Here is a 111,623-nt window from a genome sequence, read left to right as displayed (position 1 = left end):
GACCGCATTCCGCAGAAGCGCTGGGGCAGGTCGCAGGATTTGCCGGGCCGGTGACGGGGCTGCGGCCCCGGCGCCGAAGGTGGGGCTATTTGGTGTCCCGAATGACGAAATGTTTGGTGGTGGTCTCGATCACCTCCCAGAAGCCGACAAACCCGTCGGGAATGAAAAACGACGCGCCCTCGCGGAATTCGCGACGGGTGCCGTCCTGATGGATCAGGGCGCAATGGCCCGAGACGATGTAGCAGTATTCATCCTTATCGGTGAAGGCGTGCCACTTGCCCGGCGTCGAGGTCCAGGTGCCTGCGGTCAACTTGCCGTCGGGGCTGGTGAACTGGATTTCCGTGTCGTGATGCGGATCGCCCGAGACGACGCGGTCGGGCAGGTCGGCCAAACGCCGCTGGCCGGTGGATTGCGGCGCGTCATTGGCAATGTCGATGACATGGGTTTGCATGGCTTGAGTTCCTTCTGTTATCTGGCGGCTTTGTCGGTCCGAGTGTGATCCTGGGGCCTTCAGTGGCCGATCAGCACCACGCCCGCGAGGACAAGAATCGCGATGAAGATGGTTTCGGCGACAATCAGCACGATCGCCTGACCGCCCACGTCAAGAATGCGCTTGAGCGAGGTTTTCATGCCGACCGCGGCAATCGAGATCAGCAGGGCCCAGCGGCTGAGGCTGCTCATAAGGTCAACAACCGCCGCCGGGATCAGCCCGAGGGAGTTCATCGTTGCAAAGATCAGGAACCCGACCACAAAGAAGGGCAGGATCGGCGGGCGTTTGCCGTCGGCCTCGCCATCCTCGGCATAGCGGCGCACCAGGATCGAGATCACCAGGACCACCGGGGCCAGCATCGCGACGCGGATCAGTTTGACCAGGGTTGCGACTTCGCCGGTCTGATCGGAAACCGAGAACCCCGCGCCAACGACCTGGGCCACGTCGTGGATAGTGCCGCCCAGGAAAACCCCGGAATATTCGTGGTTGAATGCGAAAGTCTGGGTCAGGATCGGGTAAACGATCATGGCGACGGTCGACAGCACGGTCACCGACAGGACGGTGAAGATCAGGTTGCGCTCGGAATGCTCGTTCTTGGGCAGCACCGCCGAGATCGCCATCGCCGCCGACGCGCCGCAGATCGCAACCGACCCGCCAGTCAGCAGCCCGAAGCGCCAGCCGCGCCCCAAAAGCCGTGCGCCAAGCAGACCAAAAAGGATGGTGGCAATGACGCCCGCCACTACCACGGTGATCAGGCCTGCCCCAAGCCCAACCATCAGCTCGACGCTGATCCGGGCGCCCAGCAACGCGACACCAAAGCGCAAAACGGTGCGCGAGGTGAACTCGATCCCCGGTTTGCAGGGGCCGTCCTCGGCCAGAAAGTGAAAGGCAATGCCCAGCAACAATGCCATCAGCATGGCCGGGGCGCCATAATGTTCGGACAGAAACTGTGCCGCGGCCGCAACAACGGCGGACACAAGAAACCCTTGTCCGTTCAACCGTAAAAAACCAGAAAGGCCCTGTACTTTGGTACGGGCGAAATCTGCAGTCTGCATCTTGCCAATCCTGAAAGACGGCACCCTCGACTGCCCGGAGGGAACAGGAGGGTGCCCAGAGACCGGACACAGGGCCCGGCGGGGAGTTTCGTTATCTTCGTTCAGCCCCCGCCGCAGCCGGTTGGCCGCGACGGGGTGTGGTCTCAGGCCACGCGCTTGGAGCGCATGTCGCTCGGGTCGATCCCGGCAACGGCGACAGGTTTTTTCATCGCATCGCGGCGGAACGGCTCGCCCAGTTCCTGGTTCAGCAGCACTTCGATGAAGGTGGTCTTGTTGTCCTTCATCTGGCGCGTGATGGCCTTGTTCAGCTCATCGGTCAGCTGTTCCATGCTGGTCACCTGAACGCCTTCGACACCGCAGGCGCGGGCGATACCGGCATAGCTGACATTCAGGTCCAACTCGGTGCCGACGAAATTGTCCTCGAACCACAGGGTCGTGTTGCGCTTTTCCGCACCCCACTGGTAGTTGCGGAAGATCACCTGAGTGATCGCAGGCCAGTCGTCGCGACCGCAGGCGGTCATCTCGTTCATCGAGATACCGAATGCGCCATCCCCGGCAAAGCCCACAACGGGCACATCCGGTTGACCGATCTTGGCGCCCAGAATGGACGGGAAGGCATAACCGCAGGGGCCGAACAGGCCCGGTGCCAGGTATTTGCGGCCCTCCTCGAAAGACGGATAGGCGTTGCCGATGGCGCAGTTGTTGCCGATATCCGAGCTGATGATCGCGTTCTTGGGCAGCGCGGCATCGATGGCGCGCCACATCTGCCGGGGGCTCATGTGATCGGGCTGCCGGTTGCGGGCACGCTCGTTCCAGGTGGTGCCGGGATCATCATCCTCGTGATCCATGCTGGACAGCTGCTGCGCCCAGGTGGATTTGGCGGTGGCGATGGCGGCCTTGCGGGCTTCGCGGCCTGCGTCACCGGCGCTATCGCCCAGACGGTCCAGAATGCCCTCGGCCACTTTCCTGGCGTCCCCGATGATGCCGACCGAGACCTTCTTGGTCAGGCCGATACGGGCCGGGTTGATGTCGACCTGAATGATCTTGGCATTGGAGGGCCAATAGTCGATCCCGTAACCCGGCAGTGTGCTGAACGGGTTCAGACGGGTACCCAGGCACAGGACCACATCGGCCTTGCTGATCAGTTCCATCCCCGCTTTCGAGCCGTTATAGCCCAGCGGCCCGGCATGCAGCGGATGATTGCCGGGGAAGGCGTCATTGTGCTGATAGCCACAGCAGACCGGGGCGGTCAGACGTTCGGCAAGCGCTGCCGAGGCCGGGATCGCGTCGGCCAGAACCACGCCGGCACCGTTCAGAATGACCGGAAACTCGGCATTGCTGAGCAGCTCGGCGGCCTCAGAAATGGCGGCGTCACCACCCGAGGGGCGCTCGAATTCAAGAATGGTCGGCATCTCGATATCGACAACCTGGGTCCAGAAATCGCGCGGGATGTTGATCTGGGCCGGGGCAGAGGCACGGTGGGCCTCCATGATCACGCGGTTCAGGGTTTCGGCGATGCGCGAGGGGTCGCGGACCTCTTCCTGATAGGCGACGCAATCGGCGAACATGCGCATCTGCTCCATCTCCTGGAAGCCGCCTTGACCGATGGTCTTGTTGGCCGCTTGCGGCGTGACCAGCAGAACCGGTGTGTGGTTCCAGTAGGCGGTTTTGACGGCGGTCACGAAGTTGGTGATGCCGGGGCCGTTCTGGGCGATCATCATCGACATTTCTCCGGTGGCGCGGGTAAAGCCGTCGGCCATCATGCCGCCGGTGCATTCATGCGCACAATCCCAGAAGGTGATCCCGGCTTGCGGGAACAGGTCCGAGATCGGCATCATTGCCGAGCCGATGATACCAAACGCATGTTCGATTCCGTGCATCTGCAGGGTTTTGACGAAGGCTTCTTCGGTTGTCATTTTCATGGTGTGAATCCTTGTGAGTGGAGCGTTAGCTCACTGAGAGTGTTAGATAATTTCGTCTTTCAGGTAGTACCAGACATATGCAAATCTCTGGCCTGCGCGGCGGAAGGGGGTCAGCAGACCATGGCTGGGCAGCGCCGAGGTGAAGATCGGCAGCGAGAACGCCTTGTCCGATTTGTCGCCCGCCACCAGCTGGGCCAGGCGGCGGCCAGCTTGTGCGGAATACATCACGCCATTGCCGCCATAGCCCATGGCGTAAAAAATCTGCTCGTCCGGGTTGGGCTGAAAGATCCGGGGCATCATGTCGTGGCTGACATCGACCCACCCCCACCAGGAATAATCCAGGTTGATATCCTCCAGCGCCGGGAATTTGCGGGCCAGACCCTTTTTCAGCATCGCTAGGTGCTTGTCGTTTTCCGCATCGCGCCCGGTCAGGGCACTACGGCTGCCGATCTGCATCCGGTTGTCGGGCAACAGCCGGTAATAGTGGCGCAAAGTACGCGTATCGGTCAGCGGTGACTTGGTCTGGATGCCGCATTCAGCCAGTTCGGCCTCGGTCAGCGGCCGCGTGACCAGCGAGTTCGACAGGATCGGCATCAGCCGGTGCCTGGTCTTTTCGTTCAGGCCCGGCGGCGTGTACCCCGCCGTGGCCAGCGCCACTTTCTTGGCCCGCACGGTACCACCCGGTGTGCGTAGGTGATGCACGCCGTTCTTGGTGGTCCAGCCTGTCACCGGGCTGGCGGTGTGAATCCTGGCCCCCAGACGGCGTGCCATGTTGACATAGCCAAAGGCCAGCTTGCCCGCATGGATGCAGGTGCCGTCCGGTTCCCACATGGCCCCGGCGGCCTCTTGGTCGCGGACATGGCTTTCATGCAGTTCCTCCCGCGACATGATGCGCGAGCCGTACCCGAAGGTCTCGTTCAGCAGTGCGCTTTCCTTCTCCAGCCCCGCCATCACCTTGTCCCGGTGGGCAATATAGTAATGCCCTCCGGGTTGCGGATCGCAGTCGATATCGTCTTGCGCGATCAGGTCGTTGAACAGCTCGAAGGCTTCGGTGACCTCGGCATGCATCCCCTTGGCCACATCCACGCCCCAGCGCTGAATCCACTGCGAGCGTTTCAACCGTCCGGATGAAATCTGGGCTTGCCCGCCATTGCGGGTGGAACAGCCCCAGGCGACGGTATTGGCCTCAAGCACAACGGCCTGAATGCCATGTTCCTTGGCCAGATGGATGGCGGTGGACAAGCCGGTATAGCCCGAGCCGATGACGACCACATCGGCGTCGAAATCGCCGGACACGGGGCCGTCATCCTGAGGCGGGGTGCCTGCAGTGCCGATCCAGTAGGTCGGTGCATGGTCGCGGTTGTGGCCCGGACCGGCATCGACAATAGGATCGTATTTGGGGTCATAGCTGGCTTTGGGCCAGTGGCGGGGGATCGCATTATCAACCATGACGAATTCTCGCGGGAAAGGAGGGGTGAGACTCAGGCCTTGAACATCGGCCGGGACTTGCGCAGCGCCTGTTTGACGACGATCTTGCCGTCGCGCAGCGTGAACAGATCGGCGCCTTCGGCCTCAATGCGCATGCCATTGGCGTCAGTGCCCGAGAATATCCATTCGGAAACGGCGCGGTCGCCATGAACGAAATGGCTGTGGTGATCCCAATGGGCGTCCTTCATGCCAGCCCAGACACCAGAGAATGCGGCGGCGATGGCAGCGGCGCCTTCGACCTTGTTGCCATATTTCTCGTCACCGCCGACGGTGTAGAACACGCAGTCATCGGCAAAATGGGTCATCACGCCGTCAATATCGTGACGATTGAACGCATCAAAGGTATCCGCCAAATCCTTGGCGGTGAGGGTATCGGTCATTTTTTGTACTTTCGTAGAGGGTTAGGTAGTAGGTCAGTCGTCCCTATAGGGGACGACCAATGTCGGGATATCGGCGCGGCGCAGGACGCGCTTGGCGACGGTGCCCAGGAAGGTTTGCGAGAACCCGTGTTCATGGGCTCCCAGCACGATCAGGTCACATTTCAACTCGCGGGCGCGGCGCAGGATCACCTCGGCGGGATGCCCGTCGATGATCTCGATCGATTCGATCTGGTCCTGAATGCCCCGGTCTTCTTCGGGTAGAGTCGCCCAGAACTCCTTTTGCCGTTCGGTCAGGACAGCCTTCATGTGGTCATGCCGGGCCTTCAGCGCCTCAGCGCGCGAGCCCGCATCCTGCATGAACATCCGCATCGTGATCAGCGCATCGTCGCTGAGCGGTTCGGCAACATGCAGAACATGCAGCTTGGCCCCGGTTGCCTCGGCCAGACTGGCCGCGTGCGTCAACGCATAGCTTGAGTGGCGCGTCAGAGCGGTCGCGAAGAGGATCTGCGTTATCTTTTGTTTCATGATGTCAGTTCCTTTTTCCGTTTGATCGCGCCTAGTAGCCGAACACGCGCGGCAGCCAGAGCGAGATATCGGGGAAGAAAGCGATGATGAAGATCGCGACGGTATTGATGAAGGCAAAGGGCAGGGCACGCAGCGATATCTCTTCGATCGAGATCTTCGATATGCCCGACGCGATGAACAGGTTTTCACCCAGCGGCGGTGTCTGGAAGCCAATGCCCAGGGTGCAGACCATCACCACGCCGAAGTGGATCGGGTCGATACCGACGCTATATGCCACCGGCAGCATCACCGGGACCAGGATCAGGATCGTTGCCAGGGTCTCCATGAACATGCCGACAAACAGCAGGAACAGGATGACCAGCGTCCAGATCACATAGATGTTGTCGGTAAAGGACAGCATACCCTGCGCGATCACGGCCGGTACCTGGTTTTCGACCAGCAGCCGCCCGAACACCGTTGCGGTGAACATGATCAGCAGCACCCGGCCGGTCAGCCATGTGGTGGTTTCCAGCGCGCCGAACAGGCTTTTCCAGGACAGTTCACGATAGATGAACGCACCCACGATCAGCGTATAGAAGATCGCAACGATGGCCGCTTCGGTCGGGGTGAAATAACCCGAGTAGATGCCGCCAAGGATCACCACCGGGGCCATCAGCGCCCAAAAGCCGCGATATAACTCGCACCACATCTGGCGTGCGGACCAGCCTTCGCTGCTGCCCGTGTAGTTGTTCTTTTTCGCCAGCACATAGTTCATCAGCAGCAGGCTGCCTGCGATCAGGAAGGCGGGCATGAAACCAGCGATGAAGAGTTTCGGGATCGAAACGGTCTGGAACTGGCCGAACTCCTCCACCGCTTCGGGTGGGGGCGGCATGCCAAGCGCGGCGATGCCGAAGATGATCAGCGGGATCGAGGGCGGGATCACGATGCCAAGGCCCCCTGACGAGGCGGTAATGGCCGACGCGAAGCCTTTGGAATAGCCGCGGTCGATCATGGCCGGGATCATCAACATGCCGACGGCGGCGGTGGTCGCCGGGCCAGAGCCCGAGATCGCGCCAAAGAACAGGCACGCCATGACGGTTGCAGCCGACATGCCGCCGGTGAACGGACCGGCGAAACTTTCGGCGACATTGATAAGCCGTCGCGACAGCCCTGATGCCTCCATCAGCGCACCGGCCAGAATGAAGGCGGGCAGCGCCATCAGCGGGAAGGACCCGACCGAGGTAAAGGCGATCTGGACGAATTTGATGGGGTTTTCCCCAAGATACAGGAAGGTGATCAGGGTCGAGACGCCAAGCGCCACGGTGATCGGAGCACCGATGAACAGCAGAAAAAGAAATCCGCCAAACAGCAGTGGGATAATTTCGGCGCCCATTACTTGTCTCCCTCAGAGCTGGAAGTGTCATGGCTTTCGATTTCAGCTTTGACAGCGTCGAGATCGATCGAATCCGGGTCGACCATCTCTTCGTCCAATATCAATTTGCGGTAGTTCACCTGGATCACCCGGATGGTCATCAGCGTGAAGGCGATGGGCAGGACGATATAGACCCAGCTCAGGTGGAACCCGAGGGTCTGCGACGACTGGAACTTGTTCATCTTGTTGAAGATGAAGTCGATCGCCAGATAGACGAATACGACGTTGAAGAAGATCCAGAAGAGGTCCGCGAAGGCCTCGATATACTTGATCGCGCGGGCCGACAGGAACTTGAACTGAAACGTGACCCGGTTGTGGGCGCCCATCTTGGCGGCGTAGCTGGCGCCAAAGAAGACGAACCAGACGAACATGTAGATCGACAGTTCCTCGACCCACGAAAACGAGAATGCAAACAGCGTCCTCACGATGACTTGCAGCATCAGCAGGCAAACGAACATCGCCAGCAATGTGCGGCAGATATAGCTTTCGATGTTGTCTACAAATCCCCAAAATTTCGACATCTGACCCTCCCTTTATGTAGGGGGCACCATCAGGCGCCCCCATTTTTGTTGACCGTTTGGTCTTTGATTATTGCGAAACCGGATCGCGGCCAATTTCGGCCAGCACAGCGTTGAGCTTTTCAACACCGCCGATGCTTTCGTAGAACTTCGGCCACACAGCGGTGGTTGCCAGTTCGATGAATTCAGCTTCGCCATTCTCGGGGTCGACGATTTCCATGCCTTTTTCGATCAGGATCTCTTTGATCTCGGCTTCCTTTTCACGCAGGAAGTCGGCAGAGGCCTGCGTTGCGGCTTTGCCGGCCGTAAGGATGATTTCCTGATCCTCGGCGGACAGTTCTTGGAACACCTGCTCGGAAATGATGAGCGGCTCGATCGAGAAGATGTAACGAATGTTGGTCACATATTTCTGAACTTCATAGAACTTCATCGCGTTGATGGTGGTGTAGGGGTTGTCCTGTCCATCCACAACTTTGGTCTGCAGACCGGCAAAGGTTTCCGACCACGCCATCGGCGTCGGGCTGATACCCCAGGACTTGTAGGTGTCGATCATGATCTCGTTCTTGGGAACGCGGATCACGAGGCCTTCCAGATCGGCCACCGATTTTACCGGCTTTTTCGAGTTGGTGAGAACGCGGAACCCTGTGTAAGTCCAGGCGATGATGCGCACACCGGCATCGTTGATCGTGTTCTCGGTCAGTTCCTGACCGATTGGGCCTTGGGTCAGTTTTTCGGCATCTTCAAGGCTGAGGATCACGTAAGGCAGGGTGAACACGCCGACGGTCGGCGAGAACGGGGTGATATTGTTGATCGCCAGCAGCGACATATCGAGCGTGCCGATGGCCGCGTCGTTGACGGTATCCTGTTCGGAGCCGAGCTGGCCATTGAGGAACAACGTCGCGGTATGCTTGCCACCGGACAGCTCTTCGAGCGCGGATTTGAAACCCAGCCCGGTTGCCTCCTGACTGGAACCGCCGCTGTCGCCCACTGCGATCTTGAAGTTTTTGGCCTGTGCTGCCCCCGCGACCAGCATGGCTGTAATGGAAATGGCCGCAGTTGTGGTGCAGACCCGCTTTAGAAATGACATGAATGTCCTCCGGCATGTTTGTCCTGATAAACGGGGTGCGCGCCGGAATGCGCTCCTCTGCACATGTTCCAGTCCGAATCTGCCCCGGTGCAGACTCGTGTAGCTTGCGATTCGCGTTTCCAAAATGGTAACTATTGAGCGTAAAGTTTCATAAATGGCGAACATAACATGGCGCGGCAGTCACTTGTTACCAAGGTCGGCGAGGCCGACATCAATTTATTGAGGATTTTCAGGTCGGTAGTCGAAAGCGGTGGCCTGTCCGCCGCCGAGACCGAGCTGAACATCGGAAGATCCACGATTTCCAAGTACTTATCCAATCTCGAAATTCGGTTGGGGCTAAAGCTGTGCAACCGGGGGCCGGGTGGTTTTTCGCTGACGGAAGATGGGTCAAAAGTACTTGCAGCGGCGGACCGGCTGCTGCTGTCGGTGTCCGATTTCCAGGCCGAAGTGAATGAAATAAAACAGGATCTGGTTGGCAGAATTCATGTCGCCCTGTTCGATCAATGCGCGTCGAACCCCGATTCCCATCTTGCCCGGTCGATCCGCACCTTCAACCTGCTGGCGCCGGATGTGCAGATCGAACTGTCGCTCGAACCGCCCAATGTCATCGAAGCCAGGTTGATCAGCGGCGATGTCGATGTCGGAATCCTTGCCGAGCACCGGGTGTCGAAAAGTCTGAACTATGTCCCGATCTACACCGAAAACATGTACCTGTTCTGCGGTCAGGGGCATCCGTTCTTTGATCGCGACCAAGCCAGCCTGACGCTCGATGATATCCGCGCAACGCGCTACGCGGGCATCAGCGTCAACTCTCCGAACCTGCATGTCGGCCAGACGCTCAAACTGCGCCGCGCGGCGAAAGTCCAGAGTGAACATGCGCTGTCGATCCTGATCCTGTCAGGCCGCTATCTTGGGTTCCTGCCCGATCATCTGACAAAGAGCTTTGTGGAACAGGGGCAGATGAAGATGCTCCTTCCGGAGCAGTTGAACTATCGCGCAACGTTTTCCGCCGTCAACCGGCGCAGCCCCGAGCCGAACCGGATCACACATGCGTTCTTGCAAACGCTGGTGAACGAACATTCCAGATAGGCAGGCCCGCTCCGGCACGGCACCCGCGCCCGGTGGCGCTTGCCTGCTGGCGGGGTTCGCCACTAGAGTTGCACGGATCATCGACAGGAAAGTCCGGCGCAATCCGTTCAAAGCCCGACATATCACAAGAGACCATTGCCAAATGGCAGCGGATCGTTGACCTGATCGCACATGTTGCCGACGTGCCTGCCAGCCTCGTGATGCGCACGCAGGAGCCGCACCATTCGGTCTTTGTCACCAGCCGGACCGAGGGCAACCCCTATGCCACTGGCTGCCGCTTCACGCTCAATGAAAAGCTCTATTGCTACGGCGTTCTGCAGCGCGGCGGCGAATTGACGGTCGAGGATGCGACCTGCGATCCGGACTGGGTCGACAATGACGATATGGAACATGGCATGCGGTTCTATATCGGCTACCCGCTGAAATGGCCCGACGGGACGGTCTTTGGGACGATCTGCGTCCTCGACACCCGCCGCAACCGGCGGGCATTGCTTTTCCGCGAGGGGCTGCAGGAGTTCGCCCGCGTGATCGAGGCCGATCTCGAACTGCTGATCGAGATTGACCGGCGCATCACGCTTGAGTCGGAACTGCAGGCAACGCTGGATCAATTGGAACATCGCGTCGCCAGCCGCACCGCGGATTTGGAGGAGGCCAATGCCGCCCTGCGCGTTCTGCTCAGCAGCGTGGAAACCTCGCGCGAAGAATATGACGCCAAGATATTGCGCCAGATCAAGGGGTTGGTCATTCCACATCTGTCGAAGCTGCACGGCCGGCTCACCCGGGATCCCGCTGGCCGTGCCTATCTGGAACTGGCTGAGGATAACCTGAAGTCGATCACCTCTGATATGAGTGGGCAATTGACCACCGTGTTCGAGGCCCTGACCCCAACCGAGCAGGAGATCGCGCAGCTTATCATGCGCGGTCAGACCACCAAGGACATTGCCCGCACGCTGTCGCGCGAGCCCAGCACGATCGAATTTCACCGCAACAACATCCGCGCAAAACTTGGCTTGAAACGCAGTGGTCAGAACCTGCGCAGCCTGCTGTTGTCCATTCAGTGAACCATGGGGTTTTGCCCCATGTTTCCCCCATGGTTTTTCGATACCTCTGCTAGAGGCTCCGGTTGCTACCCTGACATTATCCGAGGACATCCCCGGATCGCGAGACAACAGGGAAACCAAAAATGGAAAAAGACGACCTGAACCTGAAACCGACGCTGCTGCGCGGGGGCAGGGACGATATGGCACCGGGCCTGTCGCGCCGGTCCTTCTTCATGGCCGCCGGGGCCGCTGGCGTGGGCGGGGCTGCGAACCTGCTGAGCAGCACCTCCGCTCAGGCGCAATCCACCGACTGGACACAGCCGGGCAACAACAATGGCGTGATCGAATTGCAGAAGACCACCGGCAATACGGTCGAAGGCGCAGTTGCCATCGACTATTTCGGCCATTGCGCGATCAAGATCACGTCACCGGGCGGGGCCACAATTCTGTTCGATCCCTGGCGGGACGATCCCTCGGGCGCGTGGGGGCTTTGGTTCAAGAATGAATTTCCAGAGACCCCGGTGGATATCTGCATGTCCACGCATACCCATTTCGACCACGATGCGATTCACCGCCCTGTCTCGACCATGGTGCTGGACCGGATGGTTGGAAACTTCGAATTTGCCGACATCAGGATCACCGGCTTTGCCGATAAACATGTCTGCCGCGCGCCGGGTTGGTATGACTGGACCAACGCGCTGGGCGAATTCGGCGTTCAGGCCTGCCCGCCGGACAATGTCAGCCACATGGATATGGTGGTGTATCTGGTGGAAACCGGCGGTATCCGCACGCTGATCTGGGGCGACAACCGGCATGACCCGCCGCAGGAGTTCTGGGACGCCATCGGTCAGGTCGACGTGCTGACCCTGCCGGTGGACGGCTCGCAGCACATTCTGGATTATGATCAGGGCAACGCCATCGTGGAAAAGCTCAAGCCCAAAATCGTGATCCCCACGCATTATCTGAACGAGACCACAAGCTATACGCTGACCACGCTTCAGAATGCCGATGAATGGGTCAAATCCCAGCAGAGCTACAAGATGCTGGACAGCGCCAGCCTGTCGCTGGAAGCGGGGGACATTGCAGGCCGCGACCGCGAGTTCCTGTATTTCGGGCATAATGCCCTCACAAGCTGACCCCCGCTGCCACTCACGGGTGAACCGGCACGCGAATTTGCGGGCCGGTTTGCTTTTGGGGGAGGCCACGGCGTAAAACAGCAGATCAGCCGCATTCGAAAAACGGCAGCTATTGACCTTGTTCGGTGCGTGTTCTAGGACGCACGGGTTCTTGGCGGGTATGGTGAAATGGTATCATAAGAGCCTTCCAAGCTTAAGGTGCGGGTTCGATTCCCGCTACCCGCTCCAAGAATCCCCTCCCGGTAAGCTTTTCGCGAAAGACTGCGCGAAATTGCCGGGTATTCCCCTGAAAAGATGTGATTTTCTGTGGGCGCGCCCTGAAGCCACTCCGGGCAGGATCGCGGGGTTTGGACCCGTGCCCGCCCTCGTAAATGCGAAATCGCGCTGCATTTGTGCAGTTTGGCCGCAGCCCAGCGGATGCGCATTTGCTTGACCTGCGCGGGGCGCGGGGTCATGAAGCGTGGCCAAAGGGGCGCAGCCCCCCGAAAAGACCTGAATGCGAGACCACATAATGGCCAGATCGAAACCCGCTCAGCCCGCACCAAATGCCAGCGAAGAGCGCGCCACCTCACGCAAGCTGGGGGTTCTGGGGGCGCTCTGGCCGTTCATGCTGCCCTATAAGGGGCTGATGGCGGGCGCCGTCGCGGCGCTGGTGCTGACAGCGAGTATGTCGCTGACGCTGCCTCTGGCGGTGCGCCGCGTGGTCGATCATTTCCGCATCGAGGATGGCGACCTGCTGGACCGCTACTTTCTTGCCGCGCTGGGCATTGCCGCGGTTCTGGCTGTGGGCACCGGCATCCGCTACGCGCTGGTGACCCGTCTGGGCGAGCGGGTGGTGGCCGACATCCGCATGGCGGTGTTCGACCGGGTGATCGGCATGAGTCCCGAGTTCTTTGAACGCGTCATGACCGGCGAAGTGCTCAGCCGGATCACCACCGACACAACGCTGATCCAGTCTGTCCTCGGCTCCTCCGTGTCGATCGCGCTACGCAACATGTTGCTGTTTGTCGGCGGTCTGATCCTGATGCTGCTGACCTCGGCCAAACTGACCGGTATGGTCCTGCTGCTGATCCCCATCGTGATCGTGCCCATTCTGGTGCTGGGGCGCCGTTTGCGCCGGATCAGCCGCGAGAACCAGGATTGGATCGCCGCCTCCTCGGGCAGCGCAGGCGAGGCACTGAGCGCGGTGCAGACGGTGCAAGCCTATACCGGCGAGGGTGCCAGCCGCGCGCAATTCGCCGAAATGACCGAGACCTCCTACGAGGTCTCGCGCGAGCGCATCCGCACCCGCGCCATTCTGACCGTCATTGTGATCTTTCTGGTCTTCAGCGGCGTGGTCGGCGTGCTGTGGATGGGCGCGAATGCAGTCCGCTCGGGTACAATGACCGAAGGGACGCTGATCCAGTTCGTGATCTATTCGGTGATCATGGCAGGCTCGGTTGCGGCACTGTCAGAGATCTGGAGCGAATTGCAGCGCGCGGCCGGGGCCACCGAGCGGCTGGTGGAGCTTTTGCACGCAAAGGATACCGTGCTGGACCCTGATACACCGGCGCAACTGCCCGAACCGGTGAAGGGTGAGATAGCGCTCAAGGCAGTGAGTTTCCGCTATCCGTCGCGCCCCGAACATCTGGCGCTGGACGACCTGTCGCTGACAGTTGCGCCGGGGGAAACCGTGGCTCTGGTCGGGCCCTCGGGCGCGGGCAAGACCACCGTGATCCAGATGATGCAGCGGTTCTATGACCCCGACCAGGGGCGGGTGACGCTGGACGGGGCCGACCTGCACAGCCTGTCGCGTCACGATTTCCGCCGCCATATCGCGCTGGTGCCGCAGGACCCGGTGATTTTTGCCAGCTCGGTACGCGACAATATCCGCTTCGGTCGCCCCGCCGCCAGCGACGGCGAGGTCGAACAGGCCGCGCGCGCCGCCGCCGCGCATGACTTCATCGCCGCCCTGCCGGAAGGCTATGACAGCTATGTCGGCGAGCGCGGCGTGATGCTGTCGGGTGGCCAGAAACAGCGCATCGCCATCGCCCGCGCGATCTTGCGCGACGCGCCGGTCTTGCTGTTGGACGAGGCCACCTCGGCACTGGATGCCGAAAGCGAACGGGCGGTACAGCAGGCGGTGGATGTGCTCTGTGCCGGACGCACCACCGTGATCGTCGCGCACCGGCTGGCAACGGTGAAAAAGGCCGACCGGATCGTGGTGCTTGAGAACGGGCGAATCATTGCCCAGGGCAAGCACGATGAATTGGTCGCGCAAGGGGGCCTCTATGCACGGCTTGCAAGGCTGCAATTCACCGAAGGTATGGCTGCCGAGTAACCTTCGGCCCCAAAAACCTCGAATGACGTGGCGGCAAGTGGCGTAGAGTGACAAACTTGACGTTAGGGTGATTCTTGCGCTGAACGGCGGTTCTATGCAGGTTTCGCCGGAAAATCGGCGGCTTTGGATCGCCGTGCGCCAAAAATCGAGGGAGAACTGCCAATGGCCTTTGCCGGTATCAAAGACTGCGCTGCAATCGAAAATGAAATGCCCTGGGCGGACCGGGACATACCTGTCACGCTCTATCAGTTGCTGTCGGAAACCGCGGCCAAACACCCCAACAACAACGCCATCAGCTTTCAGCTGCTGTCCGGGCCGACCGACAAGGCCGAAACGCTGACCTGGTCGGGGCTCAAGGACAAGGTGACCCAGGCGGCGAACCTGTTCCGCTCGCTGGGTGTGGGTGAGAAAGACGTGGTGGCCTATGTGCTGCCCAACAGCAACGAGACCGCCATTGCCCTGATGGGCGCTGCGGTCGCCGGTATCGCCAACCCGATCAACCCGCTGCTGGAGCCCGAGCAGATCGCCTCGATCCTGCGCGAAACCAACGCCAAGGTTGTGGTGACGCTGAAACCCTTCCCCAAGACCGATGTCGCAAGCAAGGTGGCCGAGGCCGTCCGCCATGCGCCCAACGTGAACGCGGTGCTTGAAGTTGATCTGAACCGCTATCTGACGCCGCCGAAATCCTGGATCGTCCCGCTGGTGCGCCCCAAGCTGGAAGGCAAGGAGCATCTGGCCCATGCCGACTACAAGAACTTCAACAAGGAAATGTCAAAGCAGCCGACGACGCTGAGTTTCGCGGATTCCACCGAAGATCGCGTTGCCTGCTATTTCCACACCGGCGGCACCACCGGGATGCCCAAGGTGGCGCAGCACAAATATTCCGGCATGATCTATAACGGCTGGCTGGGCAAAGAGTTGCTGATGGGCGTCGGTGACAACATCATTTGCCCGCTGCCGATGTTCCATGTGCTGGCGTGTCAGGCGATCCTGACTTCGGCAGTCGCCGGGGGCGCGCATGTGGTGTTCCCGACCCCGCAGGGCTATCGCGGCGATGGTGTCTTCGACAATTTCTGGAAACTCGTCGAGCGGTGGAAGATCACCTTCATCATCACCGTGCCGACCGCGATCTCTGCCACGATGCAGCGTCCGGTGGATGCTGATATCTCCAGCATCAAATTGGCCTTCTCGGGTTCAGCCCCGCTGCCGATGGAACTGTTCCGCCGCTTCGAAGAGACCACTGGCGTCGAGATCGTCGAAGGCTACGGCCTTACCGAGGCGACCTGTCTGGTGTCCTTCAACCCCACCGACGGGGAAAAGAAGATCGGTTCGATCGGGGTGCCGCTGCCCTATACGGATGTGAAGATCTACAACGACACCGCTGATGGTCCTGTTGAAGCTGCGGTGGACGAGATCGGCGAGATCTGTGTCTCGAACCCGGGCGTTGTGGCGGGCCATACCTACACCGAAGAGGCCAAGAACCGCGATCTCTACCACAATGAAAAATACCTGCGCACCGGCGATCTGGGCCGTTTCGACGCGGATGGCTATCTGTGGATCACCGGCCGCGCCAAGGATCTGATCATTCGCGGCGGTCACAATATCGACCCCGCCGAGATCGAAGAGGCGCTGCTGGGTCACGAGGCGGTCGCCTTTGCCGGTGCCATCGGCCAGCCCGACGAATATGCGGGTGAAGTGCCTTGCGTCTATGTGGAACTGATGGATGGCGCTTCGGTGACCACCGAAGAACTGATGAAATATTGCGACGTTCATATCCACGAACGCGCGGCGCAACCCAAGCATCTGACCATCCTGCCCGAACTGCCGAAAACGGCGGTGGGCAAGGTGTTCAAACCCGACCTGCGCAAGGACGCGATCACGCGAGTCTACAACATCGCGCTGGAAAAGGGCGAGGTCGCGGCACGGGTGGTCTCGGTTGTCGACGACAAGAAACGTGGCCTTGTCGCACAGCTTGACGCCAACGGTACCTCGGACGAGGATGTGTCCAAGATTCTGGGCGATTACACGCGCCCATGGGAATGGGCCGCCTGATCCGGGAGAGTGAATGGACTACGACGCGCTGCTAGATGCTGAGACACAGGAGTTCATCCGCAGAACTGCGGAATATTACCCCGACGATGCGGTAAGCCTGTCAATCGAAGAGCAGCGGCAGGTCTATGACCGGATGTGCCACGCCTTTCGGCAAAGCGAAACCGAGGGAATCCCCTCTGAGGACCTGGATGCAAATGGCGTCCGGGTCCGCGTCTATTCAGCGGGTCAGCCGACCCGCACGGTGATCTATATCCATGGCGGCGGCTTTGTGCTGGGGGGCCTCGACAGCCACGACGACGTCTGTTCCGAAATCTGTGCCCAGACCGGCTATCGGGTGGTGTCCATCGACTATCGGCTCTGCCCCGAGCATCGGCACCCGGCCCAGTTCGAGGATTGCTGGGCCGCGAGTGAATGGGCGGCGGACACCTATGGCGACCCGATTGTGCTGGCCGGTGACAGTGCAGGCGCGACACTGGCCGCCTGTGTCGCGCATCATGCGCGCGGGCGTCTGCAAAATGTGCTGGGGCAGGTTCTGATCTATCCCGGCTTCGGTGGTGACCGCGACCAGGGGTCTTATCTGGAGCATGCCCACGCCCCGATGCTCAGCCGTGCCGACGTGAAGTTCTATGCCAGCATCCGCAGCCTTGGCGAGGAGCCAACCGACGATCCCACCTATGAACCCCTGCAGGACAGCGATTTTTCCGGGTTGCCCCCGACGGTGATCATCACCGCCGATTGCGATCCGCTGCGTGATGACGGCCGCGATTATCGCGACCGGTTGCTGGAAGCGGGCGGCAAGGTGTGCTGGATCAACGAAGAGGGGCTGGTGCATGGCTATCTGCGCGCCCGCCACTCCGTACCCCGCGCGCGCGCCAGTTTTGAGCGGATTTCCCTCGCGATCGAGGCGTTGGGGCAGGGGCTCTGGCCTTACGACTGACGGGGGTGGGGATCAAGGCGCTGCTGGCGCCTTGTCGCCGCTCTCAGCGCAGGAAAGGCTCGGCCCGCATCGTTTCGGCCAACGGAGCGCCCAGCCGTGACAGAATCGTCGGGGCCAATTGCACCTGCTCGATTACCGCATCGCTCTCTGGCCCGTCGGCGTCTCCGAAATAATACAGCGCGGTTTCCTGTTGCAGTGGGTCGCGCCCACCATGATGGCCGCGCGCGTCCTGACCGTGATCCGCGGTCACGATCACCTCATAGCCCATCTGACGCCAGCGCGGGATGAAGGGGGCCAGCATCTCGTCCATCACGAAACAGGCATGGTCCATCTCGGGGCAGTCGTGAAAGAACCGGTGCCCCATACTGTCCAGCGTGCAGGTGTGCAGCAGGCCGTAATCGAGGTCGAACCGCTGGCACAGATTGGTCAGCGAGGCAAACAGGTCGACATCGCATGGCGTCATCTGGTTGGCGTGGCCATAGCCTGTCATGCTGTGGAACCGGCCATGGTTGATCGTGGCGCTCTCGGGCTCGTCATATTCCACGTCACGGACATGGTCGAACGGGTGGCGGTTGAAGAACTCGGACCAATAGCTATGCGCAACCGCCCCGGTCACCCCGCCCGCCGCGCGGGTCTGCGAGAACACGTCCTTGTGGCCCAGCCGGAACACGTTGCCATTGCCGGTGCAGCCATGTTCCGCCGGCACCACCCCGGTATGGATCGAGGCATAACAGCTTGCCGAGGTCGAGGGCAGCACTGCACGGTGCTTCCAGACCCGCGCCTCGCCGGATACCACCCAGCCTTCGAGATTGCCGAACAACCTGCGGAAATTGCGCCAGGGCACCCCATCGAGAATGATCAGCAGCAGTTTACGGTCCATGGCACTCTCCCTTGCCTTTGGTGTTTTGTGGCGAGCAAATCTCGGTCAGGCAATGGGGTATCGTCGCGCGTGTAGGACGTTGCGCTGGTCCCGATCAGACCAGCCCATACATCCGCGCAAAAGGATCGTTGGTCTTGTCCTCTTGCCAGGTGTATTCGCACCATCTGGCAACATCTCTCGCGGTGTCCTGCCCATGCATCAGGGCGATGGCCCCAAGCGCCATATCCATCCCCGCCGTGACCCCGGATGAGGTGATGAAGGGACCGTCCTCGACCCAGCGCGCCTGCCGCTGCCACTTCACCTTCGGCCCCTGTTCCTCGACCCAGGAAAATGCGGATTTGTTGGTCGCGGCTTTGCGCCCATCCAAAAGACCTGCCCGCGCAAGCAGGGCGCTGCCGGTACAGACGCTCAGCGTGTATTCGGCCTGCGCCGACACCTCTGCGATCCAGCGCAGAAGGGGGCGGTTGCCGATTTCCTTGCGCGTCCCCGCACCGCCGGGAACAAAAAGGATGTCATAGGTGTCGTCATCGTGGAGTCCGTGTTCGGCATAAGCGGACAGGCGCTGGTTGCTGGCGACGGGTCCCGGCGTCTCAGCGACCATGCACAATTCGTACTTGTCGGGAAGCAATCCGAACATTTCCATCGGCCCAAAGACATCGAGCAGCTCGAAGCCTGGAAAAATCAACACGCCAATTCTGTGCATGGCATACTCCTCCGCCAACTTTCTGAACTGATGACAGGCGCGTCCATAACGGCCCGAATCTAAAAACGGCGGGTCAGACCCGCCGTTTTGAGGGTTGAATACGGACTCAGTTCCCGGCGCTTTCCATCTTGCGATGGGCGACCACCTCTTCCAGCCAGCCCAGCTTCATCTCGGGCACCGAACTGAGCAACAGGTCGGTATAGTCGTCAAAGGGCGGGCTGAGTACCTCGGATTTCGAGCCATAGCGCTGCACCTTGCCCTGATACATCACCGCGATTGAATCGCTGATGGCGCGCACCGTTGCAAGATCGTGGGTGATGAACAGATAGGCCACATCCTCGATCTTCTGCAGGTCCAGCAGCAGCTTGAGAATGCCATCCGCCACCAGCGGATCGAGCGCCGAGGTCACCTCGTCACAGATGATCATCTTGGGCTTTGCCGCCAGCGACCGCGCGATGCAGACGCGCTGTTTCTGACCGCCCGACAGTTCCGCCGGGTAGCGGTCCATGAACTTCTCGCCCAGTTCGATCTCGTCCAGCAGATCGATGATCCGCTTGCGCTTTTCGCTGCCACGAATGTTGAAGTAGAACTCCAGCGGGCGGCCGATGATGGTGCCGACGGTCTGGCGCGGGTTCATCGCCACATCCGCCATCTGGTAGATCATCTGCAACTCGCGCAGGTCCTCGCGGGTGCGGCCTGCCAGATCGCGTGACAGGGTGCGCCCGGCAAAGTCGATCTGCCCGTCACTGGGCGGCAGCAATCCGGTGATAACCCGCGCAAGCGTCGATTTGCCCGACCCGGATTCGCCAACAACGGCCAGCGTCTGGCCGGGATGAAGATCGACCGTCACATTCTTGAGCACGTCGAAATTCAGACCCTTGTAGCGCGCCGTGATGTTCTTGACGCTCAGCACCGGTTCCGGCGTGGGATTCTTTTCCTCATGCTCGATCGACCGGACCGAGACCAGCGCCTGCGTGTACTCTTCCTTGGGACTGTTGATGATCTGATCGGTATGGGCATATTCGACCATATCCCCCATCCGCAGCACCATGATGTCGTCGCTGACCTGCGCCACAACCGCAAGGTCATGGGTGATGTAGAGCGCGGCAACACCGGTGTCGCGAATGGCTTCCTTGATCGCCATCAACACGTCGATCTGTGTGGTCACGTCAAGCGCTGTGGTGGGCTCGTCAAAGACCACCAGATCAGGTTCGGGACATAGCGCAAGCGCCGTCATGCAGCGCTGCAGCTGACCGCCCGAGACCTGATGCGGAAACCGCTTACCGATATTGTCCGGATCGGGCAGGCCCAATTTGGCAAACAGCGTGCGAGCGCGTTCCTCGGCCTCTTTGCGGCTGAACTTCTTCTGTTCCACCGCAGCCTCGACCACCTGATCCATGATCTTCTTGGCCGGGTTGAACGAGGCCGCCGCCGATTGCGACACATAGGTGACCTCGGCCCCGCGCAGGTTGCGGATGTCGCGGACCGATGACTTGAGGATGTCACGGCCATTGACCCAGACCTCGCCGCCGGTGATTTTCACACCACCCCGGCCATAGGCCATCGAAGCAAGGCCAATGGTCGACTTCCCGGCCCCGGATTCACCGATCAGCCCCAGCACCTTTCCCGGCGCGAGGTCAAAGCTGACCCCGTGCACGATTTCGATGTCATGGGGCTTTTCGCCCGGCGGGTAGACAGTTGCGCCAATCTTCAGGTCGCGGACCTTGAGAAGCGGATCGCTCATCCTCGGCCTCCTTTCAGCGATGTGGTGCGGTTGAGTACCCAGTCGGCCACCAGGTTCACCGAGATCGCCAGCGTGGCGATGGCGACAGCCGGCAGCAGGGCGGCGGGAATGCCGTAGACGATGCCCTCCTTGTTCTCTTTCACGATGCCGCCCCAGTCCGCCTCGGGCGGTTGCACGCCAAGGCCAAGGAACGACAGGGTGGACACAAAGAGCACCGCGAAGATGAAGCGCAGCCCCATCTCGGCGATCAGCGGGCTGAGCGCGTTTGGCAGGATTTCCCGGAAGATGATCCAGCCGATTTTCTCACCGCGCAGGCGCGCGGCCTCGACATAATCCATGACCGAGATATCCACCGCCACGGCACGGGCCAGACGATAGACACGGGTGGAGTCGAGCAGACCCATCACCAGGATCAGGATCGGAATGGTCACCGGCATCACCGACAGCACCACCAGCGCAAAGATCAGCGTCGGGATCGACATGATCAGATCGACGAAGCGCGACAGAACCTGATCGACCCAACCGCCCATCACAGCGGCGAAGAAGGCCAGAACCGACCCGGTCACGAAGCTGATGATCGTCGCGGCGGTGGCGATGAAGATCGTTGTACGCCCGCCATAGATCATCCGGCTGAGCAGATCGCGCCCGATATTGTCGGTGCCCAGCCAATATTTGGATGAGGCAGGCTCCCACACGTCGCCCACCACCTCGGCCATGCCGTAAGGGGCGATGATCGGCGCGAGCAATGCCATGAGAAAATAGACGGCCGTGAGGAACAGCCCGATCAGTGCAGAGATTGGGATATTCTTCATTTCGGATGCCTCAGTCTCGGGTTCGCCAGGATCGAGACGATGTCAGCGATCATGTTGAGCAAGATGTAGACCGCCGCAAAGATCAGGCCGCAGGCCTGCACCACGGGCACGTCACGTTTCGACACGTGATCGACCAGATACTGTCCCATGCCGGGATAGACAAAGACCACCTCGATCACCACAACGCCGACGACCAGATAGGCCAGATTGATCATGACCACGTTCACGATCGGCGCGATGGCGTTGGGAAAGGCGTGACGGTAGATGACCTGAAATCCGCTCAGACCTTTCAGTTCGGCGGTTTCGACATAGGCTGACTGCATCACGTTCAGGATCGCGGCGCGGGTCATGCGCATCATATGCGCCAGAACCACAAGCGTCAGAACGATGACCGGCAGGGCGATGGATTGCAGTTTCTGACCCAGGCTCATGCCGTCATTGATCATCGCGACCGACGGGAACCAGCCCAGTTGCACGGCCAGATAATACATCAGCAGGTAACCGATCAGAAATTCCGGGATCGAGATCGAGGCCAGCGTCACCCCCGAGATCAGCTTGTCGGGCCAGCGGTCCTTGTAGCGCACCGCGATCAGGCCCAGCAGGATGGCCAGCGGCACCGAGATGATGGCGGCCCAGAACGCAAGGAAAAGAGTGTTCGACAGGCGTTGCCCGATGCTCTCGGCAATGTCGCGCCCGTTGGTCAGCGCGGTGCCCAGATCGCCTTGCATTGCACCAAAGAGCCAATCGAAATAGCGCGTGACGGGTGGGTCGTTCAGCCCCAGTTCTTCACGCAGGTTTGCCAGTGATTCAGGGGTGGCTGACTGGCCCAGAATGGATTGTGCCACATCGCCCGGCAGGATCATCGTGCCCGCGAAGATCAGGATCGAAGCGGCGAGGAGGAGGAGGAGGCTCAGCGCGAGGCGCTGAGCAACCAGTTTCACTACGGGATGCATACTCTGGGCCCTTAGGCTTTCCAGGTCTTTTTAGGAGCATACCAGTTCATCATTGCGCCATTCGGATCACTTTCCCAACCCTGCACATTGTTCGACACGGCGTCGATGAAGTCGTTGAACATCGGGCAGATCAGACCGCCTTGCTCGTTCACCATCCGACCCATCTTGGAGTAGATCTCCTTGCGCTTGGCCGGGTCCAGTTCGGCCTTTGCCGACAGCAGCATCTCGTCGAATTCGGTGCGTTTCCAGCGTGTGTCGTTCCAGTCTGCGGTCGACAGATAGGCCGTGGTGTACATCTGGTCCTGCACCGGGCGGCCCGACCAGTAAGAGGCGCAGAACGGCTGAACGTTCCAGACTTCCGACCAGTAGCCGTCATTGGGTTCGCGCTTGATCTCCAGCGGAATACCGGCGGCCTGCGCCGATTGCTGGAACAGGGCTGCCGCGTCCACCGCGCCGGGGAAGGCGCCATCGGCGGTGCGCAGGATGATGGGCGAGCCGTCATGGCCGGACTTGGCGTAATGCTCCTTGGCCTTTTCCAGATCAAAGGCGCGCTGCGGGATCGTGTCATCGAACAGCGGATAGGCTGCGTTGATGGGCATATCGTTGCCGATGCCACCGTAACCACGCAGGATCTTGTCGACCAGTTCCTCGCGATTGATCGCGTATTTCAGCGCCAGCCGCAGTTCATTCTCGTCGAACGGGGCGGTGTCCACATGCATGATGAACACATAGTGACCACGGCCCGACACGCTTTTGACGGACAGGTTCGGTGCGCGATCAAGCAGCTGTGCGATCTTCGGTTCCACCCGGATGATCGCGTCAACCTGGCCGGACTGCAACGCCGCGGTGCGTGCGGTTGCGTCGTTGAGGGTCAGAATCTCCGTGCTTTCGTAATGCCCCATCGAATCGTCCCAATAATTGGGGTTCTTGACGAAGCTCATGCGCACGCCCGGCTCGTCCGATTCAAGCACATAGGGACCGGTGCCGATTGCGGCGTTCGGGTTGTCAAAGCCACCATCGGGCTGGATCACCAGGTGATAGTCGCTGATCAGATAGGGCATGTCCGCATTGGCCGAGCCCAACGTCAGTTCGAACGTGTCGCCATCGGTGCGCATCGACTCGATGTCCTGCACGATGCCAAGCGCACCCGATTTGGAATCCTCGTTGGTGTGACGCTCGATCGTGCGCTTCACATCCTCGGCGGTCACGGGCTGGCCGTTCGAAAACTCGATGCCCTGGCGGATCTTGAAGCGCCAGGTCTTGGCATCTGCCGAGCCTTCCCAGCTTTCGGCGACCAGGCCTTCCAACTCGCCATTGGCGTCCACTTCGACCAGGGTTTCACCCCAGTGACGGCCACCACCGATCGGCACGTCGGATGCATAAAGCGCCGGGTCCTGGGTGTTGGTGCTTTCACCGCCCTGGATGCCCATTTTGAAGGTGCCGCCCTTGACCGGGCCGGCTGCCTTGACCGCGCTGGCAAACATGGTGCTGGCAACAGCGGTGGACACACCCAAGGCTGCGGCTTTGCCCATGAACTCACGGCGGTTCATTTTTCCAGCCGTCACGCGGCCGGACATATAGTCAAGTTGGTCGTTCATCGAGATCTCCCGGTTGAGAAGCTGCGCGCTTGGCGCGCGGTTTTTGTTGATTGGCGAGTCAAGGTTTGCGTATTTCGCACCGCCCGGCAAGGCTTAATGTCCGGTATGCCCTCCATGGGACACTCTTGCGCTTTGCTCTGGTCCTAATGCGGTGTCGCATTGCGTGGTGATAGTGTCGCTTCCCCGCTTGAATCAATGGTGCGCTTGGCACCGGACCGGGGGTCGACCCGGTTTGCCTTTTTCATGTTTCAAAGGGAATTGTGCCAGGCGCAAGTGCCCTGATGACCTCATTTCGAGGCTGGGTGCAGGCGCTGCGGGGCAAGTTGATTCCTCCTTCTTCGGGTCGTTCGGGCCGCATTCAGTGCCTGTCTGCAGTGTCCAACCAGATCGTTACCGGGCCGCTATTGGTAAGCTCAACCGCCATATCCGCGCCGAACACCCCCCGTTCGACCGGGATGCCGTGGCTGTGCAGTTGTTCGCCAAAGACCTGATACAGGCGCTTGCCCTCATCGGATGCCGCCGCCTCTGAAAATCCGGGTCTGTTGCCGCGTCTGGTGTCGGCGGCCAGGGTGAACTGGCTGACAACCAGCGCCGCGCCACCGGTGTCTTTCACCGAAAGGTTCATCTTGCCCGCCGTATCGCGAAAGATCCGCAGTTTGGCGATTCTGGCGGCAAGCTGTACCGCTTCTGCGTCGTTATCGCCCCGCATGGCGCACATCAGGATCAGCAGGCCTGCGCCGATCTGACCGACCGTTTCGCCTTCGACCGTGACACGGGCCTGTGTCACTCTCTGGATCAATGCGCGCATCTCGCCAACGCTCCCTTGTTCAACCGTCGTGCCACTGCGTGAACGCATCCAGTTCAGCCCGATCGGTGCGAAACCCGTTGGCTGGATGCGCGGTGTCGGAATAACCGAACGAGATCGCACACAGCACCAGAAAATCCTGCGGAATGTCAAAATACCGGTGCAGGAACGGGCCATGGCTGGCCACCGCGGCTTGCGGGATCGTCGCGATGCCAAGCGCCTGAGCGGCCAGGCAAAAGGCGGTGACGAAGCCACCGCAATCCATCGCCCCATAGGCGCCCAGTTCCGCCGGGCTTGAGATGACCGCGCAATGCGGCGCGTCGAACAGCGCAAAGTTCCGCATCATCTCACGCGCCGATCCCGCCCGGTCGCCCTTGGTGACCCCCACCGCCTCATAGAGCGCCCAGCCACAGGCGCGCCGCCGGTCCTGAAAGACGCCGCTATAAGAGCCGGGAAAGGGCAGATCGGGTTTCGGTGCGGTGCTTTGCGCCTGTTCGATCAGCGCCGCGCGAAACCGGTCGGTCGCGGCACCACGGGTCACATCGACCCGCCAGGGCTGGGCATTGCACCAGCTTGGCGCCCGGCGGGCGGTGGCAAGGACCTGCGCGATCGTGGCTTTCGGTATCTCGGTGGGCGCGAAGGCGCGGCAGGAGTGCCGCTCTGCCATCAATGCGTCCAATGCCTGCAGGTCCATCCGCTGCCCCTTCATGCCTTATTGATTGGTCGCGACCACATATCCGACGCCCGCCGCTACCAGCAGCCCGAGGGTGACCGCGATGGTGATCTTGATCACCGACCAGGGGCGTTCGCCCTGCACCCGGCCGGTCCGGCCATTCACCACAAAGCGGTACGTCTCGCCGCGGAACTTGTAGGCCGCCAGCCAGACCGGCAGCAGGATATGCTTGAAGGTCACATCCGAGACGGCGGTTTCGATCCCGTGGACGCGCTGCCGGTCGCCGCCGATGTCAAAGCGTACATCGCGGTCGATCACCCGGTCCATATGCGCGCGCGCCTCGCCATAGCCCTCTTTCAGCTCGACCGTATAGGCCTCGGCCCGGAACCCGGCCAGATATTCCGGCTGATACGGCTCCAGCGCGGGCAGGTCCCAGGGTTCCAGCGCGTCGGTGTATTTCTTGGGCAGCGAACGTGAGGCCAGCACCAGCACATCGTCAAAGAACCGCGCCACGCGGCCCGATTTCGGTGACCAGCGTATTTTCGGAACCTGCTGTTGTACCTTCTTGCCATCGCGCATGACCGTGCGGGTCACGTAATAGACCACGCCACGTTCGCCCCGGTAGCGCGATTTGGTATCCGCGTCGAAGGTCCAATAGGGCACATAGATGCCCTGCATCTTGCGCCCCTTGCGGGCGTAGTCCTGCAACCCATTTGGTGCAAACCAAAGCGCGCCCAGCCAATCCGACATGGCCTTTTGTGCGGTGCGCTCGTCCAGTGCGAAAGGCAGCACGCCGCGCGGCTTGATGTGGCGGTTGATACCGGTGCCGGTCACCACAGGGGTGGCGCAGAACGGGCATTCGGCGGCATGGCTGTCGGGGTCAAACTCGACCTGCGCCGCGCAATTGGGGCATGACAGCACGCGGGTTTCTTCGATCTCGGCCTCGGGCAGGGCCTGCGCCATGGCGGTGTCGAAATCCAACTCGCGCAGGGCGCCGCCCTTCCACGGCCCGGCGCTGATCTGCTCGGAATGGCCACAATGGCCACAGACCAGCCCGCCGCTTTGCGGATCAAACCGGTAATCGGCCCCGCATTGGTCGCAGGGAAACCGATGCTCAAGCTCCGCCACGGGTCAGATGCCCGGAGGCGGCGGTGGCAGAATGGTAAACAGCTGCGCCAGTTCCTGCACGTCCTCGGCGCGTTTCCAGCCGTCCTGACCAGCGGTCCAGACATAGGTCTCGCGGGTGATCTCTCCGGCTGTGGCCATCCGCCCCAGCTTGGCCTTGGAAAACGGCCCCGAGGTCTGGCCCTCCACCGCGATATGCCACACATGCTCAACGGGGGGCGGGGGTGGCGGTGCCACGGATGCTGCCGGTTGCGTGGCAGCGGGGGCGGGCGCGCCCCAGGGACCGCTGGGTTGCCCCGCTGCCATGTTCCCCATTTGCTGCGCCATCGCCATGCCCATTCCCATGCCAAGGCCCGCGCCCATACCGCCACCCCCGCTCGGGTTGGTGGCAGCAGCGGTCATCGCTTCGGCGGCGGAATATTGCGTGAACTTGCCCAGATCACCGGCCAGCCCCATGGATGTCCGCTTGTCCAAGGCTGCCTCGACTGCAGGCGGTAGCGAGATGTTCTCGATGTAGAACTCCGGCATCTCCAGCCCGTAGCTGTCCAGCACCGGCGAGACCTCTGCCGCGATCAGCTTGCCCAGATCGGCGGTGTTGGCGGCCATGTCCAGCACCGGAATGCCCGAGCCTGCGATGACACGGGAAAACTCCTGCACGATGATGTTGCGGATCTGATAGCTGATCTCGTCCATGGTGAACTCGCCGTCGGTGCCGACGATCTCGATCAGGAACTTGGCCGGGTCCTTCACCCGCACCGTATAGGTGCCAAAGGCGCGGATGCGGGTGGGGCCAAATTCCGGGTCCCGCAGCATGATCGGGTTCTTGGTGCCCCATTTGAGGTTGTTGAACCGGGTCGTGTTGACGAAATAGATCTCGGATTTGAACGGGCTCTTGAAGCCGTGATCCCAATGCTGCAGCGTCGTCATGATCGGCATGTTGTTGGTCTCGAGCATATAAAGCCCCGGCGTGAACACATCCGCCAATTGCCCTTCATGCACAAACACTGCCGACTGCCCTTCGCGCACGGTCAGCTTGGCGCCGTATTTGATCTCATGGCCTTCGCGCTGGAACCGCCAGACCATGGTGTCGCGGGTGTCATCGACCCAATGGATGACATCGATGAATTCACCGGAAAGAAAGTCGAAAATACCCATGGTCAATCGTTCTCCTGTCTTTGGGCCTATGAAGACGGGCCCGTAAGTTCCAACGCAATTTGCTGGGTTATCGGGCGGGCCTCGTCGGCGGTCATGCCCTGCCGCAGGCGCGGATCATAGAGCATTTTCAGCAGTTTCTCGTCATGGCTGGTCAGCAGCGCAAACTCGTCATCGTCATTGAAGATCGAGGGCCGCGCGGCGGGGCTGTCATTGGGCAGTCCCAGCCCTTGCGAAATCTCTTCGTGGATGCAGCTGAGCCGCACCAGATCGGGGTGTTCGGCCCGCACAAGCGCCACCGCGCGGGTATAGTTCTGCGGCGCGCCATTGCCGGATACAGCAACGACAAGGCAATAGAACGAGCGCGGGAGATCGTCGAACAGCACCAGTTCATTTGCGCTGATCGAGGGGATAATCTGTTTCAATCGCGCCTGGACAAATGCGGTATCGTCCTCGCCCGCCACAAAAACGTGAAAATTCGGGTTTCGGCTGCCGGCGCTGATCGGATGCCCGGTCAGCCGCGCAAGGCGGTCCGCGAAATTGGCGACATTCTTGCGGTCCTGTTCGCGCCGTTCCAGCGGGACCGAGGCACCGAACTCGGTCCTGATCCGCACCGGGCCGGACCAGCGGCTCAGCCGTCCGCTGGCGCGGCGGCTGGACAGCGGCGTTGCGGTCTGGGCGTATTCGTCGAAAAAAGCGATCACTTCGAAATTGCGCACCAGATCTTCGGAATCATAGGGCGTGTCGGGGCCGCCGCCATCCACGCGCAGCAGCCCGCGGGTCAGCAGATCGTTCTGCACCTTTTCGTAGTAGCGCGCCAGATCCTGGCTTTTGGCCGAGGGCGCGACCACGACCGGCTTTGCCGGGACCAGCCCTTCAGGGCGGAGGGGCGGCGTCAGCGAGGTTTGAAGGCCCTGCTCACAGGCGGCAAGCAGCACCAGGGCAAGGGCCGTGGCCCCGATCCGGGTCGCACGGACCCGAGAATGTGCCCCAGCGCGCCGCACCGAAGGTCAGCCGGGAACCGCTGTGGATGCGGTGTCGCCCAGACCGTCCTTGCGCGCCTTGGCCGAAGCCAGCGTATCGCGCAGTTCGGTCTCCATCTTTTGCAGTTCCTCTTCGGCGGCGGCGCGTTTGGCCTTGCCCTCGTCTGCGATCTGCAGGCTTTCGTTGATGGTGCCGATCAGGTCGGCATTGGCCTGTTTGACCGCTTCGATGTCGAAGACGCCGCGTTCCATTTCCTGCCGGATCATCTTGTTGCTTTCACGCAGATTGGCGGCATTGGCGGTCAGCAACTCGTTGGTCAGGTCATTGGCGTCGCGCACGGCGGCGGCGGCTTCGGCGCTGCGCTGGATGGTGACGGCCTGCGCCAGCTGGGTCTCCCAGAGCGGTACGGTATTGACCAGCGTCGAGTTGATCTTGGTCACCAGCGACTTGTCGTTCTCCTGCACCAGTCGGATCGAGGGCAGCGACTGCATCGTCACCTGCCGCGTCAGTTTCAGGTCATGGACCCGGCGTTCCAGATCGTCGCGGGCGGCACGCAGGTCGCGCAGCTCCTGCGCCTTCATCACTTGGTCTTCCTCGGGCGCAGCCGCGACTGCGGCTTCTTTTTCGGGGATGTCGGTGCTGTCCAACTCGGTCAGCTTTTCCTCGCCCGCCGCGATATACAGCGCCAGCTCGTCATAAAATCCCAGCGTCTTGTCATAGAGCAGGTCGAGCGATTTGATGTCTTTCAGCAGCGTATGTTCGTGGCCCAGCAGGTCATCGGTGACTTTATCGATCTGGCCCTGCACCTCTTCGAAGCGGGCGGTGAATTTGGCAAAAGGCGCGGCCCGGCCCATCAGCCGTTCCCACCAGCTTGCCTTGCGCCGCACATCCAGCTCGCTGACCGAAAAGCCGCGAATGGTGGTCACGATGTTGCGCAGACTGTCACCGGCAGGACCCACATCCTTGTTGCGCACATCGGCCAGCATGGCCTGACTGATTTCCTGCAACTCAGCCTGCGCGCCGGACCCGAAGGACACGATCGAGTTGGTGTCGTCCATACTGATCTCGTTCATACGGCTTCGGATTTCGGCCTTGACCGGTTCGTCGGCCTCTTCCAGCGGAACGATGGCGTTTTGCGGTTCCGGCAAGGTGATCGCGGTCACCTCATCGACGATTGCGGTCGCCTCGGCGGCCTTTTTGCGGACGGTATCGGACATGAATCTCTCCCCTAATTACTCAGACGTGCCGGTCAGTCCAGCTGCACGCCTTCGCGCTGCAACCGTTCCCGCAGCACGTCGATTTCAACAGTCAGGTCGCTGCGGTCATCCAGCAGCATCTTGCGGGTGCGCGCGGCGAAGTTCTGCTCAAGATCGTCCAGCAGCGCAGTGTAATCGGCCAGCGCCTGCGGATCGCTGGTGCGGGCATGGATGTCGGCAAACTTGATCGAGGCATCACGGGCCCCGCGCAGATAGACGGTCAGATATTTGCGCGCGGCGGTCAGGTCGCGCGGGTCTTCCTCGACCGTGCGGAACAGCTCGCGCGCGGTGGTCTGGAACCGTTCGACCCGCGCCTCGACCTTGCGATCACCGGCGCGTTTGATGGCATCGCTCATGTCGGCCAGCAGCGTTTCGGCTTCATCGACGGCGCGGGCGACGCGATCCTGCTGGAAGGTGTCGATGCCTTCCATGCCCTTGTCCTGCATCGGGTCGAGGCCAAACGCCGTCCCATGCAGCACTGCCGTGGCAATACCATAGAGAGCCGGAGCCAGCAGGCTGGCGGACCCGGCATCGAGCATATCATTCTTGTAGGCGGCCAGACCGATGCCCAGCCCGGTCAGGGCCGAGGCGAAGATCTTGCGCGGAAAGGCCGGGCGGCGGGCCACCTTGCGGGCGTGATAGGCGCTTTCGGCGCGCAACCCCTCGCGCAGCACCCAGGCCGCCAGCACCAGCAGGGCGGCGGCAACCAGCCCCAGAGTCAGGCCAACCGCCCCGTCATTGAGCGAAAAGAACGCAATCAGCAGCGGTGGCAGGAACAGGATATTTGTGCGGAATCCCGCCGGATCGACCCGCGCTCCGTCGAACTGGCCGCGCTGGTTGGGGATCTGTGTGGTGTCATCGGTCGATTGCGGGCTGTATTTCCCGCCAAATTTCTGTGCCATGACGTCAGAGCCCGCCGATCCAGCCGGTGGCGACACCCAGCATCAGGATCAAAAGCCCTATAAAGGCGGCCTTCTGGATGCCAGATTGAGACATGACTCCCCCGATTGCGGCTACGTTGACGCGAATCTAGGCGATGCAGGCGCGCCTTGCTAGGGGGAAGGTTGCGCTAAAGTACTCATGAGCGTGGGTTTTTGGGCGCGCTCGTGCGGTGACGTTGCGGCCTGACGGGGCGTTTGCCGGTGGGTTTGCCCGTTGGCTTGTCGGCAGGCTTGACTTCAACGTCCAACCCAAGCTGGTCGCGCAGCACCCGACGGCGCACCTCTTCGACCTCGCCCGACTTGAGATTTCCCAGCTGGAACGGGCCATAAGACACCCGGATCAGCCGGTTCACGGCAAAGCCGATATCCTCCATCGCACGGCGGATTTCGCGGTTTTTGCCTTCGCGCAACCCGATGGTGATCCAGGCATTTGCGCCCTGTTGGCGGTCCAGGGTCACGATCATTTTCTGGAACCGCTCTCCGTCGATCACCAGACCCTGGCGCAGCGGTGCGAAATCCTCGTCTTTGGGGCGGCCATTGATCCGGACCCGGTATTTGCGCAGCCACCCGGTCGAGGGCAGTTCCAGCTTGCGCTTGACGCCGCCATCATTGGTCAGCAGCAACAACCCTTCGGAATTGAGGTCGAGCCGACCGACGGTCATCACCCGCGGCAGTTCTTCGGGCAGCCCGTCATAGATGGTGGCGCGGCCTTTCTCGTCGCTGGTCGTGGTCACCAGCCCGGTGGGCTTGTTGTAAAGCCAGAGCCGCGCGGGTTCGGGTTCAGCAACGGGTTTGCCATCGACGGTGATCTTGTCACTGGCAGTGACGTTCAGCGCCGGGCTGTCGATCTTATTGCCGTTTACGGTGACGCGACCGGCCTCGATCATGCGTTCGGCTTCGCGGCGCGAGGCGATCCCGGCGCGGGCCAGAACCTTGGCGATCCGGTCGCCGGGAGGGGGTGTGGTGCTCATGGCCGGGCTTTAGACCATTTGCCCGGCTTGCGAAACCCGAAGATGTGCGGCAGTCAGGGGCATGGTGTTCCGATCCCACATGGCGCAGGCCCTGGACGAAGCGCGCGCGGCTGCCAAGCGCGGCGAAGTGCCGGTGGGTGCCGTGATCGTCGCGCCGGACGGGACCGTGGCCGCCGCCGCCGGGAACCGGACCCGCGAACTGAACGACCCCACCGCGCATGCCGAAATCCTTGCCCTGCGCTCCGCCTGCGCCTCTGCCGGGTCCGAGCGGCTGACCGGGCATGACCTTTTTGTCACGCTGGAGCCTTGTGCGATGTGTGCCGCCGCACTGGCCGCTGCCCGGATCGGGCGCATCTACTACGGTGCCGCCGATCCGAAATCGGGCGGCGTCGCCCATGGCGCGCGCGTGTTCAGCCACCCTCAGGCGCATCATGCGCCACTTGTCTACGATGGGATCGGCGCAGAGGAGTCCGAGCGTCTGCTCAAGGCGTTCTTTGCAGCGCGGCGTTAGGTCTGCGACCACTTCAATGCGAAGGTCGTGTGTTCACCGGGCAAGCCCTTCAGCAAGACCGACCGGGAGGCCCCGAAACTCAGATCGCCCTCGCTGCCGGCCAGCAGTCGCGTCGCATCGGACACACAAATCTCACCCGGCTCGGCAGAGGCGGCAACCCGTGCCGCCTTGTTCACGACCGTTCCGAAAAAATCGTCATCGGTCTGGATCACGTCGCCTGAATGAATTCCGATGCGAATCCGAAGCTGTGGGTCCTCTTGCTGTGTCCGGTTGCGCCGCTGCAACTCGGTGGCTGCCAGCAACGCGGCCCGCGCAGAAGAGAAGCTGGACATCGTTCCGTCGCCCAGCGATTTTACCAGTTGACCACCTTGACCCTCGATCGCATCACGGGTCAGGTCGAGGTGTTTTCGAACCGCTTCGGTCCAGACCCGATCCCCCAGCGTTTCTGCGATGGCAGAGGAATTGACGATATCCGTGAACATCACCGATGCCATGCCCTCGCGCTGGCCCTGACGGAACCCGTCCCGCGCCGCGTCGATCAGCGCCTCTAGCGCTTTGTGTTCGATGCCGATCTTTTCCATATTCGGTATCGGGTTGGACACGTGGAACTGGATCATCTTCCACAGCCCGTCTTCCAGATGCAGGACAAAGGTGAACCGGTGCAGCATCGCCTTTTGGTTGCTGGCAAAGCGCAGCGTTGCGATGCAATGCGCCCAGCCGACCGCGCCGCATTCGAAGGCCTCGAGGCTGTGTTCGTCCCAGTCAAAATCCGGGATTTCGGCCACATGATCGGGAAACCCCTTGCGAAACAGCGCGCCGGACCAGCTTTCCCCTTCGGCCGTGCCCTGATACCGCAGGTGATCGGAGCCCGACAGCATGTTGGACAGCACGGCCCTGTCCTTGGTTCGAACCGCATGATTCCAGCGCTGTACGACAGCGATCAGTTCCGGCGAGGGGCGAACAGGCCGGGTCATGGACTTGCCCGCGTCATACGGGTTTCACGACAAGCTCGCGCGGGATATCGGCAAGCGGGCGGCCCCCCTGGGGTGTCACCACAAAGCTCTCGGTGATCGCCAGGCCCCAATCCGGTGTCCAGAGGCCGGGCATCAGGTGAAAGGTCATGTTTTCTTCGAGCGGGGTTGTGTCGCCGGGGCGCAGGCTCATCGTGCGTTCGCCCCAGTCGGGCGGGTAGCTGAGCCCGATGGGATAGCCGGTGCGATTGGCCTTGATATAGCCTGCGCGCTCGAAGCTTGCGTAGACACAGGCGGCGACCTCTTCACAGGTCACACCGGGGCGGGCGGCGGCGAGCGTGTCGTCGATGGCTCTCAGGACTGCGGCCTCGGCGTGGCGGATGTCGTCCGGCGGCTCACCCAGAAACAACGAGCGGCTGGCCGGGCAATGATAGCGGTGAAAGCACCCTGAAATCTCAAGATAGGTCGCCTCACCACGGGTGAGCGGGCGATCGTTCCATGTAATGTGAGAGGCCGAAGCCTCTTTGCCTGACGGCGCGATGGGCACGATGGCCGGGTAGTCGCCGGGTAGGTCCGGTAACCCCGAAACGCCCGCCGCCTGCACCTGAGCCACCAGTTCGTGCTTGGGAGCGCCTTCGCGAAATCCCGCGCGCAGCACCTCGTGCATATGCGCCGTAAGCTGCCCGGCCTTGCGCATCATCTCAAGCTCTGCCGGGCTTTTGACGGCGCGTTGCCAGTTCACCAGTCCGGTCGCGTCCGTGAGCGCCGCGTCGCCAAAGGCCTGCTGCAACACATGATGGCTGGCGGCGGAATAGTAGTAATTGTCCATCTCGACGCCCAGATTGCGCGTCCAGCCGCGATCGCACAGCAGCGTCACAAGCGCTGCGACCGGGTGGTGATCGGGGTGCTGGACATGCTCTTCCGGCCAGTCGTGCAGGTCTGACGGCGCCAGCCACGTCGTCTGTGCCGCGCCGGGCTTGTCCTGCGTCCGCCCCCACCAGAGCGGCGCGCCGGTTGTCGGCAGGATCACCATCTGCGGGACATAAAAGCTCCACCCGTCATAGCCGGTCAGCCAGGCCATGTTCGAGGGATCGGTGATCAGCAGCGTGTCGATGCCCTGCGCGGACATGGCCGCGCGGGTTCTTTCTATCCGGTGGTCATACTCGGCCTGCGAGAAATCCGAGGCGGGCATCAGAGTGGGATTTTCTGCATGACAACCGGCTCAATCACATCAACACCGGGCAGCCCGTCGATCAGGTCCTGCGCCGATTGTTCGAGGATCGGGAAGGTCTTGTAGTGGCAGGGGATCACAGTCCGGAAATTAAAATACCTCTTGGCAGCATAGGCCGTGCCCTTCATGTCCATGGTGAAGTGCCCGCCCGCGCTGAGCACGCCGATATCGGGTTGGTAATAGTCGCCCATCCACTCCATATCGGCCATGATGTCGGTATCGCCCGAGAAGTAGACGGTCTTGCCTTCGGCCCGCAGCATGAAGCCCACCTCGCTGCCGCCTGTGCGCAGCCCCTCGGGGGTGGAAAAGGTCGAGCTGTGCGAGGCAGGCACCATGCTCAGGCTGACACCGCCCAGATCGACCGTGCCGCCTTTGTTGAAACCTACCGTTTCGATGCCTTCAGCCTCGCTCCAATAGCCCATCAGGTCGTATTGGCCCACGACAGGTACACCCAGCTTCTTGGCCAGAGGCAGCACATCGATCACATGGTCGAAATGGGTGTGGGTCAGCAGGATATGGCTGGCCCCGGCGATGGCGGCATCATGCTTGTCCTCGGGCAGGACCGGGTTGCCGGTCAGCCACGGATCGAGCAGCAGAACCTTGTCGCCGGTCTCGATCCGAAAGCTGCCATGTCCAAGCCAGATGATGTTCATGCGATCACTCCTCTTTTCCCTGTTGGCGCCAGCCTAGCATCGGCTAAGTAAAAAGCCATGGAGTGGGTGCGCGAAATCGATGGCTATTGCGAACGGCTGGGGCCGCAATATTGGGCCGAGCCGGTCAACGCGGTGACCAATGCCGCGTTTCTGATCGCCGCCTTCATCATGTGGCGGCGGGTGCGCGGGCAAGGCCTGGTGCTGGCGCATGTTCTGGCGGGGGTCCTGGCGATGATCGGGGTAGGGAGCTATCTGTTTCACACCTATGCGCAGGTCTGGGCGGCGATGGCGGATGTGATCCCTATTTTGCTGTTCATTCTGGTCTATTTCTACGCGGTCAATCGCGATTTTCTGAGGCTGAGCCGCTGGCCCGCTTTGGCCCTGACGGCGATGTTCGTGCCCTATGCGGTGGGCACCGCACCGCTCTTTGGACTGGTGCCGGGACTAGGCGGGTCGTCTATCTATGCACCGGTGCCGTTGTTAATCTTGATCTTTGCGGCTGGTCTAAGGTCGCGCGCGCCAGAAACGGCAAGAGGCATGGCAATTGGCGCGGCGATCCTGATCGCGTCGATCACCTTCCGGTCGCTGGATGACCCAATCTGTTCGGTCCTGCCGATGGGGACGCATTTCCTGTGGCATATCCTCAACGCGATCATGCTGGGCTGGATGATCGAGGTCTATCGGCGCCACATGATCAGAAGGCGAGGGTGAGATGGCAGAACTGACGGCGGATGTGCTGGTGATCGGCGGCGGCACCGCCGGGTTTGGTGCGGCGGTGGCGGCGGGGCGGCAGGGGCTCGACGTGATCCTGCTCGAGGCCGGGCCGAAGCTGGGCGGTGTCATGGCCTTTTGCCCGGGCATGCCCTGGGGCGCGGCGTATCCGCAGGATGTCAGCATTGGCGGGCTGATGGAGGAGTTGGAGCAACGCCTCGCCACGATGGACCCGCCCATGGCCGAAAAACGCACCTGTACGCTCGCGAATTTCGGCCCCGAGATCCAGTATGACCATGACATGGCAACGCTCACCATGTTCGACATGCTCGAAGAGGCGGGCGTGCGGGTGCATGTGAACAGCACGGCGGTTGCGCCGCGCATGCAGGGCGACCGGATCGCGGCAGTTGATTTCTACGACCGCCATGGCCCCCAGCGCATCCGTGCCGGGATCGTGATTGATTGCTCGGGCGATGGCGATATCTCGGCCAAAGCCGGTGTGCCCTATACGCTGGGCGACGGGCAGGGGAACATGATGGGCGTGACGCTGTCCTTCCTGATGGTGAATGCCGACTGGGACCGGGTCTTTGCCGAGGACGACCCGTATTTCCGGCACCACGCCGCGCGGGGTATTGCCGAGGGGCGGCTGCATGAACATCTGGCACAGCTCTACCTGATGAAGGGCTTTCACCGCGATACGGTGTTCTGCAACTCGGTGGTGATCCGGGGCGTGGACGGCACCGATCCGCAAGCCATGGCGCGGGCCACCCAGGAGGGCCGCCGCCGTTGCCGCCAACTGGCCGATTTCCTGCGCAGCGATGTTCCCGGCTTCGAAGAGGCGCGCCTGACCTATCTGAGTCCCACGGTGGGTGTGCGTGAGACCCGCAAGCTGGAGGGGATGGTGCAGGTCGCGGGCGCAGATCTGGCGCGCGGACGCAAGTTCGAGGACGGGATCGTGGCCTGCGACAACCCGATCGACGATGTGATGCGCGCCTCTGACGAGATGACCCATGACGCCATGGTCGAACGGGGCGGCTATTACACCATCCCGTTCCGTGCGCTGGTGCCCAGGCGGATCGAGAACCTGATGTTTTCGGGCCGGATTCTCAGCGCCGATCCAACCGCCTTCGCCTCGGTCCGGGGCATGCCGCAATGCATGGCGATGGGGCAGGCGACCGGGGTTGCGGCGGGAATGGCACTGGGGCAAGGGATCGCGGTGCAGAAGATCGACACCGATGCGCTGGTTGCCACCTTGCAGGGGCAGGGGCTGCGGGGACTTGGTGGCAGGCCTCTGAAGGCGTGACTGAGCGCGTGAATCCCGCGCACCAGCCCTTGCGACCCGGCGCGCGCGGCGGTAAATGCCCCCTGACGCATATGAGGGAAGCCGATGTCGATTGACCAAAGCACCGCCGCCAAGGTGGCCAAGCTGGCCCGGATCAAGGTCGAAGAGGACGCGCTGCCGGCGCTGGCCTCGGAATTCAACACGATCCTCGGGTTCATCGAACAGCTCAACGAGGTCGATGTGGACGGGGTCGAGCCGATGGTTTCGGTCACGCCGATGCGGCTGAAGCGGCGCGAGGATGTGGTGACCGACGGCAACCAGCAGGACAAGGTTCTGGCCAATGCCCCCGACGCGCGCGAGGGCTTCTTTGCGGTTCCGAAGGTGGTGGAATAATGAGCGAACTGAACACATTGGGCCTGGGCGAGGCCCGCGACCTGCTCCGCAAGGGCGAGGCCACTTCGGTCGAGCTGACCGAGGCCTGTCTGAAGGCCATCGAAGACGCCGGTGCCCTGAACGCCTTTGTTCACAAGACGCCTGAACTGGCGATGGAACGTGCGGCGGCGGCTGACACCCGCCTCAAGGCGGGTGATGCGCCTGCCATGTGTGGTCTGCCGGTGGGGATCAAGGATCTCTTCTGCACCAAGGGTGTGGAAAGTCAGGCCGCCAGCGCCATTCTCGACGGGTTCAAGCCGGAATATGAATCCACCGTCAGTCAGCAACTGGCCGATGCCGGTGCCGTCATGCTGGGCAAGCTGAACATGGACGAATTTGCCATGGGGAGCAGCAACGAGACCTCGACCTATGGCAATGTGGTCAACCCGTGGCGGCGCGGCAATGATGATGCACCGCTGACGCCGGGTGGCTCCTCGGGCGGCTCGGCCAGTGCTGTGGCTGCTGACCTGTGTCTGGCCGCGACCGGCACGGATACCGGCGGCTCGATCCGCCAGCCCGCTGCTTTCACCGGCATCACCGGTATCAAGCCCACCTATGGCCGCTGCTCGCGCTGGGGCATCATCGCCTTTGCCTCCTCGCTAGATCAGGCCGGGCCGATGACCAAATCGGTGCGCGACGCCGCCATCATGCTGGAAGCGATGTGCGGGCACGACCCCAAGGATTCCACCTCTGCCGATCTGGCTGTACCGAATTTCGAGGCGATGCTGACCGGCGACATCAAGGGCAAGAAGATCGGTATTCCGAAAGAATACCGGATGGAGGGCATGCCCGGCGAGATCGAACAGCTTTGGGCCGACGGCGCCGCGATGCTGAAAGACGCGGGCGCCGAGATCGTCGATATCTCGCTGCCACACACCAAATACGCGCTGCCCGCCTATTACGTGATCGCGCCTGCCGAGGCCTCGTCGAACCTGGCGCGCTATGACGGGGTGCGCTATGGCCAGCGGGCGTCGCTGGCGCAGGGCGACGGCATCACCGAGATGTACGAGAAAACCCGCGCTGAAGGCTTCGGCCCTGAGGTGCAGCGCCGGGTGATGATCGGCACCTATGTGCTGTCGGCGGGCTTCTACGATGCCTATTACAACCGCGCGCGCCGGGTCCGCACCCTGATCAAGAAGGATTTCGAGGATGTGTTCGCCCAAGGCGTCGATGCGATCCTGACCCCGGCCACCCCTTCGGCGGCCTTTGGTCTGGGCGAGATGACCGATGCCGATCCGGTGCAGATGTATCTCAATGACGTGTTCACCGTGACCGTCAACCTGGCCGGTCTGCCGGGTATCTCGGTGCCTGCGGGGGTCGACAAGCAAGGGCTTCCGCTGGGTCTGCAACTGATCGGTCGGCCCTGGGAAGAGGGCGATCTGCTGAATACGGCCTATGCGCTGGAGTCTGCGGCGGGCTTTGTGGCCAAAGCCGGGAAATGGTGGTAGACACCCGCCGAAACAAAATCAGCAGGACGATGGTCATGCGTGTACACTACCTGGTTCCCGTTTTTGGGATTTTGGCGGCCTGTCAGACGACCGTCCCGGATTCCGGGGCGGGGTTCAACACAGCCAGCTATCAGGCTCAGCGCGAGGCCGAACTGGCCGGGCAGAGCGTGACAGGTGATCCACTGGCACCCCCCTCTGCGATCTCTTCCGAGACGCTGGTTGGCTATGATTCTACCGGCGCACCGATCACGGCAGCCAACCCGACGCCCGGCGTGTCCGGCACCGGCACCTCTGTGCCCGCCACTGGCAGCGCCGAGGACATCGCCCGCGAAACTGCCTATGCCCTGCAGCAATCGCAAGGCAATTCCGGTGTTGCGCCCGTGCAAGCCAACCCCTCGAACCCGGCACCGCAAATGATCGACAATGCGGGCATTTCGGACGAGAACGACTTCAACGCCGTCTCCAGCCGCCAGAGCATCGAAAGCGACGCCCAGCGGATCGCGCAGAATCGCGCCAACTACCAGCAGGTCGCGCCCACAGCCGTGCCGGAACGCAGTGGATCGGCGCAGCCCAATATCGTGCAATACGCGCTGAGCACGTCGCACCCCAAAGGCACCAAGGTCCATTCACGGGCGGGCTTCAACCTGCAGGCCAAGGCGCAGCGCAACTGCGCGGGTTTCGCCTCGCCCGATCTGGCGCAGATCGCGTTCCTCGAAGGGGGCGGGCCGCAGCGTGACCGCAAAGGGCTGGACCCCGACGGCGATGGCTATGCCTGCAGCTGGGACCCGTCCCCGTATCGCAGCGCCGTCAATAACTGAGGCGTGCAGCCGCTCTGGCACCCGTCCCCCAATTTCGGCCCGCGCCGGGACGGGCTGACGCCCCGTTTCGTGGTGATCCACTACACCGCCATGACCAGCGCCGAGGCGGCGCTGAAACGGCTTTGCCTGCCCGAGGCCGAAGTCTCGGCGCATTACCTGATCGGGGCGGATGGCAAGGTCTGGCAAATGGTGCGTGAAGAGGACCGCGCTTGGCATGCCGGTGCCGGAGAGTGGCGGGGCCTGAGCGACTTGAACTCCCGCTCGGTCGGGATCGAGCTGGACAATACCGGCGCCACGCCTTTCGCCCAGCCCCAGATGGTGGCGCTTGAGGTGCTCTTGCGCACCATCCTGGCTCGCTGGGAGATCCCGCCCGAAAACGTGATCGGTCACTCCGACATGGCGCCGGGCCGCAAGATCGACCCCGGCCCGCGTTTCGACTGGAAACGGTTGGAGCGGCAGGGTCTGGCAGCCACTTGCGCGCTTGATGTAGACCATTCAGCCACCACCGCCGAGCACTTCAGCATTCTGGCACGCTCCGCTGGCTACACGGCGGATATTGATGACGACACACTGCTGGCTGCCGTTCGGCTTCGCCACCGGCCCTATGCAAACGGCCCGCTTGAACAAGAAGATGTCTCGGCGTTGATTGACTCCGTGCGAATAGCCTAGCGCGCGTCTCGGCGACCCAGCACCGCGATCCATTCTTCATCGGGCCAAAAATTTCCCGGGATGCATTGGTCGCAGGCCAAGAAGGGGGTGCCCCTAATCCTACCGCAAGGCTTGACGCGCCCGTAGCCACAGCCTAGGTGCCGCAGTTGCGCGGAGGGCCGGATGGCCGCGTGGGGTGCGCCTCACGAGGAAAGTCCGGACTCCCTGAAGCAACGGTGCCGGGTAACGCCCGGGCGGGGCAACCCGACGGAAAGCGCCACAGAAATGAAACCGCCTTGGGGATGTCAGAGGTTCACCTCCGGCCAAACCAGGGTAAGGATGAAACGGTGGGGTAAGAGCCCACCGCGCCGCTGGCAACAGCGGTGGCACGGCAAGCCCCACCGGGAGCAATGCCAAATAGGACCCCCGCGCGGGCAGGTCGGCGTCAGCCGAAACCGCCGCTAGGCTCGCTTCAGCCGAGAGGGGTCGGGTTGGCAGCTGGAGGCACTCGGCAACGGGTGCCCTAGATGAATGGTCATCGAAGGGGGCAACCCCGGAACAGGATCCGGCTTACAGGCCCTCCGCGCATATTCTTCGAATCCATTTGGTTTCAAAGCAGATTCACCATTACACTGGTGGTCTTCAAGGAGGATTTGCGATGAGTTTCATGAAAGCACTGGCGTCTGTCGCCGTCGGCTTTGCCGCCGCCAAAGGTGTCGAGAAGTACCAGCAGATGGGCGGTATGGCCGGGTTGCAGAACATGTTTTCCGGCGGGCCGGGGCAGATGGGAGTCGACCAGATCGGCGCGATGGCGGAAAAATTCGGCCTCGGCGGCGCGACTGAGCAAATCCAGAATATGCTGGGCCAGTTTGCGGGCGCGGGCAATCAGGGCGCCGCGATGGCGGGTCTGGGCGGGCTGATGTCCTCAATGCAGGGGGCGGCCCTGTCCAGCGGCAAGCAATCCGCCGACATGATGAGCGCGATGTTTCGCGGCACGCCCGCGGAAACCGCGATGGAGGAGCAGGCAAAGCTCATGCTGCGGGCGATGATCCAGGCGGCCAAGGCCGATGGTGAGATCGACGATTCCGAGCGGCAGATCATCCTGAACGCACTTGGGGACGATATCAGCCCCGAAGAGCGCGCCTTTGTCGAAGAGCAACTGGCCGCGCCGATGGATATCGCGGCCCTCGCGCAAGCCGCGCAGGGTGCTGCTGCCGCGCAGGTCTATGCCACCTCTGTTGCCGTGCTGCGCATCGACAGCACCTCCGAGGCCCGCTATCTGGATATGCTCGCGCAAGCTCTCGGAATCAGTGAGGCGACTCGTAGCCAGATCCATGCCCAGATGGGCGTTCCGCTGCGCGGCTAGCTCGCAAAACCACCCCGTTCTCAGGAACGGAACATCAAAGAACCGGGCTGCGCAGCCTGATGAAGGGGTGCCAGCGGGGTGTTTCCGAAACGGAAAACGGGCTTGCAGGCCCTGCCAGCGCAGGGCCGCGTTCTCAGTTTCCGGGCGGAGTGTAGGCGCCGGTCAACGTACCTGCCTTTTCTGCGATACCGGCAAAGTCAGCAGCGGACCAGGCCCGGACCGTTTCAATGTCCGAAAGCGAGCCGCTTGCAGAGACGGCCATGCCAACGGCCACCGCATCCGCGCCATCATCGGCTTCGGTCACCAGCACGATGTCGTTGCGTCCTGTCGTCATGTAGAGCGCGACGAGGCGGGCACCGACCTTCGACAGAAGGTTTTGGATGACGGCGGTTCTGTCTTCCGGTTTTTCCAGAAGGCCTTTGATACCGGACTGGGAATATGAAGCATAGGTAATGAATAGTGCCATGTTTTTTTCCCGCGACGCTTAAGCGCCATTGGATTTCAAAAAACGCGGGGCAACCCGCCGTGAATATCTGCTGATTTCGATCTGATCGGTTCAAAAACCCACCAATGCGCAATGCGGCCACGCCGTGCCAAATTCTTGCGCCCCACACCCGTATCTCTGCCCTCGGCCGATGTGTCCCGGTCCCTGCGTTGCAGACAGTATCACATTCCCGTGATCGCACCAATGGTTGCTCGCTTGACGCGAGTGTCAGGGCATGCACTTGCCCTGAGCGGAAATCTGTCCATGGCTCCGTCGATTCCGGTTGACTTGGGCCGCACTCTGGGTAAAAGCGCACGCTCATAGGAATTCAACCGGAAGCGCTTGCGCGTCTTTCGGGCGCAGGAGTAGAAACCATGGCGAAACCGACGACTATCAAGATCCGTCTGAACTCGACCGCAGGTACGGGCCACTTCTACGTGACCAAGAAAAACGCACGCACCATGACCGAAAAGATGGTCGTGCGCAAATATGATCCGGTGGTCCGCAAGCATGTCGAGTACAAGGAAGGCAAGATCAAGTAAGCCTTTCCTTCACTGGAAAAAGACACGGCAAAGGGTCACGTTGTTACGTGGCCCTTTTTCGTTTCGGAGTGTTGAGATGCAGCGGGTGATGATCATCGGGCAGCCGGGTTCCGGCAAAAGCACATTGGCGCGGCTTCTTGGCCGGGCAACGGGGTTGCCGGTCTATCATATGGATCACCTGCACTGGCTGTCCGGCTGGCAGCCGCGCCCGCGCGCCGAAAAGATCGCCATGGCACATCAGATCGAGGCCCGCGCGCACTGGATTTTCGAGGGTGGGCTATCGGCGACTTTTGACAACAGGCTGAGCCGAGCGGATACGGTGATCTGGCTGGATCTGCCGGTGGGGCTGCGTCTGTGGCGGGTGACCAAACGGATGATCCGGAACCGTGGCCAGAACCGCCCCGACATGGCCGAGGGCTGCATTGAGGGTTGGCACAGCGAAACGCCGGAATTCTACCGCTTTATCTGGCGGACCCGGCGGTCCAGCCGGGCGCGGCTGCGGCAGCTATACGACCAGGCGCGCCCGGATCAGCACCGGTTCTATCTGCGCAATCCCACGCAGGTTCGGGACTATCTGAGGTCGCAGGAGGGCAAGCGATGATCCGGGTCCGGGCGGCCGAACGGGCTGATATGGCCGCTGTCGATGCGCTTCTGGCGCGCAGCTATCCCCGCCTGCTCAAGCCCGATTATCCGCCCTCGGTCCTGGTGACCGCGCTACCGCTCATCAGCAAGGCGCAGCCCGCGCTTTTTGGCTGCGGCACCTATTTTGTGGCCGAGGAGGGTGGCGCGATACTGGGCGCCGGTGGCTGGACCCGCGACCGAAGGCGCCGGGGCCTTGGCCATATCCGGCATGTGGTCACCGATCACAGGGCGCTGCGTCGCGGGGTGGCGCGGGCAATCCTCGACCATGCGCTGGCTCAGGCGCGCGCAGCAGATATCATCGAGATGGAGTGCTGGTCGACCCGTACCGCGGTGCCATTTTATGCCGCGATGGGGTTTCAGATCGAGGGGCCGATGCAGGTGCCGTTGCAGGCTGGCATCAGCTTCCCGGCCATTCGCATGCGGCAACGCTTGTCATGACGGGGGTGGTGCCGTTACCCTGACGGGCACCTGCCACAAAAAACTGAGCGTCATGAAACACTTTCTGCTGTCCGCCTTCGCTGCCCTGACTCTTGCCGGTTGTGCCTTTGGGCCAAGCAAAGGTGTCGGCTTCACCGGTATCGACGGCGAGCCACGCACGCTTTCAACCCGCGACACCGATGCCTATTTCGGGCGCATCCTGTCTGTGCCGGTTGCGTTTGCGGAACTGCCCGCGCGGCAAGTGATCAGCGATGCGCCGGATCAGGGTGCGCAGGCGCTAGTTGCGATCGACAATGGCGGGCGAGTGGTTGGCAACGCGGTTGAGGTGGGCGGTGCTGACCGGGTGCTGATGCTCAGTTCGGTTGCGGTGAACGGATCGCTGTTTGCCGTATTGCGCGCGCCTCAGAATTCTGTGTTCGAGATCACGCCGGTCACCACAGCCAATTTCGGGGCGGCGGTGCCGCGCCTGACCGGTTGCCTGCCGGCGGGTTCGGTCTATCAGAAAGGCAAGTCCTCCAGACGGACCGAAGGCCTGGCGGTGCCGCTCAACTGTCGCTGAGCCTGGCCTGCCGCGCCCTGTTTCAGGGCCGATACTCCGTATAGATCAACGTCGGGTGGAACCCCAGAGATGCCATCAGCGCGGCGGAGGCCGTGTTGAAGCTGGCATAGGTGGTGCCGTATGCCTTGATCCCCAACGGGGCCAGATGCGCCTGTGCCGCCCCGAACAATGCCTTTGCCACCCCGCGCCTGCGATGGCCGGCATCGACGCAGACATGCTGCAGCATCGCCCGGCTGCGCGCGTGTTTCAGAACCGTTGCGGGTGTGTGCTCGATCTCAAGGATTGCATAGCCGACCAAGTCACCTTTCAGCTCAGCGCCAAAAGCGTGGACTTCGTCCTGTGAAAGCCAGTCTGCCAGCCAGTCCACCGCGTCCTGATCCTTGGTGATCGGGCGGTATCGGGCAGGCATGTGCGTAACGTGCAGGTCATGGACCTGATGCAGCAGCGGCAGCAGGCGGTGCGCGTCGGCGCTGTTTAATGCGACGATGTCCATCGGTGGCATCTTTCAGGCAAAAGAAAAGGGCGGGTCCGTCACGGCCCGCCCTCGAAGGTCTTGGTTTGTAGCAGAAGCGTTATTCGCGGTTGCCAAGCAGTTGCAGCAGGAACATGAACATGTTGATGAAGTCCAGATAGAGGCTCAGCGCACCCATGATGGCGGCTTTGCCCAGCCATTCCTGATCGCCCGCATGGGCCATCTGCAGGTAGGTGTTCTTGATGTTCTGAGTGTCATAGGCGGTAAGGCCGGCAAAGATCAGAACGCCCAGGATCGAGATCGCAAAGGCCATGCCCGGCATCGGCCAGAACATGTTGACAATCGACGCCACGATCAGGCCGATCACGCCCATGATCAGGAAGCTGCCCCAGCCCGAGATGTCCTTCTTGGTGGTGTAACCCCACAGCGACAGGCCCGCGAAGGCGATCGCCGTGATCAGGAAGACCTGGATAATCGACTGGCCGGTGAAGACCAGGAAGATCGAGCTGATCGACAGGCCCATGACGGCGGCAAACAGATAGAACACCGTCTGCGCGGTTGCTGCCGACATCCGGTTGATCGCCGCGCTGAAGCCGAACACAAAGGCCAGTGGCGCGAACATGACCACATATTTCAGGGCCGAGCCGTAGATCGCATAGCCGAACGAGGTCAGGTACAGCCCCTCGCGTAGTTGCGCCGAAGCCGCCGACGGGTCAGTTGTGACCGCCAGTCCCGAGATGGCCCAGGCCGCCGCAAAGGTGATCAGCATGCCCACGGACATTGTGCCGTAGACCTTGTTCATATGGGCGCGCAGTCCCGCGTCAATCTGGGCAACGCGCGCGCCAGTCGCCGTTGTCCGGATCGTGTCGAATTCAGCCATCAAAGCTCTCCATCAGCAAAAACTCTCTCCCCGCCGGTGAGTGACCGGCAGCTTTCCTTGCAAATATCGGCAAGCTGGCGGGGTAATTCAAGCTTTTACGACGGAAATGTCGTGAGTTTTAGCTAATAGTTTGGACGATCCGCCTTCTGTGGCCCGCCCGGCAGGGTCGGATCAGGTGCGCCAGGTCTCTGGCGCGTCCCAGAACGGGCGGCGCGCCTCGGCCCTGGCCTCGCTGCGATTGATGCCGATATCCTTGAGCGCGGCATCGTCAAGCTGCTGCAGCCGGCGGCGCTGGCGCCAGACGGCCCAGGCATTGAACAGGGCCGTCCGAAGCGATTTGCGCGTGCTGCGGCGGATATGGCTTTCGGTTGTCAATGTCATCTGATTGCCCTTTCTTTGGTGATGCTTTTGGGGTCTTTCATCAATTTCCTTGAACAATATGGGGCAATGTGTTTCATTATGAAAACGAATGTTTTTGATGATAGCCATCAAGGAACGTGAACATGAGAAATCTCGATATCACCACGCTGCGCTCTTTCGTGGCCGTGGCAGACAATGGCGGCGTGACCCGCGCCGCAGGGTTTTTGAACCTGACGCAATCGGCGGTTTCGATGCAGCTCAAGCGGTTGGAAGAGCTTTTGGGGCTGGACCTGCTGGACCGGTCGGGCCGGGGCATCGCGCTGACCGCGTCGGGAGAACAGTTGCTGAGCTATGCGCGCCGGATGGTGGCCTTGAATGACGAGGTGATCGGCCGGCTGACCGATCAGGCGTTTGAGGGCGAGGTGATGCTGGGCGTGCCCCATGACGTGGTGCATCCCTTCGTGCCGCGCGTGCTGCAGCGGTTCAATGCCAGCTTTCCCCGCGTGAACGTCAATCTTGTGACCTCGAACACCCGCGAGTTGAAGGCCGCTTTTGCCAAAGGCACCTATGACCTGATCCTGACCACCGAAGGTCCTGCGGGTGAGGGGGCGGAGACCTTGCAGGAGACGCCGCTGCGCTGGGTCGGGGCGCTGAATGGCTCGGTCTGGCGGAAAAAGCCTTTGCGCATCGGGTTCTGCCGGAACTGCATCTTCCGCACTGCGGCGACCGCGGCGCTGGATGATGCCGGGATCAAATGGGAGATGGGCGTCGACAGCGATTCGGATCGCACCGTCGAGGCGACCGTCAGCGCCGATCTGGCGGTTGGCGTGTTGCTGGAAGGGACACAACCGGCCCATCAGGAGGTGATTGATCACGGCGGCGCGCTGCCGGACCTGCCGGGGCAACACATCAACCTCTATGGCGCCGACAGGGTGCGCGAGGGTTATGTCGGGGAATTGGCCAACATGATCCGCCAGGTCTTTCGCAACCCGGCCTCGCATCCGCTCAAGGCGGTTGGCTGAAACGGCATAGCGGCTGCTACGTCATTGAGATCACGACCTTGCCGGTGGATTTGCGTTCTTTCAGCAGGCGCAGCCCCTCGGTCGCATCCGCCAGCGGCAATACATGCGAGATATGGGGTTGCAGGTTTCCGGCCTCGCACCAGCGCAGCACCTGCATAAAGCTCTCGCGCAGCGCGTTTGGGTTGACGTTCAGATAGGCCCCGATATTGACGCCGATCACTGTCAGGTTCTTAACCAGAAGGTGATTGGCCGGGATCTGTGGCACCTCGCCACCGGCAAAGCCGATGGGCAGGATGCGGCCTTCGGGCCGGGTGGCGCGGAAGGCGGCGCGGAACACGTCACCGCCGATCGTCTCATAGACGACATCCGCACCGCCCAGCTGCAGCACCCGTTCGCGCAGGTCTTCGGAGGCGTCGATCAGATGTTCGGCCCCGGCCTTGCGCGCAATCTCCAGCTTTTCGGCCCCGCGCGCCTGCGCGATCACCCGTGCGCCCATCTTTGCGCCAATTTCGACGGCGGTCAGGCCCACGCCACCGGCTGCCCCGGTCACCAGCAGCGTCTCGCCCGGTTGCAGGCGTGCGCGGCGCACAAGCGACAGATGACCCGTTCCATAGGCAACCAGCACGGAAGCCGCGGCCTCGAAACCCATCGCATCAGGCATCCTGACGGCGCGGGCGGCGTTAAACACCCCGTGATCGGCCAAACCGCCCTGGCCGGAATAGACCGCGACCCGGTCGCCGCGTTCGAAGCCCTCGACCGCATCGCCGGTCCCGGTCACCACCCCCGCCAGTTCCATGCCGAGCGTAAAGGGCGGCTCGGGGGTTTCCTGGTAGGTTCCCCTGATCATCAACAGATCGGCAAAGTTCAGCGCGCAGGCGCGAATATCGACAGCGATCTGCCCGGGGCCGGGTGCGGGAAGCGCAACATCGCAGAACTGTGGAGGTGTGTCGAAACGGGTGACTTGATAGGCGCGCATGAGGACTCCGTTTGTTCTGAAGTGCATAAACCGCCACCTGCGCGCCGTGTCAAACGCGGCGTTGCGGCAATGCAGCAGCGAAGATCGCGCGAAGTTGATCCTACGGCACCTTCCCGAAACCAAAAAAAATTCACGTTTCAACCCTGAACGTGTGTATAGTCAGGGAGAATCAACCGGGCTGTGTACAACCTAGATGCTGGTTTCATCAGTGTTGAGGTGCGGTTTTTGGGGCGCATGACGGACGTTTAGACGTTTTTAAATGGCGCCGGCTAACAGTTAGATAGTGTCGAGGCGCCATAAGCAGAGTCCGGGTGGTCGTCGAAGGAGATTAAAGGAGATACCTATGACCCATCCCGTTGATGTCCATGTGGGCAAGCGCGTCAGACATCGCCGCTGGCTGATCGGAATGACCCAGCAGCAGCTTGCCGAGCAGGTCGGGATCAAGTTTCAGCAGATCCAGAAATACGAAACCGGCGCCAACCGGATCAGCGCCTCGCGCCTGTGGGACATCGCCGAATCGCTGGACGTGCCAGTCAGCTTTTTCTTTGAGGGGTTGGACGAGGCGCATAAGACAACGCCGGAACGTCCGAACGTCCCTGCCGATCTGATGGGCGACAAGGAAGCACTGGATCTGGTGCGGTCTTATTATGCGATCCCGGAAAACCAGCGCCGCAGGCTGTTCGACTTGGCCCGTGTGCTGAGCGACGTCGCATAATCAATCGTTCAAGATTGTTGATATTTAGGACAGCGGGTGGCACTCCACTCATATGACACCTGCTGACCAAACCGATCTCGAAGTTGCGAACCTCGCGGCCGACGCCGCGCGGGCAGCAATCCTGCCTCATTTCCGCAGCGCCGATCTGGATGCCGACAACAAGCTTGATGCCGGGTTTGATCCGGTGACGGTTGCTGATCGCGCCGCCGAACAGGCGATGCGCGCGGTCTTGGCACAACATCGGCCAAATGACGGCATCCTTGGCGAGGAATTCGGCGAAACGCCGGGCTCCAGTGGGCGGATATGGGTGCTCGATCCGATTGACGGGACGCGCGGCTTTATCAGCGGGACACCAACCTGGGGCGTGCTGGTCGCACTGTCGGATGCGGATGGCCCGTTTCTGGGCATCGTCGACCAACCCTATATCGGCGAACGGTTTTCAGGTGATCGGGATCATGCACAGCTTGTCGGTCCGCATGGCACGCGCAGGCTGCGCACAAGATCGACGGCGGACCTGTCCGACGCGGTCCTTTTCACCACCTTTCCCGAGGTCGGCACGCCGGAGGAAGGCCGCGCCTTTCACTCTGTGTCCGCGCAGGTCAAGCTGACCCGTTACGGGATGGATTGTTATGCCTATGCGCTGCTGGCGGCGGGGCAGATTGATCTGGTGATCGAAGCCAGTCTGAACCCTTATGACATTCAGGCCCCCATCGCCGTCATCCAGGCGGCGGGCGGCGTGGTCACCGACTGGCAGGGTGACCCGGCCCATAATGGCGGGCGGGTGCTGGCGGCGGCCAATGTGCAGATCCACGCCAAGGCGCTGGAAATCCTGCGCCGCACTTGACCCGCGCAACCGGCTCTCGCTAGGCTGGGATCAGGTCGGTTCTTGACCCGTTTTCCGCCGGCTCCTCACACTCTGATGAAGCGGGCGCAAACGGAGTGTGGATATGAGCGAATTCCTGATACGCGGGGCTGAGACCCTTTTGACCATGGACGATGCCCGGCGCGCGCTGAACGGCGCGGATTTGCGGGTCCGGGATGGTGTCATTGCCGAGATTGGCGAAGGCCTTCACAGCGAGGGCGAAATCATCGAGGCGGCGGGCTGTGTCGTCACACCCGGCCTGATCAACACACATCACCACCTCTACCAGACATTGACCCGCGCGGTCCCGGGCGCGGAAAACGCGCTGCTATTCGGGTGGTTGCGCAGGCTTTATCCGATCTGGGCGGCGTTTGGCCCGGAAGAGGTTCATGTCTCGGCCCAGGTCGGCTTGGCGGAACTGGCGCTGTCCGGCTGCACGCTCAGTTCCGACCATCTCTACCTTTATCCCAACGGCGCGCGGTTGGAGGACACGATCGCCGCCGCCGCCGAAATCGGCCTGCGATTCCATCCGACGCGCGGGGCAATGAGCATCGGTGAAAGCGACGGCGGTCTGCCGCCCGACAGTCTGGTCGAACGGGAGGCGCGCATCCTTGAGGATTCGATCCGCGTGATCGACGCGTTCCACGATCCTGCCGAGGGGTCGATGTGCCGGGTCGGGCTGGCCCCCTGTTCGCCTTTCTCGGTCAGCCGCGATCTGATGCGCGAGGCGGCGTTGCTGGCGCGCGACAAGGGGGTGATGCTGCACACTCATCTGGCTGAAAATGATGAGGATATCGCGTATTCACTGGAGAATTTCGGTTGCCGCCCGGGCCAATATGCCGAGGATCTGGGGTGGACCGGCGATGATGTCTGGCACGCCCATTGCGTCAAGCTGGACGGCGCCGAGATCGCGCTGTTTGCCGGATCGCGAACCGGCGTGGCCCATTGCCCTTGTTCCAATTGCCGTCTGGGCAGCGGCATCGCACCGGTGCGCGCCATGCGGGACGCGGGCGTGCCGGTGGGGCTGGGCGTTGACGGCTCGGCCAGCAACGATGCGGGCAATCTGGTGGCAGAAGCACGACAGGCGATGCTGCTGCAACGGGTCAGCAATGGGGCGGATGCGATGTCACCCTATGAAGCGCTGGAGATCGCCACACGCGGCGGGGCCGAGGTGCTGAACCGGCCCGATTGCGGGCAGTTGGCCATCGGCAAGCGCGCCGATATCGCGATCTGGGATGTGTCCGGCGTGGAAAGCGCCGGCAGTTGGGACAAGGCGGCGCTGTTGTTGGCGGGCCCCACGCGGGTCAAACACCTGTTTGTCGAAGGGCGACAGATCGTGCGCGACGGCCATGTGGTCACGCTCGATCTGCCCCGTGTGATTGAGCGGCAGAACCAGTTGGCGCAGAATCTACGGGAGCGCCTGCCGGGGTGAGCACACCGCTCAGCCCATCTGATGCGTCACCTTGCGGCCGCAGATCCAGACCTCGGTAATCGCGCGATCATCGCCCATCATGATGGTGGGGAACACCGCCTCCCACAGGTGGTCGGCCTCGACATGGCGCTGGGCGATGGCAGGGGTCGAGGCGAGGTCGAGCACGACCACATCCGCCTCCATCCCCGGTGCGATATTGCCGATGCAATCGTCCATCCGCAGGCTGCGCGCCGATCCGACGGTGGCCAGCCACAGCAGTTGTGCCGGGTGCAGGGCAGTGCCACGCAGTTGCGCGACCTCATAGGCCGCCGCCATTGTGCGCAGCATCGAAAAACTGGACCCGCCGCCGGTATCGGTGGCCAGCCCGATGCGCTGACCCTCATCCATCAGCCCGGCCATGTCGAACAGACCTGACCCGATGAAGGTGTTCGAGGTCGGACAATGGATCAGCGCCGCGCCATGTTCGCGCAGCCGGTCCCGCTCGCGTGGTTCCAGATGGATCGCGTGGCCATAAAGCCCGTTCGCGCCCAGCAGCCCATGCGCCTCGTAGGTGTCGAGATAATCGCGCGCATCCGGGAACAGCGACCGCACCCAGTCGATCTCGTCGGTCTGTTCGCTCAGATGGGTCTGCATCAGGCAGTCGGCGTGCTCGGCCCAGAGCGCGCCCATTGCCTCAAGCTGTTCGGGCGTTGAGGTGGGCGAGAACCGCGGCGTGATCGCGTAAGATATCCGGTCGACCCCGTGCCATTTCTCCAGCAGCGCCTTGGACTGGTCATAGGCGGCGCGGGCGGTGTCGCGCAGCCCGTCGGGCGCGTTGCGATCCATGCAGGTCTTGCCCGCCACCACCCGCTGGCCACGCGCCTTGGCGGCCAGAAAGAAGGCATCGACGCTTTCGGGGTGGATGGTGCAGAAGCTGCACATGGTGGTGGTGCCCTGGGCGGCGGTGATATCGAGATAGCGCGTCGCGATCTCCATCGCGTAGTCGGGTGATCCGAACCTCATTTCTTCGGGGAAGGTATAGAGGTTCAGCCAGTCGATCAGCCGCTTGCCCCAACTGGCGATCATCGCGGTCTGCGGATAATGCACATGGGCGTCGACAAACCCCGCCAGTATCAGCTTTTCGCCATGATCGGTGACGCTTGCCTGCGGATGGGAGGAGGTCAGCGCCTCCGCCGTACCAAGCGCGGCGATCTTGCCATCGCGCAGGACCACTGCCTCATGCAGATCAACTGCGTCTTCGGGGGCCCCGTCGAACGGAGACCCGTTGAAGGACAGAACAAGCCCCTTCAGGATCGTTTCCTGCGTCATTTTCTTCCTCACTTCGCGCCATCTGTGCCGTATCAGAGAATAGGTGCATGTGAATTTTCGGTAAATCGCGCCATTCTCATTGTTTTCCCATAGATGCTTCTTCTATTTTGCCCCCAATCAAAAGAGGGCAGCGCATGACCACGGACGACATCTCAACCGATTCCGACTGGCAGCGCGATGACGATTCCTATGAGCTTGATCGCAAGCTCGTCTCGGCCATCCTTTATGCCGTCGATGTGCAGGACCGTGACAAGCTTATCGCGTTGATGGAGCCGTTGCACCCTGCCGACATCGCCGACCTTCTGGAACAGATCAATGCCCATGACCGGGCGCGCCTGATCCGGCTCTATGACAAGGAATTCGACGGCGACATCCTGTCGGAACTCGACGAATCGGTGCGCGAAGAGGTCATCAGCGTCCTGCATCCGCATGTTCTGGCCGAAGCGGTGCGCGAGCTGGAAAGCGACGATGTGGTCGATCTGGTCGAGGATCTTGAGGAACCGCAGCAGGAGCAGATCCTCGACGCGCTGGAGGATGCCGACCGGGTCGCGGTCGAACAGGCGCTCAGCTATCCCGAGAATTCCGCCGGACGCCTGATGCAGCGCGAGGTGGTCATGGCGCCCGAACATTGGGAAGTCGGCCATGCGATAGACTTCATGCGCAGCAGCGAGGACCTGCCGGAACAGTTCTACCACGTGGTTCTTGTCGATCCGCGCATGCATCCCGTGGGCAATGTGGCGCTGGGCAAGCTGATGGGCGCGAAGCGCGAGGTGCCGCTTACGCAGATCGCCGAAGAAGAGTTTCAGGTCATCCCCGTCGATCAGGACGAAGAGGATGTGGCCTATGCGTTCAACCAGTACCACCTGATTTCGGCTCCGGTGGTGGATGCCGATGGCCGACTGGTGGGGGTCATCACCATCGACGACGCCATGATCGTGCTGGACGAGGAACACGAGGAAGACATCCTGCGTCTCGCCGGGGTCAGCGACGAAAGCTCGCTGTCCGACAGTGTCGCCGCGACCAGCCGCCGCCGTCTGCCCTGGCTGGCGGTCAACATGTGCGCGGCAATCTGCGCCTCGCTGGTGATTTCCCAGTTCGAGGAAACCATTGCCGAACTGGTGGCGCTGGCGATCCTGATGCCGATCGTGGCCTCGATGGGGGGCAATGCCGGGACCCAGTCGCTGACCGTTGCGGTGCGCGCGCTGGCCACAAAGGACCTGACCGGATCAAACGTGTGGCGGGTGATCCGGCGCGAGGTGACGGTGGGGATGCTGAACGGGCTGTGCTTTGCCATCGTGTTGGGCCTGGTGGGTATGCTGTGGTTCGCCTCGCCCATGCTGGGCGTGGTGATTGGCACAGCGCTGATCATCAACATGGTGGTGGCCGGGCTTGCGGGCACCGCAGCGCCGGTGCTGCTGGACCGGATGGGGGTCGATCCGGCCCTGGCCTCGGGGACTTTTGTGACGACAACCACCGATGTGATGGGATTCTTTACCTTCCTCGGGCTGGCCTCAGTGGTGCTGCTATGAGTGATTTGAACGAGGTTAAAGCCGCCGCGCGCAAAGCCGGTTTCGCCCGCCGCAAACTGGCGTTCGAGGCTCGCCCGCCGGGCGCGGCGGGGCGGCTGTCCGAGGTGCTGGCGGGCTATCGCGGCGTGCCGCTCTCGGGCTACATGCCGATCCGGACCGAGATCGACCCGCTGCCCGCCATGGCCGAGGCCACCGCACACGGGCCGGTCGGCGTTCCGGTCATTCAGGGCGCGGGGCAGGCATTGCGTTTTTCGCGCTGGGTGCCTGAGGGCCCGCTGCGAGACGGGCCGTTCGGGGCGAAGGTGCCGCTCGAGGATGATTATTTTGACCCCGAGATCCTGATCGTGCCATTGGTCGCTTTCGACGCGAAAGGCGGTCGGCTGGGCTATGGCGGCGGGTTCTATGACCGCACGCTGGAAGGCCTGCGCGCCAAACGCGCCACGCTGGCTATCGGCTTTGCCTTTGACGCGCAGGAGGCTGACGGTCTGCCGCTTGAATCCACAGATCAGCCGCTGGACATGCTGGTCACCGAAAGCCGGGTGCTGAGCTTTCGCTGACGGTCTCAGGCCGGATTGTTCTCGCGGAAATAGTCCCAGGCGTCCACCTCGGTGCCATCGGGCAGGGTGCAGATGCCGGTCTGACCGTCATTGCTGTCGCGGATCTCGTATTTTGCGCCGGTCTCGATGCAATAGGTGGCCGCCGGGTTGGCCAGTTGCGGCTTGGTCTGTGGGGCCGGGTCGCAGGCGGCGAGCGTGGTCAGGCCAAGAGGGATCAGCAGGAAACGGGACATGCGGGAACTCCGGTGAATCGCAGGGGGTCGCATCACCTTAAGCGCTTGCGCTCGGGATGCGCCACACTTAGGACCAAAATCATGAAGATACTTTTCCTTGGTGACGTGATGGGCCGCGCGGGCCGGGCAGCGGTGCAGACGCATCTGCCGCGTCTGCGCGAAGACTGGAAGCTGGATTTCGTCGTGGTCAATGGCGAGAATGCCTCGAACGGCATGGGGCTGACCGGCGATCATGCCAAGCTGCTGCTTGAGGCGGGCGCCGATTGCGTGACGCTGGGCGATCACGCCTTCGACCAGCGCGACATGTTGCAATTCATTGAACGCGAGCCACGGGTGATCCGGCCTCTGAACTTTGCCAAGGGCGCACCGGGGCGGGGTTATCGCCTGTTCGATGCGCGGGGCGGGCGCAAGGTGCTGGTGACGCAGGTGCTGGGGCAGGTGTTCATGAAACGCCCCTTTGACGATCCGTTTTCGGCGATTGAACCAGTGCTCAAATCGCATCCGCGCGGTGGGCTGGCGCAGGCGGTGATCGTGGATATGCATTGCGAGGCGACCTCGGAAAAGATGGCGATGGGGCATTTCTGCGACGGGCGCGCAAGCCTGGTCGTGGGCACCCATACCCATATCCCCACCGCCGACGCGCAGGTGCTGCCCGGCGGCACCGGGTACCTCAGCGATGCGGGCATGTGCGGCGATTATGATTCCGTGATCGGCATGGAAAAAACCGAGCCGATGCGCCGCTTTCTCACCGGCATGCCCAAGGCGCGCTTTACCCCCGCGACCGGAGAGGCGACGCTGTCCGGCGTCTATCTGGAGACCGACGACCGCAGCGGCGTGGCGCAGAAGGTCCGCATGATCCGGATCGGGGGTCGTCTGGAACAGGCCGAACCCTGAGACCGTGATCACCAGGCGATCACCTGCCGGATATGCGCCACCGCACGCGTAAGCCTGTGTTCCTTGCCGGGCAGCCGTGACCGCGCCGCATGGTGCAGCGCAATCGCCACCGAAAACGCCGCCGCCAGGTCGGGTTGGCACTGTGTGAGACGGGCGCTGCCCTGATACGCCTCGAAAACCTGCCGGAAATTCCGATCCCCGTGAAAATACAGCACAGACCCCAGATCCCAATGCGGGTCCAGAAGCGTGGCGTCACCGAAGTCGAGCAAGCCGACAAGCCTGTCACCGTCGCAGATCAATTGTCGCTCATGCAGGTCGGTATGGCACAGGACCGGTGGCTGCTCTGCCATCTGCCGGGTAACCTCGTGCAGCAGCGCCCGCGTGCCAGCTTCGAGTTCCGGCGCTGCGGCAAAGGCGGGGTGCAGGAGACCCTGCGCCCAATGCGCCGACAGCGGGTGTTCAAAGCGCTGCAAGACACCCACAACAGGATCGGAGGTTGCACCGTGGATGCACTCCCCCTCGATACGCGCAGGACGCCCGAAGCCGTGCACTGGCACCTGATGCAACGCGGCCAATGTCTGCCCCAGCGCCCGGCTGACCTGAGCGGGCAGCGCCCCGCGCGCAGGGTGGCTGCCAACCAGCAGCGGCTCCAGCACCCAAGGGTTGCCCTGCCAGAGCGTGCCGGTCTGGTCTGAGGACAGCACCGGGCAGGCCACCCGCCCGCCACGGTCGCTGAGCGACTTGCGCAGGAAACGGTCGACGGGGGCACTCAGGGCGCGGTCGGGGGCCTCGATGACCCGCAGCACATAGGCGCGCCGGTCAGACCAGATTTCCCAGACCCGGCTGGTCGAACCTTGTGCCAGAAACCCGGCATGCCGCGGCGTTTCGCCAAGCTGGGCCAGTATTTCCGCCGCAAAACTCTCGAACCTGTCGCGCTGCATGCCCCCTCCGCACCGGATCTGTGGGTCATGATCGTTGGGGCTGGTTGCGATGGCAAGCCGCCGCCGGGGGTCATACTGGCCGGATACCGGAATATTCTGACCGAATCCGCCGGTGCGGAGGCACATGGGAATCCCATATCACTAACAAGACCGGGAATGGTGAGCTTGTTGAAGGGGTCAGGCTCGCCGGGCCGGACAGATATAAGGAAGCCCCTCTGTCCGGCCCACGGTCGACCATCACTCACGGCGGAATGTGCAGGTCGGGCTTGCCCCGGCCTGCACAATGCGGGAAACTGCGACCCGGCACATCCTCGGGCCGGGTTACGGACAACGATCTGACTCCATGCAATTTCTCCAGCTTTCCGACACCGCCAGCGCGATCCTGGCGCTTTTGATCGTCGCGGGGATGTTCGTGATGTTCCTGCGCGAGACCTTCCCGACCGAGGTGGTTGCGATCAGCGGTGTCGCGCTGATGCTGGTGACCGGTATCCTGCCCTATCAGGCCGCGCTGCCGGTTCTGGCGAACCCCGCGCCCTGGACCATCGCGGCCATGTTCATCATCATGGGAGCGCTGGTGCGCACCGGGGCGCTGGATGCGTTCACCTCGACAGCGCAGCGCCAGGCCAAGGTGAACCCGCGTTTTGCCATCGGGTTGCTGATGGGGTTTGTCGTCATCGCCTCGGCTTTTGTGTCGAACACGCCGGTGGTGGTGGTGATGATCCCGGTCTTTGTGCAGATCGCCCGCACGCTGGGCGTTGCCGCCTCGAAACTGCTGATTCCGCTGAGCTATGCCGCCATCTTGGGCGGTACCCTGACCCTGATCGGCACTTCGACAAACCTGCTGGTCGACGGGGTGGCCCGCGCGCAGGGGCAGGCCCCGTTCACCATATTCGAGGTCACGCCGCTGGGCATCATCCTGGTCATCTATGGCATGATCTATCTGCGCTTCATCGCGCCCAGGCTGCTGCCCGACCGTGACAGCATGGCGACGCTGCTGAGCGACAAGTCGAAGATGAAATTCTTCACCGAGGCGGTGATCCCCCCCGACAGCAACCTGATTGGCCGCGAAGTCACAGGTGTGCAGCTTTTCAAGCGCCCCGGCGTGCGGCTGATCGACGTGATCCGGGGCGATGCCTCGCTCAGGCGCAATCTGAAGGGGATCGAATTGCGGGTCGGCGACCGCGTGGTTCTGCGCACCCAGATGACCGAATTGCTGAGCCTGCAGAGCAACAAGGAACTGAAGCGGGTCGACCAGGTGTCGGCGGTCGAGACCTCGACGGTCGAGGTGCTGATCACACCGGGATGCCGCATGGTCGGGCGCTCGCTGGGTATGCTGCGGCTGCGGCGGCGCTTTGGCGTTTACGTTCTGGCGGTGCATCGCCGGAACCAGAATATCGGTCGGCAACTGGACGAACTGGTGGTGCGGGTGGGCGATACGCTGCTGCTTGAGGGCGCGCCCGAAGATATCCAGCGGCTGGCCTCGGATATGGACATGGTCGATGTCTCGCACCCCTCGGCGCGGGCCTACAGGCGGGGGCACGCGCCTGTCGCCGTGGCCACGCTGATGGGGCTGGTGGTGCTGGCGGCGCTTGGGCTGGCGCCGATCCTGCCCTTGTCGATCATGGCGGTGGCGGTGGTGCTGGTGACGCGCTGCATTGACGCGGATGAGGCGTTCTCTTTTGTCGACGGACGCCTGCTGGCGCTGATCTTTGCCATGCTTGCCATCGGCGCGGCGCTGGAAAGTTCGGGCGCGGTGGAGCTGATCGTCGAAGCGAGTGCGCCTTTCCTGGGCATGATGCCACCCTTCCTGGTGGTCTGGGCGGTCTATCTGCTGACCTCGGTCCTGACCGAGCTTGTGTCGAACAACGCGGTGGCGGTGGTGGTCACGCCGATCGCCATCGGTCTGGCCAGTGCGATGGGCATCGATCCGCGGCCGCTGATCGTGGCGGTCATGGTGGCGGCCTCGGCCTCTTTCGCGACACCGATCGGGTATCAGACCAACATGATGGTCTATGGCCCCGGCGGCTATCGTTTCACCGACTTCATGCGCGTCGGCATTCCGCTGAACCTGAGTGTCGGGCTGCTGGCCTCGCTGGTGATCCCGTTTATCTGGCCCTTCTGACCCGCCAAAGTTGAGCGCTATTCGGCCAGTCTCGTCATTCGTCGCTTGAAATCACGCATGCCGCGCCGATCTTGAAGGCGCGTCGCATCGGGAAAGGATGAGCAAGATGTTGTTTCGGGGTCTGATGGCCGCGCTGCTGGCCAGCGCAACACTTGGAACTGCCGCGATGGCGGGCACCATCGAGGGGACGGCCACCTACAGAGAACGGATCGCCGTGCCGCCGGGGGCGGTGTTGCAGGTCAAGCTGGTCGATATCTCGCGCGCCGATACGGCGGCGGTCGAACTGTCGGCGATGCGCTATGCGCTGGCGGGCGTGCCTGCGGATTTCACGCTGAGCTATGACGAGGCCCTGATCAAAGACAGCCACAGCTACGCGGTCGAGGCGTCGATCCTGCTGGAGGAGCAGCTGCTGTTCACCAGCGATACCGTACATCCGGTGCTGACGCGGGGCGGCACCAACACGGTGGACATGGTGCTGGTCAAGACCTCGCGCCCTGAACAGGCGCAGGCGCTGGACAACAGCAAATGGCAGGTCAGTGAGATGGCAGGCGCCCTGGTGACGGCCGAGAAAAAGCCCGAGATCGCGTTTGCCGAGGACGGGCAATTTGGTGCCACGGGCGGGTGCAACCGCTTTGTCGGTGCCGCAGAGATCGGCGCGCGTTCGATTGATTTCCCTGACAATATGGCCGGTACGCTGATGGCTTGCCCGCCGGAACAGGACGCGGTGGAACAGCAGTTCCTCAACGGGCTGACCCGCACCACCGGTTATGTGGTCAATGGCGATCTGCTGGCGCTGACCGGCGCGTCCGGCGACACGGTGATGCGGCTGACCCGCATCCCATAATGCGTCTGCCGAGCCGTGTTGCGGAACAGATCGCGCACCGCCAGCGACCCGGGTCGCTGGCGGTGATCCGGCTGTAGCTCAGCGGCTGCGATACCACAGAATGACCGGGATCGAGACCACATACATGGTGATGCCATACACAGCGGATGGCAGCGCCAGCGCACTGAACCCGGTCGTGGTGCCGGTGATCAGCGCCGCCAGCGTGATGCCGAGCGTCGAATTCTGGATGCCGGTTTCGATCGAGATGGTCTTGGTCTCTTGCCAGGTCAGCCCGGCAAGGCTGCCAAGTGCCAGACCCAGAACCAGCAGCACAACATTGAGCGAGACCAGGCCAATGCCCATGGTTCCCAGATTGTCGACCAGCATCCGCCAGTTTCCGGCCACCGCCGCAAGAACGATCAGGACGAAGAGGGCGGTGGCAAGAAACGAAAGCGCCTTATCGATTCGAAACGCAAAACCCGGCGCCGCCGCCCGGATCGCAACCCCGATCACAACCGGCAGGGTGGTGATCAGGAACATCGCGATTGCCAGCCCGGTGATCGACACCTCGGGGGCCTGCTCGCCCAGGAAATAACCCACCGACCAGGCGGCCAGAACCGGGATGGTCAGCATCGAGAGCAGGCTGATGATCGCCGTCAGCGATACTGACAGTGCCACATCGCCCTTGGCCAGTTTCGACAGGATGTTGGTGGTCACGCCACCGGGGCAGAACGACAGCAGCATGAAGCCCGCCGCGATCTGCGGCGGCAGGCCAAACAGATGCGCGATGGCGAAAGCGGTGAGCGGCAGCAGGATCACCTGGCTGACGGCCCCTATGGCAAAGGCGTATTTCCGCGTCAGCACGCGGCGAAAATCCGCAATCTCAAGGCCGATGCCCAGTGACAGCATGATGATGGCCAGTGACAGTGGCAGGCCCACATTGATCAGAAAATCCAAACTGCTCCTCCCTTTGGGTTCTGGCGAAGCTAGAGGAGGGTGGGGCGGTCAGGCAACGGGGTGTGCCGTAAGGTTATTCATATCTTTTGGCGAAACGGCGCAGGATTTCTCCGGGTTCGGTCACTTGGGCCGCCTTGCATTCCCCGATCAGCCGTTCGGCGTCGGAGGGCGGGAAATAGCCGTAATCCTTGTAGATCCTGATCCGCTGCTCGAAGTCATTCGCATCCGCCTCGGGGTGGAACTGCGTGGCATAGACGTTGTCGCCATGGCGGATCATCTGGATCGGGCAGGCCTCAGAACGGACCAGATGCACGCAGCCCGGCGGCAGGAGCTGCACCGCTTCCTTGTGGCCGACAAAGGCCTCGAATTCCGGCTTCAGCCCGGCGGTGAGCGGGTCGGACATGCCGTCGGCTGTCAGCGCACAATGCGACGGGCCGACAGGCTCGCCATAGCGCGCCTTGCTGACGTCGCCACCCAGATGAGCCGCCAGAACACCAAGCCCGTAACAGCAGCCCATGAAGGGGTGATCCTGTTCGATGATCTGGGGCATCAACCCCATCACCTGTGCCTCGATCCGTGCCTCAAGCGCGGGTTTGGAGGCCGGATCGTCGCTGACGCATCCCGGCCCGCCACCAACGATGACCCCGGCATAATCGGCCACCTGCAACCATTCGGGCAGCGCCTCGCAATCCAGCCGGATGCGGTGGGTGCGGTCCTCGGCCAGATCGCATTTGTGCAGGATCGAGGCGAACTCGGCATCTGCCGCATCATGTTCGGGGCGCAATTGCAGGATCAGAAAGCGTTTCATGCCCGGGCTTTAGCGCGATATGGCCGGTATTGGCAACGCCCATGGGGCGGCTTGCTTTCAGATGGGCCGGCGTTAGTCTGAGCGTTCTGCACGTGACGGAGAGTGATATGGCCGAGCCCCCTATCATCGCCTGGGATTTCGATGGCGTTCTGAACCGGAACATCCGCGACGGCGTGTTTTTATGGGCCGAGAACTTTGAGCGTGATCTCGGGCAGTCGCTGGAGGTGTTCACCAAACATGTCTTTGCCGATGATTTTGACCGGATCATCACAGGGCAGGAGGATTTGCGGGATCGCGTGGCCTCTTGGGCTGACCGGGTCGGGTTCGCTCCGGGTCCGGACGCATTGCTGGACTATTGGTTCAGCAATGATGCCTTGCCGGATGCCGAAGTTCTGAAGGTGCAGGCGGCGCTGTCGGCCAGAGGGGTCAGGCACGTCATCGCAACCAACAACGAAGCCCGCCGCGCACGATATATCGAAACCGAAATGGGCTTTGCCGATCGGGTCGCGCATGTCTTTGCCTCGGGCAGGATGGGCGTGCGCAAACCCTTTCCGGCGTTTTATGCACGGATCACCGAAACACTGGATGTGGCACCCGGTCGGATGATTCTGATCGATGACTATCAGGCCAGCGTCGAAGCGGCGCGCGCAATGGGATGGCAGGCTCATTTCTTTTCGGATGACAGCAGGGGTGACATTCTGGGCCAGCTGCGAGCGGAGTATTTGTGAGCCTGGGTGCGCTGCCTCACATTGGCCAGAACACAAGGATTGCCGGGATCGAGACCGCGACAACCAGTATCTCCAGCGGCAGCCCCATGCGCCAGTAATCGCCAAACCGGTAGCCGCCGGGGCCAAGGATCAGCGTGTTGTTCTTGTGGCCGATCGGCGTCAGGAAAGCCGCCGAGGCGGCCACTGCCACGGCCATCAGGAACGGGTCGGGCGAGACGCCCAGCGTGCTGGCCATCTGGATGCCGACCGGGGCGGCGACGATGGTGGTGGCCGTGTTGTTGAGCACGTCCGACAGCGTCATGGTCACGATCATCAGCACCGTCAGGATGGCCCAGGCCGGAAGACCGTCGGTGAACTGGATCAGGGCTCCGGCGATCAATTCCGTCCCGCCCGAGCTATCCAGTGCCGCGCCCAGCGGGATCATCGACCCCAGCAGGATCACCACCGGCCATTCGATGTGATCATAAAGCTCCGCGATGGGAAGGATGCGGGTCAGCACATAAGCCACCACCACCAGCCCCAGCGCGACGGGCAGGTAGATCAGCCCGACGCTGGCCGCCAGAACCGCCGCCGCAAACAGCCCGATAGCCAGCCAGACCTTGTCATTGGCGGTTACGGACAATCCGCGTTCGGCCAATGGCAGGCAGCCCAGCCAGTCGGTGACGTCGGCGGTCCTGTCGCGTGGGCAGAGCAGCAGCAGGATGTCGCCCGGCTCGACCTCGGTCTTGCGCACCTGGTGCAGGATTCGCTTGCCCTGGCGCGAAATGCCCATCAGCAGCGTGCTTTGCCGCCAGGCCAGCCCGATGCCCTGCGCCGTGCGCCCGGTGATCCGCGCGCCTTCGGGGGCGACCACCTCGGTGATCTCCAGCCCGTCGCCTGAAGCGGTCAGCAATTCCTGCCGCTGCGCGTCCGAGAAATCCAGCGTCAGGGCTGCGCGAAATTCGTCCAGCGCTTCGGGCTTGGCCTCCAGCACCAGCGCATCGCCCGCCCGCAGCAGCGTGTTCGCGGCGCGGCCATAGCGGCGTTTGCCGTCGCGGATCAGGCCGATGATGGCCACATCCGACTGGTCTGCGGTATCGTAGAACTCGGCCAGTCGCTTGCCGATATGGGGTGACTCCTCTGGGATGGTCAGTTCGGCGATGTAGTCCGCCAGCGCGGTTGCGGTATCAGCTTCGGCGCCCCGGTCCGGGATCAGGCGCCAGCCGACCAGAGCAACAAAAGCCAGCCCGGCCAGCGCGGCGAGCCCACCCACCGGAGCGAAATCGAACATGTGATAGGGCGTACCCACCGCCTGCTCGCGGATCGAGGCGATGATGATGTTGGGCGGTGTGCCGATCAGCGTGGCCATGCCGCCCAGGATGGTCGCGAAGCTGAGCGGCATCAGCGACAGACCCGGCGCGCGGCCCGCCTTGCGGGCGGTCTGGATATCGACCGGCATCAGCAGCGCCAGCGCGGCCACATTGTTCATGAACGCCGACAGCACCGCGCCGATCCCGCCCATCAGCGCGATATGGGTGCCCAGTTTACGGCCCGAATCCACCAGCGTGCGGGTGATCAGGAACACCGCCCCTGATCGCACCAGCCCGGCCGAGACCACCAGCACCAGCGCCACCACCACGGTGGCGGGGTGACCAAAGCCCGAGAACGCGTCCTTGACCGGGACAACGCCCAGCACAACGCCAATGAGTAAGGCGGAAAAGGCAACCAGATCATAGCGGTAGCGGCCCCAGAGCAGCATACCGAAGACCCCGATGAACAATCCGAACAATATCATCTGATCCAAAGTCATGCTGCCACCATAGGCATGGGCGGCGCGCGGGCAAGCCGGTCCCTTGATCCTTTTGCCCGCAAGGGTCTATATGATCGCCAATCAGAACACCGAGCAACGAGGACGATATGGCCGGCCATTCCAAATGGGCAAATATTCAGCACCGCAAAGGGCGTCAGGACGCCGTGCGGTCCAAGTTGTTTTCCAAGCTCAGCAAGGAAATCACTGTTGCCGCCAAGATGGGCGATCCCGACCCCGACAAGAACCCGCGCCTGCGTCTGGCGGTGAAAGAAGCCAAGTCGAACTCGGTCCCCAAGGACGTGATCGACCGTGCGATCAAGAAATCTCAGGCCGGCGAGGGCGACGAATACGAAGAGATCCGCTATGAGGGCTATGGCCCCAACGGGGTGGCGGTGATTGTCGAGGCGATGACCGACAACCGCAACCGTACCGCATCGACCGTGCGCTCGACCTTTTCCAAGAATGGCGGCAATCTGGGCGAGACCGGCTCGGTCGGGTTCATGTTCGAACGCAAGGGCGAGGTGATGTACACCGCCGAAGCGGGTGACGCCGATACGATCTTCGAGGCCGCGATCGAGGCCGGTGCCGAGGATGTGGAAAGCTCGGAAGACGGCCACATCATCTATTGCGCCGATACCGATCTGAACGAGGTGTCGAACGCGCTGGAAGCGGCGCTGGGCGAATCCGAATCCACCAAACTGGTGTGGAAGCCGAACACGACCACCGAGCTGGATCTGGACGGCATGCAAAAGCTGATGCGGCTGGTCGATGCGCTGGAAGATGATGACGATATCCAGCGGGTCACCACCAATTTCGAAGCCGATGACGAGGTCATGGCGCAGCTCTGATTGCGCTCTGAATACAGGGACAGCCCGGAGCATCGCTCCGGGCTTTTTTGTTGCGCAATCATGCCGGGCCTTATCCGGCCAGTGCCGGACGGTCCTGCGCCGGACGCCACAGCGGCCCGACACCGATCAGCAGAATGATCGCGTTGAACACCACGTTTGAGGCGTTGCCCGAGGCGGCCGATCCCGCGCTGTCCAGAACGAACCAGGCCAGCAGGCCGTAGATCACGCTCTTGCGGACCGCCTCTGGGGCGAAGTCATAGACCCGCTCGGACAGGTTCCAGATCATCACACCCCAGCCCAGCAGGAAACCGCCCGTAAGCGCAGACAGAAACCGTGTGTCAGGTGCAGTGAACGTGGCGCTGCCATCCAGCGGCCAGCCCAGCAGGTCCATGGTGATGCGGGCCGGGCCGGTGGTGGCCTCGATCGCGCCAAGGAAAAAGATCGGTGCGAAACTGGCCACGATCACCGCAACGACCTTCAGCCAGAACTTGTGGAACTTATGTGACATTTCTTTCCTCCTTTTGGATATGGCGGCAGAATGTGCCGGGTGAGGTCATCGAGGCAATTACCTGCAAGGTAACTGACGCGGTTCTCGGCGCGCGCTATGCTGCGCCCATGACCGAGTTTCCCAGCACCCTGAAGACATGGCGCGCCGCGCGCCGGATGTCGCAATTGCAACTGGCGGTCGAGGCCGAAGTGTCCTCGCGCCATATCTCGTTTCTGGAGACCGGCCGTGCCCGTCCCAGCCGCGAAATGATCGGGCGTCTGGGGGACGCCCTGCAGATGCCGCTGGATGCACGCAACCAAATGCTGCTCACTGCGGGCTTTGCGCCACGCTATCCGCAGCGCCGTTGGGAGGCCGACGAGATGGCGCCGATCCGCGACGCGGTCGCCCATATGCTGGATACCCATGCGCCTTATCCGGGGCTGGCGGTGGACAGGCTCTGGTCGGTTTTGCGCATGAATGCGCCCGCGCGCCTGCTCTACGGTCCGCTGGGTCTGACTGAGGGTGGCAGCATGCTTGACCTGCTGATGTCGGATCATCTGCCGGGTCACATCGAGAACTGGCCCGCTGTCGCCCATCACGCCGCGCGACGCTTGCGGATCGAAAGCGCAGCGCAGGGCGGTGTGGCGCGACTGGACGCGGTGGCGGAGCATCTGGCGCAGGTGCCACCACCCTCGGACCGGTCACTGGCGCCAGTGGTGCCCACAATTCTGCGCGCCGGGAAAATGCGTCTGGTGTTGTTTGCCACAATCGCCCAGTTTGGCACGCCCGAGGATCTGCTGCTGGACGACCTGAAAGTGGAGCTTTATTTCCCCGCCGACCCCGAGAGCGGCGCTGTCCTGTGCGCGCTGGCTCAAAACGGCGGGTAGGGTGCGCCTGGACCAGAATGCAGCGATCAACGGTCTCTGACCAACCCCGCCGTTGCCGCCTGTTTCACGGCACGGGTGAGGGGGCTGAGCGCCGGGGCCATCACCCGACTGACCTGCCAACTGAGCGCAACGTCGAGCGGCTGATCCGGCAGCAAATCGACAACCAGGCCGTCGCGGATCAGGCTCCGCACCAGCGGCTCGGGGTTCATGCCCCAGCCCAGCCCGGCGCAGGCGGCATCGACGAAGGCGTGGGTCGAGGGCAGGAAATGACTGGGCGGGACAACCCGGTGGCCGGTGACCTGTTCGATCCATTTTCGCTGCAGCTCGTCCTTGCGGTTGAAGGTCATGCACGGCGCGGCGGACAGGGATTGCGCCGTCACGCCATCCCCGAACCATTGCTTGCAATAGGCCGGGCTGGCGGTGGCGAGATAGCGCAGAGACCCGAGCGGGGTCACGTTGCAGCCGGGCACCGGCCGCGTGCCGGACCCGATCGCCGCGCTGACCGCGCCGCGCCGCAGCCAGTCGGCCGAGTGGCCCTCATCGTCGATCACCAGATCAAACAGCACGCCTTCGACCCGTGCCATCGCGTCGATGAACCATGTGGCGAGGCTGTCGGCATTCACGGCAACGCGCAGGCGGGTGGGGCCGTCGGATACCTCCAGCGACAGGTCCCGGCTCAACTGTGCCTCCAGCAGGCCGACATCCTCGGCATGTTTGGCGATCCGCAGACCGGCCTGGGTGCCGGTACACGGCGCGCCACGTTCGATCAGTGCCGTGCCCACCCGTTCCTCAAGCGCCCGGATGCGCTGCGAGATGGCCGATTGCGTCACCGCCAGCTCGGCGGCGGCGGCCTCGAAGCTGCCCAGCCGCAGAATCGCGGCGAGGGCGCGCAAGTGGTTGGGGTCGAATTGCATTAGAAGAACTTATTCAGGGCCAGTATCTTTAATTTGATAGCTGGCGCCTGCCCGGTTAGTCAAACCATGTTCAAGACGGAGGGCACATGGTGGCATCATTCATTCCGGGCTTCTTTCTGGGCTTCAGCCTGATCCTTGCGATCGGGGCGCAGAATGCGTTTGTTCTGCGTCAGGGTCTGCGGCACGCGCATGTTCTGGCGGTCTGCCTGACCTGCGCCATCTCGGATGCGCTGCTGATCACGGCGGGGGTGGCCGGGTTCGGGGCGCTGGCCACGGCGGTGCCGTGGTTCGAGCCGCTCATGCGCTATGGCGGGGCGGCGTTTCTGATCGCCTATGGCGCGCGCAGTTTTCAGGCCGCCTGGCGCGGCGGCGAAGCGTTGCAGACCCGGAACGGCGCGGGGGCCGGATTGGGGGCGACATTGGCAACGCTGCTGGCGCTCACCTGGCTCAACCCGCATGTCTATCTGGATACCGTGGTGCTGATCGGGTCGGTTTCGGCGCAGTATCCAGACCGGCTGAGCTTTGGTCTGGGGGCGGTGAGCGCAAGCTTCGTCTTTTTCTTTTCGCTAGGCTATGGCGCGCGGCTTTTGGCGCCGCTTTTTGCCCGCCCGCGCGCCTGGCAGGTGCTGGATGTGCTGATAGGCGTGATCATGTGGGCCATCGCCGCGAAACTCATTATCATGTGAAGGGTTGTCCCATCGCGCGATTGGGTGTTGAACGGCCTCATGTCCACGCCTGATTCCAAACAGCAGCGCCCGCTTGCCGGTATCCTCTGGATGCTTGCGGCGGGTCTGTGTTTTGTGCTGATGACCGCGCTGGTCAAGGTGATGGGTGGCACCATGCACCCGGTCCAGCTGGCCTTTCTGCGTTACCTGCTGGGGCTGGTCTTTGTCCTTCCGGTGATCCGTCCGCTGATCACCACGCGGTTTACGCCGCGCCAGTGGTCGCTCTTTGGTATCAGGGGCGCGATGCATTCGGTTGCGGTGATGCTGTGGTTTTATGCGATGACGCAGATCCCTCTGGCCGAGGTGACTGCGATGAATTACCTGACGCCGATCTATGTCACGCTGGGGGCGGTGTTCCTGCTGGGTGAGAAACTGGCCGCACGTCGGATCTCTGCGATTGTCATCGCGCTGTTCGGGGCGTTGATCATCCTGCGACCCGGCTTTCGCGACGTGTCGCCGGGCCATCTGGCGATGCTGGGCACGACGCTGATGCTGGGCGGGTCCTATCTGCTGGCCAAGGTCACTGTGGACGAGGTGCGCCCGGCGCTGGTTCTGGCGCAGATGTCGCTTTGGGTGACGCTGTTTCTGGCGCCGTTTGCCGTCGCGGTCTGGCAACCCTTCAGCCCGTCAGATCTGGGCCTGGTCTTTCTGATCGCCGCGCTGGCGACCGCAGGACATTACGGCATGACCCGCGCGCTTCAGGCTGCCCCGGTTGCGGTGACGCAACCTGCCACCTTCCTGCAACTGGTCTGGTCGGTCGCGCTGGGCGCGCTGGCCTTTGACGAGGGGGTGGACCCGTGGGTGGTCGCGGGCGGGACGCTGATCCTGGCCTCGGTCAGCTTCATCTCGTGGCGCGAAGCGGCACTGAACCGGCGACAGATTACCCCGGTCAACATCGCGCCGAAGCTATAGCGTGGGTTATTGATTGACGGGTCAATAAAAACATCCTAGCTGTTTTCCCTAACCTGACGGAAGGGGAGTGAGGATGCCGAAACTGGGAATGGAACCGATCCGGCGCGAGGCGATCGTGCGGGCGACCATTGCCGAGCTTGGTCAGTCGCGCTCGCTTGATGTGACCGTCAGCCAGATCGCCAAGCGGGCCGGCATGTCAAGCGCGCTGGCGCATCACTATTTCGGCGGCAAGGACCAGATATTTCTGGCGGCGATGCGCCGCATTCTGGCGGATTTCGGGGCCGAGGCACGGGCCGAACTGAAGGCCGCCGCGCCCCAGGACCGCGCCAGGGCTGTGATCCGCGCCTGTTTCGCGCCGTCCTGCTTCACCCCGGATGTGATCGCGGCCTGGATGACCTTCTATGTCATGGCCCAAACCAATGACGACGCGCTGCGCCTCTGGCAGATCTATCAGGGCCGTATCCGTTCCAACCTGGTGCATGCGCTGAAAGGGCGGGTCGACGATCCTGTCGATGTTGCCGAAACGCTGATCGCGCTGATTGATGGTCTTTACATCCGGGCCGCACTGGGCGCTCCGGAACGACCCGATCTGGCCGTGCGACAGGCAACCACAATTCTTGAAACACTAACAGGGAGGCGTTCATGACTCGGCCCAACATTCTGATCCTGATGGTAGACCAGCTTAACGGAACCCTGTTCCCCGACGGCCCCGCAGACTGGCTGCACGCGCCGAACCTCAAGAAGCTGGCCGCGCGCTCGACCCGGTTTGCCAATGCCTATACCGGTTCGCCGCTCTGCGCGCCGGGGCGGGCGGCCTTCATGTCGGGGCAATTGCCCTCGCGCACCGGGGTTTATGACAACGCCGCCGAGTTCCGCAGCGATATCCCGACCTATGCCCATCACCTGCGCCGGGCGGGCTATTACACCTGCCTCAGCGGCAAGATGCACTTTGTCGGCCCCGATCAGATGCACGGGTTCGAGGATCGCCTGACCACCGATATCTACCCCGCCGATTTCGGCTGGACGCCGGACTATCGCAAACCGGGCGAGCGGATCGACTGGTGGTATCACAACATGGGCTCGGTGACCGGCGCGGGCGTGGCCGAAATCTCGAACCAGATGGAATATGATGACGAGGTCGCATACAACGCCACCGCCAAGCTCTATGATCTGGCGCGCGGCAAGGACGTGCGCCCCTGGTGCCTGACCGTCAGCTTTACCCATCCGCATGATCCTTATGTGGCACGGCGGAAATACTGGGACCTCTACGAGGATTGCGCACATCTGACCCCGCAGGTTTCGGACCTTGGCTATGACAATCAGGATCCGCATTCGCAGCGCATTTTCGATGCCAATGACTGGCGCAGCTTCGACATCACCGATGAGGATATCCGCAGGTCACGGCAGGCCTATTTCGCCAATATCTCGTATCTGGACGACAAGATCGGCGAGATATTGCACGTGCTGGAAGCCACCCGACAAGAGGCCACCATCCTCTTCGTTTCGGACCATGGTGACATGCTGGGCGAGCGGGGTCTGTGGTTCAAGATGACCTTCTATGAGGGCTCGGCGCGGGTGCCCCTGATGATCTCGGCGCCTGACATGCCTGTCGGGCGGATCGACACGCCGGTTTCGACCATCGACGTGACGCCCACGCTGGGCGCGCTGGCCGGTGTCGATATGGCTGAGATCGCGCCCTGGACCGATGGTGAAAGCCTCGTGCCATTGGCTAACGGGATCGAACGCGACGCGCCGGTGATGATCGAATACGCCGCCGAGGCCTCTTACGCGCCGCTGGTGTCCCTGCGGCAGGGACAGTGGAAATTCAACCGGTGTGCGCTGGACCCCGATCAGTTGTTCGATCTGCAGAACGACCCGCACGAGTTGACCAACCTTGCCGGTGATCCGACCCATCAGGAGGTTCTGCAGCGCCTGCGCTCACAATCCGAGGCGCGCTGGGATCTGGACGCCTATGATGGCGATGTGCGCGCCAGTCAGGCGTGCCGCTGGGTGGTTTATGAGGCGTTGCGGCAGGGTGGCTATTACCCTTGGGATTACCAGCCGCTGCAAAAGGCCTCGGAACGTTACATGCGCAATCACATGGACCTGAACACCGTCGAGGAAAGCGCGCGCTTTCCCCGAGGCGAATGACCTTTCGCTCCTTTATCGAACGGCAATACAACATGAACTACCCAACCCAACCAAAGGCCAGCCATTTCATCAATGGCGCCTATGTCGAAGACACCTCCGGCACCCCGATCAAGGTGATCTATCCCGCCACCGGCGCGGTGATCGCCACGGTGCATGCTGCAACGCCCGCGATTGTCGAGCAGGTGATCACCTCGGCGCGCGCGGCGCAGCGCGCCTGGGCGGCGCTGCCGGGGACCGAGCGGGGCCGTATCCTGCGCAGGGCGGCGGATATGATGCGCGCGCGCAATCATGACCTGAGCGTGCTGGAAACCCATGACACCGGCAAACCCTATCAGGAAACCTCGGTGGCGGATGCCGCCAGCGGGGCGGATGCGCTGGAGTATTTCGGCGGGCTGGCCGCAACGCTGACCGGCGAGCATATCCAACTGGGCGAAGACTGGGCCTATACGCGGCGCGAGGCGCTGGGGCTCTGTGTGGGGATCGGGGCGTGGAACTATCCCACCCAGATCGCCTGCTGGAAAGGCGCGCCCGCATTGGCCTGCGGCAACGCGATGATCTTCAAACCGTCGGAAACCACGCCGCTTTGTGCGTTGAAAGTGGCCGAGATCCTGCATGAGGCGGGTCTGCCCGCCGGGCTCTACAACGTGGTACAGGGTATGGGCGAGGTTGGCGGGGCGCTGGTGTCTGACCCGCGCGTTGACAAGGTCTCGCTGACCGGCTCGGTGCCCACCGGGCGCAAGGTGTACGCGGCGGCGGCCGAGGGGATCAAACATGTCACGATGGAACTGGGCGGCAAATCGCCTTTGCTGATCTTCGACGATGCTGATCTGGAGAATGCGGTCAGCGGCGCGATCCTGGGCAATTTCTATTCATCGGGGCAGGTTTGTTCCAACGGGACGCGGGTCTTTGTGCACAAAGGCATCAAGGAGGCCTTCCTGACCCGCCTGAGTGAACGGTTGGAGCAAGCGGTGATTGGCGATCCGATGGACCCGGCCACCAGCTTTGGGCCGATGGTCAGCGAGCGCCAGATGGAGATCGTGCAATCCTATATCACCAAAGGCATTGAGGAAGGCGCGCGGCTGGTCACCGGTGGCGCGCGGTTGGATCGCGGGGGCTTCTTCCTGCAGCCAACGGTCTTTGCGGATGTCACCGATGATATGACCATCGCCCGCGAAGAGATCTTTGGGCCGGTGATGGCGGTACTTGATTTCGACAGCGAGGACGAGGTGATGGCGCGAGCCAATGCGACCGAATTCGGCCTGGCAGCGGGGGTCTTTACGAGCGATCTGACCCGCGCGCATCGCGTGGCGGCGGGGTTCGAGGCGGGGACCTGTTTCATCAACTCCTACAATGATGCGCCGGTGGAGGTGCCCTTTGGCGGCGCGAAGCTGTCGGGCGTGGGGCGCGAGAACGCGAAACAGGCGATCGAGCACTATAGCCAGCTGAAATCCGTCTATGTGCGCATGGGCGATCTGGAGGCCCCGTTCTGAGCGGGGCGTTTCCAAATTGAGCGCTTCCGCGCGCTCTTGTTTTGACAATGACAGATGTGACGTGCCCGGTCAGGCCGGGTGGAGGTGGAAATGGAAGCGGATTTTGTGATCGTCGGCGCGGGCAGCGCCGGTTGTGCGATGGCCTATCGGTTGAGTGAGGCCGGAGCCTCGGTGCTGGTGATCGAACATGGGGGCAGCGATATCGGCCCGTTCATCCAGATGCCTGCTGCATTGAGCTACCCGATGAACATGTCGCGCTATGACTGGGGGTACAACTCCGAGCCTGAGCCGCATCTGAACAACCGCCGTCTTGTGGTGCCGCGCGGCAAGGTGATCGGCGGGTCTTCGTCGATCAACGGCATGGTCTATGTGCGTGGCCATGCGATGGATTTCGACACCTGGGCCGAGATGGGAGCCGATGGCTGGGCCTATGCGGATGTGCTGCCCTATTACAAGCGGATGGAGCATTGGCATGATGGCGGTCATGGCGGCGACCGTGAATGGCGCGGCGAGGATGGCCCGTTGCATGTCAGCCGGGGGCCGCGGCGCAATCCGCTTTATCATGCGTTTGTCGATGCCGGGCGGCAGGCCGGGTATGAGACCACCGGCGACTATAATGGCGAGAAGCAGGAGGGCTTTGGCCCGATGGAGCAGACCGTCTGGCGCGGACGGCGCTGGTCGGCGGCAAATGCCTATCTGCGGCCCGCGTTGAAGCGGCCCAATTGCGATCTGGTCAACGGGCTGGCACAGCGCATCGTGATCGAGGAGGGCCGCGCTGTCGGTGTCGAGATCAAGCGTGGCTCCAGCACACAGGTGATCCGGGCGCGGCGCGAGGTGGTGCTGGCGGCCTCGTCGATCAACTCGCCCAAGCTGCTGATGCTGTCGGGCATCGGCGCGGCTTCGCATCTGGCCGAGCACGGCGTCGATGTGATCGCCGACCGACCCGGCGTTGGTGCCAACCTGCAGGACCATCTGGAGGTCTATTTCCAGATTGCCTCGCTGCAGCCGATCACGCTCTATCGGCACTGGAACCTTATCAGCAAGGCGGTGATCGGCGCGCAGTGGTTGTTCACCAAGACGGGGTTGGGGGCCTCGAACCAGTTCGAAAGCGCGGCCTTCATCCGCTCGCGTGCAGGTGTGCCTTACCCGGATATCCAGTATCACTTCCTGCCCATGGCGGTGCGTTATGACGGGCAGGCGGCGGCCGAGGGCCATGGTTTTCAGGCCCATGTCGGCCCGATGCGCTCGCCCTCGCGCGGGATGGTGACCCTGCGCTCGTCCGATCCGGCTGAGGCGCCGATGATCCGGTTCAACTACATGTCGACCGAACGCGACTGGAAGGATTTCCGCGCCTGTCTGCGGCTGACCCGCGAGATCATCGGGCAAGAGGCGTTCAAGCCTTTTGCCGGAAAGGAGATCCAGCCGGGTGCCGACCTGCAAAGTGACGAAGAGCTGAACGGGTTCATCGCCGAACATGCCGAAAGCGCCTATCACCCCTGCGGCACTTGCCGGATGGGCCGGGCCGACGATCCGAACGCGGTGGTCGATCCGCAGGCGCGGGTGATCGGGGTGGAGGGGCTGCGGGTTGCCGACAGCTCGATCTTTCCGCAGATCACCAATGGCAATCTGAATGCGCCGTCGATCATGGTGGGCGAGAAAGTTTCGGACCATCTGTTGGGACGTGACCCGTTGCAACGCTCCAACGCGCAGCCATGGGTGCACCCGGATTGGGAGGTCGCGCAGCGGTGACCCGCTAAGATGTTGAAATCCGGCTTGGCCATGCACAGCTTGATCCGTATCAAGGCCGCGCCTGCGGGCGCGGCGTTACGGTGACCCGCAGATCAATTTCAGGAGCACACATATGTCCCACACCCCGCATGAACTGGCCGAAGAATTCCCCGACAAAGCGGACCTGATGAGCCAGCTCAAGCAGAGCGACGCGCATTTCGCGCGGCTCTCGGATGCCTATCATGAGGTCAACCGCGCGGTGCATCGCGCCGAAACAAATGTCGAACCCATGGAGGAGTTGGCAGAAGTCGATCTCCGCAAGAAACGGGCCGCGCTCAAGGATGAAATCTGGGGGATTCTGGCTAAAGCCTGACACTCGACGGCTTGGCGGCAGCACGGCTGCCGCCGACAGATCAGTCCACCAGATAGGGCAGGGTGCCGCGGGTGTCTGGGTCTATCGTCAGCCTGCGTTCCAGGGGCGGAACCGAGCGTTGATGGCAGGTGGCACGTTCGCAGATGCGGCAGGAGATGCCGATCGGCTCATAAGCGCTGGCATTGGTCACGTCGAGATTGTCGGCATAGACCAACGCATCGGCGTGGCGGATTTCGCACCCCAACGCGATGGCATAGCGGCGCACCGGCGCACCGAAGGACCCGCCCGGTTTCGACACATCCCGCGCCAGTGAGATATAGCGCACCCCGTCGGGCGTTTCGGCCAGTTGGCGTAGAAAATGGCCCGGCGTTTCAAAAGCGCGATGCACGTTCCACAGCGGGCAGGCGCCACCGAATCGGGCAAATTGCAGCCGCGTGGCCGAATGGCGCTTGGTGATGGTGCCCGCCTGATCGACCCGCACGAAGAAGAACGGGATGCCCTTTGCCCCCGGACGCTGAAGGGTGGACAGCCGGTGCGCCACCTGTTCGATCGAAGCGCCGAAACGGTGCCCAAGCAATTCCAGATCGTGGCGCGTCGCGCGCGCGGCCTCCTGAAAGCGGCCATAGGGCATCAGTGCGGCACCGGCGAAATAGTTGGCCAGCCCGATCTTTGCGATCGAGCGCGCCGCCTCGGTCTGGAAGCGGGCGAAATCAAGCGTCGCCTCCAGCAGCTTGTCATGGGTCAGCAGCGCCACCTGCAGCAGCAATTGGAACAGGCGGGTCTCGGGCGCGACGCGCGAGGACATGTCGAGCAAACGCGCCTCGGGGTCGTAGCTGCGTATGGTGTCGGTATCGACGTTCCGGACGGTGATGCCCTGCGCGCCCAGCGTCGCCTCGGCGGCGGCGGTAATGCTGCCATTGTCGCGACTGCCCAGATCGGCGAACCGTTCGGCGCTGCGGTCGACCGCGTCGATATAGTTGTCGCAGTAGTGAAAGAAATCGCGCACCTCTTCCCAGGGGCTGGCCTGCAGCCGGGCATCCTCGCGACCCAGTGCCTCGTCCAGCGAGGCCAGCCGTTCATGGGTCTGGCGATAGTGGCGATGCAGCTCGATAAAGGCGCGGGCCAGCGCGGGCGCGTTCGAGGCGGTCAGCCGCAGATCGGCGGGTGGTGGCATGGTGTCGGCAAACAGCGGATCAGCCAGCGCCTCGCGCATGTCCGAGACCAACCGCTCGCTGTCGCCACTGCTCAACTCGGTCACATCCAGCCCGAACTCCTGCGCCAGCGCCAGCACAACCGTGGTCGAAACCGGACGGTTGTTGTTCTCCATCTGGTTGAGATAGGGCAGCGAAATGCCAAGCTTGGTGGCGAAGTCCTTTTGCGTCAGGGCCAGCCGGTTGCGGATTTCCCGCAGCTTGGCGCCGGCATAGAGCTTTTGGGTGGGCATGGGCGGCCTTTGCAGAGTTAGCTGGGTGTCAGGTTAGATTTGCAAACCCGCCGGTGCAAGCTGTCCCTGTGCCGTTCATCCCAATCCCAGCTGCCGTTCGCGCCGGATCACCACCATGATCGACCCGATCGCCAGAATTGCGGTGCCCAGCATCAGCGCCAGCAACGGTGCCTCGGTGCTGCCGGGGCCCAGCAGCATGCCCGCCAGCGCGCTCAGCGCCGCGCCGCCACCCAGCATGATCGCGCCTGACAGGCCCGAGGCGGTTCCGGCCAGATGCGGTCGCACCGACAAGGCGCCCGCGGTGGCATTGGGGATCGCCATGCCATTGCCGAGGCCGACAAAGGTCATGAAGCCAAAGAATGTCAGGGCAGATGCCAGCCCCGAGAGCGTCAGCAGCAACGACAGCCCGACGCCCGCCGCATTCAGCAGACAGCCCCAGAATACCATCCGGTTCACCCCGAAGCGCATCGAATAGCGCCCCGACAGGAAATTCCCCAGGAAATACCCCAGCGCCGGAGCGCCGAAATAGATGCCCATGACCGAGGGCGACATGCCGTAGATCTCGGTCCCGACAAAAGGCGCGCCGCCCAGATAGGCAAAGAAAGCCCCCGAACTCATCCCCGAGGCCAGTGAATACCCCCAGAACCGGGGCGAGGTCAGCAGTTCGGGGTATTCGCGGAACTGCGCGATCAGCGTCTTGCCGCTTTTCAGGGCGGTTTCGCCAAAATCCACGTAGGTGAGCGCAAGGGTGATGGCACCAAGCCCGAAGAGCAGCCAGAAATTGGCATGCCAGCCGAATATCTCGTCCAGGAGCCCGCCAATCGCCGGGCCGATCATCGGCACCACCGCCATGCCCATGGTGACATAGCCGATCATCGAGGCCGCCTGATCCTGATCATACATGTCCCGCACCGCTGCCCGGCTCAGCACCATGGCCACCACGACGACCGCCTGACACATGCGCGCGACCAGAAAGGCCTCGGCGCTGGGCGCATAGATGCAGGCCAGCGTGGCCAGCAGGAACAGCGCCAGCCCCCACAGGATCACCGGCCGCCGCCCGGCCTTGTCGGCGATTGGCCCGATCACGATCTGCAACAACGCGTTGACCGCCAGATAGAGCGCGACGGACAATTGCATCAGCCGGTACTCGGTTTCGAAATGCAGCGTCATGTTGGGCAGGCTGGGCAGAAAGATGTTCATCGCCAAGGCCGACAGGCCCGCCAGCAGGATCAGTGTCCCGATTCTGGGCGGGCTGCGCCGCGTCGAAGTCTCATCCTGAAGCTGGGTCATTTCATCGGATGTATGCCCCGACACGCGGCCTGTCCACACGGGAAGACCCTAAAGAGGTTAATTAGCAATTTTGCATTTCGCACCAACGCGACTTCAAAAAATTTGCAAATTTGCCGAATAGCTCTTTGGTCGCGCGCAATTCCCTTATATGTAACGCCCGATTTTGAAAGGGACACCGGCCATGAAAGATATTCTCTCCGAGCTTGAAAACCGCCGGAACGCGGCGCGTCTGGGCGGCGGGCAAAAGCGCATCGACGCGCAGCACGGGCGCGGCAAGCTGACCGCGCGCGAGCGGGTCGAATTGCTTCTGGATGAGGGCAGTTTCGAAGAGTTCGACATGTTCGTCAGCCACCGCTGCACCGATTTCGGGATGGAAAAGCAAAAGCCCGCGGGCGACGGTGTTGTGGTTGGGTGGGGCACGATCAATGGCCGTCAGGTCTATGTGTTCAGCCAGGACTTCACCGTGCTGGGCGGCTCGGTCTCGGCCACCCATGCGATGAAGATCTGCAAGATCATGGATATGGCCGTGGCCAACGGCGCGCCGGTGATCGGGATCAATGATTCCGGTGGCGCGCGCATCCAGGAGGGCGTCGATTCGCTCGCCGGTTACGGCGAGGTGTTCCAGCGCAACATCGAGGCTTCGGGTGTCGTGCCGCAGATCAGCGTCATCATGGGCCCCTGTGCCGGTGGTGCGGTTTACTCGCCCGCGATGACCGACTTTATCTTCATGGTCAAAGACAGCTCTTACATGTTCGTGACCGGCCCCGATGTGGTCAAGACCGTCACCAATGAGGTGGTCTCGGCCGAGGAACTGGGTGGGGCGTCGACCCATACCAAGAAATCCTCGGTCGCGGATGCTGCGTTCGAGAACGATGTCGAGGCGTTGGCCGAAGTGCGCCGCCTGGTGGATTTCCTGCCGCTCAACAACCGCGAGAAACCGCCCGTGCGCCCGTTCTTCGACGAACCGGGCCGGATCGAGACCTCGCTGGACACCTTGGTGCCGGAAAACCCCAATACGCCCTATGACATGAAAGAACTGATCACCAAGGTCGCGGACGAAGGTGATTTCTATGAGCTTCAGGAAGATTTCGCCAAGAACATCATCATCGGGTTCATCCGACTGGAAGGGCAGACCGTCGGTGTTGTCGCCAACCAGCCGATGGTGCTGGCCGGATGTCTGGACATCGACAGCTCGCGCAAGGCGGCACGGTTCGTGCGGTTCTGTGATTGTTTCGAGATTCCGATCCTGACTTTTGTTGATGTGCCGGGCTTCCTGCCGGGCACCACGCAGGAATATGGCGGGGTGATCAAACACGGCGCGAAACTGCTCTTCGCCTATGGCGAAGCGACGGTGCCGAAAGTGACCGTGATCACCCGTAAAGCCTATGGCGGGGCCTATGTTGTGATGTCCTCCAAGCACCTGCGTGGCGATTTCAATTATGCCTGGCCGTCCTCCGAAGTGGCCGTGATGGGTGCCAAGGGCGCCACCGAGATCATCCATCGCGCCGATCTGAACGATCCCGAAAAGATCGCCCAGCATGCAGCCGACTACGAAGACCGTTTTGCCAATCCCTTCGTGGCGGCAGAGCGTGGCTTCATCGACGAGGTGATCATGCCGCAATCGACCCGCAAGCGGGTGGCGCGGGCCTTTGCCTCGCTGCGTGGCAAGAAAAGCCGGACGCACTGGAAGAAACACGACAATATTCCGCTTTAAGCTGATCGGGCCGGACCTCTGCGTTGCGACGCGGTGGCCCGCAGGTCGGTTCAACCGCTGGGACACACCCAAAGATGATCCGCTTCGCCAGACATCACATTATACAGGCCGCTCGGGCGGGGCTGGCCCTATGCCTGCTGACAGGCCCGGCGCTGGCGGATGCGCGGATACCGGTGCCCTCGGGCCAGCCGGTAGAGTTGCTGGACGTGCTGCTCGACACCAATCCCGGCGCGCTCTGGCTGCGGTTCCGCTTCATGGCCCCGACCATTGGCGAAACCGCCGAGCAGGTGGGGTATGATGCGGCCATCGACGACATGGAATTCCTGTGCAACAAGCTGGTGGTTCCTTATGTCGGCAAGCATGAACTGGACCCTGCGCGCATCGTGATTTCGCTGTCGGACCGTTCGGTGGAATTCGGCCGGTCCGACCCAAAAGCAACCCAGTATTTCGAGACCTATCGGCTGGAAGGCGCGCGCTGCATATGGGAGGAATACTGATGCACCCACAAAATGTTGTGTTTTTTGGCCTCGGTGGCGGGCAAGGTAAGGTCCTGACCCATTTTGTTGCGCATGCGCGGTTTTGCACATGGGCATTTTCGGAAGGCTCGCCTATGGTCGCCGCGATCCGCGATAGGGCGGATTACCAACAAGAGACAACGTGGGCAGGGGGGCAACCCGCTGCAGAGGCTGCGTTTTCACACAGGAGAAGCAGATGTCGAAGTGCATCAAATTTGTCACCATGGTCGCCTTCGTCGGCACCGTCGCCGCATGTGCCAGCCAGCAGGAAGAAGAGATCGTTGTGGTTGAGCCGGTCTCGACCGAGCCGGTCTTCACAGGCAAGTACAAGTAATACCGGTCCGGGGCTGGCCACCGCGCTGGCCCCGGCCCACCCATGGCATCCCATCCGGGGGGCATTGCCATGCTGAAACATCGCGGTTTTCCCGGCCGTCTTCCCGGCACCGATTTCCAGTTCGTCATTCGCAGGCCGAATCCCAAGGGCGTGACGCCTCTGGTGGTGCGCGACCGCTATCGCGACCGCAGACCGGCGGATAAACGCGCCGATGCAGGCTTCATTGCCGCGCTCTGGGAACAATTTGGCGATGCGCCCTTCGAGCGTGGCAATCTGGATGCCGGACGGCTGAGCTGGCTGTTCGGACGCGAAGTGATTCCCGCAGAAGACCCTTTTGATCCCGCAAGTTACGAGGCGCTGCTTGTCGTTGACGTCAACGTCGCCCGGGCTTCATTTCCTGACGTTTTCGGGGGCTGATCGGCATGAACCCGCAGGTGAAGAGCGCAAATCGGCAGAAAGTGGCTCAAAGTGAGCCTTGCGGCTTGCAGCGCTTGGTTTACGGCGAACTGTCGGGCAACGTCTCAACTGTGGGTGGCTACGCATTGCCTGCGTCACCTGCAAACCATCTATTCCGTACCCCTTCTCTGTGCGGGCAGATTGATGTTCCCCCCTTCAATCTGCCCGCCTTTTTTTCGCCCGGCGCAGCGCGCGCGGCTCGGCGGGGAATTGCGCAGGCATCTCCATCAACCCGAATTGACTTGCCCGTGACCGCGATGCGGCTGCATGACAGCGGGCATAAATCCTACGAACAAGAAGGAAGAGCAGGATGTATTCGAACAAGATTGTGTTGGCACTGGCGGCCTGTGCAGGTCTGTCGGCCTGCGGCGACAACACCACCGAGCAGGTGCTTTATGGCGGTGCCGCCGGTGCTGCGGGGGCCGCGGTGCTCGACACCAACGTGGTCGCGGGCGCCGCTGTCGGTGCCGGGGCCAACGTCCTCTATTGCAAGGAAAACCCCCACAAGTGCTGATCGCGCTTTTGGCCTGACCTCACTGAACACGCGGCCCCTCGGCGGGCCGGCTGAACTCGTGCAATGCGCCGCTCCGGTCCGACAGGACGGGGGCGGCGTTTTGCGTCTGCGACATTACAAGACAAAGGACTGCCCATGTTCAACAAGATCCTGATCGCCAACCGGGGCGAGATCGCCTGCCGGGTCATCAAGACCGCCCGCAAGATGGGCATCGCGACCGTTGCCATCTATTCCGATGCCGACAAGCAGGCGCTGCATGTGAAAATGGCCGACGAGGCGGTGCATATCGGCCCGCCACCCGCCAACCAGTCCTATATCGTGATCGACAAGGTCATGGAGGCAATCCGTGCCACTGGCGCGCAGGCGGTGCATCCGGGCTATGGCTTCCTGTCGGAAAACGCCAAATTCGCCGAGGCGCTCGAGGCCGAAGGCGTCGCCTTTGTCGGCCCGCCGGTGGGCGCCATCGAAAGCATGGGCGACAAGATCACCTCGAAAAAGATCGCACAAGAGGCCAACGTCTCGACCGTGCCCGGCTATATGGGGCTGATCGAGAATGCCGAAGAGGCCGTGAAAATCTCCAACGAGGTCGGCTATCCGGTGATGATCAAGGCCAGCGCGGGTGGCGGTGGCAAGGGCATGCGGATCGCGTGGAACGATGACGAGGCGCGCGAGGGCTTCCAGTCGTCCAAGAACGAGGCGGCAAGTTCGTTCGGGGATGATCGGATCTTCATCGAGAAATTCGTCACCCAGCCGCGCCATATCGAAATTCAGGTGCTCTGCGACACCCATGGCAATGGCATCTATCTGGGCGAGCGCGAATGCTCGATTCAGCGCCGGAACCAGAAAGTGGTCGAAGAAGCACCCAGCCCGTTTCTGGACGAGGCGACCCGCAAGGCGATGGGCGAACAGGCTGTCGCTCTGGCCCAAGCGGTGGGCTATGCCAGCGCCGGGACCGTGGAATTCATCGTCGATGGTGACAAGAATTTCTACTTCCTGGAAATGAACACCCGCCTGCAGGTGGAACACCCGGTGACCGAGCTGATCACCGGCGTCGACCTGGTGGAACAGATGATCCGCGTCGCCAATGGCGAGGCGCTGTCCATCACCCAGGACGATGTCACCCTGACCGGCTGGGCCATCGAGAACCGGCTATACGCCGAAGACCCCTATCGCGGATTCCTGCCCTCGATCGGGCGGCTGTCCCGGTATCGCCCGCCGCAGGAGGTCGCCTCGGGGCCGCTGCTGGTCAATGACAAATGGCAGGGTGAGGCGCCTGAGGGCGAGGCGGCCGTGCGCAACGATACCGGCGTCTATGAGGGCGGCGAGATCAGCATGTATTACGACCCGATGATCGCCAAGCTCTGCACCTGGGCCCCGACCCGCGAGGCGGCGATCGAGGCGATGCGCGTGGCGCTGGACAGTTTCGAGGTCGAGGGTATCGGGCATAACCTGCCGTTCCTGAGCGCGGTGATGGACCACCCGAAATTCGTCTCGGGCGACATGACCACAGCCTTCATCGCCGAGGAATACCCCGAGGGATTCGAAGGCGTCACGCTGCCCGAAGGTGATCTGCGCCGGATCGCGGCATCCTGCGCCGCCATGCACCGGGTTGCCGAGATTCGCCGGACCCGCGTGTCGGGCCGTATGGACAATCACGAGCGCAAGATCGGTACCGATTGGGCGGTGAGCCTGCAGGGCCAGCGGTATGATGTGGTCATCGCCGCTGACCGCGACGGATCGACAGTGACATTCTCGGATGGTGGCCAATATCGCGTCGCCTCGGACTGGACGCCGGGCGACCAACTGGCGGTGCTGGATGTGGATGGCGAACCGCTGGTGCTGAAGGTTGGCAAGGTCTCGGGCGGGTTCCGTATCCGAAACCGGGGCGCGGATATGAAAGTGCATGTGCGCACCCCGCGTCAGGCGGAACTGGCGCAGCTGATGCCCGAGAAACTGCCGCCCGATACCTCGAAAATGCTGCTCTGCCCGATGCCCGGTCTGATCGTGAAGGTCGATGTCGAGCTGGGTCAGGAAGTGCAGGAGGGGCAGGCGCTCTGCACCGTTGAGGCGATGAAGATGGAAAACACCCTGCGCGCCGAAAAGAAGGGCGTGGTCGCCAAGATCAACGCCGGTGCGGGCGACAGCCTTGCCGTCGATGACGTGATCATCGAGTTCGAGTGACCGAGGTGCAAAGGGCAACGTGAGCGTGCAACGTGCAAGATCAGACCACCAGCGGGGTCAGTTCAACCCCCGCTGCTCGCGCAGCTCGCGCTGGCGCAGCGGCATCTTGTCGATGGACCGGCTGATTTCGCGCACGCTCCACGGAAAGGGTTTGCGCAGGCGCACGCCGCCATCCTTGCCGATGATGACCAGTTGGAACCCACGTGGGCGCAGTTTTTTGCGCAGCGCGGACGGGTTGGCGGGGTCGGTATCGGTCAGCACCACCACATCGCGATCCGTCAGCATGGCGGCCTCGCGGGTCAGCATGTCGACCTGTTGCTGGTACCGAGGGTCGGCTTGCGTGTCGGCAAAGACAACAATGGGGCGGTTTGCCCAAAGAAACTCGCTCAGATCGCTGTCCTCCGCTGCGCGGACCAGCCCGGTCTCTTCCGGCTCGGTGCCGTCCGTCGCGGTGGCCGCGAAGGGAATTAGTGTTGCAAAAACAAGCGCCAGCGTGCGTTTCATACTCTCTCCCTTTGGATTGAATATAGAGGCGCGGACGCGGAATGCGACCGCCGATTTGCACCCCTCCCCCAAAATCTTGCCCCTCGCGGGACCCACGGCCCCTCCCGCGATGCGCGCAACAGTTCAAGATACATCCGGCAAAGCCTGCTTTGCCATTCTCCGACAAGACGAGAGGACCCCGAGATGACGACGACCGCAGAATGGCGGGCGCTGGCCGAAAAGGAACTGCGCGGCCGCCCGCTGAATGACCTGAACCGCGAGACGCTCGAGGGGATCGAGGTCAAACCGCTCTATACCGCCGAAGACACCGCAGAACTTGACCATATGGGCAACTTGCCCGGATTCGGGCCATTCACCCGAGGCGTGAAGGCCACCATGTATGCGGGCCGTCCGTGGACGATCCGGCAATATGCCGGGTTCTCGACCGCCGAGGAATCCAACGCATTCTACCGCCGCAACCTGGCCGCTGGTCAGCAGGGCGTTTCGGTGGCTTTCGATCTGGCCACGCATCGGGGCTATGACAGCGACCACCCGCGTGTGGTTGGCGATGTCGGCAAGGCCGGTGTGGCTATCGACAGTGTCGAGGACATGAAGATCCTGTTCGACGGCATCCCGTTGGACAAGGTTTCGGTTTCGATGACGATGAACGGGGCGGTTGTTCCGATTCTGGCCAGTTTCATCGTTGCGGGCGAAGAGCAGGGGCACGACAAGTCGCTGCTGGCGGGCACCATTCAGAATGACATTCTGAAAGAATTCATGGTGCGCAACACCTATATCTACCCGCCCGAACCCTCGATGCGGATCATCTCGGACATTATCGAATATACCTCCAACGAGATGCCGAAATTCAATTCGATCTCGATCTCGGGCTATCACATGCAGGAGGCGGGCGCGAACCTGGTGCAGGAACTGGCCTATACGCTGGCCGACGGGCGCGAATACGTGCGCGCCGCGACCGAGGCCGGGATGGATGTGGACAAATTCGCCGGACGGCTGTCGTTCTTCTTTGCCATCGGCATGAACTTCTTCATGGAGATCGCCAAACTGCGCGCCGCGCGTACGCTCTGGCATCGGGTGATGACCGAGTTTGGTGCGAAGTCCGAGCGGTCCAAAATGCTGCGGACCCATTGCCAGACCTCCGGCGTGTCGCTGCAGGAACAGGACCCCTATAACAACGTGATCCGCACCGCCTATGAGGCGATGAGCGCGGTGCTGGGCGGCACACAAAGCCTGCACACCAACGCGTTGGACGAGGCCATTGCCCTGCCCACAGATTTCTCGGCCCGGATCGCGCGCAACACGCAGTTGGTTCTGCAAGAGGAAACCGGCGTGACCGATGTGGTCGATCCGCTGGCGGGCTCTTATTACGTCGAAAGCCTCACCAACGAACTGGTCGAAAAGGCCTGGGCGCTGATGGAGGAGGTCGAGGAGATGGGCGGCATGACCAAAGCCGTCGCCTCGGGCATGCCCAAGCTGCGGATCGAGGAATCAGCGGCGCGTCGTCAGGCGATGATCGACCGCGGCGAAGAGGTGATCGTCGGGGTCAACAAATACCGCAAGGAACAGGAAGACCCGATCGACATTCTCGATGTGGACAACATGGCCGTGCGCGACGCCCAGATCGCGCGGCTGGAACGCATCCGCACCACCCGCGACGATGCGGCCTGTGTGGCGGCGCTTGACGAATTGACCCGCGTGTCGCGGGACGGTGGAAATCTGCTTGCAGCGGCGGTTGAAGCCGCGCGGGCGCGTGCATCCGTGGGAGAGATCAGCATGGCGATGGAAAAGGAATTCGGCCGTCACCGCGCCGAGGTAAAAACGCTCGCCGGCGTCTATGGCGCGGCCTATGAGGGCGACGAGGGCTTTGCCGCGATCCAGAAATCCATCGAGGATTTCGCCGAGGCCGAAGGCCGCCGTCCCCGCATGCTGGTGGTCAAGATGGGCCAGGACGGTCACGACCGGGGTGCCAAGGTGATCGCCACCGCCTTTGCCGATATCGGGTTCGACGTGGATGTCGGGCCGCTGTTCCAGACGCCCGACGAGGCAGCACAGGACGCGGTGGACAACGACGTCCATGTGGTCGGCATTTCGTCCCAGGCCGCCGGTCACAAGACACTGGCGCCGCAACTGGTCGAGGCGCTGAAGACGGCTGGTGCCGACGATATCATCGTGATTTGCGGCGGGGTGATCCCGCAGCAGGATTACCAGTTCCTCTACGATCACGGGGTCAAGGCGATCTTTGGTCCCGGCACCAACATTCCCGAGGCGGCGCAGGATATCCTGAAGCTGATCGCCGACGCGCGGAACTGAGAGAGGGCAGGGGGCTGACTGCCTCCCTCGCGCCTGCTGCGCGATCCCTCCGGCGATATTTGCAATCAGATGAAGGGGCGGATCAGCGCCCCTTTTTGCATTGCGCGCGCGTCTGGGAAATGTAGCCTGATGCGTAGGAGGATGGCGTATGCGCTTGGACCATCTGGCAGTTTTGGGCACTACCCTCGAAGAGGCCGCGGAGCACGTTGAGGCGTCGCTGGGCGTCGCGCTTGGCCCCGGCGGGCAGCATGCCAAATATGGCACCCATAACCGGCTCATGGGGCTGGAGGGCGGGCTGTATCTTGAGGCGATCGCCATTGAGCCGGGGGTGGCGCCGCAGGAGCATCCGCGCTGGATGGATCTGGACCGGTTCAGCGGGCCCGCGCGGCTGGCGAACTGGATCATCCGCTCCGACGACCTGGAGGATGAGTTGGCGCTGCTGCCAATGCCCTCGCAACGGATAGTCCAGTTGGAACGCGGTGACCTGCGCTGGAAGATGACGGTGCCCAAGGATGGCATCCTGCCTTTTGGCGGTATGTTCCCGTCTGTTCTGCAGTGGATGGGGCGGATGCCGGGGGGCAGTTTCGCCCCGACCGGGTGTACGCTGCGACGGCTGACGATCCGCCACCCGCAAGCGGATGACTTGCGTGCGGATCTGGGACGCGTGCTGCCGGATGATCGGATTGCGGTCGAGACCGGTCCGGTTGGCATGGTTGCGGATTTTGACACGCCCTCGGGGCGGCGGGTTCTGGAATGATCATTCGGCAGGCGGTGGAAAAGGATGCACCAGCGGTCGCTGCGCTGATCAATGAGATGGTGCGCGGATCACTGATCACTTTCACGGTCGACGAGCGTGACTGCGCCCAAATGACAGAACAGATCCGTCAAAGCGGGCCCCGCTTTCTGGTGGCCGAAAAGGCGGGCGCGGTGCTGGGATATGCCAGTTACAAACCGTTTCGGGACGGGCCAGGCTATCGGCACAGTATGGAACACTCGATCCTGCTTGCGCCTGCCGCGCATGGGTGTGGCACCGGGCGGGCGCTGATGACCCGACTCGAGGCCATCGCCGTTGGCGAGGGCGTTCATGTGCTGATCGCCGGCATCAGCAGCGCCAATCCGGACGCAGTGGGGTTTCACAAGGCGCTCGGGTTTGACGCGGTGGGGCGCATGCCGCAGGTGGGGCGCAAATGGGATCAATGGCTCGATCTTGTGCTGATGCAGAAAATTCTTGCGACTGATGCGAAAACCCTTACCTGACAGTGTCAGAAATCCACGGTAGGCTGTTGCCATGTCACTTTGGACCAGAATTTCCGAGGCGCTGAGCGCACTTGCCAAAGGCGAAAGCCTGTCGGACGTGTTCGAGCGCTTGCGCACGCCGCCCGAGCGGTCGGTTGCCTTTGCCATTGCGGTGGTAGCGCTTGGTGCCAAGATGGCCAAGGCCGACGGGCAGGTGACCCGCGACGAGGTCACCGCCTTTCGCGAGGTGTTCCAGATCGCGCCCGAAGACGAAGCGGGTGCGGCGCGGGTATTCGACCTCGCCCGCAACGACGTGGCCGGGTATCAGGATTACGCGCGCAAGATCAAACGCATGTTCGAAGAGGATTCGACGACGCTGTGTGACCTGATGGAGGGGCTATTCCATATCGCAATGGCGGATGGGTTCTATCATCCCAACGAAAACGAATTTCTCAAAGAGGTCAGCGGCATATTCGGCCAGACCGAACAGCAGTTCCGCGCCTTGCGGGCACGCTTTGTTCCGGATGCGCCCAAGGACCCCTATACGGTTCTGGGCGTGGCCCCGGACATGCCACGCGACGAGATCCGCAAGGTCTGGCGGCAATTGGTGCGCGACACGCACCCCGATGCCATGATGGCGCGCGGGGTGCCGGAAGAGGCGGTGAAACTGGCCGAGAAACGGATGATCGACATCAACCACGCCTGGGACGAGATCAACCGGGCCGCTGCCTGAGCGATGCGGCTGGCGACCTATAACATCGAATGGTTCGCCACTCTCTTTGACGATGAAGACAATCTGCTTCTGGATGATGAACGCTCTGGCCGCTATGGCGTGACCCGCGCACAGCAGGGTGAGGCGATCGCCAAGGTTTTGACCGCCATGGATGCCGATGCGGTGATGGTGGTCGAGGCCCCCGATACAGGGCGCAGGCAAAGCACGGTTGCGGCGCTGGAGGGATTTGCCGCCGCCTTCGACCTGCGCACCACAAAGGCGTTGATCGGCTTTGCCAATGACACCCAGCAGGAAATAGCGCTGCTTTTTGACCCGACGCAACTCCGCGCCCGGCATGATCCATTGGGGGCGGAGACCGGCAAGAAAGGCAGCGGTGACGCGCCGCGCTTTGACGGGACCTTTCGCATCGATCTGGATATCGACGCGACCGAAGATCTGGTGCGGTTCTCCAAACCGCCGCTGGAATTGGCGATTGAGACCGCTCAGGGCACGCAATTGCGCATGATCGGCGCGCATCTGAAATTCAAGGCCCCGCATGGGGCGGAAACCCGCGACGAGGTGATCCGCACCTCGATCGCCAACCGGCGCAAACAACTGGCGCAGGCGATCTGGCTGGCCGCAAGGGTGAAGGCGCATGTGGCGGCCGGGCAGGAGGTGATCCTTCTGGGTGATCTCAATGACGGGCCGGGTCTGGATGAGTTTGAGCACTTGTTCGGGCGGTCTTCGGTCGAAATTCTGCTGGGTGCAGGGCTTTATGATCCGCATGCGGACAAGGCGCGCCAGCTCAGGCCCGGTGCCGTGCCGACGACGGCGCGGTTCCATCTGGCTGGTCAGGGGCGCTATCTGCGGGCGCTGCTGGATTACATCATGGTCACGCCCGGTTTGCGGATGCGACGGCCCGCGTGGCGCATCTGGCATCCGTTTGACGATGTCGATTGCTGGTCGGTGCCGGACCTGCGCGATGCGCTGCTGAGCGCATCCGATCATTTCCCGGTCACATTGGATATCGAGATATGATCTTTGAATGTCGGCCTTGGCGCGCCTATACTGGCGGCATGCGTATGTTGCTTGCCATTGCACTGACTGCCGGTCTTGCGGCACCGGTCTCCGCTCAGGAAGACGAGGGACGATCGCTGATGGATCTGGGGGCGGAACTGTTTCTGGACGGGTTGCGGCAGGAGATGGAGCCCACTCTGCAGAGCCTTCTGGGGCTTGCCGACGACCTTGGCCCTTCGATGCTGAGCTTCTTCGAAGAGATGGGGCCCGCCTTTGCCGATATGGCGCAGGAGGTGAAGGATTGGAGCGTCTATGAGGCGCCCGAGATCCTGCCCAACGGCGATATCATCATTCGACGCAAGCCCGAGTTGAACCCCGATCCGGAACCTGAGACGCCCGAACAGGACGCAGAACCCAACCTCGAAGGCACCGAAATCTGAAACGCGGAATCAGTCGCGGATCAGCATCCTGGTTTCAGCCTCAAGCGCAGAGCTGAGCGAATTCAGCCGCGCTTCGGCCACTTCGCTGAACAGCGGGCGGGCCGAGGCAGGCATCCGCAGCTCCAGCACGCGCTTTTTGGGGAACCAGTTCAGCTTGCCGATCTTGGAGTCCTCGCGCATCCACATCATCGCGCCAAAGCGCATCGCCTTGCCCAGAATCTCGGCCTGTTTCTGGCCCTTTTCGTCCAGCAGCTCATAAAGCGGCTCGAACCGGTTGCCTTCGCGCTTGTTGCGATAGCGGTGCTGCAGGGCAAGGCCCAGAAAGACCCGTTCGGAATGTTTCAGGCCTCCCAGATTGGCGCGGGTGACGTAATCGAAACAGACCTCGGCCCGGTAATCGGGATGGGCGCGCCAACTGACGTCATGCAACAGGCAGGCCGCTTTGACCAGGCGTTTGACATGGGCGGGTTGCGATTTGAACAGCGGCATGACGAAGTCGAAAAGCTGCCTGCCGAATTCCGGCAGGCGGGCATCCTTGGCTTCGGCAAAGCGGCAGGCTTCGATCAGCGGATCGCGGTCGCGCAGCTTCTGCGACATCTGTTCATAGAGCAATCCTTCGCGGATGCCATAGCTGGACACGGCGATGTCCTTGGGCTTGAAGGTGCGGATCAGGCGGGTCAATACATCCATCGCATAAGGCACCAGCGCCATGCGCGAGCCGGAAACGCCCGCCGCGCTGCGCAATTCGTCCGGGTCGCCCGCTTCGATGAATTTCACCGTCTTGCGGATGTCAGAGGCGGTCATCCGGTATTCATGCAGCACCGCCAGCGGATAGCCCCGGCGCAGCATGTCCAGTCGCGCAATCGCGCGCCAACTGCCACCGACAAGAAACAGCCGGTCACGTTGCGGCCCCAACTGGTCGCGCAGGTCCTCCATCACTGTCTTGATCTGGGTCTTGCGCCCGCGCCTGCCGCCGGAGATATCGCGCAGCTTCAGCGGACCCAGCGGCGAGGTCAGGCGCTTGCCGACCTGACCATCGGAGATTTCGGCCAGTTCCATGGACGAGCCGCCAATATCGCAGATCAGCCCATAGGCGCCAGGCCAGCCCAGCAGCACGCCCTGCGCCGACAGCCGCGCCTCTTCGTTGCCATCGATCACCTGAATGGTCAGCCCGGTCTTTTTCTTGACCTCGGCGCAGAACTCGGGCCCGTCCTTGGCCTCGCGCACGGCGGCGGTGGCGACGACGCGCAAAGGGGGCAGGTCCAGCCCGTCGGCCAGATGCTGAAACCGATGCAGCGCGGCCAGCGCCCGCTCGCGACCCTTGGGGTTGAGTTTGCCGGTCTCGGACAGCCCGGCCCCCAGCGCACACATGAGCTTTTCGTTGTAGAAATAGGCCGGAGACCGCGCGGCCCCGTCAAAGACGACCAGCCGGACCGAGTTCGAGCCCACGTCGACCACGCCGACACGCGATAGCGCCCGCGCGTCGGGGTCGTTGAACAGTGGTTGTCCGAACGACCCCCAATCCGGTGCGGAATGTGTGTGCTGGTCCATATCGTGCCTATCGCTGTTGAGAGGATGTGGGGCCATGTCTCATCGGTCAACTCCCGGCGGTGGCCAGATCGACCTCTTCCGCCATCAGCCGGGCCGCCAACGCGCGGGTGATCTCGCGCTTTTCGGCCAACGCAATCTGGTCAAGCCGGTCGACCATGCGCGCGGCGGCGTCAAAGCGGCGGTCCATGTGGCGCACCAGATAGCGGATCAGATCGGGGCGCGGATTGAGTTGCCGGTCGTAGAACAGCTTGGCGATCACCGCGCCCAGCAACTCGTCATCGGGGGGCTCAAGCGCCACGTGCTGGGCGCCCTGTGCCCGGCTTTGCAGATCCGGCAGCGATAGCGCCCAGAAGGACGGCGCGGCACGACCCGTCATCAGCAACGGGTGGCCATTGGCCAGCGTCAGATTGTGCAGGTGAAACATCGCATCCTGTGCGGCGTCGTCCATTGCGATCTGCGGTACGTCTTCGACCGCGAGGGGGCTGCTGGACAGGTCCAGCAAGTCTTCCGAGGTCAGCGCCATGGCCGGGACGATACGTGCGCCGGTCTCGGCTGCCCAGACATGGACGAGGTGGGTTTTGCCTGAACCCTCCGGGCCGGTGAGAACAAGCTTGCCGCCGGGCCATGTCGAAGCCGAGAGCAGCGCCACAGCCATGGCGTTGGAGGGCGACACAAAGAAATCCTCGCGTCCGCGCGCGGTTTTTGATGGCAACTCGAAGCTGAGTTGTTCGGCCATGTTTACGGCGCGTCCTGTTCGCTCTGTCCGCTGTACAATCTGCTGTCGAGGTATTTGGCGGTGGCAAACCGGGCCAGTACGCCCAGGGCTGCCGCCATCGGGACGGCAACCAGCATGCCGACGAACCCGAAGAGCACGCCAAAGACCGACAAGGCCAGGATCAGCCAGACCGGGTGCAGGCCCACCGACCCACCGACCAGCTTTGGGGTGAGGAAATTGCCCTCGACCATCTGCCCGACGGAGAAGATCGCAGCCACCAGCCCGACCGAGACCCAGTCGCCCCAGAACTGGAACAGCGCCAGCCCGATGGCCAGAGACCCGCCGATCAGCGCACCCAGGTAGGGAATGAAGGTGACCAGCCCGGCAATCGCGCCGACCAGCAGGCCGAATTGCAGCCCGACGATCATCAGCGCGATGGAATAATAGCTGCCCAGGATCAGGCAGACCGTCCCCATGCCACGCACGAACGCCGACAGCACAGCGTTGATTTCGCCCGCCAGGTGCCGAATGACAGGCGCGTGCTCGCGCGGCAGCAACTCGTCCAGACGCGCCATCATCCGGTCCCAGTCGAGCAGCAGATAGACCGCCACCACCGGTGAGACGACCACCACAACCACGACATTGATCGCCGAGGCTGCCGATTCGACGATCGTCTGCACAAAGGCACCCGCCTTGGATTTCAGCGTATCGCCGATAGCGACAAGCAACTGGTGCATGTTGGAGTTGCGATCCAGCAAGGACGGGAATTTCTCGTGAACGAAGCTGCGCAGATCCTGATAGAGCTGCGGCAGGATGTTGATCAGGTCGACCAGCTGGGTGATCAGCGCGGGCACCACCATCACCAGAAGCACGGCAAACAGCAGGATCGATACCACGGTGATCAGGGCGGTCGCGCCAATGCGCGACAGGCCCAGCCGCTCCAGACGGTCCGCGACCGGATCAAGGAAATAGGCGATGGCCGCTCCAATGACAAAGGGCAACAGCACGTCGCCCAGGGCCCACATGATCAGGATGAACACCACCGCGGCGATGCCCCAATACCGAAATTGAGTTGAAACTGGCAATGACATGGGACCTCTTTCCGCTTGCCACACTCATCGCCCATGGAACGTTCGCGATCAAGAGTATGTTGCTTGTTTCGTTACGGTATCGGGTCGCAGGGGCATGGCAGCACCGCGCCGGGTGGGGCCGGTCAGTGGGTCCGCACCTCCTGCCGGTGCAATTCGGCCTGAACGGCGGTCAGGTCGATCTTGTCCAATTCGCGGTTGCTTTTCAGCGACAGTGCAGCGGCAACGCCCGCGCCTTGTCCGGCGACGGCGCAGCAGGACATGTTGCGGGTGGCCGCATGCGCGATCCGGTCGCCACCGGTGGAACGGCCCGCGACCAGCAGGCCGTTGATGCCTTTGGGCAGCATCGAGCGATAGGGGATCTGCATGTAGCGCCCAGTGGTGGGCAGGATCAGGATGCCGTAGCCGTCGATGAATTCGGGATAGATGCCGATCGTGTCCTCGAACCGGCCTTCATGGCGCACATCCGTCTCGGTCATGTTATAGGCCGCATCTATCTTGCGGGTGTCGCGCACGCCGATGGTCATGCCGAAATTGCGCAGGCGGGCGTTTTCGCAGCCAGGCATGAAGCGGCGCAAGGCCTCGATGGCCAGCATTGACTGATGCCGCCCCTCGATCTCGCCCGCCGTCAGGCTGTCGGGGTCGGTGCCATCCACTTCGTCGAGGTGGATCAGGTTCATATAGGTCAACTCGCCAGTGTCGTGCAGCGCGCCCCAGGTGCCGGCGATGGTGTTGAGATGCGCGGGGATCAGCCCCGCTTTGATCGCCTGATCGAAGGGCTTCTTGATGAAGGGCGAGAACATGTCGTCCTCTTTGCCGCTGGTCTCGATCACCCATTCGCCGCCCCCGCCCCAATCCCTGTAGGTCTGCGGGTCGGATTTGATCCCCTCCATGAAGGCGCGCTTGTCGACGCCTGCCAGATGGAACATGACCGAGGCGGCCATCATCTGTTCGCGCTCGGTCTTGTAGGTCGGCGCGCCGGCGCGATGCGCCACATCCGCATCCCCGGTGGCATCAATGATGACCTGCGCCAGGATGGCCTCGCGCCCGGCCTTGGATTCCACGATCACGCCGGTGAGGCGGTCGCCCTCCATGATCGGGGCCACGAACTGCCGGTGCATCATCGGGTGAATGCCCGCCTCCTGCACCAGCTTGTCGGCCACCAGCTTGAAGCCTTCGCTGTCCAGCTCGTAGCTGAGCGATTGTGATTCAGGAACAGCGGCGCCCATCTGCTTGGCGCGCTGCTCGAACTCCCATCCGATCCCGCCCGCCTCGACGGTTTTCTCGTGCCGGTACCAGGCGAAACCTTCTACGCCTACCGCAGTGATATTGCCGCCGAAACAGCCGAACCGTTCCAGCAGGGTGACCTCGGCGCCCGCACGCGCGGCGGCAAGGGCTGCGGCCAGACCGCCGGGGCCCGAGCCCACAACCAGAACCTCGGTGCGATGCACCACCGGAATGTCGCGCGCCGGTTCCCGTATCGTTTCGGTCATCATGTCCTCCGCACCGCCTGCATCGTGCCAGAGTTCAGGATTGAAATGCGATCGGTCAATCCCAATTGCGACGCTCCGGAGGTCGCAACGCACAACAGACACGGATTGCCCCCGCCGACGCTTTGGAATAATCACCTTTTTGTTGAAATCTCACCTTTAGGGTTAATCCATGCGCCTCAGCCGTTACTTTCTGCCCGTTCTCAAGGAAAACCCCTCCGAGGCCCAGATCGTCAGTCACCGGCTGATGCTGCGCGCGGGCATGATCAAACAGGCCAGCGCTGGCATTTATTCTTGGCTGCCGCTGGGGTTCAAGGTGCTGCGCAAGATCGAGAACATCGTGCATGAGGAACAGGCGCGGGCCGGGCATATCGCCATCCAGATGCCGGTGATGCAATCCGCCGATCTGTGGCGCGAGAGCGGGCGCTATGAGGCCTATGGTCAGGAAATGCTGCGCATGAAGGACCGGCATGACCGCGACATGCTGTTCACCCCCACCGCCGAGGAACTGGTGACCGACATCTTCCGCAGCCATGTCAGCAGCTACAAGGACCTGCCGCTGACGCTCTACCAGATCCAGTGGAAGTTCCGCGATGAAATCCGCCCGCGTTTCGGCGTGATGCGGGGGCGCGAGTTCTACATGAAGGATGGCTATAATTTCGACCTGACCAAAGAGGACGCGCTGCACGCCTATAACCGCCATCTGGTCAGCTATCTGCGCACCTACGAGCGGATGGGCCTGCAGGCGATCCCGATGCGGGCTGATAGTGGCCCGATTGGTGGCGATGACACCCACGAATTCCTGGTGCTGGCCGAGACCGGCGAGTCGGAGGTGTTCTATGACAGCGCCGTGACCGATCTGACATTCGGCGATCGCGAGATCGACTATGACGATCACGCGCAATGTCGCGGCGTGCTGGAGGAGTTCACCTCGAAATACGCGCGCACCGACGAGACCCACGACGAGGCGCTGTTCAACGAGGTGCCCGAAGACCGCCGCCGCGTGGCGCGGGGGATCGAGGTGGGGCAGATCTTTTATTTCGGAACCAAATATTCCGAGCCACTGGGGGCCACCGTGCAAGGCCCTGACGGCAAGCCTACGCCCGTGCATATGGGCAGCCACGGGATCGGCGTCAGCCGTCTGGTCGGTGCCATTATCGAGGCCAGCCACGACGACAAGGGCATCATCTGGCCCGAGGGCGTGACACCGTTCCATTGCGGTATCGTGAACCTGAAACAGGGCGACGAAGAAGCCGATGCGGCTTGTGATGCGCTTTATGCCGCACTGACCGCTCTGGGTCTTGAGCCACTTTATGACGACCGCAAAGAACGTGCCGGGGGCAAATTTGCCACCATGGACCTGATCGGTCTGCCGTGGCGCATCACTGTGGGTCCGCGCGGGCTCAAGAACGGCGTGGTCGAACTGACCAGCCGCCGCACCGGCGAAAGCGAGGAACTGAGCCCGGAAGCGGCGGTCAAGAAAGTGGCGCAGATCTACGCCCCGCATCTTCAACCCCGGCTGGGATGAGCGCGCAGGCATGTCCAAGCCGCTGATATCGGTCATCACGGTCACCCGGAACCTCATCGAGGCCGGGCGCAGTGAGACGATGCGCGCGGCGCTGGATTGCGTGCAGGCCCAGAGCTTTCGCGGGCTTGAACATGTGATCTGGGACGGGGCCTCGACCGATGGCACCCAGTCATTGCTACAGGCGTGGCAGGCCGAGTTTTCCGCCGATGCCACGGCCATTCCGATCATCTGCCAAAGCGATGCCGATTCGGGCCTTTATGACGCGATGAACAAGGCGGTCGGGTTGGCCAGCGGCGACTATGTGATCTTTCTGAACTCCGACGATTCGCTGGCCAGCGATGACATCCTGCGGGAACTGGCGGCAATCGTGCAGTCCGACAGGCCGGATTTCGTCTACGGTGGCACGCTGCAGACGCTTGGCGATGGCAGCACCAGGAACCACAGCCGCACAAACCTGTCGGCCTTCCTGCAGCGCATGCCGTTCTGCCACAACTCGATGCTGGTGCGGCGCGACGTGTTTCTGGCGCTTGGCGGTCATGACCTGTCCTATCGCGTGGCGTCGGATTACGATTTCGTGTTCCGTATGCTGATGGAGGGGCATTCGGGCGCGGGGACCAAGCTACCGGTCTCCAAGTTCAGCGCGCGCGGGGTCTCGGCAAATGTGCTGGGCGTTGCCAGGGACTATGCCGAGGTCTGGAGCCGGTACTTTGGCCAGATGGCGGGCTGCGGCAAGATAGACAGCGATACGACGCTGAACTGGTATCGTACCGGGCAATTGCCGGTCTCCATGTGCCGTGCGGCGCTGCGGGCGGCCAAGGGCAATGACATTATGCGGCGGGCAGCGTTGCACAGCCTGAAAATCACCATGCGCAGGCGTATGCAGCCCTGGCGTAAATGGGATTATTTGAAAGGGGCGTGATGCAGATCCATGTCATCAATCTCGACAGATCCCCCGAGAGGTTTTCGGCACTGCGCGCGGAATTCGCCAAGGTCGGGCTGGAGCAAAGCCTGACCCGGATCAGCGCCACCGATGCACGCGATCCCGGATTTGCCGCGCCGGGTTATGCCCCGCACAGTTGGCGAGACCGCTGGGAGTTGAAACGCTCTGAACAGGCGGTGTTTGAAAGTCATCGTTCGGTCTGGCACCGGATTGCCGATCTGGATGACGGCGGCGCGGGCATCATCTGCGAAGATGACATCCTTGTGTCGACGGCCTTCCCACACCTGTTGGGCGCGCTGGATTGCGGCCGCTTTGGCGTCATCAAGCTTGATGGGTTCAATGCGGCCCGCCGCTACGGCATGGATGCCGACATGGGCGGCTGGCATCTGCGTGCAATCCTCGAACCGGTGCCGAGCGCCGCTTGTTATGCAGTCTCTTCTGCCGCAGCCCGGCAATTGCTGGCGGACAGTCAGAGCTATTGTGACACGCTGGATGATTTCCTGTTCCGGGTGCGGGTGGGCATAGACCCGGTCCAGCTTTTCCCCGCTGTGGCGGTGCAGCAGATGTGCTGTGCCTCGCCCGCGAGCGCAGGGCCGCCCGAGAGCAGCCAACGTGAGCGGCAGGACAGCAGCAAAGCCTCCAAGGGGCCGATTCCTTACCGGATATGGAAAGAGCTGCGCCGCAACCGCCGCAAACGCAAACTTCGCGGCATTGAGGCGCAGGCTCCGACGCTCTGCGATGATCTGCCCGGATATAGCTGCGCGGAATGACGCCATCGGCAGGTGATCGTCGCCCACTTATGGCCACCGCGACCCATCGCGGCTTGACCCCGCTCGGCTGACAACGCAGGTTGCGCCGACTTTGTTTCGAGGATCTCGATGATGGCCGCCCAACCGGCTCCTTTTGCCCCGTTCGAATGGAAGATCGCGTGGCGCTACCTGCGTGCGCGCCGCGCCGAGGGGGGCGTCAGCGTCATGACCTGGATCAGCCTGATCGGGATCACGCTGGCGGTCTTTGCGCTGATTGCCACGCTTGCTGTGCGCTCGGGCTTCCGGTCCGAGTTCGTGGGCACCATTCTGGGCGCCAACGCGCATGTGACGGTTTACAGCGTCGGCGAAATGGATGCGCAGGGGCGGGTGGACCGGACCATCCCGGATTATGATGCCATGGCCGGGAAGGTGGCACAGGTGCCGGGTGTGACACGGGCTGCGCCGCTGGTGCGCGGGCAGGTGATGATCTCGCAGCAGGGGCGCAATGCCGGGGTGCAGGTTCTGGGCATCTCGGCCGGGGATCTTGCCAGCCTGCCGGGTATCACGGATGGCGAGGCTTCTTATGGCGATCTGGCGCGGTTTGGCGAGGGCATTGCCATCGGCTCGGGCGTTGCGCGCACGATCGGGGCCAGCGTCGGCGACCGGGTCAAGCTGATCTCGCCCGATGGGGCCAAGACCGCTTTTGGCACCTCGCCCCGCGTCAATGCCTATGAGGTGGTCTATATCTTCAGCGCCGGGCGTTACGATATCGACAATACCCGCATCTACATGCCCTTCGTCGAGGCGCAGAGTTTCTTTAACCGCGAAGGGGTGGCCGACGAAATTGAAGTGATGGTCGAGGAACCCGAAGCGCTCGACAAGGTGGTGATTCCGATCCTGGTCGCTGCCGGGGATGCGGCCCGTGCCTGGACCTGGCAGGACGCCTCGGGCGGGTTCCTGCGAGCGCTGGAGGTTGAGGACAACGTGATGTTCATTATCCTGTCGATCCTTGTCCTGATCGCGGCCATGAACATCGTTTCCGGCCTGATCATGCTGGTCAAGAACAAGGGGCGCGACATCGGCATCCTGCGCACTATCGGGTTGAGCGAGGGTTCGGTCCTGCGTGTGTTCTTCATCTGCGGTGCGTTCACCGGGCTGATCGGCACCGCGCTGGGCGTGGCGCTGGGCTGCCTGTTTGCGATCTATATCGATCCGATCTTCTCGTTTGTGAACTACGCGATGGGCGGCGGGGTCTGGGACCCGGCAATAAGGGGCATTTACGCGCTGCCCGCCGAGTTGCACCTGTCGGATGTGCTCAAGGCGGTGGGTCTGTCGCTGGGTCTGTCGTTTTTTGTCACTTATTTTCCCGCCCGCCGCGCGGCGCGGATGAACCCGGTTGAGGCGTTGCGCTATGAGTGATCCGGTGCTGAGCCTGTCGGGGCTGACCAAATCCTACAAACGCGGCACGCCGGGCGAGGTGACCGTGCTGCGGGGTGCTGATCTTGAGATAGCGGCCGGTGAGGTGGTGGCGCTTGTGGCGCCGTCGGGGGCGGGCAAATCCACCCTGCTGCATATCGCGGGCCTGCTGGATACACCCGACAGCGGGATCGTCCGCATCTCTGGGCAGGACATGAGCGGCAGGAGCGACCGCAGGCGCACTGCAACGCGGCGGCGCGATGTGGGCTTTGTCTATCAGTTCCACCATCTTCTGCCCGAATTCACCGCGCTTGAGAATGTCGCCCTGCCGCAACTGGCCAATGGTGCCAGCGAGGCAGAGGCACAGGCGCGCGCCACGGACCTGCTGGCACGGGTTGGCGTTGCCGAGCGCGCCGATCACCGGCCTGCGGCGTTGTCGGGCGGCGAGCAACAACGGGTGGCCTTCTGCCGGGCGCTGGCCAATGCGCCACGGCTTCTGCTGGCGGATGAACCGACGGGAAATCTTGATCCCGGCACGTCGGATCAGGTCTTTGGCGCATTGATGGATCTGGTGACGGGGACCGGGATGTCGGCCCTGATTGCGACCCATAACCTGGAGCTGGCTGCGCGGATGGACCGGGTGCTGCGCCTCGAGGATGGCGCGATCACGCCAGTTGAGTGATCGCAACGCCTGCCGCCATGACCGCAATACCCGCCGCGCGGGTCAGGTTCAGCGGGCTGACCTGCGCGCCGAACAACCCGTAATGGTCGATCGCGGCGGCTGAGATCAACTGACCGATCAGCACGAAGAACACCGCATTTCCAACCCCGAAATGCGGCGCGACATGGGTGATCGACAGCACATAGAACGCCACCAAAAGACCCGCCAGGAACAGGTGTTTCGGCGCGCCGCCCAGTTTTCCCAAGGCCTGCGGGCCGGGGAAGATCATCATGGCCAGCGCAGAAGCCGCAAAGGCAATGGCAAACAGAACAACGCCAGCAGCGGTGGGCGAGCCGATAAGCTTGCCAAGCGCTGCGTTCAACGCGGCAAGAACCGGTATGCCGATCCCGGCGGCCAGCATGATCAGGGCGTATTGTGTCATCGGGTCCGGTCCTCGGGTCGGTTCATGGGTTGATCTGGATCATTGCGCCACCGGCCCGCGCGGGCAAGCGTTCCGATGTGGAATTTCCCGTGCGGAGAGAGACCGATGAAAGCACCGTTGATCTGTCTGTTGTTGACCGTGGCGCTGCCCGCTGTGGCGCAGGATGCCGAAAATGGCGAGGCGCTCTATGTGAAACACTGCGCGACCTGCCATGGGATCGACGCGACCGGGCAGGGGCCCATGGCTGGCGTCCTGATGATAAAACCTGCGGATCTAAGCGCGTTGTCGAAGGATGGCGTGTTTCCGACCGAGCGTGTGGTGCGCCGTATCGACGGGCGTGATCCTCTGGTCAGCCATGGCAGCCCGATGCCGGTCTATGGCGATTTCTTCGAGGGTGAGGACAAGGCCACCAAGACCCCCTCGGGTCAGCCGATCCTGACAAGCGCGCCGATTGTCGATCTATTGGCCTATCTTGAGACGTTGCAGACCGGATAAAGGAGCCTGTTTGGGCATGAGAGCAAAAGTCATGATGGCGGTCTCGGCGGGCATTGCCCTGACCGCATGTTCCGCCGAAGTCGCGATGCCGGACGCGGCAGAGGGCGCGGTGCTGTTTGCGGAAAACTGCGCGGTTTGTCATGGCGGTGACGCCAAGGGCGGCCCGCTGACGAATGGCCGGCGCGCGCCCGATCTGACCCGCATCGCGGAGCGAAATGGCGGCGTGTTTCCCCGTGTGCAAGTCCTGTCCCAGATTGACGGGTATGGAAGGGGCAAGGCACCGGCCAGTGTGATGCCCGAATTCGGAGCCTTGCTGGAGGGCGAGACGGTCCCGGTCGACGTGGAGGGCACACTGACGCCAACACCCCGCCCGCTGGCGGCCTTGCTGGCCTATCTGGAAAGCATACAGGTCGGCAGTTAGTCGCAAATCCCGTCGATCTCGACCCCGTCCCAGGGCAGGTAAACATCGCTTTCTCGTGTCTTTGGCAGGGTTGAAACCGGGAAGGCGGCGCTGAGCATCCGGTGCAGGCGCTTTGTGCGTGCCGCGTCCGGGTCCAAGGCGCGGCAGCAGACATATTCTTCAACAATGGCGCCCTGCTGTTCGAAACCGTAATCCAGAAATTCGGGTGTCTTTTCCAGATCGAACAGATAGGGGTCATCCGCTCCGCCATGTTCTGCCGCTGCGCGCAGCGGGTGGTAACCGGTTGTGCGGCGGTTCTGCCATTGCCAGACATGGGTCAGCTCATGGGCAAACAGCATCGCCTGCACCAGAGCCAGGTGATCGGGAAATTCCGGTGTGTAGTCCTCCAGGTACCAGTCGCGCGTGAACAGGACATGGTTGAACAGGGCAACGGCGGCGGGCTTCGAGGTGACAAGCTCGTCCTTGACGGGGGGCAGAATGCGCTCGCGGCAGGTCACGCGCGGACGCGGCTTGCGGCGGAACGTGACGCTGCCGACCGGTGCGCCTTCAACCACCCGCACCCTGTTCAGGTCAAGCGCATCGCCGTGAATACGTCCGGCAAAATCCATTTCGGTTTCGGTCAGGGGACGACCGCAGGCCACAACCAGAAACAGGATCACAAGAAGACGCGGGAACATGTCCGAAACCCTAGCCCGACCGCCATCTGCCGCAAGCGTTTTCTGGCAAATGACGCAGTTGTTTGATCCCGTCCGGCATGGGATCGCGAATGATGGCAAAGCCAGGGCGCAGGGCATCGCTTGACAAATAGCATTATATCGAGATATCTCGATATATATGGATGTTGAAAAATCAATAGCGGCACTGAACAACCCGATGCGGCGGAAGATTCTGGAATGGCTCAAGGACCGGTCCAATTTTCCACCTGCGTTGCCCGAGCATGCTGATCTGGACGGGGTCTGTGTGGCCTATATTCAGGAAAAGGCGCAGCTGTCTCAATCCACCATATCGAATTACATGGGGCTGCTGAAACAGGCGGGATTTGTCAGTGCCGAACGTCATGGTCAATGGACCTTCTACCGCCGCAACGAAACGAACATTCGGGCCTTTCTGTCGGCTGTTCAGGATGAACTTCTGAAGTCTTAAAACCGCTGTACCCCGCGCCGAGGCAAAGCATGTCCGAGAAAACCGATATATCGAAATATCCCGATGGAGGAGGACCTGATGGAGACTGACATGAGCAAAACCGACGAACAGGCACGGGCTGTGCTGGGAAAGCCTCTGGGTCTGCCTTGCGGTGCCCGGTTGAAGAACCGCCTGATCAAGTCCGCGATGTCCGACAGCCTGGGGGATGGCGCGGGAAACCCGACGCAGGCCCAGGCGCGGCTTTATGAACGTTGGGCAGAGGGGGGGGCGGCGCTGTCGCTGATTGGCGAGGTGCAGACAAGCCCGCGCTACCCTGAGAAACCGGGCAATCTCGTGCTGTCGCCCGCGCCGGATCTGGCCGCGCTGAAATCTCTTGCGACGCGGGGGGCGGTCAATGGTGCGGGTCTGTGGCCGCAACTGGGCCATGCCGGCGCCTTGTCACATGGGCCGATCAGCCAGCCCAAAGGGCCGTCACCGCTGAATGTCGGGGGCCTGAAATGCGAAGGCATGACGCGCGCCGACATCGAGGCCTTGCCAGAGGCCTATGCCCGCGCCGCCGTCATTGCGCAAGAGGCTGGATTTGGCGGCGTTCAGATTCACGCCGGCCACGGGTTCCTGTTCAGCCAGTTCCTGTCGCCCCTGTTCAATCACCGGACGGATACCTATGGCGGGTCAATTTCCGGGCGCTTTCGGATCATTAACGAGACTATTGCAGCCGTGCGTCAGGCCGTGGGGGCCTCCTTTCCCGTGGGCATCAAGATCAACGCCACCGACAAGCTTGTCGGTGGTCTGACCGAGGATGACGCACTAAAGGTCGTGCGGCTGCTCGATAGAACCTCGGTTGATCTGATCGACGTGAGCGGAGGCACGTATTTTCCCGGTGCGGCGTCCAGTTCGGATGGCCTGTCATCCTCTGGTCCGTATTTCCTCGGTTTTGCGCGCCAGGCCAAAAGGCTCACCTCCATCCCGATCATGCTGACCGGCGGGTTTGAGACGAGGCAACAGGCGGTGGCGGCAATACAGGGCGGCGGCGCAGATGCCGTCAGTCTTGCGCGTGCGATGGTGTTGAACCCGTCGCTTGCGAATACATGGTTAAGCGATGCCGGTGGCGACCCGGAGTTCCCGGTGTTTGAGGCACCTCCGCGTGGCGGTGTCACCGCGTGGTATTCGATGCGCCTGACGGCTCTTGCCGAGGATGCCGAGGCCCGGTTCGATCAAACCCCTGCCGCGGCGCTGAAAGCCTATGAGACGCGGGATGCGCAACGATGCGTCACCTGGAAGCAGCGGTTCCAGCAGGTCCGTGGCTGAACACGCACATCAGTTCACCAGGAGCGCCATTTTTTACTCGACAAAAACAAAACGACCTGTTTGATAATTGACTGCTCAATCAAGAAAACTGCGCACAGGTTGTGCCGCGTGACACCGGCCCGGAATCAGACGATGCTGGCAGCGCGCGCAACAGACGCATAACAGGGAGAAGTGCAGATGAAGACAGCCAGCTTGGGGATCGTTCTGAGTGCCGTGGCCGGTTTGGCGCAGGCCGCGGATATGGGGGCTGTGGACGAGCCGATCAAACTCGCCGTCAACGAATGGACCGGCCAGCATGTAACAACCCATGTGGCGGGCGAGATGCTCAAGGCCGCAGGGTACAATGTGGAATATGTCACTGCCGGGATGATGAACCAGTTTCAGGCGCTGGCCGATGGTGACATCCACGCCACGCTGGAAATCTGGTCCTCGAATGTGTCCGACGAATACGCCAAGAAGGTGGACGAGGGCACTGTGGTAGAGATCGGGGATCTGGGCCTCGATGCCAAGGAAGGCATCGCTTACCCGGCCCATGTGGCCGAGCTGTGTCCCGGCCTGCCTGCCTGGGAGGCGCTGCAGGAGTGCGCGCAGGTCTTCGCCACCGCCGAAACGCTGCCCGGCGGCCGCCTTGTGGATTACCCGGCGGATTGGGGCACGCCCGGTGCCGATCGCATGACCGGTCTGGATCTGCCGTTCAAGGCTGTTCCCGCTGGCTCCGAAGGGGCGCTGATCGCGGAACTGCGCGCCTCGACCGAGCGCAAATCACCGCTGCTGATCACCTTCTGGCAGCCGCATTGGGCGATGTCGGCCTATGACGTGCAGTTCGTCGACCTGCCTGCGGGCGAAGAGGCGTGTTTCAACGATCCGGCCTGGGGACCCAACCCAAACGCGGTCAATGACTGCGATTTCGCGCCCTCGCGTATCTTCAAGGCCGGTTGGTCCGGATTCGCGGATAAATGGCCCGCCGCCTATGAGATTCTGTCCAATTATGAGCTGGCGGTCGAAGACCAGCAGCCGATGATGGGCGCGATCGATGTCGATGGCGGTGCCGTCGAAGAGGTGGTCGCCACCTGGATGACCGGGAACGAGGACAAGTGGCGCCCCGTCGTTGACGCGGCCACCAAGTGAGCCGCAACAGGTGACAGAAGCAAACACGCCAGCCATCGCCTGCCGGAAACTCTGGCAGGTGTTTGGCGATGGCGCAGAAAAGGCCCTGACCGACGCGTTGGCTCGGTCAGGCAATGATGCGGACAAGGCAGCTGACTTGCTGCGTGACGCTGGCATGATCCCGGCAGTTCAGGACGCCAATTTCGAGGTTCACGACGGCGAGCTCTTTGTCATCATGGGCTTGTCGGGCTCTGGCAAATCCACCCTTATTCGCTGCATTTCGCAGCTTTTGTCCGGCACGGGCGGGGAAATCCGCATCGATGGCGAAGATGTGCGCGGTGCCAGCAAGAAACGCCTGACCGCATTGCGCCGCCAGAAGCTGGGCATGGTGTTCCAGCATTTCGGGCTGTTCCCGCACATGACCGTGACCGAAAATGTGGCCTATCCGCTGCGGGTGCAGGGGATCAGCCGCGCAGAACGCACGGAACGCGCGCGCGAGGTGATCTCTCTGGTCGGGCTTGAGGGGCGCGAGGACAGCTTCCCGCGCCAGCTCTCAGGCGGGCAGCGGCAGCGCGTCGGCATCGCCCGCTCGCTGGCGGTGAACCCCGATATCTGGTTTCTGGACGAGCCGTTTTCGGCGCTGGACCCGCTGATCCGGCGGCAATTGCAGGACGAATTCCTCAACATTCAGGCGACGCTGAAGAAATCCATCGTGTTCATCACCCACGACATCGCCGAAGCCTTGAAACTGGCCGACCGCATCGCAATCATGCGCGATGGCAAGATCGTACAGATCGGCACCCCGACCGAGATTGTGCTGCATCCGGTTGACGATTACGTCCGCGAATTCTCCAAGGATGTGGCCAAGGGCCAGCATGCCATCGTGTCCTCGGTCATGCGGGAAGGGGAGACGCAGTTCGGCCCCGACGATCCAGGACTGCAGACCGGCATGACGCTGGATGCCGCCCTTGCCAAATGCATGAACCTCTATGAGCCGGTGCCGGTGCGCGACAGCAGCGGCGAAGTTGTCGGCATTGTCCATCCGTCCGATCTGGCTGCTGCCCTGCAGGTGGACGAGGCATGAGTGCCGATGAACAGCTTACCCCACACGCATTGACCCATCTGACCAGGGGTACGCAAGTGGCTCTGATCACGCTGCTGGTCGGCGCGCTGTGTCTGGTGCTGGAGCCGTTGGTGCCTTGGCTGGTGATTTGGCCTGCGGAATGGGTGCTGCCCGCGACGGACTGGGTCGGGGCCGGGTTGAAATGGTTTCTGGAAGGGATCAAGCCGGTTGCACGGCTGTTTTCCGAGTTGATGCGCTATCCGATGAACTGGGCGAATGCGGCGCTGGGCGCGACACCCTGGCCCATCGTGATCGGGCTGGTGACGGCGCTGGGCTGGTATATCGGCGGCTTGCCGATGGCGGCGCTGGGCTTTCTGGGGCTGAGCTTTGTGCTGTCCTCGGGTTATTGGCCACAAAGCATGAACACGCTGGCGCTGGTGGCGGTCTCGGTCCCGCTGGCGCTGATCCTTGGCGGCGCGATTGGTATTCTGGCCAATGAGGTGCCACGGGTGAAATCCGTCGTGCAAGCGGTGCTCGATGTGATGCAGACCGTGCCGACCTTCGCCTATCTCACACCATTGCTCTTGCTGTTCGGCTTTGGCCCGGTGGTCGGGCTGATCGCCTCGGCGATCTATGCCGCCCCTCCCATGGCGCGCAACGTGATGCTGGGGCTGGAGCGGGTCGAACCCGAGATCAAGGAGGCCGCCATCATGTCCGGCGGTACGCGGTTCCAGCAACTCTTTCAGGTCGAGATCCCCTCGGCCACCACCCAGATCATGATCGGAGTGAACCAGTGCCTGATGGCGGCGCTGTCGATGGTGATCATCGCGGCGGTGATCGGCGGCTTCAACGATATCGGCTGGGAGGTCCTGCTGACCATGCGCAAGGCACAGTTCGGCGAGGCCTTGCTGGCGGGCATGGTGATCGTGGTCTTTGCCGTTATCATCGACCGGATGAGCGGCGCGCTGGCGACCGAGCGCAAGCGCCATGACCGTCGCGTGGTCTGGGCACTGGTGGCGTTTGGTGTGGTCTTTACCGCACTGTTCTGGTCCAGCCTGCCCAACGCGTCGGAATTCACCCTGATGGACCCGGTTGCCGGTGCGGTCGACAGCGGGTTGACCGCCTTCACGCAGGCCAATGGCCCGTGGCTGGACGCGCTCAAAAACAACTCGATGTTCTATGTGTTGCTGCCCTTGCGGATCGGGCTGGATCAGGCGGTGCTGCCTTTCACATGGGGTTTTGCCTGGACCCCGGCCATGAGCTATGGGCTGTTCGCCGCCGGTGCGGTGATCGCCGCGCTGATGGCCTGGCGCGGCCATGCGACCGGTGGGCTGATGGTGCTGATCGGCATCGGCATGCTGGAAACCGGCATCGCCAATCTGCCCTGGCCTTTCGTGCTGAGTGGTACGGCGGCGCTGGGCTGGGTGGCTGGCGGGCGCAAGCTGGCGCTGATGTCGGTGATCCTGCTCTCCACCATCCTTGTCTCTGGCCTGTGGGAGCGGGCGCTGCTGTCGCTTTACCTGAGCGGTGCGGCGGTCTTTGCCTGCGCCGTCGTGGGTGGGGCGATCGGTCTGCTCAGCGCGGTCAGCGAGACCGCCTGGAAGATCGTGCGCCCGATTTGCGACATGCTGCAGACGATCCCCTTGTTCGTGTTCCTGATCCCGGTGCTGATGGTGTTCCAGATCGGCGAGTTCTCGGCCTTTCTGGCGATCTGCGCCTATGCCGTTGTTCCGATGATCCGCTACACACGGCACGGGCTGGTCAACACCCCTGACGAGATGATGGAGGCCGCGATTTCCAGCGGCGCGACCGAGTGGCAGATCCTGCGCGACATCCGCGCGCCTTATGCAGCGCCAACGATCCTGCTGGGGCTGAACCAGACCATCCTTTATGCCTTTGCCATGCTGGTGATCGCGGCGCTGATCGGCACCACCGGTCTGGGTCAGTCGATCTATCTGGCGCTGGGGCAGGCGGATGTGGGGCTGGGCATCTCGGCAGGGGCTGCGATGGCCATCCTGGCGCTGATCGCCGACCGTATGGTGCAGGGCTTTGCCGAGGAACGCAGGCAGGCGCTGGGGCTGTAACCAAGCCCGCGCGACTTGATCAATGACAAGGCGCGGCGAGGGTCTCTGTTCCAGAACGGAGATCGCAGAGCGACACGAGGCGATGGAATGAGCGGCTGGACCGACTTCACACTGGCGCTGCTGGCCTTTCTGGCCAGCCACATGATCCCGGCCCGGCCCCGGGTCAGGGCCGCGCTGGTCGGGGCGGTCGGGCTGCGGCCCTACATTCTGGGGTATTCCCTGTTGTCGGTGCTGATCCTGATCTGGCTGGTCATGGCCGCAGCGCAGGCGCCTTATGTGCAGGTCTTGCCGCCCCATGCCGCACTGCGCTGGGCACCGGCGCTGCTGATGGCGCTGGCCTGTCCGCTGATCGTGGCGGGCATGTCGGTGCGCAACCCGCTCTCGTTTGGCGGGTTGGGGCAGGGCGATTTCGACCCCGGGCATCCCGGCATCCTCGCCCTGTCGCGCCATCCGCTGCTGCTGGCGCTGATGCTCTGGTCGCTGGCGCATCTGCTGGCCAATGGGGACCTGGCCCATGTGATCCTGTTTGGCGGCTTTGCGGCGTTTTCCGTCGCGGGCATGGCCCTGATCGACCGGCGCAAGCGGCGGATGATGGGGGCGGAGTGGGACCGGCTGGCCGGAAACACAGCCCGGCTGTCGCTGCGTGGCGCAGCGGCACTGCTGCGACCGCATGCACTGATCGGCGGCGCGGCTCTTTATGCACTGCTATTTGCCCTGCATGGCTGGGTGATCGGCCTGTCTCCGGTCCCGCTATGAACGTGGCCGGGGCGGACAATCCATGCTATTTGAACGCGATGAGACCAGGAAAAGGAAACCTCTCATGAAGCTCGCCTGTGTCACGACGACCGAACGCGGCGCCACCGATCTGCTGCTGAGCGCCTTTGCCGACCGGATGTCACAGGCCGGAACAGCGCTGGCTGGTGTGGTGCAGACCAACACCGAATGCGCCGACGGCTATACATGCGACATGGACCTCAAGGTGCTGCCCAGTGGCCAGACCATCCGAATCTCGCAGTCGCTGGGTGCAAATGCACGGGGATGCCGGTTGGACCCGGCCGAGTTGGAGCGCGCTGTGGGGCTGGTCACCCAGTCTCTGGATGCCGGACCAGAGCTGCTGATCATCAACAAGTTCGGCAAGCACGAGGCCGATGGCCGCGGCTTTCGCCCGGTGATCGCCGATGCGCTGGAGCGTGAGATTCCGGTGCTGGTGGGCGTCAACGGGCTGAACCTCGACCGGTTTCAGGAATTCGCCGGTGGCATGGCCGAGGTGCTGGAGGCCGACATCGACACCTTGCGGAACTGGCTCGACCCGGCTTCATTGCCTCTGGCGCAAGCGCAGACGATGTAAAACCCCGACGACGGGTGGTTTAGAATTTCATTTGGCGGGTCCATCCAAACGGAAGTGGGCCAGCCGCTGTTCCGGTCAATGATGCAAATGGCATGTGACCCTTCGGCGGCGCGGGTAAGTGGCAGGAAACACGCCTAAAGGCGATTGATGCGCGCCCATGCCCGATCCAGAAACTCCTCTTTCTGTGGCTCCAGCATGTTTTCCCCGAGAAACCAGTAGAAGTAGCGCCCATACGGAAAATCACGCAGCTGCTGCGGCGCAGTCTGAACATAGCGTTGCAATTCTTCGGCTGTGCGCGCCACCAATGTTGCATGATGGAAGTCGCACCGACCACAGGTCACCACTGGTTTCCTGTGCATCAATGCCTCGAACCCCACCGCCGAATTCTGCGAGACCGTCACAGCGGACGCCTCTATCAAATCGTGAATACTTGCGATTGTTACCTCGACATTGGGCAATTCCGCGCACAGTCCAAGCACTGCCTTTCTGGTTCGGTCAGTTTGCGCGGGATGCAGTTTGACATAGACGCGTTTGTTGGTCGCCAGCGCAGTGTTGCGGATCATCTCAAGCGTGCCCAGATAGTGCACCGGTGTCTTGAAGGCGTCAATTTCCTGCAAAAACACAGTCGCAGCTGCTGGTCTGACCGGGATGCTGCCACGGTCTGGCTGCGCAAGCTTCGAGACATTCTCGCGCCTCATATATCCGCTGACGCCGTCAAAGAAATACTTGGCCTGTGCCGCGTTTATCTTCTTTGGGTCGAACGCGGTGTCCACCAATGATGATGACCAGTAATACCCCTTGGGATCGAGGTACCAGAAGCCCCAGATGTAGCTCGTATGCGCATGCAGTATTCTTGCGCCCTGCGCTTTGCGCATTCCCACCACAATGTGTTTGTGATCCATCGCCAAGGCGAGCCTGGATTTGATACTCGGGGCAGGAACCAGCAGAGGTTTGTGACCGTTTTCCGAAGCACTGGCCGCGATCTTCGCAAAGAAGTCGATCTGCCCGCAGAGCAGCTTTTCATACCAACTTTCAGTGGCGTGCACCACGAGCGGTGTCTTGCCTGTTAGCAATTGGCCCAATGTGTTCAGTTTTCGGAAACCGCCCTTGCCCGCCAAGCCTGCTTTGTTCACCGTGCATGATCCAAATGATTTGATTTTCTCACATGCAAAGGAACACAGTACACAACACTTGGAAAGAGCACGCGCGCAGAGCGAACAGTCTTTGACGAGATGTCGGCAAGCTGACCAGCTCGACGGTGCCATGTCTCACGGATGTGCCGCACCGAAGAACATTTGCGATCCAATCGCGGTATCTTGTGAGGAATGGTGGGCGACCCTGGAATCGAACCAGGCGTGCGTCTCCGCGAGGGAGTTACAGTCCCCTGCCACACCTTGCGGCCTGTCGCCCAACACGGTGCGGGATAGACAAGCGGGCAGGGGGCGTCAACCGGAAAATGTCGAATTTGCGGTACTCGGTGAATGACGGCCAGGCAGCGGGTCGGATGCTGGATTTCCCGGTCGAAACAGGCGTCTGAAGATGGTGCGGCAATCACTCGCAAGTCTCATGTTTCCCAGCACCCGCGCATCTGATATGTGCCCCGAACCACAAAACGGATGGGCGGGACATGGCCAAGAAACCCAAATGGGTCGTCGAGAAAGAGCAGGCGCGCAAGGCGGCGGGCGATGAGACCGTTTGGCTCTTTGGTCTGCATGCGGTGCGCGATGCGCTGCGCAACCCGGCGCGGCAGAAACTGCGGCTTCTGGTTACGCTGAACGCCCGCGACAAGCTGGCCGAAGCGATTGCCGAGGGCGGGATCGAGCCCGAGCTGGTCGATCCCCGCAAGTTCAGCGCGCCGATTGATCCCGGCTCGGTCCATCAGGGCGCAGCGCTGGAGGTGCGGCCGCTGAACTGGGGCGGACTGGCTGAGAATTGCATCGGGCGTGAGAACCCTCGCGTGATCCTGCTGGACCGGGTCACGGACCCGCATAATGTGGGCGCGATCCTGCGCTCGGCCGAGGTTCTGGGCGCCAGCGCGGTGATCGGCACCCGGCATCATTCGGCACCCGAGACCGGCGCGCTTGCCAAGACCGCGAGCGGCGCGTTGGAGCGTCAACCCTATCTACGGGTCCGCAATCTGGCCGACACCATCACCGAGTTGCAGGGCATGGGATTCCTGGTGCTGGGGTTGGATGGCGAGGCAGAGCAGACCGTTGAGCAGGCGCTTGGCGATCAAAAGGCGCAGCCGGTGGCGCTGGTGCTGGGGGCCGAGGGCCCGGGGTTGAGGCAGAAGACAAAAGAAACGGTTGATAAACTGGTCAAAATTGATGCGGCAGGCGGATTTGGCTCACTCAACGTCTCAAATGCGGCGGCAATCGCCCTATATGCCTCTCAACCACGATAGGAGGCCGCCATTCCCAGCCCGCAGAAAATCGCCACCTGCTGCTATTGCGGCACCCGCGCCGCGCTGGTTCTGCGGGGCCGAGATCGCCATGAATTGAGCTGCTCTGCCTGTGGCGCGCCGCTGCATGACCTGAAGATGCTGCCGCGCGAACGGGTGCAGACCCGGAGAAAGAGCGCTCCCGCTGCCAGCATCCCGTGGGACCAGCGCAAGAAAGTGCGGCGCAAGGTCAAAAAACGCAAATCGCTGTTCTCGCGGGTTCTCGTAGAGGCCTGGGATGTGGTCGAGGACGTGTTCGAC

General features: G+C 62.4%; 114 protein-coding genes, 2 tRNA genes and 1 other RNA gene (1 of these 117 running past the window's edge). 67 read left to right on the top strand and 50 right to left on the bottom strand.

Annotated elements, in window-relative coordinates:
- A protein-coding gene (locus M3P21_RS06880) for an SDR family NAD(P)-dependent oxidoreductase (RefSeq protein WP_283780870.1) crosses the window boundary here: on the top strand, positions 1-54 show its end. 639 nt of this gene lie to the left of the window's left edge; only the last 54 of its 693 coding nucleotides appear in the window; its start codon lies beyond the left edge, outside the window; it ends in the stop codon at positions 52-54.
- A 31-nt stretch (positions 55-85) separates the two neighbouring features.
- Here M3P21_RS06880 and M3P21_RS06875 read toward each other — a convergent pair whose 3' ends face one another.
- The 9 genes from M3P21_RS06875 to M3P21_RS06835 form a co-directional block, all read right to left on the bottom strand.
- On the bottom strand, positions 86-451 hold the full coding sequence (locus tag M3P21_RS06875; protein WP_249707970.1) for a cupin domain-containing protein: 366 nt from the start codon (positions 449-451) through the stop codon (positions 86-88).
- Between the two features lie 59 nt (positions 452-510).
- Positions 511-1,545, bottom strand: a complete 1,035-nt coding sequence (locus tag M3P21_RS06870; protein WP_249707969.1) for a YeiH family protein — start codon at positions 1,543-1,545, stop codon at positions 511-513.
- A gap of 143 nt (positions 1,546-1,688) precedes the next feature.
- Positions 1,689-3,467: a sulfoacetaldehyde acetyltransferase gene (xsc, locus tag M3P21_RS06865; protein ID WP_249707967.1), complete on the bottom strand. Its 1,779-nt coding sequence runs from the start codon at positions 3,465-3,467 to the stop codon at positions 1,689-1,691.
- A gap of 42 nt (positions 3,468-3,509) precedes the next feature.
- Positions 3,510-4,916, bottom strand: a complete 1,407-nt coding sequence (locus M3P21_RS06860) for an NAD(P)/FAD-dependent oxidoreductase (RefSeq protein ID WP_249707965.1) — start codon at positions 4,914-4,916, stop codon at positions 3,510-3,512.
- 32 nt (positions 4,917-4,948) lie between these two features.
- Entirely contained in the window at positions 4,949-5,335 is a 387-nt protein-coding gene (locus M3P21_RS06855; protein ID WP_249707964.1) for a nuclear transport factor 2 family protein, read from the bottom strand.
- A gap of 33 nt (positions 5,336-5,368) precedes the next feature.
- Positions 5,369-5,860 carry a universal stress protein gene (locus M3P21_RS06850; protein ID WP_249707962.1) on the bottom strand — a complete coding sequence of 164 codons (492 nt, stop codon included), beginning with the start codon at positions 5,858-5,860 and terminating at the stop codon, positions 5,369-5,371.
- Between the two features lie 31 nt (positions 5,861-5,891).
- On the bottom strand, positions 5,892-7,232 hold the full coding sequence (locus tag M3P21_RS06845) for a TRAP transporter large permease (protein WP_249707960.1): 1,341 nt from the start codon (positions 7,230-7,232) through the stop codon (positions 5,892-5,894).
- On the bottom strand, positions 7,232-7,792 hold the full coding sequence (locus M3P21_RS06840) for a TRAP transporter small permease (protein ID WP_249707958.1): 561 nt from the start codon (positions 7,790-7,792) through the stop codon (positions 7,232-7,234). Before M3P21_RS06840 ends, M3P21_RS06845 begins: the two co-directional genes overlap by 1 nt.
- 67 nt (positions 7,793-7,859) lie before the next feature.
- A complete protein-coding gene (locus M3P21_RS06835; RefSeq protein WP_249707956.1) occupies positions 7,860-8,876 on the bottom strand; it encodes a TRAP transporter substrate-binding protein in 1,017 nt (338 codons plus the stop codon).
- Between the two features lie 168 nt (positions 8,877-9,044).
- On the opposite strand from M3P21_RS06835, the gene M3P21_RS06830 reads away from it, so the two are divergent.
- From M3P21_RS06830 to M3P21_RS06800, 7 genes are all read left to right on the top strand, one after another.
- Positions 9,045-9,965, top strand: a complete 921-nt coding sequence (locus M3P21_RS06830) for a LysR family transcriptional regulator (protein WP_249707955.1) — start codon at positions 9,045-9,047, stop codon at positions 9,963-9,965.
- A 68-nt stretch (positions 9,966-10,033) separates the two neighbouring features.
- A complete protein-coding gene (locus M3P21_RS06825; protein WP_283780869.1) occupies positions 10,034-11,026 on the top strand; it encodes a LuxR C-terminal-related transcriptional regulator in 993 nt (330 codons plus the stop codon).
- Positions 11,027-11,148: 122 nt separating this feature from the next.
- Positions 11,149-12,141 (top strand): MBL fold metallo-hydrolase, encoded by a 993-nt coding sequence (locus tag M3P21_RS06820; RefSeq protein WP_249707952.1) that lies wholly within the window; start codon positions 11,149-11,151, stop codon positions 12,139-12,141.
- 154 nt (positions 12,142-12,295) lie between these two features.
- Positions 12,296-12,369: transfer RNA gene (locus M3P21_RS06815), tRNA-Gly, on the top strand.
- Between the two features lie 283 nt (positions 12,370-12,652).
- Entirely contained in the window at positions 12,653-14,461 is a 1,809-nt protein-coding gene (locus M3P21_RS06810) for an ABC transporter transmembrane domain-containing protein (protein WP_249707951.1), read from the top strand.
- 162 nt (positions 14,462-14,623) lie between these two features.
- Complete coding sequence (locus M3P21_RS06805) at positions 14,624-16,513, top strand: acyl-CoA synthetase (RefSeq protein ID WP_249707949.1); 1,890 nt, start codon at positions 14,624-14,626, stop codon at positions 16,511-16,513.
- Positions 16,514-16,526: 13 nt separating this feature from the next.
- A complete protein-coding gene (locus M3P21_RS06800; RefSeq protein WP_249707944.1) occupies positions 16,527-17,450 on the top strand; it encodes an alpha/beta hydrolase in 924 nt (307 codons plus the stop codon).
- Positions 17,451-17,493: 43 nt separating this feature from the next.
- Here the strand turns inward: M3P21_RS06800 and M3P21_RS06795 are convergent, their stop codons facing one another.
- From M3P21_RS06795 to M3P21_RS06730, 14 genes are all read right to left on the bottom strand, one after another.
- A complete protein-coding gene (locus M3P21_RS06795; RefSeq protein WP_249707943.1) occupies positions 17,494-18,330 on the bottom strand; it encodes an alkaline phosphatase family protein in 837 nt (278 codons plus the stop codon).
- 94 nt (positions 18,331-18,424) lie between these two features.
- A complete protein-coding gene (locus M3P21_RS06790) occupies positions 18,425-19,033 on the bottom strand; it encodes a DJ-1/PfpI family protein (protein WP_249707942.1) in 609 nt (202 codons plus the stop codon).
- Between the two features lie 106 nt (positions 19,034-19,139).
- Complete coding sequence (locus M3P21_RS06785) at positions 19,140-20,777, bottom strand: ABC transporter ATP-binding protein (RefSeq protein ID WP_249707941.1); 1,638 nt, start codon at positions 20,775-20,777, stop codon at positions 19,140-19,142.
- Positions 20,774-21,589, bottom strand: coding sequence for an ABC transporter permease (locus M3P21_RS06780; protein WP_249707940.1), 816 nt, complete (start codon positions 21,587-21,589; stop codon positions 20,774-20,776). Before M3P21_RS06780 ends, M3P21_RS06785 begins: the two co-directional genes overlap by 4 nt.
- Positions 21,586-22,542 (bottom strand): ABC transporter permease, encoded by a 957-nt coding sequence (locus M3P21_RS06775; RefSeq protein WP_249707939.1) that lies wholly within the window; start codon positions 22,540-22,542, stop codon positions 21,586-21,588. Before M3P21_RS06775 ends, M3P21_RS06780 begins: the two co-directional genes overlap by 4 nt.
- Before the next feature lie 11 nt (positions 22,543-22,553).
- Positions 22,554-24,140: an ABC transporter substrate-binding protein gene (locus tag M3P21_RS06770; RefSeq protein ID WP_249707936.1), complete on the bottom strand. Its 1,587-nt coding sequence runs from the start codon at positions 24,138-24,140 to the stop codon at positions 22,554-22,556.
- A 358-nt stretch (positions 24,141-24,498) separates the two neighbouring features.
- A complete protein-coding gene (gene dtd, locus M3P21_RS06765) occupies positions 24,499-24,948 on the bottom strand; it encodes a D-aminoacyl-tRNA deacylase (protein ID WP_249707935.1) in 450 nt (149 codons plus the stop codon).
- 19 nt (positions 24,949-24,967) lie between these two features.
- Positions 24,968-25,639, bottom strand: a complete 672-nt coding sequence (locus tag M3P21_RS06760; RefSeq protein ID WP_249707933.1) for a nitroreductase — start codon at positions 25,637-25,639, stop codon at positions 24,968-24,970.
- An 18-nt stretch (positions 25,640-25,657) separates the two neighbouring features.
- Positions 25,658-26,746 carry a TFIIB-type zinc finger domain-containing protein gene (locus tag M3P21_RS06755; protein ID WP_249707932.1) on the bottom strand — a complete coding sequence of 363 codons (1,089 nt, stop codon included), beginning with the start codon at positions 26,744-26,746 and terminating at the stop codon, positions 25,658-25,660.
- A 3-nt stretch (positions 26,747-26,749) separates the two neighbouring features.
- The gene (locus M3P21_RS06750) at positions 26,750-27,898 is read right to left on the bottom strand and encodes an SPFH domain-containing protein (protein ID WP_249707930.1); all 1,149 of its coding nucleotides are present in this window, start codon (positions 27,896-27,898) and stop codon (positions 26,750-26,752) included.
- Positions 27,899-27,924: 26 nt separating this feature from the next.
- A complete protein-coding gene (locus M3P21_RS06745; protein ID WP_373319962.1) occupies positions 27,925-28,899 on the bottom strand; it encodes a DUF2927 domain-containing protein in 975 nt (324 codons plus the stop codon).
- Between the two features lie 6 nt (positions 28,900-28,905).
- Entirely contained in the window at positions 28,906-30,096 is a 1,191-nt protein-coding gene (locus M3P21_RS06740; RefSeq protein ID WP_249707927.1) for a toxic anion resistance protein, read from the bottom strand.
- Positions 30,097-30,128: 32 nt separating this feature from the next.
- On the bottom strand, positions 30,129-31,037 hold the full coding sequence (locus M3P21_RS06735) for a 5-bromo-4-chloroindolyl phosphate hydrolysis family protein (protein ID WP_249707925.1): 909 nt from the start codon (positions 31,035-31,037) through the stop codon (positions 30,129-30,131).
- 176 nt (positions 31,038-31,213) lie between these two features.
- Positions 31,214-32,047 (bottom strand): pseudouridine synthase, encoded by an 834-nt coding sequence (locus M3P21_RS06730; protein ID WP_249707923.1) that lies wholly within the window; start codon positions 32,045-32,047, stop codon positions 31,214-31,216.
- A gap of 61 nt (positions 32,048-32,108) precedes the next feature.
- On the opposite strand from M3P21_RS06730, the gene M3P21_RS06725 reads away from it, so the two are divergent.
- On the top strand, positions 32,109-32,558 hold the full coding sequence (locus M3P21_RS06725; protein ID WP_249707921.1) for a nucleoside deaminase: 450 nt from the start codon (positions 32,109-32,111) through the stop codon (positions 32,556-32,558).
- On the opposite strand, the gene M3P21_RS06720 is transcribed toward M3P21_RS06725, so the two are convergent.
- From M3P21_RS06720 to M3P21_RS06710, 3 genes are read right to left on the bottom strand one after another with little or no spacing between them, the layout of a single operon-like run.
- Complete coding sequence (locus M3P21_RS06720; RefSeq protein WP_249707919.1) at positions 32,555-33,532, bottom strand: nuclear transport factor 2 family protein; 978 nt, start codon at positions 33,530-33,532, stop codon at positions 32,555-32,557. The genes M3P21_RS06725 and M3P21_RS06720 overlap by 4 nt on opposite strands.
- A gap of 13 nt (positions 33,533-33,545) precedes the next feature.
- Complete coding sequence (locus M3P21_RS06715; protein WP_249707916.1) at positions 33,546-34,721, bottom strand: M24 family metallopeptidase; 1,176 nt, start codon at positions 34,719-34,721, stop codon at positions 33,546-33,548.
- Positions 34,721-35,413 carry a metal-dependent hydrolase gene (locus M3P21_RS06710; RefSeq protein WP_249707914.1) on the bottom strand — a complete coding sequence of 231 codons (693 nt, stop codon included), beginning with the start codon at positions 35,411-35,413 and terminating at the stop codon, positions 34,721-34,723. The genes M3P21_RS06715 and M3P21_RS06710 overlap by 1 nt, the downstream gene beginning before the upstream one ends.
- Positions 35,414-35,470: 57 nt before the next feature.
- Between M3P21_RS06710 and M3P21_RS06705 the strand changes: the two genes are divergently transcribed.
- The 8 genes from M3P21_RS06705 (at position 35,471) to M3P21_RS06670 (ending at position 42,118) form a co-directional block, all read left to right on the top strand.
- A complete protein-coding gene (locus tag M3P21_RS06705) occupies positions 35,471-36,124 on the top strand; it encodes a ceramidase domain-containing protein (RefSeq protein WP_249707912.1) in 654 nt (217 codons plus the stop codon).
- A 1-nt stretch (position 36,125) separates the two neighbouring features.
- Positions 36,126-37,427: an FAD-dependent oxidoreductase gene (locus M3P21_RS06700; protein ID WP_249707910.1), complete on the top strand. Its 1,302-nt coding sequence runs from the start codon at positions 36,126-36,128 to the stop codon at positions 37,425-37,427.
- Positions 37,428-37,511: 84 nt separating this feature from the next.
- Positions 37,512-37,799: an Asp-tRNA(Asn)/Glu-tRNA(Gln) amidotransferase subunit GatC gene (gene gatC / locus M3P21_RS06695; protein WP_249707908.1), complete on the top strand. Its 288-nt coding sequence runs from the start codon at positions 37,512-37,514 to the stop codon at positions 37,797-37,799.
- Entirely contained in the window at positions 37,799-39,286 is a 1,488-nt protein-coding gene (gene gatA / locus M3P21_RS06690; RefSeq protein WP_249707907.1) for an Asp-tRNA(Asn)/Glu-tRNA(Gln) amidotransferase subunit GatA, read from the top strand. Before gatC ends, gatA begins: the two co-directional genes overlap by 1 nt.
- A gap of 35 nt (positions 39,287-39,321) precedes the next feature.
- Complete coding sequence (locus M3P21_RS06685) at positions 39,322-40,104, top strand: hypothetical protein (RefSeq protein WP_249707905.1); 783 nt, start codon at positions 39,322-39,324, stop codon at positions 40,102-40,104.
- A 3-nt stretch (positions 40,105-40,107) separates the two neighbouring features.
- Positions 40,108-40,773: an N-acetylmuramoyl-L-alanine amidase gene (locus tag M3P21_RS06680; RefSeq protein WP_249707904.1), complete on the top strand. Its 666-nt coding sequence runs from the start codon at positions 40,108-40,110 to the stop codon at positions 40,771-40,773.
- Between the two features lie 150 nt (positions 40,774-40,923).
- Positions 40,924-41,341: RNase P RNA component class A (rnpB, locus tag M3P21_RS06675), an RNA gene on the top strand.
- Positions 41,342-41,410: 69 nt separating this feature from the next.
- Positions 41,411-42,118 (top strand): DUF533 domain-containing protein, encoded by a 708-nt coding sequence (locus M3P21_RS06670; protein ID WP_249707902.1) that lies wholly within the window; start codon positions 41,411-41,413, stop codon positions 42,116-42,118.
- A gap of 133 nt (positions 42,119-42,251) precedes the next feature.
- Here the strand turns inward: M3P21_RS06670 and M3P21_RS06665 are convergent, their stop codons facing one another.
- Positions 42,252-42,584 carry a GYD domain-containing protein gene (locus tag M3P21_RS06665; protein ID WP_249707900.1) on the bottom strand — a complete coding sequence of 111 codons (333 nt, stop codon included), beginning with the start codon at positions 42,582-42,584 and terminating at the stop codon, positions 42,252-42,254.
- Between the two features lie 392 nt (positions 42,585-42,976).
- Between M3P21_RS06665 and rpmG the strand changes: the two genes are divergently transcribed.
- From rpmG to M3P21_RS06645, 4 genes are all read left to right on the top strand, one after another.
- Positions 42,977-43,144 carry a 50S ribosomal protein L33 gene (gene rpmG, locus M3P21_RS06660; protein WP_007814563.1) on the top strand — a complete coding sequence of 56 codons (168 nt, stop codon included), beginning with the start codon at positions 42,977-42,979 and terminating at the stop codon, positions 43,142-43,144.
- A 76-nt stretch (positions 43,145-43,220) separates the two neighbouring features.
- Positions 43,221-43,745 carry a P-loop NTPase family protein gene (locus M3P21_RS06655; protein WP_249707898.1) on the top strand — a complete coding sequence of 175 codons (525 nt, stop codon included), beginning with the start codon at positions 43,221-43,223 and terminating at the stop codon, positions 43,743-43,745.
- Positions 43,742-44,224 carry a GNAT family N-acetyltransferase gene (locus M3P21_RS06650; protein ID WP_249707896.1) on the top strand — a complete coding sequence of 161 codons (483 nt, stop codon included), beginning with the start codon at positions 43,742-43,744 and terminating at the stop codon, positions 44,222-44,224. The genes M3P21_RS06655 and M3P21_RS06650 overlap by 4 nt, the downstream gene beginning before the upstream one ends.
- Before the next feature lie 52 nt (positions 44,225-44,276).
- A complete protein-coding gene (locus tag M3P21_RS06645; protein WP_249707895.1) occupies positions 44,277-44,783 on the top strand; it encodes a hypothetical protein in 507 nt (168 codons plus the stop codon).
- 22 nt (positions 44,784-44,805) lie between these two features.
- On the opposite strand, the gene M3P21_RS06640 is transcribed toward M3P21_RS06645, so the two are convergent.
- From M3P21_RS06640 to M3P21_RS06630, 3 genes are all read right to left on the bottom strand, one after another.
- Positions 44,806-45,276, bottom strand: a complete 471-nt coding sequence (locus M3P21_RS06640) for a GNAT family N-acetyltransferase (RefSeq protein ID WP_249707894.1) — start codon at positions 45,274-45,276, stop codon at positions 44,806-44,808.
- 79 nt (positions 45,277-45,355) lie between these two features.
- Positions 45,356-46,135, bottom strand: coding sequence for a Bax inhibitor-1/YccA family protein (locus tag M3P21_RS06635; protein ID WP_249707893.1), 780 nt, complete (start codon positions 46,133-46,135; stop codon positions 45,356-45,358).
- 171 nt (positions 46,136-46,306) lie between these two features.
- Entirely contained in the window at positions 46,307-46,516 is a 210-nt protein-coding gene (locus tag M3P21_RS06630; protein ID WP_249707891.1) for a DUF1127 domain-containing protein, read from the bottom strand.
- A gap of 122 nt (positions 46,517-46,638) precedes the next feature.
- Here M3P21_RS06630 and M3P21_RS06625 point away from each other — a divergent pair, with 122 nt between their 5' ends.
- Complete coding sequence (locus tag M3P21_RS06625; protein WP_249707890.1) at positions 46,639-47,517, top strand: LysR family transcriptional regulator; 879 nt, start codon at positions 46,639-46,641, stop codon at positions 47,515-47,517.
- A gap of 16 nt (positions 47,518-47,533) precedes the next feature.
- Here M3P21_RS06625 and M3P21_RS06620 read toward each other — a convergent pair whose 3' ends face one another.
- Positions 47,534-48,493, bottom strand: a complete 960-nt coding sequence (locus M3P21_RS06620) for an NADPH:quinone oxidoreductase family protein (protein WP_249707888.1) — start codon at positions 48,491-48,493, stop codon at positions 47,534-47,536.
- A gap of 343 nt (positions 48,494-48,836) precedes the next feature.
- Between M3P21_RS06620 and M3P21_RS06615 the strand changes: the two genes are divergently transcribed.
- The 3 genes from M3P21_RS06615 (at position 48,837) to M3P21_RS06605 (ending at position 51,502) form a co-directional block, all read left to right on the top strand.
- The gene (locus tag M3P21_RS06615) at positions 48,837-49,208 is read left to right on the top strand and encodes a helix-turn-helix domain-containing protein (RefSeq protein WP_249707884.1); all 372 of its coding nucleotides are present in this window, start codon (positions 48,837-48,839) and stop codon (positions 49,206-49,208) included.
- A 52-nt stretch (positions 49,209-49,260) separates the two neighbouring features.
- A complete protein-coding gene (gene hisN / locus M3P21_RS06610) occupies positions 49,261-50,052 on the top strand; it encodes a histidinol-phosphatase (RefSeq protein WP_249707883.1) in 792 nt (263 codons plus the stop codon).
- A 103-nt stretch (positions 50,053-50,155) separates the two neighbouring features.
- The gene (locus M3P21_RS06605) at positions 50,156-51,502 is read left to right on the top strand and encodes an 8-oxoguanine deaminase (RefSeq protein ID WP_249707882.1); all 1,347 of its coding nucleotides are present in this window, start codon (positions 50,156-50,158) and stop codon (positions 51,500-51,502) included.
- Between the two features lie 9 nt (positions 51,503-51,511).
- On the opposite strand, the gene guaD is transcribed toward M3P21_RS06605, so the two are convergent.
- A complete protein-coding gene (gene guaD, locus M3P21_RS06600; RefSeq protein WP_249707881.1) occupies positions 51,512-52,810 on the bottom strand; it encodes a guanine deaminase in 1,299 nt (432 codons plus the stop codon).
- Between the two features lie 134 nt (positions 52,811-52,944).
- Here guaD and mgtE point away from each other — a divergent pair, with 134 nt between their 5' ends.
- Both mgtE and M3P21_RS06590 read left to right on the top strand, forming a co-directional pair.
- Positions 52,945-54,339: a magnesium transporter gene (gene mgtE, locus M3P21_RS06595; protein ID WP_249707880.1), complete on the top strand. Its 1,395-nt coding sequence runs from the start codon at positions 52,945-52,947 to the stop codon at positions 54,337-54,339.
- Entirely contained in the window at positions 54,336-54,896 is a 561-nt protein-coding gene (locus tag M3P21_RS06590) for a 5-formyltetrahydrofolate cyclo-ligase (protein WP_249707879.1), read from the top strand. The genes mgtE and M3P21_RS06590 overlap by 4 nt, the downstream gene beginning before the upstream one ends.
- Before the next feature lie 5 nt (positions 54,897-54,901).
- Here the strand turns inward: M3P21_RS06590 and M3P21_RS06585 are convergent, their stop codons facing one another.
- Positions 54,902-55,129 carry a putative hemolysin gene (locus M3P21_RS06585; RefSeq protein ID WP_249707874.1) on the bottom strand — a complete coding sequence of 76 codons (228 nt, stop codon included), beginning with the start codon at positions 55,127-55,129 and terminating at the stop codon, positions 54,902-54,904.
- Positions 55,130-55,210: 81 nt separating this feature from the next.
- On the opposite strand from M3P21_RS06585, the gene M3P21_RS06580 reads away from it, so the two are divergent.
- On the top strand, positions 55,211-56,023 hold the full coding sequence (locus M3P21_RS06580) for a TIGR00282 family metallophosphoesterase (RefSeq protein ID WP_249707871.1): 813 nt from the start codon (positions 55,211-55,213) through the stop codon (positions 56,021-56,023).
- An 8-nt stretch (positions 56,024-56,031) separates the two neighbouring features.
- Here the strand turns inward: M3P21_RS06580 and M3P21_RS06575 are convergent, their stop codons facing one another.
- Positions 56,032-57,090 (bottom strand): aminoglycoside phosphotransferase family protein, encoded by a 1,059-nt coding sequence (locus tag M3P21_RS06575; protein ID WP_249707869.1) that lies wholly within the window; start codon positions 57,088-57,090, stop codon positions 56,032-56,034.
- 217 nt (positions 57,091-57,307) lie between these two features.
- On the opposite strand from M3P21_RS06575, the gene M3P21_RS06570 reads away from it, so the two are divergent.
- Complete coding sequence (locus M3P21_RS06570; RefSeq protein ID WP_249707867.1) at positions 57,308-59,086, top strand: SLC13 family permease; 1,779 nt, start codon at positions 57,308-57,310, stop codon at positions 59,084-59,086.
- 106 nt (positions 59,087-59,192) lie between these two features.
- Entirely contained in the window at positions 59,193-59,930 is a 738-nt protein-coding gene (locus M3P21_RS06565) for a YbaY family lipoprotein (protein ID WP_249707864.1), read from the top strand.
- A 78-nt stretch (positions 59,931-60,008) separates the two neighbouring features.
- Here the strand turns inward: M3P21_RS06565 and M3P21_RS06560 are convergent, their stop codons facing one another.
- On the bottom strand, positions 60,009-60,866 hold the full coding sequence (locus M3P21_RS06560) for a bile acid:sodium symporter family protein (protein WP_249707861.1): 858 nt from the start codon (positions 60,864-60,866) through the stop codon (positions 60,009-60,011).
- A gap of 73 nt (positions 60,867-60,939) precedes the next feature.
- Positions 60,940-61,674: a glutamine amidotransferase gene (locus M3P21_RS06555; RefSeq protein ID WP_249707859.1), complete on the bottom strand. Its 735-nt coding sequence runs from the start codon at positions 61,672-61,674 to the stop codon at positions 60,940-60,942.
- Between the two features lie 107 nt (positions 61,675-61,781).
- Here M3P21_RS06555 and M3P21_RS06550 point away from each other — a divergent pair, with 107 nt between their 5' ends.
- Positions 61,782-62,402, top strand: coding sequence for an HAD family hydrolase (locus M3P21_RS06550; RefSeq protein WP_249707857.1), 621 nt, complete (start codon positions 61,782-61,784; stop codon positions 62,400-62,402).
- 16 nt (positions 62,403-62,418) lie between these two features.
- Here the strand turns inward: M3P21_RS06550 and M3P21_RS06545 are convergent, their stop codons facing one another.
- Positions 62,419-64,191, bottom strand: coding sequence for an SLC13 family permease (locus M3P21_RS06545; protein ID WP_249707856.1), 1,773 nt, complete (start codon positions 64,189-64,191; stop codon positions 62,419-62,421).
- A 107-nt stretch (positions 64,192-64,298) separates the two neighbouring features.
- Between M3P21_RS06545 and M3P21_RS06540 the strand changes: the two genes are divergently transcribed.
- Positions 64,299-65,039, top strand: a complete 741-nt coding sequence (locus tag M3P21_RS06540; protein WP_249707855.1) for a YebC/PmpR family DNA-binding transcriptional regulator — start codon at positions 64,299-64,301, stop codon at positions 65,037-65,039.
- Between the two features lie 70 nt (positions 65,040-65,109).
- Here M3P21_RS06540 and M3P21_RS06535 read toward each other — a convergent pair whose 3' ends face one another.
- The gene (locus tag M3P21_RS06535) at positions 65,110-65,547 is read right to left on the bottom strand and encodes a hypothetical protein (protein WP_249707854.1); all 438 of its coding nucleotides are present in this window, start codon (positions 65,545-65,547) and stop codon (positions 65,110-65,112) included.
- Here M3P21_RS06535 and M3P21_RS06530 point away from each other — a divergent pair.
- Positions 65,541-66,413: a helix-turn-helix domain-containing protein gene (locus tag M3P21_RS06530; protein ID WP_249707853.1), complete on the top strand. Its 873-nt coding sequence runs from the start codon at positions 65,541-65,543 to the stop codon at positions 66,411-66,413. The two genes, M3P21_RS06535 and M3P21_RS06530, sit on opposite strands and share 7 nt — an antisense overlap.
- Positions 66,414-66,439: 26 nt before the next feature.
- Here M3P21_RS06530 and M3P21_RS06525 read toward each other — a convergent pair whose 3' ends face one another.
- A complete protein-coding gene (locus tag M3P21_RS06525) occupies positions 66,440-67,327 on the bottom strand; it encodes a LysR family transcriptional regulator ArgP (RefSeq protein WP_249707847.1) in 888 nt (295 codons plus the stop codon).
- An 86-nt stretch (positions 67,328-67,413) separates the two neighbouring features.
- Here M3P21_RS06525 and M3P21_RS06520 point away from each other — a divergent pair, with 86 nt between their 5' ends.
- The 7 genes from M3P21_RS06520 (at position 67,414) to M3P21_RS06490 (ending at position 74,706) form a co-directional block, all read left to right on the top strand.
- Positions 67,414-68,013 (top strand): LysE/ArgO family amino acid transporter, encoded by a 600-nt coding sequence (locus tag M3P21_RS06520; RefSeq protein WP_249707845.1) that lies wholly within the window; start codon positions 67,414-67,416, stop codon positions 68,011-68,013.
- 39 nt (positions 68,014-68,052) lie between these two features.
- Positions 68,053-68,964: a DMT family transporter gene (locus M3P21_RS06515; RefSeq protein ID WP_249707843.1), complete on the top strand. Its 912-nt coding sequence runs from the start codon at positions 68,053-68,055 to the stop codon at positions 68,962-68,964.
- A gap of 73 nt (positions 68,965-69,037) precedes the next feature.
- Complete coding sequence (gene betI / locus M3P21_RS06510) at positions 69,038-69,610, top strand: choline-binding transcriptional repressor BetI (protein ID WP_249707841.1); 573 nt, start codon at positions 69,038-69,040, stop codon at positions 69,608-69,610.
- Positions 69,607-71,115, top strand: a complete 1,509-nt coding sequence (gene betC, locus M3P21_RS06505) for a choline-sulfatase (protein ID WP_249707839.1) — start codon at positions 69,607-69,609, stop codon at positions 71,113-71,115. The genes betI and betC overlap by 4 nt, the downstream gene beginning before the upstream one ends.
- A gap of 32 nt (positions 71,116-71,147) precedes the next feature.
- Positions 71,148-72,605, top strand: a complete 1,458-nt coding sequence (gene betB, locus M3P21_RS06500) for a betaine-aldehyde dehydrogenase (protein WP_249707837.1) — start codon at positions 71,148-71,150, stop codon at positions 72,603-72,605.
- Positions 72,606-72,695: 90 nt separating this feature from the next.
- Positions 72,696-74,354 (top strand): choline dehydrogenase, encoded by a 1,659-nt coding sequence (gene betA / locus M3P21_RS06495; protein ID WP_249707835.1) that lies wholly within the window; start codon positions 72,696-72,698, stop codon positions 74,352-74,354.
- Between the two features lie 112 nt (positions 74,355-74,466).
- The gene (locus tag M3P21_RS06490) at positions 74,467-74,706 is read left to right on the top strand and encodes an HP1242/YdcH family protein (protein WP_249707833.1); all 240 of its coding nucleotides are present in this window, start codon (positions 74,467-74,469) and stop codon (positions 74,704-74,706) included.
- A 40-nt stretch (positions 74,707-74,746) separates the two neighbouring features.
- On the opposite strand, the gene M3P21_RS06485 is transcribed toward M3P21_RS06490, so the two are convergent.
- Positions 74,747-76,150, bottom strand: coding sequence for a helix-turn-helix domain-containing protein (locus tag M3P21_RS06485; protein WP_249707830.1), 1,404 nt, complete (start codon positions 76,148-76,150; stop codon positions 74,747-74,749).
- Positions 76,151-76,225: 75 nt separating this feature from the next.
- Positions 76,226-77,440 (bottom strand): multidrug effflux MFS transporter, encoded by a 1,215-nt coding sequence (locus M3P21_RS06480; protein WP_249708043.1) that lies wholly within the window; start codon positions 77,438-77,440, stop codon positions 76,226-76,228.
- Between the two features lie 181 nt (positions 77,441-77,621).
- Between M3P21_RS06480 and M3P21_RS06475 the strand changes: the two genes are divergently transcribed.
- The 6 genes from M3P21_RS06475 to M3P21_RS06450 all read left to right on the top strand — a co-directional run bounded on the left by M3P21_RS06475 (position 77,622) and on the right by M3P21_RS06450 (position 83,154).
- Positions 77,622-79,154: an acyl-CoA carboxylase subunit beta gene (locus M3P21_RS06475; RefSeq protein ID WP_249707828.1), complete on the top strand. Its 1,533-nt coding sequence runs from the start codon at positions 77,622-77,624 to the stop codon at positions 79,152-79,154.
- A gap of 74 nt (positions 79,155-79,228) precedes the next feature.
- Complete coding sequence (locus M3P21_RS06470; RefSeq protein ID WP_249707825.1) at positions 79,229-79,651, top strand: DUF6497 family protein; 423 nt, start codon at positions 79,229-79,231, stop codon at positions 79,649-79,651.
- A 214-nt stretch (positions 79,652-79,865) separates the two neighbouring features.
- Complete coding sequence (locus tag M3P21_RS06465) at positions 79,866-80,003, top strand: hypothetical protein (protein ID WP_249707824.1); 138 nt, start codon at positions 79,866-79,868, stop codon at positions 80,001-80,003.
- 69 nt (positions 80,004-80,072) lie between these two features.
- Positions 80,073-80,420 carry a hypothetical protein gene (locus M3P21_RS06460; protein WP_249707821.1) on the top strand — a complete coding sequence of 116 codons (348 nt, stop codon included), beginning with the start codon at positions 80,073-80,075 and terminating at the stop codon, positions 80,418-80,420.
- A 349-nt stretch (positions 80,421-80,769) separates the two neighbouring features.
- Positions 80,770-80,973, top strand: coding sequence for a hypothetical protein (locus M3P21_RS06455; RefSeq protein WP_249707819.1), 204 nt, complete (start codon positions 80,770-80,772; stop codon positions 80,971-80,973).
- Positions 80,974-81,108: 135 nt separating this feature from the next.
- On the top strand, positions 81,109-83,154 hold the full coding sequence (locus M3P21_RS06450; protein ID WP_249707817.1) for an acetyl-CoA carboxylase biotin carboxylase subunit: 2,046 nt from the start codon (positions 81,109-81,111) through the stop codon (positions 83,152-83,154).
- A gap of 57 nt (positions 83,155-83,211) precedes the next feature.
- Here M3P21_RS06450 and M3P21_RS06445 read toward each other — a convergent pair whose 3' ends face one another.
- Entirely contained in the window at positions 83,212-83,658 is a 447-nt protein-coding gene (locus M3P21_RS06445; protein ID WP_249707815.1) for a DUF4174 domain-containing protein, read from the bottom strand.
- Positions 83,659-83,841: 183 nt separating this feature from the next.
- Here M3P21_RS06445 and scpA point away from each other — a divergent pair, with 183 nt between their 5' ends.
- The 6 genes from scpA (at position 83,842) to M3P21_RS06415 (ending at position 89,373) form a co-directional block, all read left to right on the top strand.
- Positions 83,842-85,968: a methylmalonyl-CoA mutase gene (gene scpA, locus M3P21_RS06440; protein ID WP_249707814.1), complete on the top strand. Its 2,127-nt coding sequence runs from the start codon at positions 83,842-83,844 to the stop codon at positions 85,966-85,968.
- Positions 85,969-86,116: 148 nt separating this feature from the next.
- Complete coding sequence (locus tag M3P21_RS06435; RefSeq protein ID WP_249707813.1) at positions 86,117-86,725, top strand: VOC family protein; 609 nt, start codon at positions 86,117-86,119, stop codon at positions 86,723-86,725.
- The gene (locus M3P21_RS06430; protein WP_249707809.1) at positions 86,722-87,225 is read left to right on the top strand and encodes a GNAT family N-acetyltransferase; all 504 of its coding nucleotides are present in this window, start codon (positions 86,722-86,724) and stop codon (positions 87,223-87,225) included. The genes M3P21_RS06435 and M3P21_RS06430 overlap by 4 nt, the downstream gene beginning before the upstream one ends.
- A gap of 31 nt (positions 87,226-87,256) precedes the next feature.
- The gene (locus tag M3P21_RS06425) at positions 87,257-87,937 is read left to right on the top strand and encodes a molecular chaperone DjiA (protein WP_249707807.1); all 681 of its coding nucleotides are present in this window, start codon (positions 87,257-87,259) and stop codon (positions 87,935-87,937) included.
- A 3-nt stretch (positions 87,938-87,940) separates the two neighbouring features.
- Positions 87,941-88,954: an endonuclease/exonuclease/phosphatase family protein gene (locus M3P21_RS06420; RefSeq protein ID WP_249707806.1), complete on the top strand. Its 1,014-nt coding sequence runs from the start codon at positions 87,941-87,943 to the stop codon at positions 88,952-88,954.
- Entirely contained in the window at positions 88,951-89,373 is a 423-nt protein-coding gene (locus tag M3P21_RS06415; RefSeq protein WP_373319960.1) for a hypothetical protein, read from the top strand. Before M3P21_RS06420 ends, M3P21_RS06415 begins: the two co-directional genes overlap by 4 nt.
- A gap of 9 nt (positions 89,374-89,382) precedes the next feature.
- On the opposite strand, the gene M3P21_RS06410 is transcribed toward M3P21_RS06415, so the two are convergent.
- The 4 genes from M3P21_RS06410 to M3P21_RS06395 form a co-directional block, all read right to left on the bottom strand.
- Entirely contained in the window at positions 89,383-90,924 is a 1,542-nt protein-coding gene (locus M3P21_RS06410) for a Ppx/GppA phosphatase family protein (protein ID WP_249707804.1), read from the bottom strand.
- A gap of 46 nt (positions 90,925-90,970) precedes the next feature.
- Complete coding sequence (locus tag M3P21_RS06405; protein WP_249707802.1) at positions 90,971-91,660, bottom strand: HdaA/DnaA family protein; 690 nt, start codon at positions 91,658-91,660, stop codon at positions 90,971-90,973.
- Between the two features lie 2 nt (positions 91,661-91,662).
- Positions 91,663-92,730: an AI-2E family transporter gene (locus M3P21_RS06400; RefSeq protein ID WP_249707800.1), complete on the bottom strand. Its 1,068-nt coding sequence runs from the start codon at positions 92,728-92,730 to the stop codon at positions 91,663-91,665.
- 122 nt (positions 92,731-92,852) lie between these two features.
- A complete protein-coding gene (locus M3P21_RS06395) occupies positions 92,853-94,220 on the bottom strand; it encodes an FAD-dependent oxidoreductase (protein WP_249707798.1) in 1,368 nt (455 codons plus the stop codon).
- A 169-nt stretch (positions 94,221-94,389) separates the two neighbouring features.
- On the opposite strand from M3P21_RS06395, the gene proS reads away from it, so the two are divergent.
- The 5 genes from proS (at position 94,390) to M3P21_RS06370 (ending at position 99,532) form a co-directional block, all read left to right on the top strand.
- Entirely contained in the window at positions 94,390-95,745 is a 1,356-nt protein-coding gene (gene proS, locus M3P21_RS06390; protein WP_249707796.1) for a proline--tRNA ligase, read from the top strand.
- 10 nt (positions 95,746-95,755) lie between these two features.
- Positions 95,756-96,664 (top strand): glycosyltransferase family 2 protein, encoded by a 909-nt coding sequence (locus M3P21_RS06385; protein WP_249707794.1) that lies wholly within the window; start codon positions 95,756-95,758, stop codon positions 96,662-96,664.
- Positions 96,664-97,455, top strand: coding sequence for a glycosyltransferase family 25 protein (locus M3P21_RS06380; RefSeq protein ID WP_249707792.1), 792 nt, complete (start codon positions 96,664-96,666; stop codon positions 97,453-97,455). Before M3P21_RS06385 ends, M3P21_RS06380 begins: the two co-directional genes overlap by 1 nt.
- A gap of 111 nt (positions 97,456-97,566) precedes the next feature.
- Complete coding sequence (locus tag M3P21_RS06375; RefSeq protein ID WP_249707790.1) at positions 97,567-98,853, top strand: lipoprotein-releasing ABC transporter permease subunit; 1,287 nt, start codon at positions 97,567-97,569, stop codon at positions 98,851-98,853.
- Positions 98,846-99,532: an ABC transporter ATP-binding protein gene (locus M3P21_RS06370; RefSeq protein ID WP_249707786.1), complete on the top strand. Its 687-nt coding sequence runs from the start codon at positions 98,846-98,848 to the stop codon at positions 99,530-99,532. The genes M3P21_RS06375 and M3P21_RS06370 overlap by 8 nt, the downstream gene beginning before the upstream one ends.
- On the opposite strand, the gene M3P21_RS06365 is transcribed toward M3P21_RS06370, so the two are convergent.
- Complete coding sequence (locus M3P21_RS06365) at positions 99,516-99,953, bottom strand: DMT family transporter (protein WP_249707784.1); 438 nt, start codon at positions 99,951-99,953, stop codon at positions 99,516-99,518. The genes M3P21_RS06370 and M3P21_RS06365 overlap by 17 nt on opposite strands.
- Positions 99,954-100,058: 105 nt before the next feature.
- Here M3P21_RS06365 and M3P21_RS06360 point away from each other — a divergent pair, with 105 nt between their 5' ends.
- A complete protein-coding gene (locus tag M3P21_RS06360) occupies positions 100,059-100,448 on the top strand; it encodes a cytochrome c (protein ID WP_249707783.1) in 390 nt (129 codons plus the stop codon).
- A gap of 16 nt (positions 100,449-100,464) precedes the next feature.
- On the top strand, positions 100,465-100,869 hold the full coding sequence (locus M3P21_RS06355) for a c-type cytochrome (protein ID WP_249707781.1): 405 nt from the start codon (positions 100,465-100,467) through the stop codon (positions 100,867-100,869).
- Here the strand turns inward: M3P21_RS06355 and M3P21_RS06350 are convergent.
- A complete protein-coding gene (locus tag M3P21_RS06350; RefSeq protein ID WP_249707774.1) occupies positions 100,866-101,546 on the bottom strand; it encodes a hypothetical protein in 681 nt (226 codons plus the stop codon). The two genes, M3P21_RS06355 and M3P21_RS06350, sit on opposite strands and share 4 nt — an antisense overlap.
- 196 nt (positions 101,547-101,742) lie before the next feature.
- On the opposite strand from M3P21_RS06350, the gene M3P21_RS06345 reads away from it, so the two are divergent.
- The 7 genes from M3P21_RS06345 (at position 101,743) to M3P21_RS06315 (ending at position 108,922) form a co-directional block, all read left to right on the top strand.
- Positions 101,743-102,012, top strand: coding sequence for an ArsR/SmtB family transcription factor (locus M3P21_RS06345; RefSeq protein ID WP_249707773.1), 270 nt, complete (start codon positions 101,743-101,745; stop codon positions 102,010-102,012).
- 90 nt (positions 102,013-102,102) lie between these two features.
- On the top strand, positions 102,103-103,320 hold the full coding sequence (locus M3P21_RS06340) for an oxidoreductase (RefSeq protein ID WP_249707772.1): 1,218 nt from the start codon (positions 102,103-102,105) through the stop codon (positions 103,318-103,320).
- A gap of 177 nt (positions 103,321-103,497) precedes the next feature.
- Positions 103,498-104,448 carry an ABC transporter substrate-binding protein gene (locus tag M3P21_RS06335; RefSeq protein WP_249707771.1) on the top strand — a complete coding sequence of 317 codons (951 nt, stop codon included), beginning with the start codon at positions 103,498-103,500 and terminating at the stop codon, positions 104,446-104,448.
- 10 nt (positions 104,449-104,458) lie between these two features.
- A complete protein-coding gene (locus M3P21_RS06330; protein WP_249707770.1) occupies positions 104,459-105,511 on the top strand; it encodes a quaternary amine ABC transporter ATP-binding protein in 1,053 nt (350 codons plus the stop codon).
- Entirely contained in the window at positions 105,508-107,574 is a 2,067-nt protein-coding gene (locus tag M3P21_RS06325) for an ABC transporter permease (protein WP_249707769.1), read from the top strand. Before M3P21_RS06330 ends, M3P21_RS06325 begins: the two co-directional genes overlap by 4 nt.
- 87 nt (positions 107,575-107,661) lie before the next feature.
- A complete protein-coding gene (locus M3P21_RS06320) occupies positions 107,662-108,330 on the top strand; it encodes an NnrU family protein (RefSeq protein ID WP_249707768.1) in 669 nt (222 codons plus the stop codon).
- Between the two features lie 64 nt (positions 108,331-108,394).
- Entirely contained in the window at positions 108,395-108,922 is a 528-nt protein-coding gene (locus tag M3P21_RS06315) for a DUF2478 domain-containing protein (RefSeq protein WP_249707767.1), read from the top strand.
- A 134-nt stretch (positions 108,923-109,056) separates the two neighbouring features.
- On the opposite strand, the gene M3P21_RS06310 is transcribed toward M3P21_RS06315, so the two are convergent.
- Positions 109,057-110,055, bottom strand: coding sequence for a capsular polysaccharide export protein, LipB/KpsS family (locus M3P21_RS06310; protein WP_249707766.1), 999 nt, complete (start codon positions 110,053-110,055; stop codon positions 109,057-109,059).
- Positions 110,056-110,248: 193 nt separating this feature from the next.
- Positions 110,249-110,332: transfer RNA gene (locus tag M3P21_RS06305), tRNA-Tyr, on the bottom strand.
- Positions 110,333-110,549: 217 nt separating this feature from the next.
- On the opposite strand from M3P21_RS06305, the gene rlmB reads away from it, so the two are divergent.
- Positions 110,550-111,326 carry a 23S rRNA (guanosine(2251)-2'-O)-methyltransferase RlmB gene (gene rlmB, locus M3P21_RS06300; protein ID WP_249707765.1) on the top strand — a complete coding sequence of 259 codons (777 nt, stop codon included), beginning with the start codon at positions 110,550-110,552 and terminating at the stop codon, positions 111,324-111,326.
- The last annotated feature ends 297 nt before the right edge of the window (positions 111,327-111,623 follow it).

Source organism: Ruegeria spongiae, from assembly GCF_023502395.1.
Classification (GTDB): Bacteria; Pseudomonadota; Alphaproteobacteria; order Rhodobacterales; family Rhodobacteraceae; genus Ruegeria_C; species Ruegeria_C spongiae.
This window is presented reverse-complemented; position numbering and strand designations above follow the sequence as displayed.

Coding starts and splice junctions, on each gene's coding strand:
- M3P21_RS06370 (WP_249707786.1), top strand. CDS start 98,846: ATGAGTGATCCGGTGCTGAGCCTGTCGGGGCTGACCAAATCCTACAAA.
- rpmG (WP_007814563.1), top strand. CDS start 42,977: ATGGCGAAACCGACGACTATCAAGATCCGTCTGAACTCGACCGCAGGT.
- M3P21_RS06650 (WP_249707896.1), top strand. CDS start 43,742: ATGATCCGGGTCCGGGCGGCCGAACGGGCTGATATGGCCGCTGTCGAT.
- M3P21_RS06570 (WP_249707867.1), top strand. CDS start 57,308: ATGCAATTTCTCCAGCTTTCCGACACCGCCAGCGCGATCCTGGCGCTT.
- M3P21_RS06770 (WP_249707936.1), bottom strand. CDS start 24,140: ATGAACGACCAACTTGACTATATGTCCGGCCGCGTGACGGCTGGAAAA.
- M3P21_RS06830 (WP_249707955.1), top strand. CDS start 9,045: ATGGCGCGGCAGTCACTTGTTACCAAGGTCGGCGAGGCCGACATCAAT.
- M3P21_RS06810 (WP_249707951.1), top strand. CDS start 12,653: ATGGCCAGATCGAAACCCGCTCAGCCCGCACCAAATGCCAGCGAAGAG.
- gatC (WP_249707908.1), top strand. CDS start 37,512: ATGTCGATTGACCAAAGCACCGCCGCCAAGGTGGCCAAGCTGGCCCGG.
- M3P21_RS06875 (WP_249707970.1), bottom strand. CDS start 451: ATGCAAACCCATGTCATCGACATTGCCAATGACGCGCCGCAATCCACC.
- M3P21_RS06345 (WP_249707773.1), top strand. CDS start 101,743: ATGCGGCGGAAGATTCTGGAATGGCTCAAGGACCGGTCCAATTTTCCA.
- M3P21_RS06645 (WP_249707895.1), top strand. CDS start 44,277: ATGAAACACTTTCTGCTGTCCGCCTTCGCTGCCCTGACTCTTGCCGGT.
- M3P21_RS06775 (WP_249707939.1), bottom strand. CDS start 22,542: ATGCATCCCGTAGTGAAACTGGTTGCTCAGCGCCTCGCGCTGAGCCTC.
- M3P21_RS06350 (WP_249707774.1), bottom strand. CDS start 101,546: ATGTTCCCGCGTCTTCTTGTGATCCTGTTTCTGGTTGTGGCCTGCGGT.
- M3P21_RS06515 (WP_249707843.1), top strand. CDS start 68,053: ATGTCCACGCCTGATTCCAAACAGCAGCGCCCGCTTGCCGGTATCCTC.
- M3P21_RS06840 (WP_249707958.1), bottom strand. CDS start 7,792: ATGTCGAAATTTTGGGGATTTGTAGACAACATCGAAAGCTATATCTGC.
- M3P21_RS06790 (WP_249707942.1), bottom strand. CDS start 19,033: ATGCACAGAATTGGCGTGTTGATTTTTCCAGGCTTCGAGCTGCTCGAT.
- M3P21_RS06715 (WP_249707916.1), bottom strand. CDS start 34,721: ATGCCCGCCTCGGATTTCTCGCAGGCCGAGTATGACCACCGGATAGAA.
- M3P21_RS06565 (WP_249707864.1), top strand. CDS start 59,193: ATGTTGTTTCGGGGTCTGATGGCCGCGCTGCTGGCCAGCGCAACACTT.
- M3P21_RS06470 (WP_249707825.1), top strand. CDS start 79,229: ATGATCCGCTTCGCCAGACATCACATTATACAGGCCGCTCGGGCGGGG.
- M3P21_RS06590 (WP_249707879.1), top strand. CDS start 54,336: ATGAGTGATTTGAACGAGGTTAAAGCCGCCGCGCGCAAAGCCGGTTTC.
- betI (WP_249707841.1), top strand. CDS start 69,038: ATGCCGAAACTGGGAATGGAACCGATCCGGCGCGAGGCGATCGTGCGG.
- M3P21_RS06750 (WP_249707930.1), bottom strand. CDS start 27,898: ATGGGTATTTTCGACTTTCTTTCCGGTGAATTCATCGATGTCATCCAT.
- M3P21_RS06575 (WP_249707869.1), bottom strand. CDS start 57,090: ATGTGCCTCCGCACCGGCGGATTCGGTCAGAATATTCCGGTATCCGGC.
- M3P21_RS06685 (WP_249707905.1), top strand. CDS start 39,322: ATGCGTGTACACTACCTGGTTCCCGTTTTTGGGATTTTGGCGGCCTGT.
- M3P21_RS06710 (WP_249707914.1), bottom strand. CDS start 35,413: ATGAACATCATCTGGCTTGGACATGGCAGCTTTCGGATCGAGACCGGC.
- M3P21_RS06845 (WP_249707960.1), bottom strand. CDS start 7,232: ATGGGCGCCGAAATTATCCCACTGCTGTTTGGCGGATTTCTTTTTCTG.
- M3P21_RS06785 (WP_249707941.1), bottom strand. CDS start 20,777: ATGAGCGATCCGCTTCTCAAGGTCCGCGACCTGAAGATTGGCGCAACT.
- M3P21_RS06550 (WP_249707857.1), top strand. CDS start 61,782: ATGGCCGAGCCCCCTATCATCGCCTGGGATTTCGATGGCGTTCTGAAC.
- M3P21_RS06735 (WP_249707925.1), bottom strand. CDS start 31,037: ATGGCACAGAAATTTGGCGGGAAATACAGCCCGCAATCGACCGATGAC.
- M3P21_RS06630 (WP_249707891.1), bottom strand. CDS start 46,516: ATGACATTGACAACCGAAAGCCATATCCGCCGCAGCACGCGCAAATCG.
- M3P21_RS06435 (WP_249707813.1), top strand. CDS start 86,117: ATGCGCTTGGACCATCTGGCAGTTTTGGGCACTACCCTCGAAGAGGCC.
- M3P21_RS06615 (WP_249707884.1), top strand. CDS start 48,837: ATGACCCATCCCGTTGATGTCCATGTGGGCAAGCGCGTCAGACATCGC.
- scpA (WP_249707814.1), top strand. CDS start 83,842: ATGACGACGACCGCAGAATGGCGGGCGCTGGCCGAAAAGGAACTGCGC.
- betB (WP_249707837.1), top strand. CDS start 71,148: ATGAACTACCCAACCCAACCAAAGGCCAGCCATTTCATCAATGGCGCC.
- M3P21_RS06535 (WP_249707854.1), bottom strand. CDS start 65,547: ATGTCACATAAGTTCCACAAGTTCTGGCTGAAGGTCGTTGCGGTGATC.
- M3P21_RS06525 (WP_249707847.1), bottom strand. CDS start 67,327: ATGCAATTCGACCCCAACCACTTGCGCGCCCTCGCCGCGATTCTGCGG.
- M3P21_RS06700 (WP_249707910.1), top strand. CDS start 36,126: ATGGCAGAACTGACGGCGGATGTGCTGGTGATCGGCGGCGGCACCGCC.
- M3P21_RS06355 (WP_249707781.1), top strand. CDS start 100,465: ATGAGAGCAAAAGTCATGATGGCGGTCTCGGCGGGCATTGCCCTGACC.
- gatA (WP_249707907.1), top strand. CDS start 37,799: ATGAGCGAACTGAACACATTGGGCCTGGGCGAGGCCCGCGACCTGCTC.
- M3P21_RS06780 (WP_249707940.1), bottom strand. CDS start 21,589: ATGAAGAATATCCCAATCTCTGCACTGATCGGGCTGTTCCTCACGGCC.
- M3P21_RS06520 (WP_249707845.1), top strand. CDS start 67,414: ATGGTGGCATCATTCATTCCGGGCTTCTTTCTGGGCTTCAGCCTGATC.
- M3P21_RS06625 (WP_249707890.1), top strand. CDS start 46,639: ATGAGAAATCTCGATATCACCACGCTGCGCTCTTTCGTGGCCGTGGCA.
- M3P21_RS06640 (WP_249707894.1), bottom strand. CDS start 45,276: ATGGACATCGTCGCATTAAACAGCGCCGACGCGCACCGCCTGCTGCCG.
- M3P21_RS06450 (WP_249707817.1), top strand. CDS start 81,109: ATGTTCAACAAGATCCTGATCGCCAACCGGGGCGAGATCGCCTGCCGG.
- M3P21_RS06655 (WP_249707898.1), top strand. CDS start 43,221: ATGCAGCGGGTGATGATCATCGGGCAGCCGGGTTCCGGCAAAAGCACA.
- M3P21_RS06455 (WP_249707819.1), top strand. CDS start 80,770: ATGTATTCGAACAAGATTGTGTTGGCACTGGCGGCCTGTGCAGGTCTG.
- M3P21_RS06360 (WP_249707783.1), top strand. CDS start 100,059: ATGAAAGCACCGTTGATCTGTCTGTTGTTGACCGTGGCGCTGCCCGCT.
- M3P21_RS06835 (WP_249707956.1), bottom strand. CDS start 8,876: ATGTCATTTCTAAAGCGGGTCTGCACCACAACTGCGGCCATTTCCATT.
- betA (WP_249707835.1), top strand. CDS start 72,696: ATGGAAGCGGATTTTGTGATCGTCGGCGCGGGCAGCGCCGGTTGTGCG.
- M3P21_RS06855 (WP_249707964.1), bottom strand. CDS start 5,335: ATGACCGATACCCTCACCGCCAAGGATTTGGCGGATACCTTTGATGCG.
- M3P21_RS06340 (WP_249707772.1), top strand. CDS start 102,103: ATGAGCAAAACCGACGAACAGGCACGGGCTGTGCTGGGAAAGCCTCTG.
- M3P21_RS06800 (WP_249707944.1), top strand. CDS start 16,527: ATGGACTACGACGCGCTGCTAGATGCTGAGACACAGGAGTTCATCCGC.
- M3P21_RS06405 (WP_249707802.1), bottom strand. CDS start 91,660: ATGGCCGAACAACTCAGCTTCGAGTTGCCATCAAAAACCGCGCGCGGA.
- M3P21_RS06720 (WP_249707919.1), bottom strand. CDS start 33,532: ATGACCCGGCCTGTTCGCCCCTCGCCGGAACTGATCGCTGTCGTACAG.
- M3P21_RS06540 (WP_249707855.1), top strand. CDS start 64,299: ATGGCCGGCCATTCCAAATGGGCAAATATTCAGCACCGCAAAGGGCGT.
- proS (WP_249707796.1), top strand. CDS start 94,390: ATGCGCCTCAGCCGTTACTTTCTGCCCGTTCTCAAGGAAAACCCCTCC.
- M3P21_RS06365 (WP_249707784.1), bottom strand. CDS start 99,953: ATGACACAATACGCCCTGATCATGCTGGCCGCCGGGATCGGCATACCG.
- M3P21_RS06760 (WP_249707933.1), bottom strand. CDS start 25,639: ATGGACCTGCAGGCATTGGACGCATTGATGGCAGAGCGGCACTCCTGC.
- M3P21_RS06705 (WP_249707912.1), top strand. CDS start 35,471: ATGGAGTGGGTGCGCGAAATCGATGGCTATTGCGAACGGCTGGGGCCG.
- M3P21_RS06315 (WP_249707767.1), top strand. CDS start 108,395: ATGAAGCTCGCCTGTGTCACGACGACCGAACGCGGCGCCACCGATCTG.
- M3P21_RS06375 (WP_249707790.1), top strand. CDS start 97,567: ATGGCCGCCCAACCGGCTCCTTTTGCCCCGTTCGAATGGAAGATCGCG.
- betC (WP_249707839.1), top strand. CDS start 69,607: ATGACTCGGCCCAACATTCTGATCCTGATGGTAGACCAGCTTAACGGA.
- M3P21_RS06585 (WP_249707874.1), bottom strand. CDS start 55,129: ATGTCCCGTTTCCTGCTGATCCCTCTTGGCCTGACCACGCTCGCCGCC.
- M3P21_RS06730 (WP_249707923.1), bottom strand. CDS start 32,047: ATGAGCACCACACCCCCTCCCGGCGACCGGATCGCCAAGGTTCTGGCC.
- M3P21_RS06740 (WP_249707927.1), bottom strand. CDS start 30,096: ATGTCCGATACCGTCCGCAAAAAGGCCGCCGAGGCGACCGCAATCGTC.
- M3P21_RS06860 (WP_249707965.1), bottom strand. CDS start 4,916: ATGGTTGATAATGCGATCCCCCGCCACTGGCCCAAAGCCAGCTATGAC.
- M3P21_RS06425 (WP_249707807.1), top strand. CDS start 87,257: ATGTCACTTTGGACCAGAATTTCCGAGGCGCTGAGCGCACTTGCCAAA.
- M3P21_RS06325 (WP_249707769.1), top strand. CDS start 105,508: ATGAGTGCCGATGAACAGCTTACCCCACACGCATTGACCCATCTGACC.
- M3P21_RS06475 (WP_249707828.1), top strand. CDS start 77,622: ATGAAAGATATTCTCTCCGAGCTTGAAAACCGCCGGAACGCGGCGCGT.
- M3P21_RS06490 (WP_249707833.1), top strand. CDS start 74,467: ATGTCCCACACCCCGCATGAACTGGCCGAAGAATTCCCCGACAAAGCG.
- M3P21_RS06870 (WP_249707969.1), bottom strand. CDS start 1,545: ATGCAGACTGCAGATTTCGCCCGTACCAAAGTACAGGGCCTTTCTGGT.
- M3P21_RS06665 (WP_249707900.1), bottom strand. CDS start 42,584: ATGGCACTATTCATTACCTATGCTTCATATTCCCAGTCCGGTATCAAA.
- M3P21_RS06635 (WP_249707893.1), bottom strand. CDS start 46,135: ATGGCTGAATTCGACACGATCCGGACAACGGCGACTGGCGCGCGCGTT.
- M3P21_RS06430 (WP_249707809.1), top strand. CDS start 86,722: ATGATCATTCGGCAGGCGGTGGAAAAGGATGCACCAGCGGTCGCTGCG.
- M3P21_RS06850 (WP_249707962.1), bottom strand. CDS start 5,860: ATGAAACAAAAGATAACGCAGATCCTCTTCGCGACCGCTCTGACGCGC.
- M3P21_RS06485 (WP_249707830.1), bottom strand. CDS start 76,150: ATGCCCACCCAAAAGCTCTATGCCGGCGCCAAGCTGCGGGAAATCCGC.
- M3P21_RS06465 (WP_249707824.1), top strand. CDS start 79,866: ATGTCGAAGTGCATCAAATTTGTCACCATGGTCGCCTTCGTCGGCACC.
- M3P21_RS06445 (WP_249707815.1), bottom strand. CDS start 83,658: ATGAAACGCACGCTGGCGCTTGTTTTTGCAACACTAATTCCCTTCGCG.
- M3P21_RS06620 (WP_249707888.1), bottom strand. CDS start 48,493: ATGCGCGCCTATCAAGTCACCCGTTTCGACACACCTCCACAGTTCTGC.
- M3P21_RS06605 (WP_249707882.1), top strand. CDS start 50,156: ATGAGCGAATTCCTGATACGCGGGGCTGAGACCCTTTTGACCATGGAC.
- M3P21_RS06320 (WP_249707768.1), top strand. CDS start 107,662: ATGAGCGGCTGGACCGACTTCACACTGGCGCTGCTGGCCTTTCTGGCC.
- M3P21_RS06400 (WP_249707800.1), bottom strand. CDS start 92,730: ATGTCATTGCCAGTTTCAACTCAATTTCGGTATTGGGGCATCGCCGCG.
- M3P21_RS06410 (WP_249707804.1), bottom strand. CDS start 90,924: ATGGACCAGCACACACATTCCGCACCGGATTGGGGGTCGTTCGGACAA.
- M3P21_RS06805 (WP_249707949.1), top strand. CDS start 14,624: ATGGCCTTTGCCGGTATCAAAGACTGCGCTGCAATCGAAAATGAAATG.
- M3P21_RS06670 (WP_249707902.1), top strand. CDS start 41,411: ATGAGTTTCATGAAAGCACTGGCGTCTGTCGCCGTCGGCTTTGCCGCC.
- M3P21_RS06385 (WP_249707794.1), top strand. CDS start 95,756: ATGTCCAAGCCGCTGATATCGGTCATCACGGTCACCCGGAACCTCATC.
- M3P21_RS06335 (WP_249707771.1), top strand. CDS start 103,498: ATGAAGACAGCCAGCTTGGGGATCGTTCTGAGTGCCGTGGCCGGTTTG.
- rlmB (WP_249707765.1), top strand. CDS start 110,550: ATGGCCAAGAAACCCAAATGGGTCGTCGAGAAAGAGCAGGCGCGCAAG.
- dtd (WP_249707935.1), bottom strand. CDS start 24,948: ATGCGCGCATTGATCCAGAGAGTGACACAGGCCCGTGTCACGGTCGAA.
- M3P21_RS06380 (WP_249707792.1), top strand. CDS start 96,664: ATGCAGATCCATGTCATCAATCTCGACAGATCCCCCGAGAGGTTTTCG.
- M3P21_RS06395 (WP_249707798.1), bottom strand. CDS start 94,220: ATGACCGAAACGATACGGGAACCGGCGCGCGACATTCCGGTGGTGCAT.
- M3P21_RS06555 (WP_249707859.1), bottom strand. CDS start 61,674: ATGAAACGCTTTCTGATCCTGCAATTGCGCCCCGAACATGATGCGGCA.
- M3P21_RS06460 (WP_249707821.1), top strand. CDS start 80,073: ATGCTGAAACATCGCGGTTTTCCCGGCCGTCTTCCCGGCACCGATTTC.
- M3P21_RS06415 (WP_373319960.1), top strand. CDS start 88,951: ATGATCTTTGAATGTCGGCCTTGGCGCGCCTATACTGGCGGCATGCGT.
- M3P21_RS06580 (WP_249707871.1), top strand. CDS start 55,211: ATGAAGATACTTTTCCTTGGTGACGTGATGGGCCGCGCGGGCCGGGCA.
- guaD (WP_249707881.1), bottom strand. CDS start 52,810: ATGACGCAGGAAACGATCCTGAAGGGGCTTGTTCTGTCCTTCAACGGG.
- M3P21_RS06420 (WP_249707806.1), top strand. CDS start 87,941: ATGCGGCTGGCGACCTATAACATCGAATGGTTCGCCACTCTCTTTGAC.
- mgtE (WP_249707880.1), top strand. CDS start 52,945: ATGACCACGGACGACATCTCAACCGATTCCGACTGGCAGCGCGATGAC.
- M3P21_RS06545 (WP_249707856.1), bottom strand. CDS start 64,191: ATGACTTTGGATCAGATGATATTGTTCGGATTGTTCATCGGGGTCTTC.
- xsc (WP_249707967.1), bottom strand. CDS start 3,467: ATGAAAATGACAACCGAAGAAGCCTTCGTCAAAACCCTGCAGATGCAC.
- M3P21_RS06725 (WP_249707921.1), top strand. CDS start 32,109: ATGGTGTTCCGATCCCACATGGCGCAGGCCCTGGACGAAGCGCGCGCG.
- M3P21_RS06820 (WP_249707952.1), top strand. CDS start 11,149: ATGGAAAAAGACGACCTGAACCTGAAACCGACGCTGCTGCGCGGGGGC.
- hisN (WP_249707883.1), top strand. CDS start 49,261: ATGACACCTGCTGACCAAACCGATCTCGAAGTTGCGAACCTCGCGGCC.
- M3P21_RS06480 (WP_249708043.1), bottom strand. CDS start 77,440: ATGACCCAGCTTCAGGATGAGACTTCGACGCGGCGCAGCCCGCCCAGA.
- M3P21_RS06795 (WP_249707943.1), bottom strand. CDS start 18,330: ATGGACCGTAAACTGCTGCTGATCATTCTCGATGGGGTGCCCTGGCGC.